Here is a 115343-nt window from a genome sequence, read left to right as displayed (position 1 = left end):
TTTAAAGCCCGGCGCAATTTCGCTCATCGGGCCGTAATGTTGCTCAACCGGAATACCCACGCCGAGCAATAACTCACCGGCACGGGACTCGGCGCTATAGCCGTCCATCTCACCGTAGAGCGCTTCAAGATCGCCGACTTTATACCCCTCTTCTTCGCTCATCTCGGGCAAAGAATAAATACGGTCGCGCTCCTGCTTCACTTCCCATAATTCATGGTGACCCATGATTACGGTGTCCAGTACGCTGAATTCTTCAAAGGCAAACTGATCCTGACGCAGCTTACCGATACGCTCATTAGGATCGTAAGAGACGTTGCCGCCTGAAGGCACCAGATCGCCACCCAAAATCTTCATGAAGGTGGATTTTCCGCTGCCGTTCGCACCGATTAAACCGTAACGATTACCGCCGCCAAATTTAACGGAGATATTTTCGAACAGTGGCTTGCTGCCAAACTGCATGGTGATATTGCTGCTAACTAACACGGCATTGACCTTTGTGAAGAGAATGGATGAAAAAACGGCGGCTATTATGCCAGATGTGACGCAGCGCACGCCAGCGTCAGGCGTGGATTCCTGGCGGGGTGATTGATATCCCGGCAGAAATAAAAAAGCCGGAGGGCCATATTGGCCCCCCGGCTCCCACTTACAAGGATTGTGTTGATCAATCGATCAGGAAACTGTCCAGGCTTTTACCGGAATCCAGCGCTTTTTTAATCGCTGCCGGGGTACGGCCCTGGCCAGTCCAGGATTTCTGCTCACCATTTTCGTCGGTGTAAGAATATTTAGCCGGACGCGGCGCACGCTTGGTGCGTTTTTTTCCGCTCTCCAGCGCACCTAATAATTCATTAGGATCGATGCCATCAGCCAGCAGCATTTCGCGATATTTAGACAGCTTTTCTTCTTTTTCGCGATTCTGTGTCTCTTCCGCTTCTGCTTCTTCGCGGCGCTCAGTAACGACTACCGTTAATTTTTCCAGGATCTCTTCAAGATCGGTCAGTGGCAGTTCACGAGCCTGGGCACGTAATGTGCGAATATTGTTCAGTACCTTAAATGCGTCACTCATCACAATGTCCTTGATTAAGGGGGGTTAATAAAACTGTAGCGCCAAGACTACCTAATTCAAATAAAAAAATAAATTATTTTTACGCTACAGATAATTCCTAAGTTTTAATTTCAGTTAAAATCTTACTATTAAATCGGCAGTGGCTGGTAATTTATTAACGCTGAATTAACAACAAATCGCCCTTTTACTCAACCGATGAAAACGATTTCAGCCTTGTTATACCGGCAACAGGCGTTAACGATTTTCGCTAAACGCGCACTACAGCGCGTCATTAATTGCAATTAAAGGTTCGTTGATAGCTGATTAAACGCGTGCCCTGATTGAGATCTCTGTCACACCAGCTTACAGATCATGCCTGAAAAACCGCCTCCCCTACCTTAAATAGTGCAAAATTATTACCGCTCGCGTGTTTTTTAATTATCCCTCAGCGTGCAGCCAGCCCTTTTTTAACGGTGAGATTTCCAGCAGCGTCAGATTATTCGCAGCCCGACCGGCTGTGCAATAACTGTAGGGTCTGGCTCCGCCTGGTGAATGATCACGTGCTCTCACCTTAACAGTCGTAAGTTGCATTAAAGAATCGTCAAAGAAATAAATTCAGAAAGGTGACACGGCTCAGAATCCAGGATGGCCGGTAACGTAAAAATAATTGCCGGTCAAAAGCGCTGATAATATTCCGGCTAAGACTGGCTGTTTATTTTCTGCAGTCCGGACCGGACGCGTTGGGGCTGCGATGTATGCTAATTCAACGGCTTAGACCATTGAGATTTACATTGAGTGGGTGAGAACCCTTAACTTAACGCGGTTAAAAGGGAGAGATAAAGCGGTCACTGCGCACAGGCAGCGACCGCGAAAGGATTAATTCGCCTGTGTGGCCGGACCAAATACCGGATATTGAGGCATCTCAACGTTCTGATACGTTTCCCATCCGCCGCCCAGCGCTTTATAAAGCGCCACTAAATCCAGAGCGCTCTGCATTCTCGCCTGAGTCGCCTGCTCCTGAGCCTGTGCCAGCTGGCGCTGCGCATCCAGCACGTCAAGGAAGGTCGAAAGCCCCTGGCGGTAACTGTCGCTGGCGAGGTTAAAGGCCCGCTGCAGGGCGCCGGTCGTCTCATCCAGCGCAGTCACGCGCTGCTGGTCGGCGCGGTAGCTGACCAGCGCATTCTCGACATCCTGTAACGCCGTCAGCACAGTTTGACGGTAATCCAGCGCGGCGCTGGCCTGCTGCGCCCGCGCTAACTTGACGCTCGATACCAGTTGTCCACCCTGGAAAATCGGGATCGAAAGCGAGGGGCCATAACTGTAGAAATGGCTGCTCCAGTTATCCAGATAACTGGCGTCAGTGTTGCGGACGCCCAGCTGTCCGGTCAGCGACAGGCTTGGGAAGAGCTGCGCAACAGACACGCCGATCTCCGCGGTTTGAGCATGCAGCGTCGCTTCAGCCTGGCGAATATCAGGACGACGACGTGCCAGCGTGGAGGGAATACCAACCGGTACAAACTGCGGCAACGGCGGTAAGGCTTTAGGTGTGCTGAGTTCAGCATCCAGTGCACCCGGTGTTTTGCCGAGCAGCACCGCTAATCCGTTCATCGCCTGCCGTGCCTGCGATTGATACTGCGGCAGCTGGGCCTGAAGCGTGCTGAGCTGGGCACGGGCATTTTCTACATCAGTTAACGGAGCCAGACCATTACGCTGCTGACTTTGCGTCAGCTCGGTCGTCTGCTGCGCCACATTAATCTGCTCCTGCAGAGTCTGAACGGTGCTCTGCGCGCCTCGCAGCTGCAGCCAGGCTCGCGCAACTTCGGCCTCAAGTGAGACCAGCGCATCGTTACGCTGCTCTATCGCTGCCTGCTGCTGGGCATTGGCGGCCTCAACCTGACGGCGAACTTTGCCCCACAGGTCAAGCTCCCAGCTGGCATCGAAGCTGCCCTGATAGAGGTTAACCGGCTGGGTCAGGCCATTGAGCTGGCTGGCCACGCTGCTGTCGAGTTGATCGGTGGCGCCATTGGACTCAAGCAAGCCTTTCAGGCCGAGCTGCTGACGGGTGACTTTGGCCGAACCGCTCAGACTGGGGAACAGGCTGCCCTGGGCCTGCGTCAGCTGTTCACGCGCACCCGCAATCCGCAGCACTGTCTGCTGCAGGCTCAGGTTCCCCGCTATCGCCCGCTCAATCAGGCTGTCGAGCTGCGGATCGTTAAAGCTCCGCCACCAGCGGGAATTAATCGCGGCGTTTTGTGGCTTTGACGCCTCCTGCGAATCCAGCGTGTTGTAGCTACCTGGCACGGCAGGTTTCGGTGCCTGATAGTCAGGTCCGACAGCGCAGCCCGCCAGCCCCAGGGCCAGCAGTAAGCTCAGGGGTTTCAGGCGATGAGTATAAAAAACCTTCATGTTAGTGTGCTCCTGCACTGCCTTCGCTCTTGATAGGCGACAGCAGCCAACAAAATGGAATCAAAATCAGGGCGACAATACTCAGGCCTGAGAAGACATCGATGTAAGCGAGAATACGCGACTGCGCAATCATCTCCTGATAGAGCTGACCGGTTGCCAGCGTAATGGGATCGCCCACCGCCGACGTGAAGTCGCGTATCGCCTGCGCCCAGTGCTCAAGCGTAATGTTGAACGGCTCGTTAAGCGGCGTCATGTTGTGCACCATATGCGCAGACCGCGCCTGTGCGCGCTCGGTAATGGCCGCGGTCGAGAGCGAGATCCCAATGGATCCGGCCACGTTACGGAACATGGTAAAGAGCGCGGAGGCGTCCGCGTTAAGTCGCTGAGGAATGGTGACAAAAGCAATCGTAGTCAGCGGAACAAACAGGAAACCCAGCCCGATCGACTGTGCGCTACGCATCATCACCAGCGTTTTGAAATCGACATTCGGCGTCAGGGTAGCAGAATAGAAAAACGCCATGGCCAGACAGCTGAAACCAAAGGCGATGATGTATCGCGTCTGCACAATCGGCATCAGTTTCAGCACCAGTGGTATGGTCAGCACAATAAGCACCGCGCCGGGCGACAACACCAGCCCTGACCAGGTGGCGGTATAACCCAGATCCTGCTGCGCCAGCTGTGGCAACACCACAGAACTGCCATACAGAATCATCGCCATTCCCGCCATCAACAGCCCGGCCACCCAGAAGTTGCGGTCTTTCATTACCAGAATATCGACCACCGGCTTACGCGCATACATCAGCCAGTAAATGGCGCCAACGATGCCAACCAGCGCCAGAACAGCGAACAGTACGATAAAGTGCGAAGCGAACCAGTCCTCATCTTCTCCGCGATCCAGCATCACCTGCAGGCACCCCAGGCCTAAGGTAATCAGGCTGATCCCGATGTAATCGATCTTCAGCTTACCTTTGGCCCATTTACGCTCCCAAGGCGGATCTTCCAGCAGCTGATAGATCGCCAGCACAGTCAGCACGCCCACCGGAATGTTAATAAAGAACACCCAGCGCCAGCTGTAGTTGTCAGTGATCCAGCCACCCAATGTCGGGCCAATCACCGGCGCGACGATAATAGCGATGGAGGAGAGACCAAATGCCTTGCCGCGATCTTCTGCCTTGAAGTAGTCCAGCAGCACGGACTGCTGAACGGGCTGCAATCCGCCACCAAAAAAGCCCTGCAGCACGCGGAACAGAATGATTTGCCAGAGTTCAGTGGCGATGCCGCACAGGAACGAGCAAATGGTGAACATCACAATGCAAATCAGGAAAAACTGTTTACGGCCAAACAGCCGGCTGAAGAACGCAGAGATAGGCAGCACAATGCCGTTCGCCACCAGATAGGAGGTCAGCACCCAGGTTGACTCATCATAACTGGAGGAGAGCGAACCGGCGATGTGCGGCAGCGCCACGTTAACGATGGTGGTGTCGAGGATCTCCATAAACACCGCCAGCGTCACCGTGATCGCCACTAACCACGGATTACTGGCCGGTTTCCAGCTCTGCGCCGTACTCATTCCACTGTTACCTCGGGTTCAACGGAGAGACCCAGCGGCAGCGGATGGTTCGGATCCAGGCCCTTGTCGATAACGATTTTCACTGGCACACGCTGAACAATTTTCACGTAGTTACCGGTGGCGTTTTCTGACGGGAAGGTCGAGAAGCGTGAGCCGGAGCCCATCTGAATGCTGTCGACGTGTCCTTCCAGCTTCATGTCCGGCCAGGCATCAACGCTGATTTTCACTTTATCGCCAGGATTCATGCGTTCCAGCTGAGACTCTTTGAAATTTGCAGTAACCCAGATCTCAGGCGAAACCAGCGAGAACAGAGAGGAACCGGCCTGCACCAGCGTGCCCAGCTGAACGTTACGCTTGGTGATAAACCCGTCATAGGGCGCGCGAACCTGGGTATAGGAGAGGTTAAGATCGGCCGTACTTAACTGTGCTTTCGCCTGCTCAACCTGTTGCTGACGCGCTTCAACATTGGTCTCCTGCTGACGAATCTGCAGGGCAACCTGTGAAGCGACTTCAACCTGGGCTTTCGCACTCTGTAACTGTGCCTGCGCCGAACGTAGCTGCGCAGACGCGCTGTCGATATTACGCTGGCTGGTCGCACGTGGATCGACGCCACGCTGGCGACGATAATCCGCCTGCGCATTCAGCATATTGGCTTCTGCTTTCGCCTGATCGGCCAGAGCCTGATCGCGCTGAGCCGGATACTGTACTTTTGACAGCGCCAGCTGGGCCTGCGCCTGATGCAGTTGTGCAACGGCTAAACCGAGCTGCGCGTTAGCCTGTTCACGCTGGGCACGGTTGTCGCTGGGATCAATCTCCACCAGCAGATCGCCCTTCTTCACCCGCTGGTTATCTTTCACCAGCAACTTCACGACATAGCCGGATGCTTTAGGCGCAATAGTAACGGCATCGCCTTCGGTAAAGGCGTCGTCGGTGGTTTCAATATTGCGGGTAGATAACCAGAACCAGAGACCGACAATCAGCATAATCACCACCACCACCGCCAGAATAATCAGCGGCTTTTTACCGGGGCGTTTACGCTCAGGCTGCTGGTCGTTGTCCTGATTTTCCTCTGACTGACGGTTTTGATCCGTCGTGTTTTCTGCGTCCTGCTGATGTGGATCGCGTTGATTGTTCTCGCTCATAGTTCCCATCACTGGCTAAGGCCCTGATTCCGGGCATAAAGGTCCTGTTAACCTTATATCGGAAATTGACAAAATCCAGTGCAACTTTACGAAACTTGAGGAATGCCGCACATCCTGCCACCTGACAGCGATAGCAGGATGTATCGGGCCTAATTGAGCAACCGCAGCAGTAGCCAGCCGCTGGCCATTGACCAGGCCAGCAAAGGAAGGGAAAAGAGATGAAATTGCCACCATACGGCACGATCTTTCGCCATACGCAGAGCAATCAGGTTAGCCAGTGAACCTGGCAGCAGACCGAATCCACCGATGTTGACCGCCCAGGCGAGCACATCGGTTGGCGGGACTTTTTGCAGCAGCAGAATCGTCGCCGGGACATTGCTGATCACCTGTGACAGACCAATCGCCAGCAGATAGAGCTGCCCCTGGCCGAAATGCGCCACCGCATCAAAGTGAGCCTGCATCACCGGCAGACGTGTCAGCAGGAAGACGTCAATAAACATGGCGATAAACACCGCCAGCAGGCTCCAGTCGATACGTTGCAGTACCGGACGCGCCATTACCAAAAAGGTGGCGAGGATAACCAGCAGTATCCAGCCGGTGATTTCCAGCTCCAGACCGGCGATAAACAGCAGGTATAACACCACGCTGACAATAAACAGCGGCTTCTGCCACTCCGGCTGCTCCGGGTTGTCATGTTTATCAATTGTCCGCTTTGAAAAGCTAAACCAGGTCAGCACGACCAGGCTCAGCAGCAGCCAGGCGGCCAGCGGCAGCATCTGCACAATGAATGCAATAACGCTGAGCTTGCCGTGACTCCACAGCAGAATGTTTTGCGGATTGCCGACCGGCGTCAGCAGCGACCCGGCATTCACTGCCAGCGCCTCGAAAATGATCAGTCGCGAGATAGGTAAATGAGAGAACTTCCGCAGCGTTAATGTCAGCGGCACCAGAATAAACAGCGCAACATCGTTGGTTAAAAACGTGGAGAGCAACGCGGCAGCCAGTACCATAAATAGCGCCAGCGCACGTTCGTGCCGGAAACGCGCAATCAGGCGTCCTCCCAGCACGTCAAAGTAGCCGCTGGTTTCCAGCCCTTTGGTCAGAATCAATAACCCGGTGAGTGTGATAATGGTATGCCAGTCTACGGCTCCGGGCAGATCGGCCCAGCGGAAATCCGCCAGGAATGCCAGAACTACACCAATCACGATTAATAAATGCAAAATTGAGTCATGCAAAAAAGATCGAAGCAGTTGTGGCATGGTGAGGGTACGCCTTAGCGTTAACGGGTTTCGGAGAACTTCTTAAATACAGCCAGAGTTTCATCACTGACGTGATGTTCAATACCTTCTGAATCGCGTCGGGCCGTTTCGGGGCTGATGCCTAACGCCAGCAGAAAACTTTCAACAATATGATGACGGGCGCGACTCTCCTCTGCCAGCTTCTCCCCTTCACTGGTCAGGAAGACACCGCGGTAAGGGACCTGCTCAACCAGCCCGGCACTGCCAAGTCGTTTCAGCATTTTAGCCACTGTCGGTTGCGAAACGCCCAGACGGGCTGCCATATCGACCTGACGTGCTTCGCCAAATTCACCAATTAAATCAGAGATTAACTCAACGTAGTCATCAATTAACTCCCGACGATGCGCTTCACGCACCTGCCGAAAACCTTCGACATGCTCTTCAATATCTTTCAGTGGTCCTTTCGGCGCAGAAACCACGCTTTTAGCACGACGACTCATTCAGCTTCCTCATTATTATTTCCCGTACTGACGCTGCTGTACGGATTTAGCTGCGCTCATTGTAAACCAGCCACAAAGAAGCTCAAATTTTTCGTCATTAGCCTTGGCTAAACGATATAGCCAGTGCTATCTTTGTTGATAATGTAAGCAGCCAACGCATGATCCCTAGTGATCTTCTGTTGCTCTGGTGATGATGACGCTCTCACCCCACGCTGCTGATTACCGCGTCGATCAGGATTGGGAGGTAATTCTATGAGCACTCTGAAATGTTGCTTAGATTGCAGCAAATGCTTCCAGACAGAGAAGAAAACAACCACGGATTTTAAATCCTGGCTGTGCCTGCTGACGCGTTCCCCTTTCACACTGCGTCTGATGCTGATTGAAAAACTGCTGGGCCATAAGCCTGCCGAACCTCGCTGTCCGAATCTTATCTGGCGCGGCTAATCCTGATTCAGAGCCTTTTTGCCTGCGGTTGAAAGGCTCACGCCCCTCTGTTTGTTCTCTTTGTTTTTTCCCCTCATAAGAAACTGCCCTGAGGCTGAAAGGGGCATGCCTGCAGATCAGCGTCTGCCAGAGAATGAGACGGGAGACCGACAGGTAAGTCGGGGTGGCGGGTAAAATCAGCACAATAAAAAACGGCCCACAAGGGGCCGTTTTTTTGCAGGTCAGCTAAGCTAAACTTAGAAGCTGTAACCTACGCCAGCAATCCAGGTACCGACGTCAACGCTACGGATACGGCTCTGCTCGTAACCAACGTCAAGTGCGATGTCCTGCATTGGGTTAAACTGCATGCCTGCGCCGTAAGAGAAACCTACGTCGCTGGTGTCAGTTTTATCACGTGATGCAGTTTCGTTGCCCTGGTATTTACCATAGCCGATACCGACAACACCATAGATGCTAGCCCAGTCGTTCAGACGGAAAGCTGGACCACCGGTCACACCGTAGTACTGGCCTTTGTTGTAAACGCCATCTTCGGTACGATCTTTTTCAGTGTAGGTGAATGAACCGATCCAACCCAGAGGGTTAGAACCGTCTTCGTAGCGGTATTTCAGGTTGAAGCCGTTAGCTTTGTTCGCTACGCCCTGATAATCGCTCTGAGCATAGCCACCAGTTACGGTGCTCTGTGCCATTGCTGAACCTGCAGATACTGCCAGTACACAGGCTAATGCTGAAAGACATGCAATTTTTTTCATAACCACCTCAAATGTGAAAATACTTCTCTCCTGACAACGCTGAAAATATAACAAAAAATAGCGAGAAACTCTGCCCGGATTTTGTTGTCTAACAGAAAGTTTGGTGTAACAGGACGTTAATGCGACATACTATGTCATTCATTTTTCTTATAAAATCCGTCATCTTCCTGCAATAATCTTTTTGTGCTCAATTTGCCGTTTAAGTTAATTCCTAAAAAAACCTGACATTTCTTTACCTAAATGGCACTGATTTTGGCCAAAATTTGCGCAGTTAAGGCAAATTAAAAACGCTGACTCATGATTTTTTGCCTGACATTTCCTTTACACTGGCCCACTCGTTACGTTGATGACCAGGAAAAGTACACAGGATGTCTGCCTCTCCCGCTTCTAAAAATCTTGCGCCAATCGTGTTGCCAATTGCCGTACTGCTGATTGCGATGCTGTCGCTGCAGGGCGGTGCTTCTCTGGCAAAAAGCCTGTTTCCTTCTGTTGGGGCGACGGGAATCACCGCGCTGCGTCTGGGCTTTGGCACCCTGATACTCTGTGTCATCTTTAAACCCTGGCGTTTACGCTTTAGCCGGGAACAACGTCTGCCTTTGCTGATGTATGGTCTGGCGTTGGGCACCATGAACTTCACATTCTATCTGGCGATTCGCACTGTGCCGCTGGGCGTGGCGGTGGGACTGGAGTTTACCGGTCCACTGGCGCTGGCGCTGTTTGGATCGCGCAGACCACTGGATTTTGTCTGGGTGCTGCTGGCGGTGATTGGTTTGTGGTTCCTGCTGCCGTTTGGGACAGGGATGACCGCGATTGATCCATTGGGCGCAGCACTGGCCGTGAGTGCGGGTGCCTGCTGGGCAATCTATATCCTGGCGGGACAGCGGGCAGGTGCAGAACATGGTCCTGCGACAGTGGCTATCGGTTCGCTGATTGCTTCGGTGATTTTTGTACCGCTGGGGCTGACGTTTGCAGAAAGTGGCATCTGGACATGGGCCGTGATGCCGATCGCATTGCTGGTTGCCCTGCTCTCCAGCGCGATACCCTACTCACTGGAGATGATCGCCCTTACCCGCTTACCGGCGCGCATCTTCGGCACGCTGATGAGTCTGGAACCCGCCATGGCCGCTTTTTCCGGCATGCTGTTTTTGGGCGAAACGCTGACCGGCCTACAGTGGCTGGCGCTACTGGCAATCATCATCGCTTCGGCAGGCTCAACGCTGACCATGCGACCGAAAAAGAGCCAGTTAAGCAGCGTGGAATTATCAGATTCTGGTCAGAAATAAACGCCTTTAGCCTGCCTTTGTGGTGGGCTAAATAACAATCATGCTCATCATGAGAATTATTCTTAACCATTCCCTGTCCAGGTTCTGACTATTTTGAAACAGACGCTTACCTGTTATTTACATGTAAAATTAAAGCATTGATTTAATTAATTAAATACAAGCGCTTTTATTTTAACATTGCGTTAACCTCGTCTGTGCCTTCCCGCATTTAATAAAGACCTGCACTATTTCATCTATCGATAAAGTCGTTTCTGCAAAGCTGAAAAGCGCTGCTATACTTATCCGGTACTTGATTAGGACAACCATCAAAGAGAGGACTGAAACGATGAGTACCGCTAAACTGGTTAAAACTAAATCTGCTGACCTGATTTATACCCGTAATGACGTGGCCGAAGATGAGAAGAAAGCCACCATCGCGGTGTTGAACCGTCTGGTAGTCGAGTTTATTGACCTGTCATTGATTACTAAGCAGGCGCACTGGAACATGCGCGGTGCTAACTTCATCGGTGTACATGAAATGCTGGACGGCTTCCGTACTGCAATCACCGAGCATCAGGACACCATTGCTGAGCGTGTGGTACAGCTGGGCGGCGTTGCACTGGGCACCACGCAGGTTGTTAACGATACGACGCCGCTGAAAAGCTATCCGCTGAATATTCACAGCGTTCAGGATCACCTGAAAGCGCTGGCAGACCGTTATAGCGTCGTGGCTAATGATACCCGTAAAGCCATTACTGAAGTGAAAGATGAAGATACCGCTGACATCTTTACTGCGGCATCACGTGACCTGGACAAATTCCTGTGGTTCATCGAAGCCAACATTGAATAAAACTCAATGCAGTCAATCAGGCGGGGAAACCCGCCTTTTTTACGTCTGCGTTACCGCATTTTTATGACCCTGTTAACAGTTCTTCCTTCCTTCGCTTCACAGCCTTAACATCTGAGGCACACTACCGCTTGCACCAAAACAGCCATATGCACCAAAACTGAGCACCTAAATGGTGCAAAGGCAGAATTAACTGCAAAATCGTGTCAGCTATGTTATTTAACTCTCTGATTTAGCGAAACTTGCAAAGTTGGCATAATTATTTCATATGACAAGCCGCAAACGCAGGCCCTGCCGCCTGGTAGTAAAAAAAGGAAAAATGATGAAGTCACTGTTAAAAGTTTCTGTGGCCGCGCTGGCGCTGGCCTTCTCCCTCTCTTCCACTGCAGCAGATAAGAAGCTGGTTGTCGCTACCGATACCGCCTTTGTTCCGTTCGAATTCAAACAGGGTGACAAATATGTCGGCTTTGATGTGGATCTGTGGGATGCCATTGCGAAAGAGCTGAAGCTGGATTATACCCTGAAGCCAATGGACTTCAGCGGCATCATCCCTGCACTGCAAACGCGCAATGTCGATCTGGCCCTTGCGGGCATCACCATTACCGAAGAACGTAAAAAAGCAATCGAGTTTTCTGATGGCTATTACAAAAGCGGTTTGCAGGTAATGGTGCGTAACAATGAAAACGACATCAAAGGCATCAGCGATCTGAACGGTAAAGTGGTTGCTGTGAAAAGCGGCACCGGCTCTGTGGAATACGCAAAAGCCCACATCAAATCTAAAGACCTGCGTCAGTTCCCGAACATCGACAGCGCCTACATGGAACTGGGCACTAACCGTGCGGACGCCGTGCTGCATGACACGCCAAACATTCTTTACTTCATCCACACCGCCGGTAAAGGCCGCTTTAAAGCGGTAGGCGATTCGATTGAAGCGCAGCAGTATGGTATCGCCTTCCCGAAAGGCAGCGACGATTTACGTGAAAAAGTAAACGGCGCACTGAAAACCCTGAAAGAGAACGGCACCTATAACACGCTCTATAAAAAATGGTTCGGCACCGAACCTAAATAATAATTTGCCCGTTATCTGATTTCAGCAGGGAAACTTTTTCCCTGCTTTTTTCCATCGCAACATATCTGGAGTGACACCATGGAGTTTGACTGGAGCGTCATCTGGCCCGCCATGCCAGCGCTGCTTGAAGGCGCTAAACTGACTTTAATAATCTCTGTTATTGGACTGGTTGGCGGCCTGTTTATCGGGCTGATTGCCGGTTTTGCCCGCGCTTACGGCGGCTGGATCACCAATAACATCGCACTGGTGTTTATCGAAATTATCCGCGGCACCCCTATCGTGGTGCAGGTGATGTTCATCTACTTTGCTCTGCCGATGGCGTTCCCCGACCTGCGCATTGATCCCTTCAGCGCAGCGGTAGTGACCATCATGATTAACTCTGGCGCTTATATCGCGGAGATTACGCGTGGTGCCGTGCTGTCGATTAATAAGGGCTTCCGCGAAGCCGGACTGGCGCTTGGCCTGTCGAGCCGTGAGACGCTGCGCTACGTGATTATGCCGCTGGCGCTGCGCCGTATGCTGCCACCGCTGGGCAACCAGTGGATTGTCAGCATCAAAGATACCTCGCTGTTTATCGTTATTGGTGTGGCTGAACTGACGCGTCAGGGTCAGGAGATTATTGCCGGTAACTTCCGCGCTCTGGAAATCTGGAGCGCCGTCGCGATCATCTATCTGGTGATTACGCTGGTGCTGAGCTTTATGCTGCGCCGCATTGAGAAAAGGGTGAAAATCCTGTGATTGAATTTAAAGATGTCTCCAAGCATTTTGGCCAGACCCAGGTGCTGCACAATATTGATCTGAAGATTAACCAGGGCGAAGTGGTGGTAATTATCGGCCCATCCGGTTCCGGTAAATCCACCCTTTTACGCTGCATTAACAAGCTGGAAGAGATCACCAGCGGCGAGCTGATTGTTGATGGCCTGCGCGTGAATGACCCGAAAGTTGATGACCGCCTGATTCGTCAGGAAGCGGGCATGGTATTCCAGCAGTTTCATCTGTTCCCACAGATGAGTGCGCTGGACAACGTTGCCTTTGGTCCTATCCGGGTGCGTGGCGCCAGTAAAGAAGCGGCACGCCAGCTGGCGCGTGAGTTGCTGGGCAAAGTGGGCCTGGCAGAGCGTGCACATCATTTTCCGTCTGAGCTGTCCGGCGGCCAGCAGCAGCGCGTGGCGATTGCCCGTGCGCTGGCGGTTAAGCCAAAGATGATGCTGTTCGATGAGCCAACCTCAGCGCTGGACCCGGAACTGCGTCATGAAGTCCTTAAAGTGATGCAGGATCTGGCGGAAGAAGGCATGACGATGGTGATTGTGACGCATGAAGTGGGCTTTGCACAGAAGGTCGCCTCGCGCCTGATCTTTATTGATAAAGGCCGGATTGCGGAAGATGGCGATCCTGACAGCCTGATCAGCAATCCACCCAGTGACCGTCTGCGCGAATTCCTGCAGCACGTCTCCTGATCAAAACGGGCCGCTAAGCGGCCCGTTTTTTTATGCCCCTGGCCGCAGTAATAGCGTGCCTGCACCGGGAAAACCCTAACTTCCCAGACGACTCAGCAGTTTGCTGCGCGGTGCGGCAGGCATAAAACTCCACGCCAGAAAGCGGCTCTGTTTCTGACCCTGGGCCATGTTCACCACCCGCACTTCAGCAACGTCGAGCGCCTGCAGCTGTTTTTCCAGTGCCGGCAAGTTCTCTTTGCGCGACACCAGCGAGGTAAACCAGCCGATCTGACGACCCAGCGCCACGCTCTCGGCGATCATCTTGCCGATAAACGCCTTTTCGCCACCGGGATACCACAGCTCATTGTGCTGCCCGCCAAAGTTAAGTGGCGCACTCTTGTCCAGTCCGAGATTGCGGACCTTGCGCTGCGAACCGGCCACTGCCTCATCCGGCGACGCGTGGAATGGCGGATTACACATCACCGCGCTGAAGAATTCCGTTTTGCTGACCACACCCGCCAGCACCGCATCGCTGTTTTTCTGACGACGCAGACGGATCTGGCGCGTCAGGCGTGGGTTAGCCGCAACGATGCGGTTAGCGGCTTTGATGGCGGCTTCATCAATTTCGGTGCCGGTAAAGCGCCAGCCATATTCTGCCGCACCAATCAGTGGATAGATGCAGTTTGCGCCGCAGCCAACATCGAGAATGTCCGCCATCGGGATAACGCCGTTGTTATCCAGCGCCAGCAGATCGGCCAGGTAGTGCAGATAATCGGCGCGTCCCGGTACTGGCGGGCAGAGTGAGCCGGGAGAAAGCTGCCAGTCGATGTCGTAAAAGAGTTTGATCAGCGCCTGGTTCAGCAGCATCACCGCCTCCGGGTCCGCAAAATCCACAGACTTCACGCCATAACCATTAGGCCGGACTTTAGCCTTCAGCGGCGGATGAGCAGCGGTTAACGCGGCAAAATCGTATTCGCCCTGATGGCGATTGCGGGCGTGGAAGGGCGACGTGCTGGCTGACTTTTTCATACGTTCTCTCAATTATTCAGGCGCGCGTACAATACGCTGTAGGCGGCGGAAAATAAACCCGCACCATCCGCTTACCGCTTTCCGATTCCGTCGGGTGATGCTGTCGGGCTAAGATAAATAAAATCACCTGCTGGAGACGTTATGACCCGGAAACGCTATTCCTATGAACCCCGTGCTGGTCACGGTCTGCCCCACGATCCGCTCAACGCCATTATCGGACCACGACCAATCGGCTGGATTAGCTCTGTCAGCGCCAGCGGCCAGCGCAATCTGGCCCCTTACAGCTTCTTTAACTGCTTCAACTATCATCCGCCAATTATCGGTTTCGCCAGCAGCGGCTGGAAAGACAGCGTGCAGAACATTGCGGACACCAAAGAGTTTGTCTGGAACCTGGCTACCCGCCCGCTGGCCGAAGCGATGAACGAAAGTTCTGCTTCACTGCCTGCCGATCAGGATGAGTTTGCTTTTGCCGGATTAACCCCGCTGTCAGCATCACAGGTTGGTGCAAGTCTGGTGGAGGAAAGCCCGGTCAACTTTGAGTGTCGTCTGACCCAGCTGATTCAGTTGCAGGATGCCAGTGGCAATCTGGTCGACAGCTGGCTGGTGCTAGGTGAAGCGGTCGCGATCCACATCGATGAATCGCTGCTGGAAGCGGGCATTTATCAGACCGCAAAAGCCGAGCCGATTCTGCGCGCAGGTGGTCCCAGCGCCTATTACGGCATCAGCGAAACACAACGCTTTGACCTGGTCCGTCCCGACGCACGCCCTAAATAATCCTCACCCCACAAGCGCATCGGTCCGGTGCGCCCTTATCTGCGCCACCGCACGGTCGATGTCGGGTGCCAGCCAGCGATCCTGCTGCCAGCGCTCAACCACCTGCCGCAGATGCTGCCAGGCGCGCCGCGTGCCGGCTGCCAGCTGTGATTCACCGTGAAACTCCAGCGCCTGCGCCGCCAGCAGATACTCAATCGCGATGATGTGATCGACGTTGCTGACCAGCTTCAGCAGCTTTAACGCCGAACCGGTGCCAAGACTGACGTGATCCTCCTGTAATCCTGAAGTGACATAGTTATCGAGTACCGCAGGCTGCGCCAGCTGACGGTTTTCCGCGCAGAGTGAGGCCGCGACGTACTGCGCAATCATCATGCCAGAATTGACGCCAGGCTCGGCCACCAGAAACGGCGGCAGGCCACTGACCAGCGGGTTTACCAGCCGATCCAGCCGTCGTTCGGCAATACTCCCGAGCTCCGCCAGCGCAATCGCCAGCAGGTCACAGGCCATCGCCACCGATTCACCGTGCGGATGTGACTGTGACACCACGCGCCACTCCTGCGGCGTGCCCAGAATCAGCGGATTGTCGGTACAGGCGTTGAGTTCAGTCTCCACCTGACGTGCGGCGTGATCAAACTGATCGCGGCAGGCGCCGTGCACCTGCGGCATCGACCGCAGACTCATCGCATCCTGAGTGCGGATGCCGACGCTCGCGTTCAGCAGCGGGCTGTCTCTCAGCAACTGGCGCAGACGTTCACCACTGCGCTGTATTCCCGGGCTGGCCTTGAGTGCCAGCACCTCTGGATCAAACGCCACCAGCTGACCGCGCAGCGCTTCAAAACTCATTGCGCCTGTCACATCCGCCCAGTCCAGCAGACGCCCGGCATCGTCCAGCGCCAGGCAGGCTAAGCCGGTCATGCAAGGCGTGCCGTTGACCAGGCTCAATCCCTCTTTGGCACCTGGCCGGTAAGGCGCTAAGCCTGCCTGGGTTAGCGCCTGCTGCGCGGGCATGATTTCGCCGTGCCACTCCACCTCGCCGATGCCGATCAGGGCCAGACCGATATGCGCCATGTGGGTCAGATAGCCCACCGATCCCTGGGACGGAACCTGAGGGGTAATCTGCAGATTCAGTAGCGCCAGCAGCTGCTTCACCAGCGCCACTGACACACCCGATTTGCCATGACTGTAGTTGGCAATCGCGGCACACAGAATGGCGCGGACCTCCGCTTTTTTAAGCACCGGCCCGACACCACAGGCATGGCTCAGTAAGGTATTGCGCGACAGCTGGCTCAGTTCATCTTCGGAAAGAGTAATGTTGCACAACGCCCCTAATCCGGTATTAATGCCGTAGGCTACCTGCCCCGCCGCGACGATGTTGCCGACGATTTCACGGCTCCGGGCAATTCGCTGCCAGGCGCTGTCGCTCAGCGTCAGAGTCGCGCCATGCCGGGCGACCTTCACCAGCTCCTGCCATTTAAGCGGACCATCGCCCCAGACCCGCGTCTGACTCATGACGTCGCTCATACCACCGGCTCCACCTGATGATGGCTGGAAATAAACTGCTTAAAGCGCGCCGATCCCGCCTCGCCGAACATCGCTTCTGGCGTGCCCTGACAATCAATCGTGCCCTGATGCATAAACACGACCCGGTTTGAGACGTTGCGGGCAAAGCCCATCTCGTGCGTGACCACCAGCATGGTGCGCCCCTCTTCGGCCAGGCTGCGCATCACCTTCAGCACCTCACCCACCAGTTCCGGATCCAGTGCCGATGTCGGTTCATCAAACAGCATCACCTCCGGGTCCATCGCCAGCGCGCGGGCGATCGCCACCCGCTGCTGCTGGCCGCCCGAAAGCTGAGCGGGATAGAAGTCTTTGCGATTCAGCAGGCCAACCCGATCCAGCAGCTGTTCTGCCTGAGCGATGCAGGCTTTTTTATCGCGCTTCAGCACGTAGTGCGGCCCTTCAATAACGTTTTGCAGTACGGTGAGATGCGACCAGAGATTAAAGCTCTGAAACACCATCCCCAGCCGTGAACGCAGCCGTTCAATCTGACGCGGGTTAGCCGCCAGCTGGTGCCCGCGTGCATGACGCTTCATCTCAATGGTTTCACCGCCCACGCTGACGACGCCAGAATCAGGCGTCTCCAGCAGGTTGATACAGCGCAGCAGCGTACTTTTACCGGAGCCGCTGGCACCGAGAATAGAGATGACATCGCCCTGATGCGCCTGCAGCGAGATGCCCTTCAGCACCTCCATCGCGCCAAAGGATTTATGGATATCGCTGGCCGACAGCGTGACAGGTGGCAGTTCAGACATTTTTTTCTCCTCCGGGGATCGGCTTAGCGGCCGGTAACGGCTTTTTTTCCGGTTTATGAACCGGTGTCAGACGCCGCTCCAGCAGGGCATACAGTTGAACAATGATGAAGTTGAGGATCAGATAGATCGCCGCCGCACAGAGAAACACCTCCATAGTGCGGTAAGTACGCTGGATAATCTGCTGCGCGACCCCGGTGACATCCCACACCGTCACCAGACTCGCCAGCGCGGTTGATTTCACCAGCAGAATCGCTTCGGTGGAGTACGCAGGCAGCGCATAACGCAGCATCACCGGTGCGATAATGCGCCGCAGCAGCAGGCCGCGCGACATGCCGCATGCCATCCCCGCTTCCACCTGACCGGGCGGGACCGCCAGCAGCGCGCCGCGCAGGATCTCCGCCGTGTAGGCGGCGGTACAGAGGGACAGGGCCAGCACCGCGCAGGTAAAAGGCTCACGCAGAAACGGCCAGAAGACGCTGTGGCGGATCACCCCAAACTGTCCCAGCCCGTAGTAGATCAGGAACAACTGAATCATCAGCGGCGAGCCGCGAAACACCAGAATGTAGCCGCGGGCGAATGCACTCAGCAGCCGCCAGCGGCTCATGCGCAGCGCCAGAATACCGACCGCCAGCACGCCCCCGCAGAGAAAGGCGCTGATAAACAGGCCGAGCGTGACCGGCAGCGCCGCGCTGAGTTTCAGGAAGGTGTCAGTAAGGAACGCAAAATCAATCATAACTCTCCTTAATGCTGTGCAGCGGTGCGGCTTTGCCAGGCGCGACCCAGACGGGATTCGGCGCGCAGAAAGGCGCGATTCGACAGCAGCGTCAGCAGCAGATAACAGGCACCGCCCACCAGGTAAAAGGAGAAGTAGTCCCGGGTAGAACCGGCTGCTATCTGGCTGGCCCGCATGAGCTCGACAATGCCGGTCACCGATACCAGCGCGGAATCTTTCAGGCTCATCTGCCAGACGTTAGACAGGCCGGGCAGCGCATAGCGCGCCACCTGCGGCAACAGGATACGTTGCCGGATGCGCCAGCGCGGCATGCCAATGGCGACGGCGGCTTCGATCTCCCCTTTCGCCAGAGCCAGCCGCGCGGCACGATAGACTTCCGCCTGGTAAGAGCCGGAGATAAGCCCGATCGCCAATGCCCCGATCAGAAACGGCGGCGCTTCGATAAAACCGTCTGCGCCAAACAGTTGTCCGATCTGCGTGATCAGTCCCGATCCACCGAAGTAGAACAGGTAGATCACCAGCAATTCAGGGATACCCCGAAAGATCACCGAGTAGCTTTCACCCAGCCAGCGTACCGCCCGGTGCGGGGATAACTTTGCGGCGGCCACGCCCGATCCCACCACCGCGCCGACCAGCAGCGCGCAAAACGACAGCAGCAACGTGGTCAGCGTGGCACTCAGAATCAACCGTCCCCAGCCGTCCGGGCCAAAACTCAGCAGGCTTATCATCAGTTACCTCACTCAGGGTGTGACGTCAGTTTTGAACCACTTCTCACTCAGCTTTTTCACTGTGCCATCGGCCAGCGCGGCTTTAATCGCCTGATCCAGTCGGGCTTTCAGATCGTTGTCGGCCATGCGTACACCCATCGCCTCGCCCTCACCCCAGATTGGGCCGCCCAGCTGAGGACCGCTGAAACTGAGGTTGCGGTTATCCGGTCGTGCCAGCATCGACTGCGCGAACGTCACATCGTCAAACACCGCATCAATGCGTCCGGCCTGCAAATCAAGAATCGCATCGGCTGAGCTGGTGTATTCACGCACATCCGCCACCCCTTTGAAGTATTTGTCGATAAACGGCGTATAGACCGTGCCAGAGGCGATACCAATCGTTTTGCCCTTCAGCGCTGCTTTCAGGGGTGCGATGGCAGGCTCAATGGTTTTTTCATCGTCAGTGAGTTTGATGATCTTGCTGTCAGCGGGCAGCAGTGACCCTTTTACCGTGATAAAGGTGGCGGGTGTTGAGGCGTAAGGCACGGTGAAATTCACCACTTTTTTGCGGTCGGGCGTAATCACAATCGCATCCATGATGACGTCATATTTTCCGGCATTCAGTCCGGCGATCATCCCATCCCAGTTCTGCACCACCAGCTTGCACTGGATCGCCATGCGCTGGCAGAGATCCGCCATCAGCTCCGGTTCGAAACCGCCCAGCTTGCCGCCCGGCAGGGTGAGGTTCCAGGGTTCATAACTGCCTTCAGTGGCAATGGTGATCGACTTCCACTCTTTAGCCTGGGCGCTGACGCCACAGAGCAGCAGACTGGAAACCAGCGTAGTAAGACATAAACGACGAAGAGTCAGAGGGTGTGTCATACGGTTCTCCTGAAGTAGCGGCCTGGTGATCGCCCTGATGAGATTTAACATAAACCCCACAAGATGATATGTCATGTATATACAAGTTAACGCAACGCAGTTCATTGCCGGCTTTTTCATTTTGTGAGCCAGACGGAATTTATTCAGATAGAGCACGCACTGCAGTACTTGTACATACAACCAAGCAAAGGTTATGCCAGCTCTGAAAAAGCGAAGAATGGAGGCGGTAGCAAGGGAGCAGCCACACAGGCTGCCCTCACCTGCACCCGATTAGCGCAGCGCTGCACCGGCGTGGCGCATCGCTGATTTATTGCGGTTTAGCCTGCGCCAGCATGGCATGAATCATCGCCTTCAGCACTTTCTGTAACCGGGCGGCACGCGCCTGCTGCCAGGCGTAAGGAGGCATCTCATCCATGTAGTTGAGCTGCGCCAGCTCCAGCTGTACGGCTTCAATATGCTGCTGCGGCTGTCCATAAGCGCGGGTGATGTAGCCGCCTTTAAAGCGCCCGTTAATCACCCAGCTGTAGTCGTTCTGTGCGCTGCATACTGCTTCAATCGCCGCGCTCATGGCAGGTGTACAGCTTGCACCGTCGTTGGTGCCAACATTGATATCGGGCAGACGGCCCTCAAACAGGCGGGGAATTTCGCTGGCGATGGAGTGAGCATCAAACAGCAGCGCATAACCATGCAGCGCTTTAAGCCGCGCCAGCTCCTGCTGAATCTGCTGATGATAAGGCTGCCAGATCTGATCGATGTAGCCCTGACGCGCCGTGGCATCAGGCGTTTTACCTGGCGCAAAGGTCGGCGTGCCGTCGAACAGCGTTTCCGGGAACAGGCCAGTGGTGGCCGTCGTGTAGAGCGGCTGGTTATCGGGCGGACGGTTAAGATCAACCACAAAACGGGAGTAGCGGCCAATTAACACGCTGGCCCCGAGGTCACGCACAAAATCATACAGCAGCGGGATATGCCAGTCGGTGTCAGGCAGGCCGCGCGCGGCCTCACTTAATCCAGCCTCCACGTCGGGTGTCAGGTCGGTCCCGGCGTGAGGAATGCTGACCAGCAGCGGCAGGCTGCCCTGGGTGAAATAGAAAGGGTTCATTGTGGTTCTCCACGATAAATAACGGTACAGGGCAGCTCACCACCCAGCCAGTAAACCAGTTCCGCGGGACGAGCCAGCGGCCAGTGCACGAAGTTTGCCACTTTTCCCGCCTCCAGCGAGCCGTGACTGTCAGCCAGCCCCAGCGCTTTTGCTCCCCACAGGGTGACGCCCGCCAGCGCCTCTTCCGGTGTCATGCCAAACAGCGTGCAACCCATATTGAGCATCAGACGCAGCGACAGCGCAGGCGAGGTGCCAGGATTCGCATCGCTGGCCAGTGCCATCGGTACCCCATGTCGCCGGAAGCTTTCCACCGGCGGGCGCTGGGTCTCACGCAGCAGGTAAAACGCACCAGGCAGCAGCACCGCGACGGTGCCATGCTCTGCCATCACCCTGGCATCCTCTTCCGTGGCGTATTCAAGATGGTCCGCAGAGAGTGCGCCGTAGCGCGCCGCCAGTGCTGCGCCCCCCAGTGCCGAAAGCTGTTCCGCATGCAATTTCACCGGCATACCCAGCGCCACCGCCCGGTCAAACACCCGCGCCACCTGCGCAGGGGAAAAGGCGAGATGCTCACAGAACGCATCCACCGCATCCGCCAGCCCCAGCGCCTTCACCTGCGGCAGGAGTCGATCGCAGATGATATCGACCCAGCTATCCGGGTCGTGCTTAAACTCCGGCGGAAAGGCATGTGCTGCCAGACAGGTGGCACGCACATCGGCGGACACGCTCTCTCCCAACTGGCGAATCGCCCGCAGCATCCGCAGTTCGCTCTCTTCATCCAGACCATAGCCGGACTTAATCTCCACGGTGGTGACGCCTTCGGCCAGCAGCCGATTGAGCCGCCAGCGAGCCGACGCCACCAGCTCCTCTTCCGTGGCCGCGCGGGTGGCGCGCACGGTGGAGAGAATGCCGCCGCCCTGCGCGGCGATCTCTGCGTAGCTGACGCCATTCAGGCGCTGTTCAAACTCCTGACTGCGGTCGCCGCCAAACACCAGATGGGTATGACAATCCACCAGCCCTGGCGTCACGATGCCGCCTGGCAGTTGATGATGCTGATCGGCGACGAACGCGGGCATCTCCGCCTGCGGGCCCACCCATACCAGTTTACCTGCCCGCACCACCAGCGCGCCTTGCGGAATCAGATGGTACTTTCCGTCACGCATGGTAACCAGGTCGGCCCCGGTCCATACCGTATCTACACGCATCTCTTCTGCCATCGCTGCCTAAGCCTCCACCGTTTACACTGTGCCTCAAAGTATGTATATGTATATACAACCACATCCGGAGAGGATCAACCATGGTAACTTTTTTTGCCCCGCGTGCACTGCTGGCAGAGGGCTGGCAGCAGCAGGTTCGTATCACAGTTAATCAGGCGGGTTTTATCGATGCCATTGCTCCGGATAGCCATGCGGAGAATGCTGTCCAGCTCAACGGCGAGGTAATTCCGGCGATCGCCAACCTGCACTCGCATGCATTCCAGCGTGCCATGGCGGGGCTGGCAGAAGTCGCGGGCGATCCTCAGGACAGCTTCTGGACCTGGCGGGATTTGATGTACCGCATGGTGCAGCGCCTGACACCCCGGCAGGTGGGCGATATTGCCGCCCTGCTCTACATCGAAATGCTGAAGGGCGGCTACACCCAGGTGGCGGAGTTTCACTATCTGCATCACGACCCCAGCGGCGCACCCTATGGTGATGATGCGATGCTGCAACAGCTGATCGAGGCGGCGGAGATCGCCGGTATCGGTCAGACCCTGCTGCCGGTGCTCTACAGCTACAGCGGCTTTGGCAGTCAGCCTGCAACGGCGGGTCAGAAACGTTTTATCCAGCAGACCGACCAGTATCTGCAACAGCAGGCGCGGCTGGAGGAGTGGCAGCAGCAGCGGCCACTGCTGAATCGTGGCCTCTGTTTCCATTCGCTGCGGGCAGTAAGTGAAAGTCAGATGCACGACGTGCTGGCGGCCAGCGATCCTGGGCTGCCGGTCCATATCCATGTGGCTGAACAGCAGAAAGAGGTCAATGATTCACTGGCGTGGAGCGGCGAACGGCCGGTTGCCTGGCTCCTTAACCGCTTTAACGTGGATACGCGCTGGTGTCTGATCCACGCCACGCATCTGGATGAGAGCGAACTGTCACGCCTTGCCCGCAGCGGTGCGGTGGCGGGTCTCTGCCCGACCACCGAAGCCAACCTCGGTGACGGCATTTTTCCGGCGGTGGAGTATATCGCGCAGGGCGGACGCTGGGGCATTGGCTCCGACAGTCACGTCTCGCTGAGCACCCAGGAAGAGCTGCGCTGGCTGGAGTATGCGCAGCGCCTGCGCGACCAGCGCCGCAACCGAATCACCCTGCCTGACCAGCCCTCGGTAGGCGATCTGCTTTGGCAACAGGCTGCAGCAGGGGGTGCGCAGGCGTGCGGCATTCAGCAGGGTACGCTGGCGGTGGGACAACGTGCTGACTGGCTGGTGCTGCGTGATGAGGCATGGCTCGGCAGCGTGGAATCACACGCCGTAATGAACCGTTGGCTGTTTGCCGGACAGCGCGATCAGATTCGCGACGTCTATGTTGCAGGTAAAGCCGTGGTGAAAGATGGCGTGCATCCGCACCAGGCAGCGTGTGCCGCACGCTTTGCTCAGGCAATCGCGGCGCTGCGATGATCGCCCGGTTCGCATATGCCGATCTGGCAGTCAGCCGCTGGCGCAACGGTGGCGGTGAGACCCGTGAGATTATCAGTTTCCCGCCCGGCGCAGATCGCTTTGGCTGGCGCGCCAGTATTGCGACCCTGGCGCAGGATGGCCCCTTCTCTGCCTTTCCGGAGATTGATCGGGTTATCACCCTGCTGCACGGCGATCCGGTGTTGTTAACCGCGCCCGGCGTGCAGCATCTGTTGACGCCGCAAAAGCCGTGGGCGTTCGCCGGCGAACTCGCCTTAACGGCACAACTGCAGGGCAGCGTCAGCGAAGATTTTAATATCATGACGCGACGTGGTGAATGGCAGGCAACGGTGGAGGTGGTGACCACAGAGGTCAGCGCGCTGCATGGCGTCGCCTGGGTGCTGGCTGGCGCATGGCAGACGGCTGACGGAGAAAAGCTGAGCGCGCAACAGGGGACGTGGTGGGTCGATGATGAGACACAACTCAGCCCGTGTGACACGGATGCCCGGCTGCTGTTTACCCGACTTAACCGTGTCCTCTGAAGCGGCCCAGCAGTTTGTAACGTGAGCCGGGATAGAGCAATCGCGCATAGGTCACGATTTTCGTGTCGCTCCAGGTCTGACGGCGAATCAGCAGGCAGGGTTCGTGCTCATCCAGCGACAAATGCTTACGCTGACGCGCATCGGGCAGCACCGCTTCAACGATGTGCTCACCCGCCGTCAGCGGCGCGACCCGCATGAGATAGGTGTACGGCGTCATCTTCTCATAATCCTGCGTCAGGTAGTCGGGCGCGACCAGGGGATTGACCAGACGATCCTCCAGCTGCACCGGCAGATCGTTTTCGTAGTGCACAATCAGCGAATGGAAGAGCGTCTGCCCGGTAGTGAGACCCAGTACGGCCGCCTGCTCGGGATCGGCTTTGTTCTGACCGAGGGTAAGGATTTTTGCGCTGTGCTGATGACCTCGCTGGGCAATCTCATCGGCGATGTTATGCACCTCCAGCATGGCGGTGTACCCTTTCATCTCCGCCACAAAGGTCCCGACACCCTGCATCCGCACCAGAAATCCCTCACTGGTGAGCTCACGCAGCGCCCGGTTAATAGTCATGCGACTGACGCCCAGTTCATTGACCAGTTCACTTTCTGATGGCACACGCTGATTCGCTTTCCACAACCCTTCACGAATCTGGCTGACGATGGCCTGTTTCACCCGCTGATAGATCGGTGCAGGTTCATCGCTCATTGCCGCCGCCAGTTGTGCCAGTGCCGTATGCTCAACCATTTGCTGTTCCTTATGCTGAAAGTCCCCTGAGTTTACTGTCTCACTGCGTGAATGTATATACATCCAGCAGAGCACGCGATGCTCCGATGGTGCAGCCTCCGCATCCTGATGGTGCAGCTTCTCCCACATGCTAAACACCCGACCCGCAGCATAGGGAGATTCGATTTTTGTGATCGGCCTGGCACGTCCTTTGCTTACTTTGCTTGATTGTATAGACAAGCATAGACAAGATTTAATGCTTATGTTTCACTCGAATTATCCCGCTGGTTCAGGGCAAGGGAAGCAGCTTCGCCACACCAGCACACTTGTATCGACAGGAGTAGGCTATGTCAGGTTCGTTTCAGGCATTGCGCCTGGTGCCAGGCGAGGTGGACCTCGCCACATTACGCGCTATCTATCAGGGTAATGTCACATTAAGTCTCGATGAGCATGCGCGTCAGGCGATTGCAGCGGCGCAGCAAACCGTAGATGCCATTGTCGCCTCCGGTAACGTGGTGTATGGCATTAATACCGGCTTCGGCAAACTGGCGCAGACCCAAATTCCGGCCAGCCGGCTGGCGGATCTGCAGCGTAATCTGGTGTTGTCACACAGCGTCGGACTGGGCGATCTGCTGCCCGACAATGTCACCCGGCTGGTGGTCGCAACCAAAATCATCAGTCTGGCGCGCGGTCACTCTGGCGTGCGAATCGAACTCGTTGAGGCGCTGCTTGCCCTGTTTAACGCGGGTGTGATGCCCTGCATCCCGGAAAAAGGCTCTGTCGGGGCTTCTGGCGATTTGGCGCCGCTGGCGCACATGTCGCTGATGCTGCTGGGTGAAGGTCAGGTACGGCTCGCTGGTAAGCTGATCCCGGCAACAGAAGGACTGGCAAGCGTCGGCCTGTCGCCGTTTGTGCTCGGTCCAAAAGAAGGACTGGCGCTACTCAATGGCACCCAGGTTTCGACTGCGCTGGCGCTGCGTGGCCTGTTTGAAGGTGAAAATCTGTTTGCTGCCGGTCTGATGGCGGGTGCGCTCTCGCTGGAGGCGATCAAAGGCTCGCTGAAACCGTTCGACGCCCGTATTCATAAAGCGCGTGGTCAGCAGGGCCAGATTGCGGTCGCCGCCGCCGTCAGCGCTCTGATAGAGGGCAGTGAAATTCTGCAGTCGCATACCCATTGCGGCCGTGTACAGGACCCCTACTCCATCCGCTGCGTGCCGCAGGTGATGGGTGCCTGCCTGGACAATTTCAGCCACGCGGCGCGGATTCTGGAAATCGAAGCAAACGCAGCCTCGGACAACCCGCTGGTGTTCAGCGACAGCGGCGATGTGATCTCCGGCGGCAACTTCCACGCCGAACCCGTTGCCTTTGCCGCAGATATCCTGGCGCTGGCCATTGCTGAAGTCGGCGCCATCTCCGAGCGGCGCCTGGCGCTGCTGCTGGACAGCGGCTTATCTGGCCTTCCGCCTTTCCTCGTACGTGACGGTGGCGTGAACTCTGGCTTTATGATCGCCCAGGTCACCGCCGCCGCGCTCGCCTCTGAGAACAAATCGCTGGCCCATCCGGGCAGCGTAGACAGTCTGCCGACCTCCGCTAACCAGGAGGATCACGTCTCAATGGCGACCTATGCCGCCCGCCGCCTCGGCAGCATGTGCTTTAACAGCGCCGCGGTGGTCGGTATTGAAGCGATGGCCGCCGCGCAGGGTATTGAATTTAACCGGCCGCTGAAAAGCTCTGTGCTGATTGAGCAGGCCATCGACACCATTCGCGAGCAGGTCGCTTTCCTTGAGGAAGATCGCCTGCTGGCACCCGATATCGAGGCCATGCGTCAGTGGGCAAGTCGCGCTGACTGGCCTCAGGCATTGACCGCGCTGCTGCCGAGCATGCGCCCAACTTCTTGAATTAAGGAATCTCTTATGAGCGAAACTCTTTCTCAGGCTGTGGCACGTGAAATTCGTGCGCCACATGGCACCACACTGCACTGCGCTAACTGGCTGATTGAAGCGGCTTACCGCATGATTCAGAACAACCTCGATCCCGATGTGGCCGAGCGGCCGGAAGATCTGGTGGTTTACGGCGGCATCGGTAAAGCAGCGCGAAACTGGGCATGCTTCGAGCAGATCCTGCGTTCGCTGCGGGCGCTGCAACCGGATGAGACGCTGCTGATCCAGAGCGGCAAACCGGTCGGCATCTTCCGCACCCACGCGGATGCGCCGCGCGTCCTGCTGGCGAACTCTAATCTGGTGCCACACTGGGCGACCTGGGATCACTTCCACGAGCTGGATAAAGCGGGCCTGATGATGTACGGCCAGATGACCGCCGGTTCCTGGATCTATATCGGTGCACAGGGCATCGTGCAGGGCACCTATGAAACCTTTGTGGAAGCGGGACGTCAGCACTATAACAACGACCTCAGCGGACGCTGGATTCTCACCGCCGGGCTGGGCGGCATGGGCGGCGCGCAACCGCTGGCGGGTGTGCTGGCCGGTGCCTGCGTACTGGCGATTGAGTGCCAGGAGTCACGCATCGATTTCCGTCTGCGTACCCGCTACGTAGACTACAAAGCCACCACGCTGGACGAAGCGCTGGCCATCATCAGCGAAGCCACTGCTGCGAAAAAAGCGATTTCAGTCGGGCTGCTGGGCAATGCCGCTGAAATCCTGCCAGAGCTGGTGAAACGCGCCCGGGCGGGCGGGCCGAAGCCGGACATCGTGACCGACCAGACGTCGGCACATGACCCAATAAATGGTTATCTGCCGATTGGCTGGGATCTGGCGCGCTGGCAACAGGCGCGCGTTTCACAGCCGAAAGCGGTTGAGAAAGCCGCGCGTGCCTCTATGGCGGTTCACGTCCAGGCGATGCTCGACTTCTGTCATATGGGTATTCCGACCGTGGATTACGGCAACAACATCCGTCAAGTAGCGCTGGATGAGGGTGTCAGCAACGCCTTCGACTTCCCTGGCTTTGTACCGGCCTATATCCGTCCGCTGTTCTGTGAAGGCAAAGGCCCGTTCCGCTGGGTGGCGTTGTCAGGCGACCCGGAGGATATCTACAAGACCGATGCCAAACTCAAGGAGCTGTTCCCGCACCACAAAACGCTGCATCGCTGGCTTGATATGGCGCAGGAGCGCATCGCTTTTCAGGGCCTGCCGGCACGTATCTGCTGGCTGGGACTGGGCGAGCGACACCTTGCCGGTCTGGCGTTCAATGAAATGGTGCGCAACGGCGAGCTGAAAGCGCCGGTGGTCATTGGCCGCGACCATCTCGACTGCGGTTCAGTTGCCTCACCAAACCGCGAGACCGAAGCGATGAAAGATGGCTCGGATGCGGTCTCTGACTGGCCGCTGCTTAACGCGCTGCTGAATACCGCGGGCGGCGCGACCTGGGTCAGCCTGCATCACGGCGGCGGTGTTGGCATGGGCTTCTCGCAGCACTCTGGCGTAGTGATTGTTGCCGATGGCAGCAAAGAAGCCGATGCGCGTCTGGGTCGTGTGTTATGGAATGACCCGGCCACCGGTGTCATGCGTCACGCCGATGCAGGTTATGAGCTGGCGCAGAGCTGTGCTGCAGAGCACGGCCTGAACCTGCCAATGCAAAAATAGTCTGATATTGTTCACTACACGGGGCGCGCTGTGGCCTGCCCCGTTTTTCTGACTTTTCCATTGTGAAACCCCTCTCTGAAATCACTTCCTTATTACTTATTCCATTTTGATTTAGCCTATAGCCATATTTAGTCCCGACAGCGATAGACGCCGCGCCACCCAATCACTAAAGTGAAATCTTCTCATTCTGTATGGAGCGCGACGCTGCATGACCCTTTCCCCTGCCCTGCTTGAAGACGCCCTGCACTGGCGCCGTGAGTTTCATCGCCACCCCGAATTAGGTTACCAGGAACAGCAAACCAGCCAGTTTATTGCTGAAGAATTAGCGCGGGCGGGGCTGCAGGTGTTTCGTGGTCTGGCGGGAACAGGAGTCATCGGTACGCTGGAAAACGGTCCCGGTCCGGTTATCGGGCTGCGTGCGGATATGGATGCATTGCCGATTACAGAGAAAGGCGACGCTGAGTGGCGATCTTCGACGCCTGGCGTCATGCACGCCTGCGGCCACGATGGTCACAGCGCTATCCTGCTGGCCGCCGCCCGACAGCTGGCTGCCACGCGTCAGTTTAGCGGCACGGTGCATTTCATCTTTCAGCCTGCCGAAGAGAATCTGGGCGGGGCGCGCAAAATGGTGGAAGAGGGATTGTTCCAGCGCTTTCCGATGGATGCGATCTACGCGATGCACAACTGGCCGGGGCTGCCGCTGGGGTCACTGGCTGTTAATCCTGGCGCAATGATGGCATCGCTGGATTCATTCGAAATTACCCTGCACGGTAAAAGCTGCCATGCGGCGATGCCAGAAAGTGGCGCCGATCCGATGGTGGTAGCGGCCGAGCTGATTCTGGCGCTGCAGACGATTCCCTCCCGTCGGCTCTCGCCCCTTGCCTCTGCGGTGGTCAGTGTAACGCAGATCCACGGGGGTGAAGCGATCAACGTGATTCCGGAACAGATTATGCTGCGCGGCACAGTGCGCTGCCTGCAGACCAGCGTGCGCGAAAAAGTACGCGGACTGATTGATGAGTTTGTGACGACTCTACCACGTCCGTTTGGCGTCAGCGGCGAGATTAACTGGCTGCCGGGCTATCCGGTCACGGCTAACCATGCGGCCCCGGCTGAGCAGGTGCGCGACGTGGCGCTGGCAACGCTGGGCGCAGAACAGGTTCACTGGCAGGTCAATCCGTCGATGGCATCAGAAGATTTTGCCTGCATGATGGAAGCCTGTCCCGGCGCTTACTTCTGGCTGGGCGCGGATGGCGAGACGCCCTCCGCGCCGCTACATAACGCTCGCTATGATTTCAACGACGCGCTGCTGCCGATTGGCATCCGTTTCTGGCAGAACCTGGTTGAACAGGCGCTGCCAGCCGCCTGACTCAGTATCCGGCAGCGGCAATCTGCTGCCCGGCCGCCGCCAGCGAGTCGCACTGGCCGCTGGCGCGCAGGCAGCAGGCGAGCTGCAATCGCAGTGACGCAGGCACCGGGCGCTGCTGATTCAGCACCTCATCAATCCAGCGCGCCGTCACCTCTGCCGTCTTGTCCGCCGGCAGTTCAACCGCCACTTCAGGCTGACGCTCGACCCACACTTCCGCTTCCACGCCTGCGCCCTGAATCATACTGATCGCCGGGCAGCGCTGCGGATTCGCATAGACTTCCCCTTCGGTGCCATTGAGCAGTATCGCTGGCGCATCAATGTCACTGAAGAATTTCGCCACGCGCGGCACATACTCCGGATGCGACACGCTCGACAGCCGCAGCGCCGCACGCTCTGCAAACGGGGTTGCCAGTTTTGCCAGCGTATGTGCGCTGTTACGGACGCCCATCCGCCAGCGCAGTGAGAGCTGTTTCGCCATTGGCGGGCAGAGGTGATCGATAGTGATAAAAACGAGTTCGCCCTGGTCGAGTTTCGCCTGCGCCAACTCTGCGGTGGTGACAGGTGTTACACCCAGTGCGGCAAACACCGCCTCACTGGTGATACGCGTCGCGTCGTCGCTGACGCCATGTACCACCACCGGGAAGCCGAGTTTCACCAGCAGCAACGCCAGCAACGGCGTCAGATTGCCCTGGCGGCGCGCGCCATTGTAGCTGGGGATGACGATCGGCATCGGCCGGTTTTCTGGCGCTCGCAGCTGCATCATCTGTGCCTGCATCGCCTGATAAAAGCCGCGCATCTCGTCTTCGCCTTCGCCCTTGATACGCAGCGCAATCAGGATGCCGCCCAGTTCCAGGTCCGGCACCTCGCCCGCCAGCATTGCGCCATACAGCGTCACCGCGGTATCAAAATCGATGTCGCGGGCATGATTTTTACCGCGACCAATCTCTTTAATGATTTTATTCAGTTCCATCACTCGCTTCCGGTTAAGTGCGCGGCTTAGCGCCGCGTGGGACGTCGTTTTCGCACCGTGTTTTTTGGCGCCACGGTGGCCGGTATCGCTTCCGGCTCTGGCGTTTCCGGCTGCGCAATCGGGAAGATCGGCAACGCGGCTAATAACCGACTGCCGTAGGATTTGCTCAGCAGACGACGGTCGTAAATAACGATTTCGCCATAACATTGATGGCTGCGAATCAGGCGCCCGACCTGTTGAATCAGGGTGAATGAGGCGCTGGGTAAGCTCTGCACCTCAAACGGATAACGCTTCAGGCTTTTAAGCCACTCGCCTTCGGTCAAAATTACCGGACTGTCCACCGGGGGAAAAGCGATTTTGTGAATATGCACCTGACTCAGCAGATCGCCCTTCAGATCAAGCCCTTCGGCAAAGGACTGCAGGCCAATCAGAATACTGGTTTCCCCTTTGGTGACGCGCTGGCGATGCAAATCGACCAGCCGGCTGCGCGGCTGATCGCCCTGCACCAGCATCGAGAGCCGCAGGTCAGGCAGACAGGCGACAAACTGCTGCATGGCCCGGTTGCTGGCAAACAGCACCAGCACGCCTTTGTGCTTTTTCTCCGCCATCTGCTGACGGAAGAAACCGGCCATCTCCGCAATGTGCTCCGCTTCGTGCGTCATCAGCGGCTCGAAGCGCATCTGCGGGATCACCAGCCTGCCCTGCTCTACATGGTTAAACGGCGAGTCCAGCGCCACAAAACGATCGCCTGCTTTTTCGCTGAGTCCCGACATCTCCTGCAGGCGGTTGAAACTGTTGAGCGATCGCAGTGTGGCAGAGGTGACCACCACATGTGGGATTTTGCGCCACAGCAGCTTTTCCAGCTGATCGCTGACGCGAATACCGGCGCAGTGAAACAGCAGATGCGCCTGACCTTCGCGCAGCTCGCGGGTGATCCATTTCGATACCGGTGCGCCAGACGCTTTTTCCATCGCCGCCAGCCGCCACAATTTGCTCACCGACTCGAACCAGCCAAACTGACGATTGAGCTGCAGCAGATTGCGATGCAATCGCACCACGTCCACCTTGCCAGTCTGCTCACTGAGTGCATTGATCAGGCCTTCGCTCAAACCGCGCAGCGCGTCGCTGAGTTTGAACAGCCGGGCACAGAGATCCAGCAGCTCCTGCGGAAGCGCACCCAGCACAAAGCGAAATTCGCCCGGCTGGTTATGCGGTGGCAGCAGCGGATTCAGCGCCTGCGCGGTCACGGTCAGCAGTTCGCGCAGCTCATCACAGTGTGCTTTCAGCCGCTCAGGGTTAGCCAGCGGCGGCGGCGATTTTGGCCGCATCTGCGTCATGATGCTGTCAACCAGCTTGATAAACAGGTCAAGTTGCAGGCTGCTCCAGCCCGGCGTAATGTCGGCACTCATCTCCAGCGCATCGCGGGCTACGTCGGGCAAATGGTGCCCTTCATCCAGCACCAGCATCAGGTTTTTAGCCGGTGGCAGCACCGACTCATTCTCCATCGCCGCCATCACCAGCGCATGATTCGCCACCACCACATCCACCTGCTCGATTTCGCGTCGCGCCACAAAGAACGGGCATTCACGATACCAGTGGCAGTGCGCGCCCAGGCAGCTTGCTTTATCGGTAGAAAGGCGCTGCCACAGGCTGTCGCTGACGTTCTCTTCGCTGTGATCGCGCAGGCCATCCCACTGATAGCGATCCAGGGATTTTTGTAAGCGGCCACACTGCGTCTGTTCCTCTTTGGTGCTGCTGACCGCATCATCGTCCAGATAGAGCAGCAGATCGCCCTGCTGATCGGCGTCGGCTGCCATCGCCGCCAGATTGCGCGGACAGACATAGCGCCCGCGGCCAAAAGCAGCGGTAAAGGTGAGGTCGGGGATGATTTTCTTCAACAGCGGCAGATCTTTGGTGAAGATCTGATCCTGCAACGCCACATTGGCGGTGCTGATGACCAGCTGCTTTTCCTGGGCGCGGCTGGCCGCAATGCCTGGGATCAGATAAGAAAGAGTTTTACCCACGCCGGTCGGCGCTTCAACCGCCAGATGGCGCGAATCGTCACCGGCCAGGCATTTTGCCACTTCGGCAATCATCTGGCGCTGCGGCGCTCGCGGGATGAAATCAGGCACCTGCTCCTGAAGCGCTTTATACCATTGCGCTATCTGGCTTTTTACTGCGGCTGTCAGGGCCATGATTTGCGTTACCACACTGAAAATATGGCCTGTATTTTTACACAGTATCCCGGCGGCGTCAGCTTTCACGCCGAATTTTTCGTGCGCTGTCGTAAATTTCAGTGCGTGCCCGGCGGCGGTGATTTACGCCAGCACTTTGTACATTACGGTGGTGGCGTCCAGCACGCCTGCGGTGGATTCCGCATAAAACGGGATCGATCCCGCTACCTGCCAGCCCAGCGAGCGATAGAGATCGCTGGCGACATCGCCGCTGCGCGTATCCAGCACCAGCAGGGTTTTGACGCGCTCGCGCGCCCGCTGCTCGGCGCGCTGCATCAGTTCACGGGCGATGCCCTGTCGGCGTGCCTGCGGATGCACCAGCAGTTTGCTGATCTCCGCCCGGTGGCGGCCGTTTGGCATGCCGCTGCTATTGATCATCACCGTCGCCACAATGCGACCCTGTTGACGCGCCACGATTAACTCGCTGTCGCCGCCTGTGATGCTGATGATTCGCTGCTGCCAGAATCGCGTCATCACCTCACTGTCTTCAGCATCAATAAACCCGACGCTGGCCCCATCTGCCACACAGCCCTGTAAAACATGGGTCAGTTCGGCCAGATTCTGTTGCGCCTGGGTGGCGCTGAGGGTTACGTACTCAATCATGGTTTCGCCACCACCAGTAGATAGCGCGCGCCGTCGGTCAGGTGCGCCTCAAAAGCCGATTTTCCTGTCAGATGAAAACGTAAACAGTCACCTGGCTGCAACGTCCACGCCTGAGATCCCATCGTGACGGTGAGACCGCCCTCACGCAGCCAGATATGCTGCTCCAGTCCCTGGATGGGTGGTGAATCGTAATCGATACGCGCACCAGGCCGTAACCTGCCCTCAACCAGTTCGCATCTGAAATGAAGTGCAGGAGGGGATATATTGCGGCGAATAAATCCGCTGGCCTCATCCTGCCACACCGGCTGATGCTGGCTGGTGACCAGCAAACTGGACTCCTCCTCCACCTCACTCAGCAGGCGTGACATCGTTAATCCGTAGGCGACACACAGACGGTTAAGCAGTGCAGCCGTAGGGCTGGTCTCGCCTCGCTCAATGCGCGATAATGTCGCACGACTGATGCCCGTGGCCACCGCAAGTTCATCCAGCGACCAGCCGCGTTGCAGGCGTAACTCTGACAGCCTCACAGCCAGTCGTTGCTCAGTATTCAGCTCAGACATTACTTTTCTCACTTATGGGAAACATTCTCTCAAATGAGATATAGCTGAAAAGGGCCGTATCAGTCAAGTTGTACATTGAGAAATGTATTGTACAACTTAGTTTGCTTCGTTATGGTAATTACACTCAGACCAATCGAAAGAGGAATTTATGACCTTATACAGTATCGGTGACGTCGCCGAGCGCTGTGGCATAAACCCAGTTACCCTGCGCGCCTGGCAGCGTCGTTATGGCTTACTGAAGCCGCAACGTACCGAAGGCGGACATCGTCAGTTTGATGAAGAGGATGTGCAGCGTATTGAAGAGATCATGCGCTGGATTGAAAGCGGCGTGCCGGTCGGTAAAGTAAAGGCATTGCTGGAAGGTGGCGATGTTGATGCACACGATGGCTGGACCACACTGCAGGATGAGCTAATCAGCGTATTACGTCATGTCAGACCCGCTAAACTGCGTAACAAAATTGCTGCGATTGGTCGCGAACATCCGATTGATGCGCTAATTGATCACGTTTTCATGCCTGTACGCCAGAAACTGAGTCTGGACCAGAATACTGCCCGAACCATGTGCAGCCTGCTGGATGGTTTGCTGATCGACTATGTCGCTTTCTGTCTGACCGGCAGCCGCAAAAAATCGGGAAAAGATGCGCTGATCATTGGCTGGGGTACCGACGATCGTACCCGTATCTGGCTGGAAGGCTGGCGTCTTTCACAGCATGGCTGGCGGATTGATGTGCTGGCTGAACCGCTTGATGTCCCGCGTCCTGAACTTTTTCCTGGCATGAATATGTTTGTATTTACCGGTAAAAAATTAACCCGTCGCCAGCAGGAACAGCTGTCACACTGGCAGGAACAGGGCTATGCCGTGCGGTTACATGAACCCGGCTGATAACAAAAAACGCACGCCGGGCGCTTTGCCTGCTGCCTTGCGCGCGCTATTATCCCCGCCTCACTGTTAACAAGTTCAGGTTTCCGTCATGAATGTCAAAAAAGCCTTTTTCGCCACGCTGTTTTTTATTATGGCGGTTGGCGGCACCAGCGGTCTCATGCTGGTGGGATACTCTCTCATCGTTCACTCACGCTAAGCCGACGTTGCAGGCGCTCAAAGAGGCGGTCGCTCACTATCGCCAGCAGCGCCACCAGTAGCGCTCCCTGAATCACGTAGGCGGTATTAAAGCCGCTTAGGCCGATAATCACTGGCGACCCGAGACTCTTTGCCCCGACCGTTGAGGCGATGGCCGCGGTACCGATGTTGATGATCACCGAGGTGCGTATCCCGGCAATGATCACCGGCGCAGCCAGCGCCAGCTCAATCTGCCACAGCCGCTGCCAGTTGCTCATGCCTACGCCAATAGCGATCTCCCGGCTGCTGGACGGTACGCTATCAATGCCCGCCAGGGTTCCCTGTAAAATCGGCAGTAAACCGTAGAGCAGCAGTGCCACCACGGCAGGCCAGGCACCAAAGCCCATCACCGGCACCGCAATGGCCAGCACGGCTACCGGCGGAATAGTCTGGCCCGCTGCCACGATAGTTTCTATCAGCGGCCGGAACGCACGCCCTGCCCGCCGGGTTACCAGCACGCCACTGCCAATGCCGATGACGATCGCCAGCAGGCTGGCGGTGATCACCAGAAACAGATGCGCCAGCGTCAACTGCCAGAAACTCTCCTGTTGATAGAGTGGCCGGGCCAGCTCCGGAAACCAGAGATGGAACAGCGGCCCACTCAAAGGCATTAGCGTCAGCAGCGCGCCATAGAGCAGTACCAGCCACAACAGCGGATCCCTTAGCCTGCGCATGTTAATGCCTCGCGCTGTCGCAGAAGGTCGCCAAAGTAGAGCACGCCCAGCGGCTGCTCCTGATCGTCAATGACCGGGAGTCTGTCTGTGCCCCGTGCAATAAACTGCGACAGGGCGTCGCGCAGCGTCAGCCCTGCAGCAATCGGTTCACCCGCCAGCCACTCGCCGCGTCGCACGGCATTACCCACCTGCTCCAGCGACAAGAGCCGTACGCCCATTTCGCTGCGGCCAAAGAAGTCGCGCACAAAATCATTTTTCGGCTGGGTCAGCAACTCAACCGGCCTGCCCTGCTGAACAATCTCACCGTTATCCATTAGCACAATGCGGTCCGCCAGCGTCAGTGCTTCGTCGATATCATGCGTCACCAGCACGATGGTTCGCCCCGACAGGCGATGAATACGCAGCATCTCCTGTTGCAGCACGCCGCGCGTCACCGGATCAAGCGCACCAAACGGCTCATCCATCAGCAGGACCTCCGGATCAGCCGCCAGCGCACGCGCCACGCCGACACGTTGCTGCTGACCGCCTGAGAGCTGATGCGGATAACGATTCAGCAGGCGCTCGTCGAGATTGAGCAGCGCCAGCAGCGTCGTGATGCGTTCGTTGATCTTTGCTCCGGACCAGCCCAGCAGCACCGGCACCGTGGCAATATTCTTTCGCACCGTCCAGTGTGGAAACAGCCCTATCGACTGAATCGCATAGCCCATGCGTTGCCTGAGCGAGCGGGCATCGAGCTGGCGAATCGACTCACCGGCAAAGCGGATTTCACCACTGTCATACTCCACCAGCCGGTTAATCATCTTCAGGGTGGTCGATTTGCCGGAGCCGGAAGTGCCGAGCAGTACACAGAACTCCCCTTTTGCCACCTGCAGCGACAGATCTTTCACCGCCGCCTTGCCGTTAAACGCGCGGCAAACGCTATCAAACTCAATCATCTTCTCTCTCCAGCAGTGAGATCAGCAGGCGGAACAGCGCATCGATGACGACCGCCAGCGCAATCACCGGGATCACCCCAAGCAATACCAAATCAAGCGCGCTGCTTAACAGCCCCTGGAAAATAATCGCGCCAAAGCCGCCCGCGCCAATCAATGCCGCAACCACCGCCATGCCCAGCGTCTGCACCACGACGACCCGCAGGCCCGCCAGCCAGACCGGTAGCGCCAGCGGTACATCCACCGCGACAAACTGCTGCCAGCCACTCATGCCCGTGCCGCGCGCGCTTTCGCGCACCTCCTGCGGCACCTGTTGCAAGCCCACCACCACGCTGCGCACCAGCGGCAACAGGGCGTAGAGCACCAGCGCGATCAAGGCTGGAGCCATGCCGATGCCGCTAATGCCCCAGTCACTGAGCCACGGAAAATGCTGCGCCAGTCCGGCCAGTGGCGCAATCAGCAGACCAAACAGCGCCACTGACGGCACTGTCTGAATAACATTAAGGACGCCAAACACACTGCCTTGCCAGTCAGGCCGCCGGAAAAGCGTGACGCCCAGCGGCAGTGCAAACATTAAGGCTGGCAGTACTGTACCCACCAGCAGAGTGAGATGACGGCTCAGTGCCGCATCAAACACCGCGTGACGGTTGGCATACTCTTTCAGCAGGGAGAGATCGCTGAGCTGGCCGCTGAACAGCAGCAACAGCGGCAACAGCCAGACCTGCAGATTGAGCAGCAGCTGAGCCAGCCGATGGGAAGTGAGTTGACGCACCTGATCGGTAATCAGCAGCAGAATGAGTGCACCACTGCACCATAAGCCACTGGCAAAGCTGGTTCGTGCCAGACGGCTGCCCTGCTGACTGAGTAGTGTCGCCTGATGACCGCTGAGCCAGAGCATGGCGGCCAGCAGCAGCTCTGCCGCCAGCAGGGCCAGTATCAGCGTAGTACGCCCAGGCTGACGCCACAGCAGCAACCACAGCATCATCAGCGGCAGCAGTAACAGCCCGGCGCTGCTGACCTGCCAGCTCATCAGCGGTTCACCCGCCACCAGCCGGTTAGGAGCGAAGTTAAGAAACGGCAAGGTCACCAGCGCCAGACTCAACAGCGTCAGCAGCAACAATGCTACCGGCTGCTGAGCCGGGCGGCGTATCGCGTCCCGCGCTATCAGCATCGGTTACAGCAGCTTTTTCTGCTGCAGCCACTCAGTCGCTACGCTGCTCGCATCCTGACCGTCGACCGCGATTTTCGCATTGAGCTGTTGCAGCGTCTTCTCATCAAGCGCGCTGAAGACCGGCTTCAGCCAGTCGGCAATCTGTGGGTAGGCTTTCAGCACCGATTCGCGGATCACCGGCGTCGGCGCATAGATCGGCTGTACGCCTTTAGGATCGCTGAGCGTCTGCAGGCCCAGTGCCGCCACCGGACCGTCGGTGCCATAGGCCATCGCCGCGTTCACGCCCGACGTCTGCTGTGCTGCCGCGCTGATGGTGACAGCGGTATCGCCACCCGCCAGAGACAACAGCTGATCCTGCTTAAGGTCGAAGCCATAGGCTTTTTCAAAGGCCGGTAAGGCATCGCTGCGTTCGATAAATTCGGCTGAGGCCGCCAGTTTGAAGGTACCTCCTTTTTTCAGGAAAGCGCTGAGATCGGCCAGCGAGGTAAGCTGGTTCTTCTCCGCCAGGTCCTTACGCACGGCGATGGTCCAGGTGTTGTTGGCCGGAGCCGGTGTCAGCCACACCAGATGGTTTTTCTCCGCATCCAGTTTCTTCACCTTTTCGTAGCCTGCGCCGGCATTTTTCCAGGCACTGTCTTTTTCATCGTTAAAGAAGAATGCGCCGTTGCCGGTGTATTCCGGGTAGATGTCGAGTTCGCCCGCCGTAATGGCGCCACGGACGACCTGGGTCGTGCCGAGCTGGATTTTATTGACAGTTTTTACCCCATGCTTTTCCAGCACCTGAAGAATCACATTGCCCAGCAGCGATCCTTCGGTATCAATTTTTGAGCCGACCCGCACAGGATCGGCCGCGTGTGCCATCCCCATGCTAAGCAGCAACGCGCTGACGCCCATCCAACCCCGAACTCTGACCATGGCCTTTTCCTTATCGCATTTTCGCGTGTTGTTTTTGTGTTTCGTGAGTGCGTGATGACTTACAAGGCGTCATGCGCCTGAGGGTGCAGGCTGCTCTCCTGCCGCTGAGAGTGTTGCTGGCAAGGCGTGCAGCGATAAATTATCTGCTTTAAAAGCGTAGCCTGGCATAGCGGTGATGCAGCGGACTTTATCGAAAATTAATAACGATTTGGGATTATAATATTATCTTATATAACTGAAATGAATTTACGTCTGGGCGTCTAAACGGCTATCCTCGGTAATCTGTTTAAAATAAAAGATACATAACATCATGTCCGATCTGACTTCTTCCGCCCATGTGGCAACAGCAGGGAGTTCGCCCGGTGGCGAAACACAGTGGATTCGTAGCGCAGCTGACGTCTCCCGATTAGTCAACAGCGGCGACAGCGCCCGTAATAATGCCCGCATTGTGGTGGCGATTGCGCTGGGAGGCGTTTTTCTCGACGCCTACGACCTGGGTGCGCTGGCCTTTGGCATCAAAGACATCACACGCGAGTTTAATCTCACCCCAGCCGGCACCGGCATGGTCGCCTCGGCCATTACCTTCGGGGCGATTATCGGCGCGCTGATTGGCGGCTATCTCACCGACAAAATTGGCCGTTATCGGGTCTTCATGGCCGATATGTTCTTTTTCGTGGTGGCGGCTATCGCCTGTGCATTTGCGCCCAATGAATATGTGCTGGCTGGCGCGCGCTTCGTAATGGGGCTGGGCGTCGGGATCGATCTGCCGGTGGCGATGGCCTTTCTGGCGGAGTTTTCAAAGCTGCGCGGTAAGGGGAATAAAGCGGCCAGCGTGGCGATGTGGTGTCCGACCTGGTACGCAGCAATCAGCATCTCTTATCTGCTGGTGCTGCTGCTCTATGCGGTGTTGCCCGAAAGTCACACCGACTGGCTCTGGCGGCTGATCCTCGGTTTTGGCGCCGTTCCGGCGATTGTCATCATCGCTATCCGCAGCCGTTACATGAGCGAATCCCCGGTGTGGGCAGCTAATCAGGGCGACCTGAAAGGGGCCGCGGCGATTTTACGCAGTGCGTGGAATATCAACGCTCAGGTCGCGTCCGACGCCGCACTGACCGCTGCCACGCCGGTGCGTAAGGCAAGCTGGCGTAACTATGGTGCGCTGCTGCAGGGCGTCTATCGCCGCCGTACGCTGCTGGCGACCATTACCTCTATCGCCTCGTCGTTTGCCTATAACGCTGTGGCGTTTGGACTGCCGGTGATTATCTCCAGCTTCTTTGCTCAGTCGATGCTCACCACCATTCTGGTGTCGCTGGCACTGAATCTGCTGTTTGCCTTTGTTGGCGGGATTCTGGCGGTGCGACTGGTGCCGCGTCTGGGTGCGTGGAAGATGTCAGTGGCGGGATATGGCTGTCAGTGTGTGGCGCTGCTTGGGCTGGCGCTGATTGGTCGCCCGGAAGGCGGTCAGGAGGCAGCAATGGCTATCGCCATGCTGGCGTTGTTCCTGTTTGGTCAGGGATTCGGGCCTGGCTCGCACACCATGACGTTTGCCTCACTCAGCTATCCCACTTCACTGCGCGGCGTGGGCGTGGGCTTCAACCAGACACTGATGCGCGGCAGTTCAACCGTTTCGCTGTTTCTGTTTCCGGTGCTGGTCGCGGCGCTGGGCACTGGCGTGTTCTGGGTGATCTTCCTGGCGCCGCTGGCCGGTCTTCTGGCGCTGCTGGCCATCCGCTGGGAGCCGTCGGGCTATGATGTGGATGCGGAGGATTTTGAGCTGCCGCGTTAAACAACATTCCAGGCGTGGCGCGCACGCAGGCTCAGGGAACAAACGTCCTCTGCAAAGATGCAAAAGACGCCATCCCTGGCCCGCGATGCTTTGCGATGGACGTTTGCGCCCATCGCTGTGAATTTCAAACCGTCTGACCGCACCTTAGTGCGGTTTTTTTATGCCGTGACAGCCGGAAATGGAAACTGCTCCAGATAATCCGGGATACGCGGGAAGGTATGCAAAAACCACGGCGTGAACTGCTGTGGCTGCTGCTGCATCTGCTGCTCGATCATCGCCATCGGACGATAATCAAAGGCATCCGCTTCCTGAGGATTAAGCTGCGGCAGGCTGTCACAGATCGCAAAAAAGACATGACCATATTCATGCTCTGTCAGGCCATTGCTCAGCTTCAGGTTATAGCTCAGTTCAAACACCGGCGTCAGTGCCACTGTCATACCCATCTCTTCACGCAGACGGCGCTCGGCGGCGTCGCGGGTCGATTCATGGGGATAAGGATGGCCACAACAGGTGTTACTCCATAAACCACCACAATGATACTTATCGCTGGCGCGCCGCTGCAATAACAGCTCCTGCCGGGAATTGAAGATGTAGACCGTCACCGCGCGGTGCAGCAATCCTTTTTCATGCACTTCCAGCTTTTCCATTTTGCCGGTGGGACGATCGAGGTGGTCAACGAGGATAACTTCAATAGCAGACATGGCGTTTCCTTGAGATTATTCCCAACTATTCTGGCACAGAATGCGCAGTTTGGGCGGATCATCGCGGATTTTTTACCCAGGTCCGTCAGAGATAAGCGGATGAAGCAGAGGGGAAATCAGGCCAGCAAGGCTGGCCTGGAAGAGAATTACAGTCGGAAGCTCTGAACAACCCGCTCAAGCTGGGTACTCTGTGATTCCATCGCCTGCGCGGCAGCGGAAACCTGCTCCACCAGCACGGCGTTCTGCTGTGTGGTGCCATCCAGCTGGGTAATTGCCACGTTGACCTGTTCGATACCCATGCTCTGCTCACGGCTGGCTGACATGATTTCGCTCATCAGGGTGGTCACACTGCTCACGCCCTGCATGAGCTCATCCATGGTCTGACCCGCCTGTTCCACCAGCGCGCTGCCGGTATCAATGTTCGCCACTGACTCTTCGATTAACTTTTTAATCTCTCGTGCCGAGTTAGCTGAACGCTGTGCCAGGTTACGCACTTCCGATGCCACGACCGCAAACCCACGACCCTGTTCACCGGCACGTGCAGCTTCGACTGCGGCGTTCAGCGCCAGGATATTGGTCTGGAATGCGATGCTGTCGATTACGCTGATGATATCGACCACTTTACGGGACGAGTGATGAATCTCACCCATGGTGGTGACCACCTGACGGACCACTTCGGTGCCACGCGCGGCTACCTGTGAGGCATCGGCCGCCAGCTGGTTAGCATGCGTCGCGTTGTCGGCATTCTGACGGACGGTGCCGGTCAGCTGTTCCATCGACGCAGCCGTTTCGACAATCGAGCTGGCCTGATCTTCAGTACGGGACGAGAGATTGGCGTTGCCGCTGGCAATTTCCCGCGACGCGGCGGTGATCGCCAGCGCGCTGTCACCCACCTGCTGGAGCAGGCCCTGCAGATAGCTGATGAACTGGTTAAAGCTCTGCGCAACGGCGTTGAACTCCGGGCTGTTGCTGGCTGGCAGACGCTGGGTCAGATCGGCGCCACCCGTCGAGAGCGCTTCAATGTTGCTGTTCAGCACGTTAAGACGTTTCATCATGGCGCGGACAAATCCCAGCGACACCAGCAGCAGGATTACCGCCAGAGGAATCTGCACCAGGCCCAGTCGGGTCAGCATGTTATGCGACTGCGCTTTCAGCAGGCTGGTCGGCAGACTACTGGCGAGATACCACGGGCTGCCGGGAATCGCCTGAACGAACAGGGTCTGCTCGCCTTCGCTACTGTCATAGGTGGTTTCCAGCGGCTGGCTGCCAACACCGTTCAGCAGCGCTTTAAGCGGTGCTGCCATCGGCATCTGCACTTCAGCCAGGTTCTCCAGCTTCGGTGCGGCATTGACCAGCGCGCCATTGCCCACGACTTTGCCGTCGGCTTCAACAATCAGCACGTTGCCATGAATGGTTTCACCCATCTGCTTCGCCAGCTGATTAAAGAACCCCAGCGTGACGTCGATAGTGGCAACACCCCAGGCCGTGCCATTTTTGTAGATGGCCATAGCACAGTTAGTACGCGGCTGCGGACTGGCGGCATCCTGATAGGCTTTAGCCCAGGCACACTGCCCTTTTGCAGCAGCCATGCCATCTTTATACCAGGGTTGCTCCCAGTATTTGTCGGCGGCGTCGGAGTTCCAGTAGGTATTGACCTGCAGTTCATTGCTGGCATTACGGGCAAAGAAGCTGCTGTCTTTCTCTTTGGCCGGATCACGACGGTTTGGCAGTGGCCAGATACCGCCACCAAACACATTGCTGTCCTGATACTGGTTTACCAGCGTCGGTAACAGGGTGTCGATAGTCGCGCTGTCCATAACGGAGGCCGCTTCGGTAATCGCACGCTGCTGAGCCTGCACGCGGTTCATCTGTTCAACGATGCCAGAGGCCAGTGAATCAACCTGATAGCGAACCAGACGGCTTTCGCTGTCGACGAGCTGTGGTGCGACGAACTGATTAATCACCCAGACTGTAACGAGTAAAAGCGCAACAAAGAATGCGATCATTGTTGCGGTAAAGCGGGATTGTGTTGTTTTGAACATCTTCATGCCCCTGCCCCTGGTACGGCGCGATTGCCTTATTCGGGTTAACGGCTCGCTTAAGGGGAACTTGAGATGGGCGGGATCACATATTTAAGAAATGTATGATTTATGTGAAATTTAATTTCACTCCGGGACTATCACCTCCCCGACAGCCGCCGGGGAAAGTGTCTACAGGCGCGTCATTGCTGAGCTACTCTGGCGAATCGACCACCTGCTGGCGTGGACGGAAAACGTGATCGTTACCGTCTGCTGTTAACAACTCCCGTAACTTCTGGCCGCCGTGTTCATCGGCCTGCGCGAACTGCCGCTCCGCTTCAGTAATCGGCGTTGTCCAGAGCAGCGTCGGGCGATCGCCATCACGCTTGGGCAGCGTGAACTGCCCTTTTTCGGTTGCCAGTTCATTCGCCAGCAGGAAGCTTTCAAAGCCGACCGGTGCCACTTCTGACGCCAGCGTATGGCCCTCGCCCAGCCAGGTGAGACGCGCCCAGGGCAGATGTACAAATTCCGCCAATGCGCTGGCCATCTGCACCGCATTGCCTTCCGTCATGATTTCACCGTCAACCGCCATACCCAGTTCGATACGTCGATACTGCGGTGCCAGCTCATCAAACAGATAATCGACCTGCGGCATGGGCCGGATACTCATGCCAAGCGTCAGGAAATACCAGACGCCCTGATGCCAGTGCTGCGAGATTGCCATTGGCGGCCAGCTACCCTGATCAATCGCGTAATATTTCACCGACTCCCCGAAGCGTGCCTGATAGCAGGCCATGAGATCCTGCTGGACCTTATCCCACTCGCTGCCGTCGTGCCATTCACGCCAGAACTGACGCTGATGCTCCGCACGGGCATAGTAGTCATTGGTCGATGCCGACCCCAGCGGAGCCGTCAGCCGGTTCTTTTTAATGCAGCCCGCAGAGAAGCTCACCTGCTTTTCCTGATAAAGGCTCCAGCCAGGGATGACAGCCAGCAGCTGGCCGTAATACCACAGTGCTGCACCATCATCAGAAGGCTCCCACAGGATCTGCAGACCGGCCGGGTCCAGTGCGGGTTCCGCTTCCAGATTACGGCAATACTCTGCGCTGAGCAGCGGCGCTATGCCCTGCTCCATTGCCTCGCGATCTTCCTGCGCCGGTGCAGACAGCAGATTTCTTAGCCAGCAGCCGCGCACAGCATACTGACTGCGGAACAGGTCGGTTGGCCAGATGTAAAAATAGGCAGTGCGCTCATCCTGTTCGACAATCGCGGTCAGTGTGCGCTGCTGATTGTGGACTTCAGCAATCAGGGATTTGTACGTCATAGTGCCTCGACAAAGCCTGGAGGAATCCATTTTCCCCGAGAATAGAGCAGGATCCTGGCTACGGCGATATGAGACAAGGGTAATAGTCTCAAAGTGCATCTCAGGATGATGTAGAGCGAGGAGCTGATGAAGGATTCTTGTAACAAAAACACTTTTACACGACCCGGATAAACAGTGTGAAATTCCAGAGCGATGCGATTTAAAAAAAGACTAAGGTTTTAACACAGGATGAGACGATCATCGCCTCATGCTAATCATAAAACCATACAGGGCTTTCTAAAAGAATAGCGTCTGTTTGCATCGATAATGACCGGCCCTATGCGTAAATCCGACTGCCTGATGTTCCTATGCAGAAACTGAGCAAATATCAATCATAAAAAATCAGCTGTGGCTAACTGCATCCTTTTTTCAAATAGCTCGGAAATCCTCAAAGAAATGATATTACCCTTGAGATGAATTCATATCATGTAAAGCATGATATATATCATTTGAAGCTTAAGGCAAAAAAACGTTAAATATCCCTATCGAACTAAATCCATGTAACCAAAGCGGAAGGTTGAATCCGGCACATCTGATTATAGTAGTTTTGCAATCCCCGACCTGTATTGCAGAATGTCATTCTGCGCATCCTGAACGCTAATATTTTCAATAATAATACCATTAACAATTACCCTATTCCCCCGTAACACTGCAGGAAAAATGAAATAACCCGAAAGCGGAAAAAGAAACGCGAATATCCATACCGGAAAGATGTTAAAAATATAACGCACCATCATGAATCAGCGCTAAAAATAAAAAACTCACAATTTTTCGTTCATACAAACGAATTATGATATCCGGACACGCCTGATATCGTCTATAGCCTGGAGTTAAAGAAAATATTATGCGTTTACCTTTAAACAGCAAAGCGATCATGATCATGACGCTCATCTGCTTTGTATGGGGACTACAGCAGGTTGCAATCAAGGCTGCCGAAAAAGAGGTTTCACTCACTCTGCAGATTGCTATGCGATCCGGTCTCGCGGCATTAGTAATATACGTTTATGCAAAGATTAAAGGAGAAAAATTTTCAATGGAGAAAATGACACTCTTCGCAGGCGTTTGTGCAGGAGTCCTCTTTGCGCTGGAATTTTTTTTTCTTTCTGAAGGACTACGCTACTCCAGCGCATCGCATATGGCGGTACTTCTTTATACTGCTCCACTCTATTCTGCTGTAGGCTTGCATATTTTTTCTGCCGAAGAAAAACTTACTGCCCGACAGTGGTTTGGTGTGATGATTGCATTTTTTGGGCTGGTGGTAAGCATGATCAATACAGTCGCTCATGCTGGCTTTGACAGCATTAATTATGGCGATTTGTGCGGACTACTTGCTGGCCTGGCCTGGGGATGCACTACCGTAGTTATACGTACAACGCCACTTTCTGTGTGCTCAGCAAAACAGACCCTGCTGTATCAGCTTTCAGGTGCATTTATCATTCTAATGACCATATCGCTCTTTAATGATGGTTATCATTTCAAGCCAGGTACAGTGGCATATGGAAGCCTGATATTCCAGACATTAATTGTTTCAGTAATCAGTTATCTTGTGTGGTTCAGCCTGCTGCGAAATTATCAGGTAGCCTCACTTTCAATGTTGACATTTATGACACCTTTTTTCGGAATACTTTCGGGCATAATAATATTGCATGAAAAAGTTCAGGCCAACTTTATTGCTGGCACAGTGCTGCTTATTATTGGCCTGCTTTTTATTACAGTAAAAACGCATCAACAGCATTCAAAAAATAAGTCAGTAGAATGAATTACGATATTTTAAGTTATAATATAAACTGCACTGGAGGTAATAACATTATGATTCAGGTAACAAATTACTCTCACGGTGCGCCTCTCATCACATTGAGTGACAATGCCAGCTTTGAAATCATGAGAAATAGAAAATGGTTTAGTCTTGCAAAAAATCAACGTATTGAGATACTTCGATTTGGCTACGATACAGCAATAGCATGGAACGAAACCAGGTCACATATCGATTATTTTAAACATGGAAAAATCTTCAGGTGCAATCTTATTTCCTGGTATAGCCCCGACACCTGGGCTAAAAAAAAATATTAATATACATCAGGCAGACAACTCAGGAATCGCTTAAAAGCCATGATTTTTGGCCACTGCCTGTCGGATATTATGCAGTTGAAGTAACAGTGCTCTACGGGCATCAGCATGCCCGGGAAAGGAAAAATTAATTCTCCTCTTTCCGTCCATTCCTGGACAAGATTAATTCTTCCCATCGCAATACCAAGATGCCGGGAAGCTGCAATCAGAGCCAAATCAGAACGGTCAAAGGATATTCCTTTTAGATCAGTATCAATATCCAGCTGAAAAAAACTTGACCAATTTGCCCATTCATTTTCACCTGAGTTAAAACGATCGTGCAGAAAGATACAATCTGACAGTTTTTCGGGATTGTTATAAAGACCATGATTTCTGGCATACCGCGGAGTACAGACCGGCGTTATGGCTTCTTTCATGAAGATCTCTTCTGTATAGCTTTCAGAAAACGAAGGTTTTCCGAAGTATATTGCCAGGTCTACTCCCCGATTAGCCAGATTAATGGCTTCAAGTCCGGTCAGAATCTTCAGCTGAACGGCAGGATTCTGTTCTATAAACTTATTAAGATGAGGAAGAAGAAGGCACTGAACGATAGACGGATGTGAATAAACAGTCAGATCACCTGTAAGCCCGCTATTCCTTATGTAATTAACCTCTTGATTTAAAAGATTAAAAGAATTTTTAGTGCCCATTGCATCCGTTCTCCTTCAGGCGTGAGAGCTATTTTACGATGGAGCCTGTAAAACAAGCTGAAACCCAGTTCTTTTTCAAGCTGGCTGATACGATGGCTCACCGCGCTTGGGCTAACGAATAACTCCTCGGCAGCAAGCGCAAATGATAATCGCCGTGCAACACACTCAAAAGTATGCAAGCGGGAGAGCTGATAGCCGGTCAGAGAATTAAGTATCGGAATGTTCTTGCTGTCAGAAAACACTTTTCCCCCAGAGTCGTTAGTCAAAAGAAAATACTTATTATAACCGCTCACGGATATGCCCAACTTTTCCTTTGCTGGAAACCAGGCCTGGAGAAACAGCCATAATCTGTCTCAGCCTGTAAGCTTTATGGCTGGCCCGGAACGATCAATTGTTGAAACTGCTGTACAAAAGATTATCAGTGTAAGACATGCAGAAGCCTGAACAGACTATAAACGTCAGAGCATAACCTGCTTTTTCGTGGTCATAGCTTCAGGAAACGCTGCTTGCTCTCGCGTGACGTTTTCGGTTCTGCGGGAAGCCATAAAAGCGCCTGTAGGGTTACTTTTAAAGCACTGAACCCGCGTCGTTATGCTGGTAAAACTTAACCATCTGACTTACTTAAAAACGAGTAAAAAAGATACCAGTCACCTCAGTGCGGATCTCTCCCCATCCGCACCATTGCCCGATACCACGCTCCGCGCTGAATCGACCATCTCAACCCCAACGCGATGGCATTAATCTTCTGGTCAATGATCGCCTGCTCAAAGCGGCCGATTTCTCTACCGGACATCGCCTGCGCCCAGGCTGGCATTAGCCCGAAGCCTGATTTCAGCATGATCTTCATCACTGGTTTCGCCTGCCAGCTCGGTGCAGGGGCGTTCATCAGCAATCGCGTCACTTCGGCGGTACGCTCATCAAAGCGCAGCTCTGCTCGCATCTGTTGCAGGTAATCCGCCACATCAACAACGCTTTTCGGCACCTTCTCCGCGCCCAGCGCCTCGGCAATCTGCGCCGCTTCCTGATAGTACTGATCCTGTTCGGCGCGGCTGAGCTGCGGATTTTTATAGCGCAGATGGGCCGCCAGAAAACGGCTGGTCTCCGCCACATGCACCCAGGTCAGCAGATGTGGATCGCTGGCGGCATAAGGTTTGCCTTCGCTGTCGACGCCGCTGACTTTCAGATGAATGCGTTTCACCCGCTCAATCAGCGTCCGGGCATCCTGCGAATTCCCGTAGGTGGTCACGGCGATAAACTGACTGGTGCGCCGCAGGCGGCCCATCATATCTTCGCGGAAATTGGAGTGATCCCAAACGCCCGCCAGCGCCGCTGGATGCAGCATCTGCAACAGCAGCGCGCTGATCCCGCCGCACATCATGGAGGTGAAATCACCGTGGACGCGCCAGATCACGCTGTCCGGGCCATACAGGCCGGGATCGCCTGGCGGTTGAGAGAGGTCAAATTCATTCATCGACAGACCATTAAGGCGGAAGACCTGCTGCTGAATGCGGTCACGCAGATTAATCATAGCGGCTCTGATAGTGGATATGATGCGACGCGTGATAGCAGGACGCTCACGACGCGCCGCATCACCTTCCCCTGCATTCAGGGGAAAGGCTGACGGTTATTGGTAGTTGAACTGCGCATCCTGAGTACGCACGGAATCGAGTCCAATCATCACGTTGAATTTGCCTGGCTCGGCAACATGCTGCATCTGCTGGTTCCAGAATTTAAGCGCATCGACGTCGATCTTAAAGGTCACGGTTTGCGACTCGCCTGCTTTCAGCATGATGCGTTTGAAACCACGCAGCTCCTGCACCGGACGGCTGATAGAGGCGACCGGATCGTTCAGATACATCTGGACCACCGTCGCACCATCACGCTTACCGCTGTTAGTTACCGTTACGCTGGCCTTAATGCTGCCATTACGCGGCATGGTCGGTGAAGACATTTTTACCGGCGACACGGTGAACGTGGTATAGCTCAGGCCGTAACCAAACGGATAGAGCGGGCCGTTAACCGCATCATAGTAGTGCGAGGTGTACTTGTTCGGCTTCGCAAAGTTGTAAGGCCGGCCAGTTGGCAGATGGTTGTAGTAAATCGGAATCTGACCCACTGAACGCGGGAAGGAGACCGGCAGTTTGCCCGATGGGTTATAGTCACCGAACAGCACATCGGCGATGGCGTTGCCACCTTCGGTGCCACTGAACCAGGTTTCCAGCACGGCATCAGCCATGCGATCTTCGTTCACTATCGACAGCGGGCGGCCGTTCATCAGTACAATCACCAGCGGCTTACCGGTAGCTTTGAGCGCGGCTAACAGCTTCTGCTGGCTCGGCGGGATCACCAGATCGCTGCGGCTGGAGGCTTCGTGCGCCATACCCTGCGCTTCACCCACGGCGGCGACCACCACATCGGCCTGCTTCGCTTTAGCGACCGCGTCATCAATCATCTGTTGCGGTGAACGCGTATCAACAGAAACAGCCTGCTCATAGAGGTTCAGGAAGTCCTGAATCCCTTTGTTGTCGGTGACGTTCGCGCCCTTCTCATACAGCAGCGTCGCTTTGCCTTCGGTGGCATTGCGCATGCCCTGCAGCAGCGAAACGGATTGCTTCGCCACGCCCGCCGCAGACCAGCTGCCCATAATGTCGCGCTGACTGTCTGCCAGCGGACCAATCAGGGCAATGGTGCCCGATTTTTTCAGCGGCAGCGTTTCCAGACGGTTTTTCAGCAACACGATGCTTTTACGCGCGACGTCGCGCGCTTCAGCCCGATGCAGACGGCTTTCCGCATTGGTATCCTGCGGGTCACTCTCTTTCGGACCTAAATGGCTGTAGGGATCGTTAAACAGGCCCATGTCATATTTGACGTTAAGCACATGCCGTGCCGCATCATCAATTTCAGCCATGGTAACGTCGCCGCTCTTCACCAGCGCAGGCAGATACTTGCTGTAATATTCGTCGCTCATGCTCATATCGACGCCCGACTTCAGGGCGATGCGCACCGCTTCCTGCGGATCGCTGGCGACGCCATGTTTGATCAGCTCTTTAATCGCACCGTGATCGCTGATGGTGATGCCTTTGAATTTCCACTTATCACGCAGCAGATCTTTCAGCAGCCAGCTGTCTGCCGTGGCCGGTACGCCATTGATGGAGTTGAGCGCCACCATCACGCCGCCGCTGCCCGCATCCAGTGAGGCTTTGTAGGGCGGCAGATAGTCCTGGAACATACGCTGCGGACTCATGTCCACGGTGTTGTAGTCGCGTCCCCCTTCCACTGCGCCATAGAGTGCGAAATGCTTCACGCTGGTCATTACGCTGTAGCGATCGGCCGCGCTTTTTCCCTGCATCGACTGCACCATGCTGCGACCCATTTCGCTGGTGAGATACGTATCCTCACCGAAACCTTCGGAACCACGACCCCAGCGCGGTTCGCGGCTGACATCCACCATCGGTGCCCATGTCATATTCAGCCCATCGTCGGCCGCTTCATAGGCGGAGACGCGCCCCACCTCTTTCACCGCATCCAGATCCCAGCTCGACGCCAGGGCTAAAGGAATAGGAAAAATGGTGCGCTGGCCATGAATAACGTCGTAGGCGAAAAACAGCGGGATTTTCAGGCGGCTGAGCTGCATCGCCTGATCCTGCATCGCGCGGATATCCTGACGGGTCACAGTATTAAAGATCGCGCCAACCTGACTCTTCTGAATCATGTCGCGAATCACTTCTTTCGGATTATCAGGTCCGACACTGATTAAACGCAGCTGGCCGATTTTCTCGTCCAGCGTCATTTTTTTAAGCAGTTGGTTAACGAAGGCATCCCGCGCCTGTTCGGTCATCGGGTGGTTACCTTGCACTGTCTCAGCTAAAGCGGGTTGCATCGCGAGGGAGACAGCGAGACTAACAGAGCAAATCCATTTCATCAGGTTGGGTTCTCTTAAGTAACTGCGCAATATCGAATTAACAGGCGGCAGTGTGCCACAAGATGAGAATAGCAGGTAGCGGTCAGGGTCACACTGCGTTGTGGTCAGTTGACGTGCTACAGTTAGGACGCACTGATAAGACAAGGGAATTGCTCATGACACAAACCTCTGCCCTGCTTTCTGACCTGCGCCGCCTGGTCGGCCCCTCTCATCTGCTGACAGAACCTGAACAGACCGCCCGCTATCGCAAAGGCTTTCGCTCCGGCGAAGGTGACGCGCTGGCCGTGGCGTTTCCTGGTACGCTGCTGGAGCTCTGGCGGGTACTGCAAACGCTGGTGAATGCGGATGTCATCATCCTGATGCAGGCGGCCAATACCGGCCTGACCGAAGGGTCAACGCCGCATGGCGACGATTACGATCGCCCGCTGGTGATCGTCAGTACCCTGCGACTCGATAAGCTTCAGCTGATTGACAGTGGCCAGCAGGTGCTGGCGTTCCCCGGCAGTACACTCTATCAGCTGGAAAAAGCGCTGAAGCCGCTGGGGCGCGAGCCTCACTCGGTGATTGGCTCCTCCTGTATTGGTGCCTCGGTGCTGGGCGGCATCTGCAATAATTCCGGCGGATCGCTGATTAAGCGCGGCCCGGCCTACAGCGAAATGGCCCTGTTTGCTCAGATTGATGCACAGGGAAGACTGAAGCTGGTTAACCATCTCGGCATCGATCTGGGAACGTCGCCGGAAGAGATTCTGGGGCGACTGGATGACGATCGCTGGCAGCCTAAAGATGTGCAGCACGATGGCCGTCACGCTTCCGATCATGAATATGCAGACCGGGTGCGTGAAGTTGATGCCGATACGCCAGCGCGTTACAACGCTGATGCGCGTCGTCTGTTCGAAGCATCCGGCTGTGCCGGGAAACTGGCGGTCTTCGCGGTGCGACTTGATACCTTCCCCACTGAACCGCAGCAGCAGGTGTTTTACATCGGCACTAACGAACCCGCTGTGCTCAACGATATCCGCCGTCACATGCTGGCGCATTTTACTCATTTGCCGGTGGCGGGCGAATATATGCACCGCGACATCTATGACATTGCGGAAGTCTATGGCAAAGACACCTTCCTGATGATCGACAAGCTGGGCACCGATAAGATGCCGCTGTTTTTCACGCTGAAGGGGCGGATTGATGCCTGGCTGAACAAGCTCTCCTTCGTTAAACCGCACTTCAGCGATCGCCTGCTGCAGCGCCTGAGTAAACTGTTTCCGGCGCATCTGCCCAAACGCATGAAGCAGTATCGCGATAAATATGAACATCATCTGATGCTGAAGATGTCGGGCGACGGCGTGGCAGAAGCGCGTCAGTTCCTGCGTGACTACTTCCGCGAAGGCGGCGGCGAGTTCTTTGAGTGTGAAGGCAAAGAAGGTGCGCACGCCTTTCTGCATCGCTTCGCGGCGGCAGGTGCGGCCGTGCGCTACCACGCGGTGCATGCCGATGAGGTCGAGGATATTCTGGCGCTGGATATCGCCCTGCGTCGCAACGATGCGGACTGGTTTGAAACTCTGCCCGATGAGATTCGCGCATCTTTAAGCCATCGCCTCTACTATGGTCACTTCTTCTGTCATGTCTTCCATCAGGATTACATCGTCAGAAAAGGGGTCGATGTGCACGCGCTGAAAGCGCAGATGCTGGAGATCCTTCAGGCGCGCGGCGCGGAATATCCCGCTGAACATAACGTTGGGCATCTCTATCAGGCGAAACCGCAACTGGCGGCGTTCTATCGCCGGCTCGATCCGACTAACAGCTTCAATCCCGGCATTGGCAAAACCAGCAAGCAAAAAGGCTGGGCGGTGAAACAGGTTTAACTCGCTGTTATCTGTCAGCCTGCCCTTCTCTGCAGGCTGACGTTCAAAACAGCCGAACCAGCAGACCCCATAAAACCTGCAGACTATTTGGTTATTCAGTTAATGAAATAGTCATCACTTAATCCAGCCTGACTGCTTTCCCTGATTACCGATTGCCCTTACCTTGTCTGCTAATAATATTTTAATAAAAAATTAATCCATCCTCCCATATTGAACCCACATTATTTTATGTCTCTGGGTTATGCGCAACGCCTCACAAAAAACCACCCTGACAATTGATAATTCGCGTCGCGAAAAATATATTCACGACACAAAAATAAAAAACCACAAATATTAATTTACCTCAGGGCAGGATCTTCCATGTCTAAAAAAAACTACACATTAGTATTGATGGAAATAATAGCGCTGTCAGCAGGCGTAACGGCAATGTCATCAACGCCAGCCTATGCTGCCGGATTTGTTGACGACTCAACGCTGACAGGAAATGTTTTTTACTGGCAGCGACAGCGAGACCGAAAAGAGAGCGATCCCGCCAGTCAGCATCAGGGAGAGTACCAGGCTAATTTACACCATACTTCACTCAACAGTAACCTCGACTATCAGTCCGGCTATGCCGGGGACTGGATTGGCATGGACCTCGCCGTGTTTGGCGCCGTTGAACTTTCCAATAGCGGTCCCGCCGCACCCAATGAAATTGGCTTCAGTAAATCGCATTCCCGCTGGAATGAAAAATGGAATGGTGACAGCAGTGGCGCATCGGTTTATAAAGCCGCACTGAAATTAAAACATAACGACTACTGGTTACGCGCGGGTTATATCCAGCCAACCGGACAGACACTGATTGCGCCTCACTGGAGTTTCCTGCCCGGCACCTATCGCGGATTTGAAACGGGTGCACTTTATGATTTCCAGCAAGCAGGCGCATTATCACTCTCCTGGATGTGGACCGATAAATATAAAGCCCCCTGGTATCGTGATTTATATAATTTCCGGCAGGCTGATAATAAAACGCCTGTCAGCTACCTGCATTCATTCGGCATGAAATATGACTTCAAAAATAATCTGGTGCTTGAAGGTGCATTTGGTCAGGCCGCACATTATATGGATCAATATTTTGCCAAAGCATCCTGGTCTGCCAGCCCAGGTGGTAACGAACTGCGCACCAGCTATCAGTTTTATGGCGCACGCGACAAAGTCTCGGGGGGCGCCGCAAACCCGCGTGATGTCTATGATGGCCTGGCCTGGTTACAGGCGATCACCGTCGGTTATACCGTCGGCCCGGTGGATCTCCGACTTGAAGGCAGCTGGGTTAAAGCTGAAGGGAATCAGGGCTTTTTCCTGCAGCGCATGACGCCGGGCTACGCCACCTCCAACGGACGAATGGATATCTGGTGGGATTCGCGTTCTGACTGGAACGCCAATGGTGAAAAAGCGATCTTTGCGGGCGCGATGCTCGATTTATCGCCGTGGCAGCTGACGGGCTGGAAAGCCGGCGCATCTTACGTCTGGGGCTGGGATGCAAAACCCGCCACGCTCCCCACCGTTGACCAGAGTCAGCGACTGAGAGAGTCGGCCTGGAACCTTGATCTGATCTATCAAATCCAGCAGGGCCGGGCCAAAGACACCCAGTTCCATCTTCACTATACCCGCTACAAAAATCACAGCGACCTGCCCAGCTTCAGCAACGGATACAACAACATTTTCCAGGACGAGAAGGACATCAAATTTATTGTTATCGCGCCGTTTACGCTGTTCTGACGCCCTGCGGACTTTCGGAACTATTTTCACCATTAAGGATGAATCAACATGTTCAAGTTAAGCCTTATCGCGCTCACTCTGCTGAGCGTTACCGCCACAGGCCACGCCAGCTCGTCAGGGCAGAAGGTGGTTGATCAAATCAGCCAGTTTGGCGTGACCTATCAGGTAACAGACAACCAGGCGGGACTGCACGGTACAGATTGCGCCGCGTTAGGCGCCGATTTTGCCTCCTGTAACCGCGCCATTATCACGCTGACCAATAACGGCCCTGCACTGACCGACAAAAACTGGGCCATCTACATGAGCAACATCCGCCAGACGCTGCGGGTCGATAACGATCAGTTTACATTGACGCATCTGGTCGGAGACTTAACGCGACTGGAGCCAACAGAGAAATTCACGGGTATTGGCGCGGGCGAATCAGTGCAGATCCCCATCGTTAACGAATACTGGCAACTGTTCGTGACTGATGTGATGCCGCGCTGGTATGTCACCTCCGTTGAGGCGACGCCAAAAATTATTGTCAGCACTGACTACGAAGATCCCAGCCAGTTTGTATTGCCGCTGGATAACCACTGGCGACGCAGTGCCGATGACAATAACGTCCTGATGCAGCCTGTCAGCCGGTTTGAGAAAAACAGCGATGTCGCCACCCTGCCAGCCTCAGCATTGCGGGGGCAAATCACACCCACGCCGCTGGACGTTAAACTTCGTTCGCAGGATGCCGATCTCAGCCGTGGCGTCACCTTGTCACTGACTGGACTGAGCCGTGAAACCGCTGAGGCAGTGAGACAGCGTATGGCACTGCTTGGCCTCAAAGAATCGCCTGATGGATTCGCTATTAACACGCAGGTCAAACCGGGTCACTTTAGCGGCAAAAAAGCGATATCGGGCGCATACGACCTCGATATTACTTCCCGCCGTGCGAGCATAGTCGGCTACGACGCTGCCGGTGCGTTCTACGGTCTGATGTCGATTCTGTCACTGGTCCCCTCAGAGGGCGCGCCACGGATTGCCACGCTGGAAGCCCATGATGCGCCGCGCTTTGCTTATCGCGGTGCCTTCCTTGACGTTGCCCGTAACTTCCACAGTAAACAGGCGGTGATGCGACAGCTTGATCAGATGGCATCGTGGAAGATGAACCGTTTCCATTTCCACCTCAGTGATGATGAAGGCTGGCGGATTGAGATTCCCGGCTTACCGGAACTCACGGAAGTGGGTGCGAAACGCTGTCATGATCTTTCCGAACAAAAGTGTCTGCTGCCGCAACTGGGTTCCGGCCCCTTCAGTGATAACAATGGCAGCGGCTATTTCAGTCGCGCTGACTATATAGAGATTGTTAAATATGCGCAGGCGCGCCACATTCAGGTCATCCCGGAAATTGACATGCCCGCCCATGCCCGGGCGGCGGTCATCTCAATGGAAGCGCGCTATCAGCGGCTGATGAAGGAGGGGAAACCTGACGAGGCTAACGCCTGGCGCCTGATCGATCCGACCGATAACTCCAACACCACCTCAGTGCAGTTTTACGACCGTACCAGCTATCTCAACCCCTGCATTGAAAGTTCACAACGCTTCGTGGACAAAGTGATTGGTGAAATCAAGGCGATGCACCAGGAGGCAGGCCAGCCACTCAGCGTCTGGCATTTTGGCGGTGATGAAGCGAAGAATATCCGGCTGGGCGCAGGCTACTCTGACAAAAACAGTCCAAAACCGGGTACCGGTCTGCAAGACCTGAGCCGCGAAGATTTGCCATGGGCAAAATCACAGGCCTGTCAGGCACTGGTGAAAAGCGGCAAAGTGGAAGATCTGGCCCATCTGCCGAGCTATTTTGCCCTGACCGTGAACGAAATCGTGAACCGGCACGGTATTGGCAAAATGCAGGCCTGGCAGGATGGCCTGAAAGATGTCAAACATGCCGGAGAGTTCGCGACGCCGCGTGTCGCAGTCAACTTCTGGGATACCCTCTACTGGGGCGGTTTTGACAGCGCCGGTGACTGGTCACAGAAAGGGTACGACGTAGTCATCTCCAGCCCTGACTACCTCTATCTGGACTTCCCGTATGAAGTTAACCCACTGGAGCGCGGCTATTACTGGGGCACTCGCTTCAACGATGAGCGAAAAATCTTTGGCTTCGCACCGGACAACCTGCCGCAGAATGCTGAAACTTCGGTAGATCGCGACGGTAACGTTTTCAGCGCCAAATCCGCGAAACCCTGGAAAGGGGCTTATGGTATTTCGGCCCAGCTGTGGAGCGAGACCGTGCGCACTGACGATCAAATGGAGTACATGAACTATCCTCGCCTCCTTTCAGTCGCAGAACGCAGCTGGCACCGCGCCAGTTGGGAGCGGGACTATCAGCCGGGTGAGGAGTATACCGGTGGCAAAACACAACTTGTTGATCAGAAGGCGCTTCTGAACGACTGGCAGCGATTTGCCAACCTGCTGGGACAACGGGAACTGGCAAAACTGGATAAAGCGGGTATTGATTATCGCCTGCCCGTACCGGGAGCAAAAATTGCTGATGGTATTCTGTTGATGAACGTGGCATTGCCTGGCATTACGCTGGAATACAGCCTGGACAAGGGTGAGAACTGGCAGCGCTACGACGCCAACAGACCGCCGCAGGTCAACGGTACTGTCGCCATTCGGTCGGTGAGCAGCGATGGCCAGCGCACCAGCCGTGAGGAAACGTTGTAGTCAGCGGGAGTGAGAAAACAGGCTTAAAAGCCCGTGTTTTGGACATAAAAAAGGCCGACAGACGTCGGCCCTTTCACCTCTGAAACGGGTTCTTTTAAACCAGCTTCTCTTCGGGTACCGGCTCCACATCTGCTATCTGCTGACGGCGCTCAATAATCATGGTCTGCGGAGTGGAGAGCAGAATGCCCTCTTTACGCAGACGCGTCAGAATATCGAACAGCAGATCGCTCTTCGCTCCTGCTATCTGCCGCTGACCGGCAACATTACCGGTGACGCTCAGGACAATCCCTTGCTGGGTCAGATCTTTAAACGAAACCGATGGCTCAGGTGTTTCCAGAATACGTTCGTTTTCGTTATAAACTTCCAGCAGAATATCGCGCACCTTTACCGGGTCGATATTTAGCGGGAAGGTCAGCGTAATGGTGACCACACCCTGCGCATTACCCATTGTCGCGTTGCGCACGTTCTGCGAGATAAACTGCGAGTTCGGCACAATTACGGTGGATTTGTCGCCCAGCTGAATCTCCGTGGCACGCACATTAATCCGGCGAATATCCCCTTCAATGCCGCTGATGCTCACCAGATCGCCGACTTTCACTGGCCGCTCGGTCAACAGAATCAGACCGGAGATAAAGTTCTTCACGATCTCCTGTAAGCCAAAACCGATACCAACCGACAACGCACTGACGATCCAGGCCAGCTTGTTCCACTGCAGCCCCATAATCGACAGGGTAAGCAGAATAATCAGCACATAACCGATGTTGCTGAACAGCGTCACCAGCGACACCCGCATCCCCACATCCATGGTGGTTTTTGGCAGGAAATCGGTATCAAGCCAGCGACGCACCGAACGCAGCACATAGATGCCGACAATCAGGCAAATTATCGCATTCACCATATGCGCTGGCACAATGTTCAGGGATTCGAGGCCTTTACCGCCCCAGAACTCAATGACTTTTTGCAGCAGCTCAATCGGCGTTGAAGAGGCAAAGGTGCCGTTGACCAGCGCCAGCGCCACCACCAGCACCAGGAAGGTTTTACCGATGGCCGTCAGCAGCGTAGCCGTTTGCTGCAAATGACGCTCATTGATGTTAAGTGAACTCTGAATGCGTCGACCGGTGGCATTACTGGTCGAAAAGAGACTCTCACAACCATCCTTGAGCAGGTGACTCAGGAAGTAGAACGAACCAAACAGCAGACCGCACCAGATCACTTCATAACTCAGGAAGCGCGCCAGCGTAACGTAACCGATCAGCAGCGACACGAGGATGGCAACCGCGGTCAGCGTCAGGCCCATCTGAATCAGCCCGACCAGCGTTGAGCGTGCTTCCGGCGGTGTGCCCGCCTGGGTCAGGCGACGGCGTACGCGGTTGGTGCGCATGCTGATCGCCAGTGCAGTACTGCCAATCAACAGTGCCGTCAGGCCGTTGGCAAAAATGGTGGTATTCAGACTGGTGCCGACGCTGTAGTTAAACGCCTCGACCGTCTGGAAGATAAACACCAGCACAGCGGTGATGGGTGGAAAAGGCTTTAATGCCATCGCCACTTCATTGGAGATAGCCGGTAAGCGCCAGCTGGGTCTGCGAGTAGAGAGGAATGCGCGCCCCAGTCCGGCAATCAGGCCACAAAAGACGCTTAGCTGCACCAGACGATCAACAAAGTCCTGAACGTTTTCAGAGACCTCATCCCGGCGGGTAAAGGCCAGAGAGAGAAAGTTAAAGGTGAGGACAACAGCCGCCAGCGTAGTCAGCGCTACCGCTGCCGCCAGGAAACTACGACGCAGCTTCCCTTCCGGCAGTTTATTAATGCTGATCCAGGCCAGAAACTCTTCGCAGTAGCGACGCCCCACCGTCATCACCAGCATTGCCGCCAGCAGCCAGAAGACACTACCCACGCGCCAGCCCGGCTCCCATGAGAGCGCGGCGGTGTCCTGCAACTCCTGCAGGAACTCCCCAATTTTCTCGCCCTCCAGATCCTGAGCGCTGAGCAGCGGTGACCAGAAGCGCGCACCGAGGATACTGCCGGAGTTGAGCGCCAGCTGGCTTTTCAGCTGATCACGACGCAGGTTAACAATCTGCGAAGAGAGCATCAGCGCGCCATTTTTAATGCCTTCGGCTTGTTTAATCTGGTCGTCGAGTTTGCTTTTCTGACTCCCCAGCGTGTTTCGCTTGCGCGTCACTTCCGGTGTTTCTTTCACACCGCTGTCGGCTTTAGGGGCCGGCCCAAGCACCTGCAACTGCGCTTCCACCTGCTGGCGATCGGGAACCAATGCCTGGCCAAGTGTATCGGCGTTACCTGACAGTTCCAGCGCCATTTCATTCAGCTGTGTCAGCTTGTTCTCGCCGGCATCGACGGAGACCTGACTTTTAATTTTATCGAGGATCTTCTGCATTTTCGGCAGTTCCACCGCAGCATTCAGCTTCGGCGGCGCATCCTGTTCCTGAGCAGGCGTGGCCGTATCATCCGCGGCCAGCGCCAGCGCCGGGGCAAACCCCACCAGCGCCAGCATTAACAATGCAAAAAAGGATCGTATAAACATATGAGTAAGATTCCGGCAGCTTAAATCAGGCGATCTTCCCTCGCCAGTCGCGCGTAGTGTAGGGCTTTGCAAGGGAGGGCAACATAGGAATAACGGGCATTTTTTGGGGCTGATTCCGGGCGGTCAGAGGCAAAAAAGGGCCTGAAGCCTCTGACCACATTCTATTCTGGCATCCTGCTCAGCCTGCAGGCAATGCCTGTCGCGCAATACAACATGTCGGCTATTTTTACTCGACGCCGGCACTGCTGGCACCATTGCTGGCGACCTGGCCCGACTTCTGTTTTTTATAAGCCAGTGCGGCCGCAGGGACCGGTGCCGCTTTACCGGTCTCGATCCAGCTACGCAGACGGTTAGCGTCGGCGAAGTGGGTATATTTGCCAAAGGCATCCAGTACCACCAGCGCCACCGGACGATTATTAATCATGGTACGCATCACCAGGCAGTGGCCTGCCTCATCCGTGTAACCGGTTTTGGTCAGCTGAATATGCCAGTCATTTTTATAGACCAGATGGTTGGTGTTGCGGAACGGCAGCGCATAGCTCGGATGAGCAAAAACCGCCGTCTCTTCTTTCGTGGTGCTAAGCGCGCCCAGCTCCGGATATTCCCGTGTGGCTTTGAGCAACTTAACCAGGTCCTGTGCACTTGAGACGTTTTGCGTCGACAAACCGGTCGGCTCGACATAGCGGGTCTGTTTCATGCCCAGCGATCGCGCTTTCGCGTTCATTGCCCGGATAAAGGCGTTATAACCGCCCGGATAGGCGTGCGCGAGACTGGCAGCAGCACGGTTTTCCGAGGACATCAGTGCCAGCAGCATCATATTACGGCGGCTGATCTGACTGTTGAGCTTAACGCGTGAGAAGACACCACGCATTTCCGGCGTCTGGCTGATATCGACAGGTATCATCTCGTTCATCGGCTGATGCGCATCCAGCACGACCATCGCCGTCATCAGCTTGGTGATCGACGCGATAGGCCTGACCCGATCCGGATGGCTGGAAAAGAGCACTTTATTGGTGGTGAGGTCGACAATCATCGCACTGCCAGAGGCGATCTGCGGCTGAGCGATAGGCGCAAGTTGCGACAGTGTGGTAGTCGCCTGCGCCGGAAGTGAAACAATCTGCCCTGAAACGAGCAGCGCCAGCGAAAGCAGAGTAAAACGAATTTTTGCAGGCATCGTAGAAAAAAACCCGGTTATGAAGATGTACTGTGTCAGACCGACACAGGCCGCCCGCCTCAGTAAAATCGCAGCGCGGGCTGGCAGCGGTATCATACCCGTAAGGTTAAGAAATTTCCTGGTGAGATTGTTTCCGGGCGTAAAAAGAGAACTGCCGCCAGAGCGGCGGCAGAGGTCTATCAGAAAAGATGCGGTCCATATCCCCACAGCACGACAGTTAATGCCAGTAACACTTCAAATACCAGCACGCCGATGGCCAGCGTTGAGCCGGAAAAGCGCAGGCTCTCTTCGCGGTCGATATTCAGAAACAGGGGGATGCCGATATAGAGCAGATAGCCGGTGTAAAGCAGCGCCAGCGCACCTGCCAGCACACAGAGCCAGACCAGCGGATAGAGTGCGACAAGTCCGCTCAGGAACAGCGGCGTAGCGACGTAACCGGCAAAGACCGTACAGCGCTGAACGCCGGGACGCTGAGGGTAATCCCGCGCCATCCAGTGAATCACGCGTCCCATTACCGCCACGCCACCCAGAATAATCAGATAGAACAGAATGCCCAGCCCGATCCCGGTCGCCAGATTAAGTTGCACATATTGCCCGTCGCCCAGATTCCAGCCCAGCTGAGTTGTTCCGATAAAGGCGCAGATCACCGGGATCGCCGCCATCAGCAGAACATGATGGGTGTAATGGTGCGATACGCTTTCATTCTCTTGCTTGATATGACGCATTTCCTGGTTCGGATGCGCCAGAAGTCCCCAGACATGGTTCATACAGTCACTCCTCTGATGCGATGGGCCGCCCGGTGATGCATGCGTCTTTGGGGGCAGCGTCTTCTCAAGTATAAACGGCAGTAAAACTTTCGTGGTGACCGGACAAAAAAACAGCGTAAATAAACCCCTCCATCGTGCACGGGCGGAAGGGAGGCCAAATCGCGTATAGACTGAAAGAAACCATCACCCAATGCACAGGGAGAGTCATTTTGCATCTGGATATCAACGCATTAATTACACAGTACGGCTATCTGGCACTTTTTATTGGCTGTATTGCCGAAGGGGAAACATTTACATTGCTGGGCGGCGTTGCCGCGCATGAGGGGTTGCTGCATTACGTCGGAGTGGTGCTGGCCGCGATGGGTGGCGGCATTGTCGGCGATCAGTTGCTCTACTGGGTAGGCCGCCGCTGGGGCACGCGCATCCTGCGCCGCTTTAAAAAGCATCAGGATAAAGTGGTCAAGGCGAACCGACTGATTAAACGCCGTCCCAGCCTGTTTGTAATTGGCGTGCGTTTTATGTATGGCTTCCGACTGATTGGCCCGATTATTATCGGTGCCAGCCGCCTTAATCCAATGAAATTTTTCATTCTTAACGTTATCGGAGCGGCCATCTGGGCCGTGATTTTCGTGACCCTCGGCTATTTCGCGGGCGGCATCATCGCGCCGTGGCTGCACAAACTCGATCAGCATCTGAAGCATCTGCTGTGGCTGGTGGGCGCGGTCATCTTTGCCTTTGTGCTGCGCTGGTTCATCCGCCGCTGGCATAACCGTCGGGCCGATCAGGAATAAATGAAATAAACAACGCCGTTGCCAGCAGGCGTCACTGGCAGTGAACGTCAGCAGGGTCGCCAGACACGCATCAGCGCCCGGGCACCCTGCTGACCACGTCGTCAGTTTCACCTTCCCTGTTCTACGCGCTTTCCCTTCCCTGCCTTATTCAACCTTACGTTAACCATCTGTGCCCAACCGAAGCCGCATCGAATAGCTCAGCTATAGTTAGCAGGGACACTGACAGGGAGATGAGAATGAGTAAGGTAAAACGTAAGATTGAAGACCACGGTGTCATTGGCGATTTGCGCACCTGTGCGCTGATCGCCAATGACGGCACCATTGATTATCTTTGCTGGCCTGAACTCGACAGCCCGTCGGTCTTTGCCGCCCTGCTCGATAGCGATGACGCCGGACTTTTCTCTCTGGCTCCTGACTGGCCCAATGCACGACGTCAGCAACTCTACCTGCCCGACACCAACATCCTGCAGACCCGCTGGCTGGATGATGAAGGCGTGGCAGAAATCACCGACTACATGCCGATTTGTGATGACAGGGATAAGATGCCGCGCCTGATCCGTCGGCTCAAAATGGTCCGCGGCAGTGCAACCTTTCAGATGCGCTGTTCGCCCCGCCACGACTATGCCCGGGCGCAGACCCGTGCAGAAGCGCATAATGGCTGTATCGACTTTCATGCTGAGGGCCAGCCGTCGCTGCGCCTTGCAGCCTCGGTGGTGATGACGCTGGAGGATGAGAGTGCGACTGCCCACTTCACGTTACAGCCCGGCGAATATGCGCAGTTCGAATTTGGCAGCGTGGATGATGCGCATATCGAAGCGCTGGCCACTGAACACTGCTTTGAAGAGACACTGAATTACTGGCGACACTGGAGCAGCCACAGCACCTATCAGGGACGCTGGCGTGAAATGGTGCAGCGTTCGGCGCTGGTCCTGAAGCTCCTGACTTCGTATCAGCACGGCTCCATTGCGGCGGCGGCAACGTTTGGTCTGCCTGAAGAACTGGGTGGCGAACGCAACTGGGACTATCGCGCCTCCTGGATCCGCGACGCGTCCTTCAGCATGTATGCGCTGATGCGGCTGGGTTATATCGATGAAGCTAAACACTTTACTCACTGGGTGGGTCGCTGCGTTGAAAACAGCCATCATGATGAGATGCGCCTGCAGGTGATGTACCGTCTCGACAGCGGCACTGAGTTGCATGAGATGGAATTACTGAATCTCTCCGGCTATGCCGACTCCCGACCGGTGCGCATCGGCAATGATGCCTGGCAGCAGACGCAACTCGATATCTATGGCGAACTGATGGATGCGGTCTATCTGGCCAACAAATATGGCGAGGCGATCTCTCAGCGCGGCTGGCAACATGTGGTCAAAATGATCGACTGGCTAAGCGAGAACTGGGATCAGCCCGATGCCGGTATCTGGGAGATGCGCGGCGAACCGGAGCATTTCCTGCATTCACGTCTGATGTGCTGGGTAGCGATGGATCGTGCGCTGCGTCTCGGCATGAAGCGATCCCTGCCGATGCCTTACGAGCGCTGGGATCGGGCACGCCGTGAGATCCGCGAAGATATCTGGGCGAACTTCTGGAACAGCGAACGCGGTCACTTCTCTTCGACCCGGCATGGCGAATACCTTGACGCCTCCATGCTGCTGATGCCGCTGGTACGCTTTGTTGGTGCCACCGATCCGGACTGGATTGCCACACTGGATGCGATCAAAGCCAACCTGGTGAGTGATGGTATGGTGCGGCGTTACAATACGCATGAGACGCCCGCCGACGGTCTTAAAGGATCGGAAGGCTCGTTTGGCGCCTGCTCCTTCTGGTATGTCGAATGTCTGGCACGCGCAGGGCGGATTCAGGAGGCGCATTTTGAATTCGAGAAGTTGCTGAGCTACGCCAATCCGCTGGGCCTTTATGCCGAGGAGTTTGACAGTCACGGCCATGCGCTGGGGAATACACCGCAGGCGCTGACTCATCTGGCGTTGATCAGTGCCGCCTTTTTCCTGAACCGCAAACTCAGTGGCGAACAGACGCAGTGGCAACCTTAATCGGTGGTAACCCCGGAAAGCCCCATTTTTACCCTCCTGATTCACGGAAATGCGCTAACATCCGCGCTGAAATTACGTAAAGTATTGCAGGGAGGTTAAAATCCCGATTCACAACGTCAGTTTAATGAACATATAATGCGCAGCAGGTCACATTGGCCAGCATGAATTCGACACACTGAACAGCCTGAAATATGGCGATAAAGAATTGTAAAATATGAAAATCATTCGCGCTTTCGCTTCAATCGCACTGGCTCTGGCGGCGTTCAGCCAGTCAGCCTTTGCTGTGGTTTACCCGTTGCCGCCGGCCAACAGCCGTCTGATCGGGGAAAATATCGAAATTACTGTTCCTGAAGACAGCAAACTGCCGCTGGAAGCTTTTGCGGCACAGTACCAGATGGGCCTCAGCAATATGCTGGAAGCCAATCCGGGCGTTGACGTTTATCTGCCAAAGGCTGGCAGCAAAATGATCATCCCACAGCAGCTGATCCTGCCTGACGCACCGCGTGAAGGCATTGTGATTAACAGCGCGGAGATGCGTCTTTACTACTACCCGAAGGGCAGCAAAACCGTCGTGGTTCTGCCAATTGGTATCGGTGAACTGGGTAAAGATACGCCGATCAGCTGGACTACCGCGGTAGAACGTAAGAAAGATGGCCCGACCTGGACGCCAACCAAAGGTATGCATGCGGACTACGCGGCTCGCGGCGAAACGCTGCCAGCGGTGTTCCCGGCAGGCCCGGATAACCCAATGGGCCTTTACGCGCTTTACATTGGTCGTCTCTATGCGATTCACGGCACCAACGCCAACTTCGGCATCGGCCTGCGCGTGAGCCATGGCTGTGTGCGTCTGCGTGCTGACGATATCAAATGGCTGTATCAGAATGTGCCGGTTGGCACACGCGTACAGTTCGTTGATCAGCCCGTGAAAGCGACTGTAGAGCCGGACGGTTCACGTTATGTGGAAGTGCATAACCCACTGTCGACCACTGAAGAGCAGTTCAACTCACGTGAGCTGGTGCCGATTACCCTGACTCAGGCCGTGAGCAAAATTGTGGTTGATGCCAGCGTGAATCAGGATCAGGTTAATGCCGCGATTCAGAGCCGTACCGGTATGCCAGTAAAAGTGAATGGTGTGGAAAACAATGTCCAGACTGCGCCGATTCCGGTACCCGAAAATTCACAGGCTGCTCCTCAGGAAGAGCCAATGACGCCGGTAACGCCACAGGGTGCAAGCAGCGATGCTACTCAGCCACAGCAGCCAGCCACTGAGCCAGCTGCACCTGCTGCACCTGCTGCGCCGGTAACACCTGCAGCGCCAGCAGCAGCGGCAAATACCAGCTCGTAACTGTCACTCTGCCCTCAGAAGCCAGCGCCTGTCGCTGGCTTTTTTATTGCCTGCATAAAGGCAAATTGACGAATATTTCTCCTCTCCTTCCCCACGTGACCATCATTAATCTGTCATATAAAGCGCGTATCACACTCCGTTAACCCGATGCATATCAGCATCCGGCATCAGCCATATGAGGTACACCATGAGCGAAAACAGTCTCTCCTCCTCATCAGCCCAGGGACGGCCCGATTTCAACGGCAAGGGCAGTCGCTTCAGCAAGCCGCTATTTTTTATTCTGCTGGTCGCCGGACTGGCCTTCGCCGGACTCAACCTGGTCAATGACGTCGAACAGACCAATATGCCGGTCACCAGCTATCTGCCGTTCTTTCTGCTGGGACTGGCGTTGCTGATTGCGCTCGGCTTTGAGTTCGTCAACGGTTTCCACGATACCGCCAATGCAGTTGCTACAGTGATTTACACACACTCGCTCACGCCCGGCGTCGCGGTGGTCTGGTCCGGTTTCTGTAACTTTATGGGCGTGCTGCTCTCCAGCGGCGTGGTTGCATTTGGCATTATCTCGCTGCTGCCGGTCGAGCTGATCCTGCAGGCCAGCAGCGGCAACGGCTTCGCCATGGTCTATGCGTTGCTTTTCTCCGCCATTATCTGGAATCTCGGCACCTGGTATTTCGGCCTGCCGTCGTCGTCGTCGCATACCCTGATTGGCTCGATTATTGGCGTCGGGGTTGCCAACGCCATGCTGCACGGGCGCAGCGGTGTGAGCGGCGTAGACTGGGATCAGGCGCTGAAGGTGGGCTACGCTCTGCTACTGTCACCGGTGGTCGGCTTTGTCTGCGCCGGGCTGTTGCTCTGGGTAATGAAGATCTTTATCCGCAATCGGCAGCTTTATCAGGCGCCAAAAAGCGATCAACCACCACCGGTCTGGATTCGTGGCCTGCTAATCCTGACCTGTACCGGCGTCTCATTTGCGCACGGCTCCAACGATGGGCAGAAAGGGATGGGGCTGATTATGCTGATCCTGGTCGGTACCATGCCGATCGCCTACGCCCTCAACCGATCGCTGCCTGCCGATCAGATCCCACGCGTAGCCGCGCTGACTGAAGTGACCGCGCATCAGCTGTTGCAGCTGCAACCGGCGACGGCGAACCCGCCGGCGGCCCGCGACGTGCTGACCGGCTTTGTCGGCAGTAACCAGATGAATGCCGATGTGTTGCCGGCGCTGGCGAGGACGCTGAACGAGGTAGGCGATCAGATTCGCCGTTACGGCTCCATGGACAATATTCCTGCTCAGGCGGTGACCAACACCCGCAACCAGATGTATCTGGCCTCAGAGTCGATTAAGCATCTGCAAAACACGAAAGTTGCAATGCCACAGGAGACGGAACGCAACCTTAAGGCGGTGAAAGCGGAACTCGACAGCGCCACCCGCTTTATCCCGATGTGGGTGAAAGTGGTGGTGGCGATTGCGCTGGGTCTTGGCACCATGGTGGGCTGGCGCAGAATTGTGGTGACAGTGGGAGAACGAATTGGGAAAACGCACCTGAGCTATGCGCAGGGTGCCAGCGCCGAACTGGTGGCGATGATGACGATAGGCGCAGCGGATGGCTTTGGCCTGCCGGTGTCGACTACACATGTGCTGTCGTCTGGCGTGGCAGGCACCATGGCGGCCAACCGCTCAGGTCTGCAGTTTTCAACCTTGCGTAATCTGGCTGTCGCCTGGATATTAACACTGCCGGTTTCTATTCTGCTTTCCGCCCTGCTCTACTGGCTGTTTACCCATTTCTGATGCATCTCTGGCTCACCACCAGTCAGGGGGTGAGCCAATGCTGACCATAATCAGGCGCTGAGCCGTTGTTGCCCATAGAGCCGCAGCGTAATCAGTAATGCGCCCAGCACCATCATCGCAGCAGCCAGATAAACCGACTGCATTCCCCAGTGTCCGATAAACAGTCCCGCCACCGGGCCGGTTAAACCCAGCCCAAGATCGAGGAAAGCGGAATAGGTTCCCAGCGCCGAGCCCTGATCCTGACGCTCAACCCTTTTTACCGCCTCAACACCCAGCGCCGGAAAGACCAGCGAAAAACCGCTGCCGGTCAGGAATGCGCCCACGCCCACCAGCCAGGCGCTATCCGCCTGCCAGATAATCAGCAGTCCCAGACACTCCAGCAGAAAAGAGAATAGCGACACACGCAATCCACCAAAGCGGGTAATAAAGCGACCAAACCCCAGCCGCACCAGCACAAAACCCAGGCTGAACAGCGTTAGCGCATAGGCTGCGCCCTGCCAGTCACGACTGGCAAAATAGAGGGTAATAAAGGTCGCGATGACGCCAAAACCGATCGTGCCGAAGCCTAGCGCCAGACCATAAAGCCAGACGCGGGAGAAGACGCGGTGAAACGGAATGCGCTCGCCGACGCTGACGGTGACCGACGGTTTGCGGCTGGCCATCAGATAACCGGCGACGCCCATCAGCGCAATCAGTCCGGCAAATCCACTCATGCCAAATTGATTGTTGAGCAGCACGCCCAGCGGTGCACCCACAGCCATCGCCAGATACGTGGCGACACCGTTCCAGGAGATGACGCGCGCGGTCTGCAACGGCCCGACGATATTCATGCCCCACAGCGTAGAGCCCGTGCTGCTGAAGCTTTCGCCTACCCCGAGAAACAGTCGCCCGATAGCCAGCAGCGCCAGACTCAGCCACGGCCAGCTGCTCAGCATTGCGGCCACGATAGTCAGCACCCCGCTCATGCCGCAGCAGAGCAGTCCCAGCATCACCACCCGTTTTGGCCCCAGCCGATCGGCCAGACGGCCCGACTGCGGACGACTGAGCAGCGTCGCAAAATATTGAATGCTGATAATCAGTCCGGCAATAAAGGAGCTGAAGCCAAGATGATTTTTGACAAAGCCCGGCAGTACGGCCAGCGGCAGTCCGACGGAGAGATAACAGAAGAAAGTGAAGATAATAACGGAGAGGATTCGTTTGTTGAGCTGGCTGTTGCTCAGTACAGCGGTGTCAGACATAGCAGGCTAGTGGTATAGGAAATTTTGCCCACTATACCGTCAGGTCGCGAAGGGGTCGCCTGATTTTTTATCACAAACCGTGAACAATCGCGTGACGATCGATTGCCTGCGCAATATCGCCGGAGTTTTTTAACGCGCGGATTTCACTGAATAAGCCATCGGCTTCGCCATAGGCTTTGCGCAGATAACCCAGCCACTGTTTGATACGCGCCACGTGATAGAGGCCGGTATCGCCCTGCTTCTCCAGCCGGCTGTACTTCTGCAGTAACCGCACCACATCCGTCCAGGACATCGGTGGTTCGTTGTATTTCACCACCCGGCTCAGGTTGGGGATGTTCAGTGCACCACGGCCAATCATTACCGCACTGCAGCCCGTCACTGCCATACAATTTTGCGCGCTTTGCCAGTCCCAGATCTCGCCGTTGGCAATCACCGGAATGCGCAGCCGCTGACGAATCTCGCCAATTGCCTGCCAGTTGATCGCCTCTGCGCGATAGCCTTCTTCTTTGGTCCGCCCATGCACCGTCAGCTCGCTGGCTCCCGCCTGCTGAACCGCATCGGCAATCTCCAGACTGTGGGCACTGGAATCCCAGCCGAGCCGCACTTTTACCGTTACCGGTAAATCCGCAGGGACGGCTTCACGCATCGCTTTCGCGCCGCGATAAATCAGATCGGGATCTTTAAGAAGGGTCGCGCCGCCTCCGCTGCCGTTGACCAGTTTAGAGGGACAACCACAGTTGAGATCAACACCCCAGGAACCCAGCTCCACCGCGCGTGCGGCGTTCTCGGCTAACCATTCGGGATGCTGCCCCAGCAGCTGCATACGCACCCGCGTGCCTGAAGGCGTGCGGCTGGCGTTATGCAGTTCGGGGCAGAAACGGTAGAAAGATTTTACCGGCAGCAGTTGATCGACCACGCGCAAAAACTCAGTGATGCAGAGATCGTAGTCGTTCACTTCCGATAACAGCTGGCGCACCAGTGAATCCAGCACGCCCTCCATCGGCGCCAGTAAAACCCTCATACTCAGACGTTACCGGTACGCTTCGCGGCTGCCGGACGACGTGGACGCGACGCGGGCTTATCGCCCTGAGGCGCGGCCTGGCTCTGACGACGCGCCTGAGGACGCTTGTCGCCGGATGAAGATGAACGCGATGCGCCTGCACCCTGTCCGCCCTGACCACGACCCCGGCCGCCGCCACCTGCACCGCCGCGAGACTGCTGCTGACGACCATTAATGATCGGCTCCGCTTTGATGCTCGGATCGGGTTCATAACCTTCAACGGCCAGACGCGGGATTTCACGCTTCAGCAGACGCTCAATATCACGCAGCAGTTTATGCTCATCGACGCAGACCAGCGACAGCGCGACACCCGTCGCGGCTGCACGACCTGTACGGCCAATACGGTGAACATAATCTTCGGCGACGTTAGGCAGCTCGTAGTTCACGACGTGTGGCAGCTCTTCAATATCCAGGCCACGGGCCGCGATATCGGTCGCAACCAGCACGCGAATACCGCCTGACTTAAAGTCGGCCAGCGCACGGGTACGTGCACCCTGGCTCTTGTTGCCATGAATGGCTGCAGCACTGATGCCATCTTTGCCCAGTTGCTCGGCAAGGTGGTTCGCACCGTGTTTGGTACGGGTGAAGACCAGCACCTGCTGCCAGTTACCTTCGCCAATCAGCTGCGACAACAGTTCACGCTTGCGCTTCTTATCAACGAAAGCCACCTGCTGCGCAACCTGCTCAGAGGCGGTGTTGCGGCGAGCCACTTCAATCATTTCCGGATTGGTCAGCAGTTTCTCAGCCAGACCTTTGATCTCATCAGAGAAGGTGGCAGAGAACAGCAGGTTCTGACGTTTCGCCGGCAGGCGCGCCAGCACACGACGGATATCATGGATAAAGCCCATATCCAGCATGCGGTCCGCTTCATCCAGCACCAGAACTTCGACCTGTGACAGGTCAACGGCATTCTGTTGCGCCAGGTCCAGCAGGCGGCCTGGTGTTGCGACCAGAATATCAACGCCGCCACGCAGCTTGACCATCTGGGGATTGATGCTGACACCACCAAACACCACCATCGAACGCAGCGAAAGATACTTGCTGTAGTCGCTGACGTTTTCACCGACCTGCGCCGCGAGTTCACGGGTTGGGGTCAGGATCAGGGCGCGCACCGGGCGACGACCGCGGATTGGCGTGGCAGTGGCAGAGAGTTTCTGTAACAGCGGTAAAGTAAAGCCGGCCGTTTTGCCGGTGCCGGTCTGGGCACTCGCCAGCAGATCGCGGCCAGCCAGCACCACAGGAATTGCCTGGCGCTGGATAGGTGTAGGTTCGCTGTAGCCTTGTTCGGCGACCGCGCGCAAAATATCGGCACTCAGGCCGAGAGAGTCAAAAGACATTACGTGATTTACTCCGGTCCGCTCTGGCCGTGATTCACGGTGTAGTTTTCAGAGGGATAATGACGCCAGCTGGGGCTGACGCGTGAAAAGGGCACAAACTACGATGCGTAAGCGAGCGAGTGTATCAGCTTTATAGACAGTGTGCGAGATAGCTCACATTTACTGACACAACTTAACCGCCTGAAAACAGGAAGGCCACCTTCCGGTGGCCTTCAACTTAACTACGTTTGTTTTCGATTCGCCGCGGCGGCTCTTTCGCCAGCAGCGAGACCAGCGCCGGACCCAGCAACATCACTACGCCGAGACAGGCCAGCAGCAGGTTGTTGTGGTAAATTCGCGACACCAGGAACAGTGTCATCATGGCAGCGCCAAAGTAGTAAGTGGTGGTCGCTTCTTCAAGATAATCGCCGAGAGTACGTAAACGTGGGATGCGCTGTGTTACCAGCATGGCAACAAAAACCAGTGCATACATCGCCACCAGCGTACTGCAGACATCAACCAGAGCCTTGTGCTTCCAGCCCCAGATCAGCGCAGCGATCACCAGTAAATGCATAGCAATATGCAATAACGTTTGACCCGTGATGATTTGAATACGATTAGACCATTTCATTCAGTTCTCCTGGCAGACCCAACAGGTCGCCCAAGTGCTACCGGCAGAAGCCGGAAACGATTTCCTCAATGTAAAACAATTTTCGGATAACGCCCTAATTATTGCCCTCTTTCACCACCCATTTGTGACAAAGACTACACTTTGATTCTGATGATGATGAAAAGGAGTGCGTCGCGAGTATGCCACAAAACACGCAAGGATTTTCAATAAAAGTCCTGACGATCAATACACACAAGGGTTTCGCCCCGTTTAATCGCCGATTCATCCTGCCCGAATTACGCGACGCCGTTCGCGCAACAGAGGCGGATGTGGTCTTTCTCCAGGAGGTAATGGGCACGCATGCTATTCATGCCCTTAATCATGAGGCGTGGCCCGATTCTCCGCATTATGAGTTTCTGGCCGACACCATATGGAACGATTTCGCCTATGGGCGAAATGCGGTCTATCCGGAGGGACATCATGGCAATGCGGTGCTGTCACGCTTCCCGATCACCGAATATGAAAACCGGGATATCTCGGTGGCAGGCAGTGAAAATCGCGGCATGCTGCATTGCCAGATTGCCCTGCCTGAACCGCACGGCACGCTGCATGTCATCTGCGTACATCTGGGTCTGAAAGAGGCGCATCGTCACGCGCAGATGAAGAAAATATGTGAAATGGTTAACTCGCTGCCGCGCGACGCACCGGTCGTCGTGGCGGGTGATTTCAACGACTGGCAGCGACGCGCTAACTCAATTTTAAAACAGGGTGCGGGTTTGAAAGAGGTATTCAGCATGAAAACCGGACGCCCGGCGCGGACCTTTCCGGCACGCTTCCCGATCCTGCGACTTGACCGCATCTATGTGCGCAACGCCACGGTCAGTCATCCGTGGGCGCTGCCACGTAAACCCTGGTCACATCTGTCGGACCATGCACCGCTGGCCGTGGAGATCCACCTATGAATTTTAGCTGGCAGGAAGGCAACCGGCTGCTGTTGCTGGAAAATGGCGAAGCGTTTTTCCCGCGCGTCTTTGGCGCGATTCAGCGGGCAGAACGCACGGTATTAATTGAAACCTTTATTCTGTTTGAGGATGAGGTAGGCAACGCTCTGCACCGTGAGCTGCTGGCTGCGGCACAGCGCGGCGTGCGGGTTGAAGTGATGGTCGATGGTTATGGCTCCGCTGAACTCTCAGATAAATTTGTGAACAGCCTGACCAGCGCGGGCGTACGTTTCATCTATTACGATCCCCGTCCGCTGGTGATGGGGATGCGCACCAACGTATTTCGCCGTCTGCACCGCAAAACCGTGGTGGTGGATGATGTCGTCGCCTTTGTGGGCGGCATCAACTTTTCGGCTGAACACAACACCGATTATGGCCCGGAGGCAAAACAGGATTACTCAGTGCAGGTCAAAGGCCCGGTTGTGGCCGATATTGCCCGCTATCTGCAACAGGCGATTGGCAGCGAGCAACCTACCCGCCGCTGGTGGGGCTCGCGTTCTCATCGTCCGGCAGTGAACGCTACACCTGGCGATGCCCAGGTGCTCTATGTTTATCGCGATAACGACGAGCATCGCGACGACATCGAAGTGCATTATCTTGAGATGCTGCGCGAGGCGAAGCGGGATGTCATTATTGCCAACGCCTACTTCTTTCCTGGCTACCGGCTGCTGCGTGAGATGCGTAATGCCGCACAGCGTGGCGTCCGGGTACGCCTGATCGTTCAGGGCGAGCCAGATATGCCGATAGTAAAAGTGGGTGCGGAGCTGCTCTATAACTATCTGGTCGATGGCGGCGTCGAAGTGTATGAATATATTCGTCGTCCCCTGCACGGCAAGATTGCTGTAAAAGACGATCACTGGGCCACCGTCGGCTCCAGCAATCTCGATCCGCTCAGCCTCTCTTTAAACCTGGAAGCCAACCTGATCATTCACGATCATCCCTTTAATCAGACGCTGCGTGACAACCTCGAAGCGCTGCTGGCCAATGATTGCAAGCGCGTCCAGGAGGAGCACCTGCCACCGCGAAACTGGTGGCAACTGAGTAAAAGCGTGGTGGTGTTTCACTTCCTGCGCCATTTCCCGGCCATCGCGGGCTGGCTTCCGGCGCATACGCCCTTGCTGGCTCAGGTGAGTCCGCCGGTACAACCTGAAATGGAAACGCAGGATCGCGTTGAAGCTGATAATCCGGGAGCAAAATCCTGATGGCAAAAAAACATCCACGCTGGCAACTGGCGAAAAAAATCCTCACCGTACTGTTTTTCATCGCGGTGGTGGTTTTGCTGGTGGTTTATGCCCGCAAAGTGAACTGGGAAGATGTTTATAACGTCATCGTTAATTACAACCGTTTTGTGGTGCTGACCGCCGCCGGACTGGTGGTGCTGAGTTACCTGGTGTATGGCTGCTATGACCTGATTGGCCGCGCCTACTGCGGCCACAAACTGGCGAAGCGTCAGGTGATGCTGGTGTCGTTTATCTGTTATGCCTTTAACCTGACGCTGAGCACCTGGGTCGGCGGTGTGGCGATGCGCTACCGGCTTTACTCCAGACTCGGTCTCGATAGCGGCACCATCACCCGCATCTTCTCCCTGAGCATCGCGACCAACTGGCTGGGCTATATTCTGCTGGCGGGCGTGGTGTTCAGTGCCGGCATGGTCTCGATCCCCAGCGGCTGGTTTATCGGCGAGACCACACTGCGGTTAATTGGCGGGGTTCTGCTGGTACTGGTGGCGGTTTATCTCTGGGCCTGCGCTTTCTCAAAGCAGCGGCGCTGGACGGTAAAAGGCCAGACGCTGCAGCTGCCTTCGCTGCGCATGGCGCTGCTGCAGTTCGCAGTGTCCTGCGCCAACTGGATGGTGATGGGCGCGATTATCTGGCTGCTGCTGGGACGTGACACAGGCTATCCGATGGTGCTGGGCGTGCTGCTGATCAGCAGTATCGCGGGCGTAATCGTGCATATTCCGGCGGGTATTGGCGTGCTGGAAGCGGTTTTCCTGGCGCTGCTCAGCGGTCAGCACGTCTCGCATGGCACCATTATTGCGGGGCTGCTGGCGTATCGCGTGCTCTACTTTATCCTGCCGCTGCTGTTAGCGCTGGTGCTCTATCTGGGGCTGGAGAGTCGGGCGAAGCATCTGCGTCAGAAGAACGAACAGAAATTGCAGAAGTCGTAAAAAAAGGGAGGCGCAGATAATGCGCCTCCCTGCTAATGACTCACTGACTTAACGGCGGTTGCCGAAAATCCGCAGCAGCATCAGGAACAGGTTGATGAAGTCGAGATAGAGCGTCAGTGCACCCATAATCGAGTAGCGACGCAGGTTCTCCGTGTCGCGGGCATCGATCTGCTCACCAATATTTTTCAGCTTCTGCGTGTCATACGCCGTTAATCCCACGAACACCACCACGCCGATATAGGTAATCGCCCACATCAGCGCCGGGCTTTTCAGCCAGAAGTTCACCAGCGACGCCAGTACAATGCCAATCAGCGCCATAAACAGCAGGCTGCCAAAACGGCTCAGATCGCGTTTGGTGGTGTAGCCGTAGAAGCTCATTGCACCAAACATCCCCGCCGTAACAAAGAAGGTGCTGGCGATGGAGGAGTAGGTGTAAACCAGGAAGATACTCGCCATGGTCAAGCCGGTGAGGGCCGAATAGAGCATAAACAGTCCGGTAGCCACTGCCCCACTCAGGCGATGCACCATACCTGACAGGAAAAAGACCAGTGCCAGCTGCGCGATAATCAGCCCGAAGAAAGTGATGCGATTGGCAAACACCATCTCCATCACTGCAGGCGTGCGCGCAGCATACCAGGAGACAAACGCGGTCAGTAACAGACCACAGGTCATCCAGCCATAAACCTGCGCCATATAGGCTTGTAAACCGCGAGATGCGGATTGAACGATGGAATCATTTCTTGGATATCGGTCCATGATGCACCTCTTGTTAGACGGATGAACAGATGCGCTCCCAACCGGGAGACATGCCAGTGGCTAAGTGTGGCACAGCTCAGCTCAACTGCGCCACAACATGCCGCTTAACGGCGCGACAGGCACTGCTGATAGCGGCTGTCAACGCGCTGCGCAAACCACGCCGTGGTCAGATTACGGGTGATTTTCGGGCTTTCCAGCTTGATGCCCGGCAGCATTTCACGCGGGAGTTTGCGACCCGCCATTTTGTCCGCCAGGGTAAAGACCTGTTTCCAGAGTTCACTGTCGCTGAACGACGCTTTTTCCCCTTTCTCCAGATCGCGGCGAATATCGCTGTTGCTCATGTCGATCTGCTTCGACAGTGTGCGCACCGCGAGTTCAGTCCCCCCTGCCGCATCCGATCCATAAAGAATCAGATCCCCATCCAGCGCCAGCTTCATGCCGGTGGCGCGTGACACCGCCGCCTGGAAGGCCGCATTGCGACTGGCGTACCAGCCCGCATTGTAATCGGCAAAGCGGTAGAGCGGCTGACTGTAGTCAGCCGGGTAGCCGAGCAGATGCATAGTGCCGAAGTAGATTCCGCCGTGACGGGTAAAGACTTCGCGGCGGATGGTGCCATCGATCGGCCACGGGTAGCCTTTGGCGTGTGCTTCGGCAAACGCAATGCTGACCTGCATCGGCCCGCCGGTGTGGATTGGGTTGAGATTACCGAACAGCGTCTGGCCCATCGGCACCATGTCGATCAGGTCATCAAAGATAGCGCTGAGATCTTTTTCACTGCGCACCTTGTCCAGACGGGCCGCGTAACTTTCCCCGGTCGGCGACTTGATCAGCAGTGCGGTGCGCACCAGGAAGGCCGGCACATGCACCTGCGCCGCACGGCGGTTGATCTCGCCCCAGGCAATTTTTGGCAGGCCCGGTACGGCGGCCTCCGCGCTGAAGTTGCTCTCCTGATCCGCTACGGCGATGACTGCGCAGAGATTACTGGCGCTGGGATCGATCTGCTGCGTGCGGAAGGTGGTGTAGATGTCGTCACTCCATGCGGCTTTATTACTGACGTGCGACGGCAGCAGTCGCTGGATCTGCGCTTTGACATCTTCGGGCTGCCGCACGGGCGCCTCAGGGGTTTTCTTGCTGCTACAACCCACCAGCACCAGCGCGGCGACCAGTGTCAGACGTTGCAGAATCGGGGTGGATGACATGCCTGTCCTCAGAATGAACGAAAGCCCTACTCTACCATTGCCAGCGTTTCGCAGGCAGGCGAGAACTGAACTAAGGTTACCTTTTTTAACGTTAAAGGAACTTACGATGTTTAAACTCTGGCCTGTTGCGGCCTTCAGCCTGTTATTAACCGGCTGCGGCGCCAATAATACGCCTGCCCAGGTGCAGTCACCGGGCGCGCCCACCTCCTCCTCGCTTAAGGTGCTGGAGACGGGTGCCAGCGTGATGCAGTCACGTCCGCCTATCGACGCCATTAACACCTATCTCGATGGCTTCCATTTTTATAACGGCGACAGGAACGGTCAGATGGAGGCGCACCACTATGTCACCGTGCTGAACGACGATGTGATGCAGGCGGTGATTTACGACGGCAATACGCGCGACGCACGGCTGATGGGCGTGGAGTACATTATCAGCGAACGGCTGTTTAAGACCCTGCCGCCGGAAGAGAAGAAACTGTGGCACAGCCATCAGTATGAGGTGAAATCGGGCACGCTGATTGCGCCGGGCTTACCCGCCGCCGCCGACCATGCCCTGATGACACGCATCGCGAACACCTACGGAAAGACCTGGCACACCTGGCACACGGATCGTGATAAAACGCTGCCAATTGGCATTCCGGCCTTGATGATGGGCTTTACACAGGATGGTCAGATGGATTCGCGACTGCTGGCGGATCGCGATCGCCGCTTTGACGTCGACAGTAAACAGATCCGTGCCGAACGAGCGGATATCGTAGCGCATCCGGCGGCACCGGGCGCCAATGCCTGGGAAAAGGGTCAGGTTATTCAGCTGAAGCGCACCACTGGCGGTGGTGAACACAGCCACGGCCAGACCGGCTTTGGCCCGGCGGAGCAGCTAAAGCAGCCTTAAGCGAGTGATAAGCGTGTTTTCTGGCAGTGGCGTGTGGATACACAGAGGAGACTCAGCGGACGAAAAGGGTCTGGCCCGCTGAGCCATTAACGCCGCCTTAGTCCCAGCGCTGAGCTGCCTGGTGATCGCTGTCGCGGGCGTCCACCCAGCGATCGCCCTGCTCAGTCGCTTCACGCTTCCAGAAGGGGGCGCGGGTTTTCAGGTAATCCATGATGAACTCTGCGGCAGAAAAGGCGCTGCTGCGATGCGCACTGGTCACACCCACCAGCACGATTTCATCGCCGGGAAACAGTTCGCCGACGCGATGAATCACGGTAACCCGTTGCAGTGGCCAGCGTTCGCGCGCCGCATCCACAATCTCCTGAAGCGCTTTTTCGGTCATGCCGGGATAGTGCTCCAGCGTCAACGCCGCCACGTTATCACCCAGATTGTGGTTGCGGACTTTGCCGGTAAAGGTTACCACCGCACCATCTTCATCACAGGCCGCCAGCCAGCGATACGCTTCCGCCATATCAAAGGGTGCAGGGCCAACGCGAATCTGCGTTTCCATCTCAGCCTCCGGTCACGGGCGGGAAAAAGGCGACTTCATCCCCGGCGTGCAGCGGATGCGTCATCGGCACCAGCGTCTGATTGACCGCCGCCAGCAGTTTGCCTGACTCCAGCGCCAGCGCCCAGCGATCGTTGCGGTCGGCCAGCGCACTGCGCAGCGTGGCCACATCCGGGTAATCAGCACCGACCTCAAGTGATGCCGTGCCGGTCAGCTCACGCACCTGGGCAAAAAACAGCACCTTAATCATGCGCGACCACCTGGAAATCGCCGCTTTTACCGCCGCTCTTGCTGATTAAACGCAACTGATCGATGACGATATCTTTCTGCACCGCTTTGCACATGTCGTAGATGGTGAGGGCGGCAACCGAGGCGGCCGTCAGCGCTTCCATCTCGACGCCGGTTTTGCCGGTGAGGCGACAGAGCGTGGTAATGCGAACCCGATTATGATCCGGTTCCGCTTCCAGATTCACTTCCACTTTGCTCAGCATCAGCGGATGACAGAGCGGAATCAGCTCCCAGGTGCGTTTCGCTGCCTGAATCCCGGCGATGCGCGCCGTGGCAAAGACATCCCCTTTGTGGTGGCTGCCTTCAATGATCATCTGCAGCGTTTCAGGCTGCATCAGCACCAGCACTTCTGCCCGCGCTTCGCGCACGGTTTCAGCCTTGGCGGAGACATCCACCATGTGTGCTTCGCCCGCGGCGTTAATGTGTGTGAGTTGAGACATACTTACCGTTCTTACCGTTTCTTCAGATGTGAGACAAAATTACAGGGCGCGGTGCGCGCATCAAGCTGATCAGCAATAATCCGCTCCCAGGCAGTACGGCAGGCGCTTGTCGATCCCGGCACAGCCAGAATCAGCGTCCCGTTAGCCAGACCGGCAACGGCGCGCGACTGCAATGTTGAACCGCCAACCTCTTCATAGGAGACCATCCGGAACAGTTCGCCAAAGCCGTCAATCTCGCGATCAAACAGTGGCAGCAGGGCTTCCGGGGTGCTGTTTTTCAGGTTAAAGCCGGTGCCGCCATTAATAATCACCACCTGTACATCTTCACTGGCGATCCAGCGCGACACGGTGGCGCGGATGCGGTAGAGATTATCCGGCACGATGGCGTGATCAACCACCTCATGGCCCGCTTCTGCTGCCGCCTCGCGCAGGTAGTCGCCGGAGGTATCGTTGCTGGCATCGCGGCGATCTGACACCGTCATCACCGCCATCTGCAATGCCTGAAATTCGCTGGCTGGTTTACCCATACTTCCTCCTGAAATTAGCCGCCAATGTAAGAGAGATTCTGTGTGATGCCGGTGTTGCCCTGATGCAGGAAGTGGGTCTGCTTTTTCTGCCCCAGGCTGCTGGCAATGCGCGCCTGCAGTTCGGCCTGCTGCTCATCGGACGCCAGCAGGTCGCGCAGTGGTACGCCGCCGTCACCAAACAGGCACAGGTGAAGATTACCGTGCGCTGAGACACGCAGACGGTTGCAGCTGGCACAGAAATCTTTGGCGTAAGGCATGATCAGGCCAATCTCGCCGACATAATCGGGATGGTAAAAGACCTGCGCCGGCCCGTCACTGCGTCCACTTTCGCGGCGCTGCCAGCCCTGGGCGATCAGTTGATCGCGGATCACCATGCCGGAAACGTGCTGATCGCGGAACAGCGTGCCGCCGTCGCCGGTTTCCATCAGTTCGATAAAGCGCAGCTGGATCGGGCGGGTGCGGATCCAGTCGAGGAACGTCGCCAGATTACGGCTGTTGAGATCGCGCATCAGCACACTATTGACTTTGACCTGGCGAAAACCGGCGTCCAGCGCGGCATCGATGCCGCTCATCACCTGATGGAATTTATCCTGACCGGTAATAGCGTGAAACTGACGGGCATCCAGACTGTCGACGCTGACGTTAAGTGCGGTTAAACCCGCATCGCGCCACTGCTTCACATCACGCGCCAGCCGGTAGCCGTTAGTGGTCACCGCGATCTGGCGGATAGAAGCGTTTTCACGGACCGCCGCAATGATGTCGGTGAAATCACGGCGCAGCGACGGCTCACCGCCGGTCAGCCGCACTTTTTCGGTGCCGGCAGCGGCGAAGGCCCGCGTGACACGGCGGATTTCATCCAGAGAGAGAAAGCTTTTGTTACGAATTCCCTGCGGTTTGTAGCCGTCAGGCAGGCAGTAGGTACAGCGGAAATTACAGACATCCGTGACCGACAGGCGCAGGTAATAGAACTTACGCGCGTATGCATCAGTAAATTGTGACACCAGAACACCTTTCCAGATTGGGAGATGCAGTCATTTCTTCCTGCACCCTGGCAGCTCGATGGCTACGGCCTGAACCCCCTATCCGCAGACTTAGGCATTCAGGCTTGAGTGTACGCTGACCCGTTGATCAGCGCGGTAAGCATGATGGTAGCGTGTATTTCGCCACTCTTCCATGTGCTCTTTTCGCTATATATTCTTATACATATCGAATTTTCACCGCATGTTAGCGACAGGATACGTTAAAATGCGATCCAGATTTTGACGCATGTCATCCGCGCGGGCTTAGCGTTTAGAGCCTCGCCACGCGAACGGATTTTAAGGAGAAGTATGAATCGCACACTGGCCGATCTTGATCGCGTTGTGGCACTGGGAGGCGGACACGGTTTAGGCCGCGTGATGTCTGCCCTTTCCCCGCTGGGCTCGCGTCTCACCGGTATCGTCACCACCACCGACAACGGCGGATCAACCGGCCGTATTCGCCGCTCCGAAGGCGGGATCGCCTGGGGCGACATGCGTAACTGCCTCAACCAGCTGATTGCGGAACCCAGCGTCGCCTCAGCGATGTTTGAGTATCGCTTTGCCGGTAACGGCGAACTGGCCGGACACAATCTCGGTAACCTCATGCTGCGGGCGCTGGATCATTTGAGCGTACGTCCGCTTGAAGCGATTAATATCATCCGCAACCTGCTGAAAGTGGATGCCTTTTTAATCCCGATGTCAGAACAGCCGGTGGATTTGGTGGCGATGGATGCCGAAGGTAATATGGTTTACGGTGAAACCGCCATTGACGAGATGAAACAGCCGCCACAGGAATTGATGCTGCATCCCAATGTCCAGCCCACACGGGAAGCATTACAGGCGATAGGTGACGCGGATCTGATCCTGATTGGTCCAGGCAGTTTTTACACCAGCCTGATGCCGATTCTGCTGATGGAAGAGATGGCGCAGGCATTGCGTCGCACGCCCGCCACCATGGTGTTTATCGGCAATCTGGGCCGTGAGCTCAGTCCCGCTGCCGCCAGTCTGTCTGTGGCTGATAAGCTTCAGATGATGGAGCGTTACATTGGCAAGCGAGTCATTGATGCGGTGGTGGTCGGCCCGTCAGTGGCAACAGAGGGCATTGAAAACCGTTTGATTGTCCGGGAACCGCTGGAGGCCGCCGACATCAAATATCGTCACGACCGCCAGCTATTACGGGTGGCGCTGGAACACGCCATTCAGGGCTTTGACGGCGCTACGAGGCCGCAATAAACAGCGTTCGCAGCTCATGCAGCTGATCACGCACATTTGCAGCCTGTTCGAACTCCAGGTTCTGCGCGTGCTGCTGCATCTGCCCTTCCAGCTCGTGAATCTTTTTCTGCAGAGCCTGCGGCGTTAGCAGCTTGAAATCGGCCAGTGCCTGGGCTTCGCCAGGACGTGCCGGTTTCGCTTTGCCGCGGGTTTTCACTATGTTGTTACCCAGTTCCAGAATATCGGTGATCTTCTTGTTCAGCCCCTGCGGCACAATGCCGTTTTGCTCGTTGTGCAGTTGCTGCTTCTCACGGCGACGCTCGGTCTCTTCAATGGCGCGTGCCATCGACGGCGTAATTTTATCGCCGTAAAGAATCGCCTTACCGTTGATGTTACGCGCCGCACGACCAATGGTCTGAATCAGCGATCGTTCAGAACGCAGGAAGCCCTCTTTATCCGCATCCAGAATCGCGACCAGAGAGACTTCCGGCATATCCAGCCCCTCACGCAGTAAGTTGATGCCCACCAGCACATCAAACTCCCCCAGACGTAAGTCGCGAATAATTTCCATACGCTCCACAGTGTCGATATCGGAGTGCAGATAACGCACCTTCTCGCCATGCTCCGTAAGATACTCGGTGAGATCTTCAGCCATGCGTTTGGTCAGCACCGTGACCAGCACACGTTCGTTGATGGCCACACGCTGACGGATTTCTGACAGCAAATCGTCGACCTGCGTCCCGACCGGGCGCACTTCAATGATGGGGTCCAGCAGGCCGGTAGGACGTACCACCTGATCGACCACTTCGTCGCCCGATTTTTCCAGCTCATATTTGCCCGGCGTGGCAGAAACATAGATGGTCTGCGGCGCCAGTGCTTCAAACTCTTCAAACTTCATCGGACGGTTATCCAGCGCCGACGGCAGGCGGAAGCCATACTCAACCAGCGTCTCTTTACGCGCCCGGTCACCTTTGTACATGCCGCCAATCTGCGGAATGGTGACGTGTGACTCATCCACCACCAGCAGGCCATCCGCCGGCAGATAATCAAACAGTGTCGGCGGGGCTTCGCCCGGTCCGCGTGCGGAAAGATAGCGCGAGTAGTTCTCGATGCCAGAGCAGTAGCCCAGTTCGCTCATCATCTCCAGGTCAAACTGGGTACGCTGGGTAATGCGCTGCTCTTCCAGCAACTTATTATTCTCAAGCAGCACCCGGCGGCGGTCCGCCAGCTCGACTTTGATATCTTCCATTGCCTGCAGAATGCGCTCACGTGGCGTGACATAGTGCGTCTTGGGGTAAATGGTAAAACGCGGCACCACGGAATCGATCTGGCCGGTCAGCGGGTCAAACAGCGACAAACGCTCCACCTCTTCATCAAACAGTTCAACGCGCAGCGCAATATCGTCCGACTCTGCCGGGAAAATATCGATCACTTCACCACGCACGCGGAAAGTACCGCGCTGAAACGCCTGATCGTTACGGGTGTATTGCAATTCTGACAGGCGGCGCAGGATGCTACGCTGATCAATAATCATGCCGCGGGTGAGGTGCAGCATCATTTTCAGATAGAGATCGGGATCGCCCAGACCATAGATTGCCGAAACCGACGCGACGACGATAACGTCGCGCCGCTCCAGCAGCGCCTTAGTAGCCGAGAGACGCATCTGCTCAATGTGTTCGTTAACCGATGCATCTTTTTCAATAAAAGTGTCCGAGCTCGGCACATAGGCTTCAGGCTGGTAATAATCGTAGTAAGAGACGAAAAACTCGACGGCGTTATCCGGGAAAAACTCTTTCATCTCGCCATAAAGTTGAGCGGCCAGCGTCTTGTTCGGGGCCAGCACCATTGTCGGGCGGTTGAGGTCGGCAATCACGTTGGCGACGGTAAAGGTCTTACCAGAACCCGTCACACCCAATAAGGTCTGATGGGCCAGTCCATCCTCCAGCCCCTCTTCCAGGCGACGAATCGCCTCAGGCTGATCGCCCGAAGGTTTGAAGGCGGAATTCAATTTAAAGGCTTTGGTCATGAATGCAGTTCCTGCTGGAGAAGTCGGCGGGCAGGCACTTATTTTACTCTGCTATGGTGATTTTGCCAGAAAATAATACTGGATATAAAAACAGTAATGATGCATTGTTAATGTCAGCACAATGAGACTTTTTGAACCAGCGACGTCGTAGCGATTGCACAAAGTCTGTTGCGCAATGTTATCCCCAGACCCGGATCAGATTTAACATTTGTCAATAGAGCGTCACTAAATTACAGTTCGGTTACCTGACAGATAATTCGCAGGCTTGTTTTTTGATAACCTACTGATTTAATTTACTTTAGGTCACAAGGCCAGATTCTCGTCATAATGTTACCAGGCCGCGTATTTCCTCGCTTCCAACTGGTTTTCATTACCTAATGCACAAGGTTATCCACAGGAATGGTGGATAAGTGATGGCAGCCCCGCCGCCATCAGCTGTGTATAATTTTTCCCTGCTCCTTCATCGCCTCGAAAATAATTTTTTTTGCGTTAAATTTCACGTCAGCCGCTGACGGAATATTCTGCATTTTTCATCGTCCACCTGATGTATCACGCAAATTTTCATCAATCCACTAAGATTCTTAATCAGACTTATTGCCTCTTAACACACCGTCTGCACCAGAAACAGCGCCCCGAGGCACTGCAAAAGTGCAGCGGCGTGACCACCGTGGAGAATTGATAAGTTTTTCTCAACTTTTATCCCTTAAACATGGCATCCCGGCCGGAATCAGGACCGTTTTTAGATCTGGCCTGAGAATTGCAGGAGTGACTGGCGTCAACGCGCTTCACGCGCACTGTGCTGCAATAGCGAGACAGCTGTTGCTGATGACTTGTTTGCCAGACGACAGAGAGCGGATGCAATCAGGCTAATGATCGGGAAGGAGAGTGTCAGATGCTGAGTCTACGTTCGGTCAATCAATTTTACGGTCAGAACCATATTCTGTGGGATGTGGATCTGGATCTGGCACCTGGCACCTGCACGGGCGTTCTGGGTCGTCAAGGCATGGGGAAAACCACGCTGGTCAACTGCATCATGGGCAGACTGCCGATTAACAGCGGCTCTATCTCCTGGAAAGAGGATGGCTCACCGCCAGAAGATCTTCTGCTGCAGCCCGCTGAACAGCGAGCGCAGATGGGCATTGGCTATGTGCCACAGGGCCGCCATATTTTTACGCAGATGAGCGTGGAAGATAACCTGCTGATTGCCCTGCTGGCGGGGGCCAGCCAGCGTGATCGCCATCGCGCCATTCCCGAAATGGTGTTTGATTTGTTTCCGGCGCTTTATTCACTGCGACAGCAGCGCAGCGGCGATCTGCCGATCGATCAACAGCAACAGCTGGCCCTGGCGCGCGCACTGGTGCTGCAGCCCAAATTGCTGATTCTGGATGAGCCGACTGACGGGATGTCGCCGTGGCTGGAAGAGGAGATGGGCAACCTGATTCGTCGTCTTAATCTCGACTACGGGCTAACCATCCTGCTCCTTGAACAGCGACTGTCGCTGATCCGTCGCGTGGCAGACTATTTTCTGCTGCTGCACCGCGGTCGCAATGTGGCGCAGGGCAGCATGGAACAGCTGGATGACCACACCGTCGATAAGTGGCTGACGGTGGCCTGAGGCTTACGCCGGAAGCGTCAGGTAGTGACCACATGACGCCTGCTGCGCCGCATCGGTAAGATACGGAATTGTGCCCAGACAGGGCGCAGGCAGTCGGTTTTTCAGGCTGGTGAGATACTCCGGATAGCGTTTGCCAGGCGGTTCCACGGTGTTGGCGATCCATCCCACCAGCGGCAGGCCACGCGCCCGCACCGCCTCTGCGGTGAGCATCGCGTGGTTGATGCAGCCGAGCTTAATTCCCACCACCAGAATCACGGGCAGCTTTTCGCTGACTACCCAGTCTGCGTAGGTGTGTGTCTCTGACAGCGGCGTGTACCAGCCGCCCGCGCCCTCCACCAGAATCCAGTCCGCCAGTGGCTCCAGCGCCGCCAGACCGGCTGACAGGGCCAGATGGATAATCGGTCTGCCCTCTTCAGCGCTGACGATGTGCGGCGAGGTGGGTTCCATAAACGCCAGCGGATTCACCTGCTGATAGGTTAACGGCACACTGCTGAATCGCTGCAACGCCAGCGCATCGCTGTTGCGGATCCCCTCTGGCGTCATCTCACAGCCCGACGCAACCGGCTTATAGCCCGCACAGCGAAAGCCTGCTGTGGCAGCGGCCTGCAACAGTGCGCCGCTGGCGACAGTTTTACCGACTTCAGTGTCGGTGCCGGTAATAAAAAACCGTTTCATGAAAGCGTGACTCCATAAATTAAATGGTAACTCAGGCGATAACCGTGCCGATCGCGCGGCCAGTGCGCCTCTAACTGGTTAAGCCGTTGCCGGGTGAGTATCTGCCCGTCGCGGCCCTGATGCAGATGGGTCGCCCCAATCCCCTTCAGGGATCGCATGGCGCTGAGCGCATCGGGGAAATGCAGCGTCACCTCCTCTGAGCTGCAACGCAGTTGCTCTGCCTGGCAGGCCGCTGCAATCTGCGGCTCGCTAAGAAAGCGGTTGGCGTGCGGCAACGCATCCAGATGAGACCAGGCTTCATGAACCTCCTGCAGCGAACCGTGGCCCAGCGTGGAAAACAGCAGCGTGCCATTGGGTCGCAGCACCCGCCGGAACTGGCGCAGCGCGCCGGGCAGATCTTCACTCCACTGCACCGCCAGGTTGCTCCATACCAGGTCGATGCTGTTATCCGCCAGCGGCAGCGCGTCGATGTCGCCCGCCAGATAGCAGTGCGCCGCGTCGTTATCCCGCGCCTGTTGCAGCATCTGTGGCGAGAGATCCAGTGCCGTCACCTGTTTGCCGCGTTCGCGCCACAGCCTGCTGTACCAGCCGGTGCCACATCCGGCATCCAGCAGTTGAACCCCGCTGTGAGCCGGTGCGAGAGCCAGCAGCGCATCGCCGCTAAGGCGTTGCAGCGCCGCATGGGCGTCATAATGGCTGGCCGCCCGGCCAAAAGCGCGTGCAACCGCCTGCTTATCAATCCGCAGCGTCATGCAGCACCTCCAGTAACCGATCGATATCTTCCGGGCGATGTGCCGCCGTCAGGGTAATGCGCAGCCGTGCCGTTCCCGGCGGCACGGTGGGCGGCCGGATGGCGCTGACCCAGCAGCCCGCTTCAGCCAGACGCTGAGAGAGGGTCATCGCATCGCTATTTTCACCCACCAGCAGCGGCTGGATCGCACTCTCTGAGTTCATCAGTTGCCACGGCAGTGAGGCTGCGCCGCGCCGGAAATGCCAGATGTTCTGCTGCAGCTGCTGGCGCAGTGCATCGCCCTGCTGAATGACCTGCAGCGCCGCCTGCAGTGCAACAGCCTGCGCGGCGGGCATCGCGGTGGAGTAGATCAGATGCCGGCTGAACTGCAGGAAATAGTCGGCAGTCTCCGCATCACAGAGCAGCGCGGCACCGCTGACGCCAAAGGCTTTGCCAAAAGTGACCACCAGCAGTTCCGGTTTAACGCCCTGCAGCCAGCAGCTGCCGCGCCCCTGCTCACCCACCACACCGATGCCGTGCGCATCATCCACCAGCAGCCAGCCCTCAGCCTGGCGCGTCTGTTGCGCCAGTGCAGCCAGCGGCGCGCTGTCACCATCCATGCTGAAAATGCCCTCGGTCACAACCAGCGTTTCCCCCTCGCAGGGTAATGCGAGCCGCGCCGCCAGACTCTCAGGTGCGTTGTGACTGAAACGACGCAGCTGCGCCGGGCTGTGGCTGGCAGCGTCGAGCAGCGAGGCATGGCTGAGCTTATCGGCCAGGATACGATCGTTTTTCTCACCCAGCAGATGAATCACCGCCTGATTGGCGGCAAAGCCAGAGATGAACAGCAGCGCACAGTCATAGCCGAGCCAGTCGGCCAGTTGCGCCTCAAGATCGGCGTGCTGACGGTGATAACCGGTGACATGCCCTGAAGCGCCCGCCCCCGCGCCTGCCAGCGCCGCACCCTGCTGCCAGCCGGCTATCACCGCCGGATGGCGGGTTAAGCCGAGATAGTCATTGCTGGAGAAGTGAAGATAGTTGCGGCCACCGCTCTGCAGTGTGCGGGTCGATTGCTCATCGATAACCCGACGCTGCCGCCAGCCATCAGCCGCACGGCGCTGCGCCAGCCCCTGCCGGAGTCGTTGCTGCCAGCTCATTACAGTGCCGCGTTGTAAAACTGTTCAGTGTCGGCATGGAACAGCTGCTCGCTGAGTTGCTGTTCCTGCTGCTGATCGCCATGCTGGGTGTGAGTATGTTCCGGGTTCAGCCCCAGTTTGCGGAACAGCACGCGGTCTTTATCCTCTTCCGGATTCGGTGTGGTCAGCAGTTTGCAGCCGTAGAAAATCGAGTTCGCCCCGGCCATAAAGCACATCGCCTGGGTCTGCTCGCTCATCTGCTCGCGGCCCGCGGAGAGACGCACATGCGAGGTCGGCATCATGATCCGCGCCACCGCGATGGTGCGGATAAAATCGAATGGTTCGACGTCATCGTTATCCGCCAGCGGTGTACCTTTCACTTTCACCAGCATGTTGATCGGCACGCTCTCCGGTGGTGTCGGCAGGTTGGCTAACTGCACCAGCAAACCTGCACGGTCGTTCACGGTTTCGCCCAGGCCAACGATGCCGCCCGAACAGACTTTGATCCCGGCGTCACGCACTTTACCCAGCGTATCCAGACGTTCCTGATAGCTGCGGGTGGTGATGATGGAGCCATAGAATTCCGGCGAGGTGTCGAGGTTATGGTTGTAGTAATCGAGGCCCGCGCCCGCCAGGCGCTGCGCCTGGTCGTCGCTGAGCGTGCCCAGCGTCATGCAGGTTTCCATGCCCATCGCCTTCACGCCTTCGACCATCTTTTCCAGGTAAGGCATATCGCGCTCGTGCGGGTTTTTCCACGCGGCTCCCATGCAGAAACGGGTTGAACCAGCAGCTTTGGCCTGACGCGCGGAGGTCAGCACCTCTTCCACTTCCATCAGACGCTCCGACTCCAGGCCGGTCTTATAGCGCGCGCTCTGCGGGCAGTATTTGCAATCTTCCGGACAGGCACCGGTTTTAATCGACAGCAGGGTACTGACCTGTACCTGGCGCGGGTCGAAGTGCTGACGATGCACCTGTTGCGCCTGAAACATCAGTTCGAGAAAAGGTTGATCAAACAGCGCTTGTGCCTGTGCAATTGTCCAGCGTTGAGCCATTACTTACTCCAGAAAAGGGTGTCATCCCGACGAAAAGCAGGGGTATACTTGTAAACTATATTTTTTTATTTTGGTTTACAACTCCGATGACTACCCCTGTTTTTTCCTCAGATGATGCCCGTTTTGACCGCCAGCATATCTGGCATCCCTACACCTCAATACAGAATCCACTGCCCTGCTATCCGGTTGTTACCGCGCAGGGTTTTCAGCTGCAACTGGCCGATGGCCGTGAGCTGGTAGATGGGATGTCATCATGGTGGGCGGCGATCCACGGCTATAACCATCCCCGCCTGAACCGGGCGCTGACGGAGCAGGTCACACAGATGTCGCACGTGATGTTTGGCGGCATTACCCACCCGGCGGCGGTGGCGCTCTGCCGTCAGCTGGTGGCGATAACGCCTGAGCCGCTGGAGTGCGTTTTCCTGGCCGATTCCGGCTCGGTGGCGGTGGAAGTGTCGATGAAGATGGCGCTGCAGTACTGGCTGGGTCGGGGCGAAACCCGCCAGCAGTTCCTGACGCTGAAACGCGGCTATCACGGCGATACCTTTGCCGCGATGTCGGTGTGCGATCCTGAGAACTCAATGCACAGCCTGTGGCGCGGCTATCTGCCGGAGCATCACTTTGCGGCGGCTCCCGCCTGCGGCTTTGATGATGAGTGGGACGAGCGCGATTTCGATGATTTCGCCCGTCTGATTGAACAGCATCACCGGCAGCTGGCGGCGGTGATTCTGGAGCCAATAGTACAGGGTGCGGGCGGCATGCGTTTCTACCATCCACGCTATCTGCAGCAGGTGCGGGAAGCCTGCGATCGCTATGGCGTGCTGCTGATCGCCGATGAGATCGCAACCGGCTTTGGCCGCACCGGCAAACTCTTCGCCTGTGAACACGCGGACATCACGCCGGATATACTCTGCGTCGGTAAAGCGCTGACCGGCGGCATGATGACGCTGGCGGCGACGCTGACCACCCGTGACGTGGCCGACACCATCAGTCGCAGCGCGGCAGGCTGTTTCATGCATGGCCCGACCTTTATGGGCAACCCGCTGGCCTGCGCGGTCGCGGCAGAAAGCCTGACCATGCTGGCGGAAGGAGACTGGCAGCATCAGGTGGCCGCCATTGAACAGCAGCTGCGCGCTGAGCTGCTGCCGCTACGCAACTCACCGCAGGTGGCTGATGTGCGCGTGCTGGGCGCAATTGGCGTGGTGGAAACGCATCAGGCGGTCAACATGGCGGCGCTGCAGCAGTTCTTTGTTGAACAGGGCGTCTGGATCCGGCCATTTGGTCGTCTGATCTACCTGATGCCGCCCTACATCATCACGCCACAGGCACTGAGTCAGCTGGTGCAGGCGATAGGCGGCGCGCTGGAACATTCGCAACATTTTGCTGCCTGAAGCGGGCTGACCGCTGGCACTGGTGGCGCTTTTGGTTATGATGAAAGGCTATTCATCGACAATTGAGGAGATGTGATGCGCGTTTTTAGTCAGGATTTTAATGACGGCGAGAAGATGCCTGAAAAGCATGTTTTCAACGGCATGGGTTATCAGGGCGAGAATATCTCTCCCCATCTTGCCTGGGAAGCGGCGCCGGAAGGCACCAAAAGTTTCGTGGTGACCTGCTACGATCCTGATGCGCCGACCGGTTCAGGCTGGTGGCATTGGGTGGTGGCGAATATTCCGGCCAGCACCACGTCACTGCCACAGGGTGCCGGTTCCGGCAAAGCGTCACTGCCAGCAGGCGCAATTCAGACCCGTACCGATTTCGGTCAGGCGGGCTACGGTGGCGCGGCGCCGCCGCAGGGTGAAACCCATCGCTACATTTTCACCGTACATGCGCTGGATGTGGAGACGATTGAGGTGGATGAAGGCGCCAGCGGCGCAATGGTCGGCTTTAATGTGCATTTCCACGCACTGGCGAGCGCCTCGCTGACCGTGAATTATCAGTAATTCAGTAAGACTGACCACTGACAAGCCTAAAGCTGAATGATCTGGCAGCAACGCGTTAGCTTAAATTGCAGGGAACAGGGTCAGAGGAGGAAAGCGTCCCGCGCCAGGGACAAAAACGCCGGGAGCGTTTTTGAACAACGCAACGCGTTGGCCCGGCAACGGGCGCACCTCAGGGATGAGGTGCGTAATTGCGCGGGTCGAGCATGCCATGGATGGCGGCTTTTGCGTCTTTCCGATCTGACCCTGTTCCCTGTGTCTGCAGGATCTCACAGCTGGCAGCCACGCCTCTCCCGCCCGGGAGAGGCATTTTTCGTGGTGCGTTACGCCTGCAACTGATGAATCACGACCCACATCGGGCCCTGCCCTACTGCATAACGTCCCAGCGGCTGTAACAGCCCTTTTGGTTCGCTAATCGCATAGACTTCGATGTGATGCGATTTCTGTCCCGCTGCCACCAGATAGCGTCCGCTGTGATCGATATTGAATCCGCGCGGCTGTGTTTCTGTCGGCTGGAACCCTTCCAGGGTCAGCTCGTCACCCAGCTCGCTGACGCTGAACACCGCCAGAGTGCTGCTGGTGCGATCGCAGGCGTAGAGGAAACGGCCATCCGGCGTCAGGTGAATATCCGCAGCCCAGCGCGTACCGGTGAAATCCGGTGGCATCATATCCAGCGTCTGCACGCTTTCTGCTTCACCTTCACCCGTATTTAATGCCCAAACCTCAACCGTGCTGTCGAGCTCATTTACGCAATAAGCGAACTGACCGCCCGGATGGAACTGCATGTGACGCGGGCCTGCACCTTCTACTGTCGTGACCTGCGCCTGCTTACGCGGCGTCAGCTGACCGTCAGCGCCCAGCGAGAACAGACAGATACGATCCTGCTTCAGTGCCGGTACATACAGGGTCTTATTGTCAGTGTCGATATTGGCCGAGTGGCAGCCATCCAGACCGTTGATCACCTGCAGCGGAGCCTGCGGAATGCCGTCATCGCCAATGGGGCTGACGCTGACGCAGGCATCATTGTAGGAGCCGCAGAACAGGAACCGGCCCTCACGATCGGTGGAAATGTGGGTCGGACTGCCGGGCAACGGTGCCTGACCCGCTTCGGTCAGCGTGCCATCAGCGGCAATCTTAAACGCCAGCACGCGAAAATTGGGACGCACGCCGACATAGAGAAAATCGCGTTTCGGACTCACCACCATCGGCTGAACCTGGCCGGCGACATCGGTCACCTGAAGCAACGTCAGCGCACCCTCATCATTCATCTGCCAGACGTGAATCTGCTGGCTCTCGGGACTGGCGGTGTAAACAACCTGTTTCATGCATTCTCCTTTTTTGCTGCCTTGTCATGATCTTTGAATCACTGTAGCGCGTTTTATTGCCCTACGCTGGAATCATTTGTGCCCTGTTTTTTGTCTCCGGGCCGTGGTCAGGTGTAGACTTCAGCCCCTGCAAACCTGGAAAAACGTGAGGATTAATGAGCTACCGTGTAATTGCCCTCGACCTCGACGGCACGCTGCTGACCCCAGCCAAGACGATTCTGCCGCAGTCAATCGATGTGTTAAACCAGGCCCGACAGGCGGGCGTTCATGTCGCTATCGTCACCGGACGCCATCACTGCGCTATTCATCCTTTTTATCAGGCATTACAGCTGGATACCCCCGCAATCTGCTGTAATGGTACCTACCTGTATGATTACCAGGCAAAAAAGGTGCTGGCGTCCGATCCCATGGACCCGCAACTGGCGTTACGGGTCATTGAGATGCTGGATCAGCAGCGTATTCACGGGTTGCTCTACGTGGATGATGCAATGCTCTATCAGACGCCCACCGGTCACGTGATGCGCACCCTGAAGTGGGCCGAATCACTGCCTGCTCATCAGCGTCCGCTGTTCATTCAGGTGCCCGACTTAGCACAGGCGGCGCGTGACGCCGGTTCAATCTGGAAGTTTGCCCTGTCGCACGACAATCATGAGGAACTGCAGCAGTTCGCCACCCGTGCTGAAGCGGAGCTGGGTCTGGCCTGCGAATGGTCATGGCACGATCAGGTGGATATCGCCAAAGGCGGCAATAGCAAAGGCAAACGGCTGGCGCAGTGGGTTGAATCACTGGGGCTGGACATGTCTGATGTGATCGCATTCGGGGATAACTACAACGATCTCAGCATGCTGGAAACGGCCGGGCTGGGTGTGGCGATGGGCAATGCCGACGACGCGATCAAAGCGCGGGCGAAGCGGGTGATCGGCACCAACCTTGAAACCGGTATTGCCGATACCCTCCGTCAGTACGTGTTGTAATCAGGGCGTCACGGAGACGCTTTTGATCTGGGCATAGAGCCACTGATCCGGCCGGATGCCCAGTTCATCACGCGCCCACGGCGTAATGCGCGCCCAGAGCTCGCTGATACCAATACGCAGCTTCACTTCCACCTGATCGCCGACCTCCAGCAGTTCTACCACCTGTGCCGGTAAAATGTTGCGGATGGAGCTGTGTTGCGGCGGTTGCAGCGCCAGCGAGACATCAGAAGAGGCGATGCGAATACGCAGTGGCGTTTTCACCGGCTGATTCACCCGGCTGACCCAGATATGCTGGTCGCCCAGCGACAGCGCGGTCATCGGATAGTCGGGATGCTGCTCAAGCACCAGCACCCGCAGTACGCTGGTCAGTTCGCTTACTGGCAGCCACGGCCGCATCGCGCTGCTGCTCCAGACCCGCTCAAGCGGACCAAAGGCCTTGACCTTGCCCGCATCCAGCACCAGCACGTTATCCGCCAGATGCAGGATCTCATCCAGACTGTGAGAAACGTAAAGCATCGGAATATCGACCTGTTTCGCCAGTTTTTGCAGATACGGCATCAGTTCACGTTTGCGCGGCAGATCCAGCGACGCCAGCGGCTCATCCAGCAGCAGCATGTCCGGTGCGGTCAACAGCGCACGGCCTATCGCGACCCGCTGCTTTTCCCCGCCAGACAGCGACAGCGGAAAGCGCGGCAGCAACGCCTCCAGACCCAGCAGCGACACAAGGCTGTCGAACTGCGCTTTCATTGCCGGCGCCATACCGTATTGCAGGTTGCCACGAACCCGATAGTGCGGGAACAGCCGCGCATCCTGAAACACGTAACCAATGCGTCGTTTTTCAGGCGGCAGCGCAATTTTCTGCTCCGCATCAAACAGCAGACGCTCGTTAAGCTGGATCCGCCCGCGCTGCGGCTGGGTCAGCCCGCTAATCGCGTTAATCAGGGACGTCTTACCGGCACCGGAAACACCAAAAATAGCGGTGATCCCTTTGGCCGGGATCTGCAGGTCAACCTCCAGCTGGTGATCGCCCTGCTGCTGCATAAAGTTAAGTGATAGCATCAGCTTCCCATCCGCTTACGGCCTGCGCGAGCCAGCCATTCCGACGCCAGCAGTGACGCCAGCGCCAGCACGATAGCGATAACGCACAGGCGCGCCGCCGCGCCCTCTGCACCGGGAGTCTCTATCAGGGTAAACATCGCCAGCGGAAGCGTGCGCGTCTCGCCGGGAATATTGGAAACAAAGGTGATGGTGGCCCCGAATTCACCCAGCGAACGGGCAAACGCCAGCACCGTCCCGACAATCACGCCAGGCAGCGTCAGCGGCAGCGTGATAGTGAAAAAGACCCGCCAGCGCCCGGCACCCAGCGTGCGGGCCGCCTGCTCCAGCCGGATATCCACCGCCTCCAGCGCCAGCCGGATGGCACGCACCATCAACGGAAAGGCGATGACGGCAGACGCCAGTGCGGCGCCACGCCAGCTGAAAGCAAAGCTGAAACCGAACCAGTCAAAAAGCTTTTCGCCAATGATGCCGCGCCGGCCCAGGCTAATCAGCAGCAGATAACCCACCACCACCGGCGGCAGCACCAGCGGCAGGTGGATCAGGCTGTCGAGCAGCGCTTTGCCGGGAAAACGGCAGCGCACCAGAATCCAGGCCATCAGGATGCCAAACGGCAGACTGCCCAGCACGGCTATGCCAGAGACTTTAAGGCTAAGCAGTACCGCCTGCCATTCGGGATCGCTGAGTATCATTTCGTCGGTGTGAATCCGTAATGTTTGAAGATAGCCGCAGCCTGCGGTCCTTTCAGATAATCATAAAACGCTTTAACAGTCGCATTGTCGTGCTCGTTCACGATCGCCATCGGATATTCCACCGGTTTATGGCTGTTTGCCGGAAAACGCCCGACCACCTGCACGTTGTCACTGGCAACAGCGTCCGAGCCATAGACAATGCCATAAGGTGTTTCGTTTCGCTCCACCAGCGCCAGTGCCGCGCGCACATTATTGGCTGGCGCTAACACAGGCGCAACGCTTTCCCAGGCGCCCAGCTTTTGCAGCGCCTCTTTGGCGTAGATGCCGGCCGGAACATGGTCCGGATCGCCAACCGCCAGACGTTCACCGTGCAGCAGTGTTTTCCAGTCGGTCTTTGCGTCCAGCGTCACCGCTTTAGCTGGCGCACTACGTGGTGCAATCAGCACCAGATCGTTGCCCAGCAGCGTGTAGCGAGTGCGTGTGATCACGCTTTTTTTAACCACCGCATCATCCATCCACTGCTGATCGGCAGAGATAAACAGGTCGGCAGGCGCACCCTGCTCCAGCTGGCGCGCCAGCGTTGACGATGAGGCGAATGAAGAGACCACCGTCACCCCTTTTTCCTGCTTGTATTGACTGGCAATATCCTGCATCGCGTTGGTCAGTGACGCTGCGGCAAACACGGTAATGTTATCGGCGGCCACAGCCTGCCCGGCCAGCGAAACAGTGATCAGCGCCGCTGCGCCCCAGCGGGTGTAATTCAATGACATGATTTTCTCCGGCTATACGTTGTGTAGTGGATAATATAACGCAATGACCGGGAGGTTCAGTAAATTATCGGCAGGAGGAACAAAAGGTTAAATCAGAGAGGAATAATAACGACCACGCCCGCGACGATGGCGGGCGTGGCAGCAATTAATTGTGCGAACGGGCTGAGGATTTTTCGCGATGACCAATTTTAGAAATGACGTTAAACACTTCACCCAGGCCATAAATCATACCCAGCATCAGCGCCATCACCACAGGCACCATCAGGACGGCGAAGGCGAGGCTTTTCAGTAATTCCAGCATGGAGAGTCTCACTCTGCTAACAAAAAAGTGATTGTAACGGGTCAGGAAAATTTTGCGCAGCCCTTTTCGTGCTTTTACTTTGGTCACAAAACGCCGCTATCATCGGCCTTCGCCTTAACCCTTTGCCGGAGCTGTCATGGAAGCCGAACTGTCCCTTCATATCCGTTTACAACAGAAACTGTTTGCCGATCCCCGGCGTATTGAGCTGCTGAAACGCGTGCAACAGACCGGATCGATCAGTCAGGGGGCGAAGCTGGCGGGCATCAGCTACAAAAGTGCCTGGGATGCCATTAATGAGATGAACCAGATGGCGGATGAAACGCTGGTGGCGCGGGCAACGGGCGGTAAAGGCGGCGGCGGTGCCACGCTGACCCGCTACGGTGAACGCCTGATACAGCTGTTTCAGCTGATGGAACAGATTCAGCAGAAAGCGTTCGATGCCCTGCAGCAGGATACGCTGCCGCTCGACAGTCTGCTGGCGGCCATCGCCCGCTTCTCTCTGCAGACCAGCGCCCGCAATCAACTGTTTGGCACCGTGATCAGCAACGATGCGCAGCAGGTGGTCCAGCATCTTATGATTCAGCTTGCTGATGGCGTCACACAGCTCAATGTGGCGCTGACCCAGCGCAGCGCCGATCGTCTGCAACTGGCTGCAGGTAAAGAGGTGCTGGTACTGATTAAAGCCCCGTGGATCCGTATCAGCCGTGACGCCGCTGAAAAAGATAATCAGTTGCCAGTCACAGTCAGTGCCATCGAGCCCGGTGAGCAGATGAGCGAAGTGCTGATGCAGCTTGCCAGCGGCGAAACCCTGTGCGCCACCCTGAGTCACGATCAGCTGCAGCAGTTGAAGCTTCAGCCAGGCGACGCTGTGATTGCCAGCTTTAACGCGGAAAATGCCATTGTCGCTACCCTGCTCTAGCCGTTGATTTGACTTCATTACGGGCAATGGTTACAACTCAGTGACACGATGCAGAAAATGGAACAGATCATGGCTTCATTGCAAATTTTGCAAGGCACGTTTCATCTTAGCGATACACGGACACTGAACCTGAATCAGGTGGAACTGCAGCGCGGCGAAAGCTGGGCTTTTGTCGGTGCCAACGGCAGCGGTAAATCCTCTCTGGCGCGCGCGCTTTCCGGTGAACTGCCACCGCTGGCCGGTTCCGTCAGCAGCGATTTCAGAAAGCCGGTCCGGCTGTCGCTGGAGCAGTTACAGACCCTGGTGGCGCAGGAGTGGCAGCGTAACAACACCGATATGCTCAGCGAAGGCGAAGAAGATACCGGACTGACCGTGGCAGAGGTGATTCAGGCGGAGGTGCAGCAGCCCGATCGCTGCAAACAGCTTGCCCGGCAGTTTGGCATTGAACCGCTGCTGTCCCGTCGCTTCAAATATCTCTCCACCGGCGAAACCCGTAAAACCCTGCTCTGCCAGGCGCTGATGAGCGAGCCCGATCTGCTGATTCTGGATGAGCCATTTGACGGACTGGATGTGGCGTCACGCGCCAGCCTGACCGACACGCTGCGCAGCCTGCAGCATCCCGCGTTTACCCTGGTGCTGGTGCTCAATCGCTTTGACGACATTCCCGATTTCATTCAGCAGGTTGGCGTACTGGCAGAATGTACGCTCACCCACAGCGGGCCGCGCCAGGCCATTTTAACGGAAGCACTGGTGGCACAGCTGGCGCACAGTGAACAGCTGATGGGAATGGCGTTACCCGAGGCAGATGCGTCGGATCAGTTACCCTCACTGACAGATGATGCCCCGCGCGTTATTCTGCGCAACGGCACCGTCTCGTACAACGACCAGCCGGTGATTCAGGGGCTGAACTGGCAGGTCAACGCCGGCGAGCACTGGCAGATCATCGGACCAAACGGTGCCGGAAAATCGACCCTGCTCAGCCTGGTGACCGGCGATCACCCGCAGGGCTACAGCAATGATTTAACCCTGTTTGGGCGCCGTCGCGGCAGCGGCGAAACCATCTGGGAGATCAAACAGCATATTGGCTATGTCAGCAGCAGCCTGCATCTTGATTATCGCGTCAGCACCAATGTGCGAACGGTCATTCTGTCGGGCTTCTTCGACTCTATCGGTCTCTATCAGGCGGCATCTGACCGGCAAAAAGCGCTGACACAGCAATGGCTTACGCTGCTGGGAATGGATAATCGGCTGGGCGATGCGCCGTTCCACTCACTCTCCTGGGGACAGCAGCGACTGGTGCTGATTGCCCGCGCGCTGGTTAAGCATCCGACGCTGCTGATTCTGGATGAGCCACTGCAGGGACTGGACCCGATTAACCGCCAGCTGGTGCGGCGCTTTGTGGATGTGCTGATTGGCGAAGGGCGGACTCAGTTGCTGTTCGTTTCGCATCACGCTGAAGATGCGCCCGCCTGCATCACACATCGCCTGAGCTTTGTTCCCGATAATGGCGGTTACGTTTTTCAGCAGGAAACGGTGCGCTAAAGCTTTCACATCACGTCTTTCAACGCCGCTACCGCGGCGTTTTAAAGCATATTGGTGTAAGCGCTACCATTCAGCACCGTCTTTAACCCCGCATAACCGCACACAATGCCTCGAAATAAGAATATTCAGCTTGTGTAAACGATACCATTTATCCAGACTTGATCACGCTTTCGGGCGCGCTGATGTGCTACTTTTTACCGATGCCTCTTTGGCTTTTGACGCTTACCAGGATCTCACATGGACAAATTCAACCCGGTCGATCACCCGCATCGCCGTTACAATCCACTGATTGATCAATGGATTTTAGTTTCACCTCATCGGGCCAAACGTCCGTGGCAAGGCGCGCAGGAAACCCCGGCGGTCAATACTTTACCGGCGCACGATCCGGACTGCTTCCTGTGTGCCGGAAATACCCGCATTACCGGCGATAAAAACCCGGACTATGCGGGCACGTACGTCTTTACCAACGACTTTGCCGCACTGATGAACGACACGCCTGACGCGCCCGAGAGCGACGATATCCTGATGCGCTGTGAAAGCGCACGCGGCACCAGTCGGGTCATCTGCTTCTCGCCCGATCACAGTAAAACGCTGCCGGAGATGTCACTGAGCGCGCTGGAGGAAGTGGTGCGCACCTGGCAGGCGCAGACCGCCGATCTGGGTCAGCACTACCCGTGGGTGCAGGTGTTTGAGAACAAAGGCGCGGCGATGGGCTGCTCCAACCCGCATCCGCACGGTCAGATCTGGGCCAACAGCTTCCTGCCAAATGAAGCGCAGCGTGAAGATGATCATCAGCGCGACTATTTCGCTAAACATGGCTCGCCGATGCTGGTCGATTATCTGGCCCGTGAGCAGCAGGATGGCAGCCGCACCGTGGTGGAAACCGAACACTGGCTGGCTGTGGTGCCGTGGTGGGCGGCCTGGCCGTTTGAAACGCTGCTGCTGCCGAAAGCGCACGTTAAACAGCTGACGGACCTCAGCGAAGCCCAGAGCGCCGACCTGGCAAAAGCCATTAAGCTGCTGACCAGCCGCTACGACAATCTGTTCCAGTGCTCCTTCCCCTACTCAATGGGCTGGCACGGCGCGCCGTTTAATGGCGAAGCCAACGATCACTGGCAGCTGCACGCTCACTTCTATCCACCGCTGCTGCGTTCAGCAACGGTGCGTAAATTTATGGTTGGCTATGAAATGCTGGCCGAAACCCAACGCGATTTAACGGCGGAACAGGCGGCGGAACGTCTGCGTTCTGTCAGCGACGTTCACTTCCGTGAGGCACAACAATGAGCTTAAAAACCATCACGCAGCAGCTTTTTTCTGACGCATTTGGCTACGCTGCCACCCATACCATTCAGGCACCGGGCCGCGTTAATCTGATTGGCGAGCACACTGACTATAACGACGGCTTCGTGCTGCCGTGCGCTATCGATTATCAGACGGTCATCGCCTGTGCCCGCCGTGACGATCGCCAGATTCGCGTGGTCGCTGCCGATTATGAGAATGCGCAGGACACGTTCTCGCTGGATGAAGAGATTGTCAGCGTGCAGGAACCGATGTGGGCCAACTATGTGCGTGGCGTGGTGAAACATCTGCAGAAGCGTCACGCCGATTTCGGCGGCATCGACATGGTGATCAGCGGCAATGTGCCACAGGGGGCGGGCCTCAGCTCATCGGCCTCGCTGGAAGTGGCGGTCGGCACCGTGGTACAGCAGCTCTATAACCTGCCGCTGGATGGCGCAGCCATCGCCGTTAATGGTCAGGAAGCGGAGAACCAGTTCGTTGGCTGTAACTGCGGCATCATGGACCAGTTGATCTCCGCACTGGGCCAGAAAGATCACGCTATGCTGCTCGACTGCCGCACCCTGGGCACCCGTCCGGTGTCGATGCCGGAAGATATCGCGGTGGTGATCATCAACTCCAACTTCCGTCGTACGCTGGTCGGCAGCGAATACAACACCCGCCGCGAGCAGTGTGAAGCGGGCGCGCGTTTCTTCAATAAGAAAGCGCTGCGTGACGTTGAACTGGCCGAGTTTGAAGCGGCACAGTCGCAGCTCGATCCACAGGTCGCCAAACGCGTGCGTCACGTTCTGACCGAGAACGCCCGTACCCTGGAAGCCGCCGATGCGCTGACGCAGGGCGACCTGACCCGTATGGGCCAGCTGATGGCCGACTCTCACGCCTCAATGCGTGACGATTTCGAAATCACCGTGCCGCCGATCGATACGCTGGTTGAGATCGTGAAAGCGCAGATTGGTGAGCGCGGCGGCGTCCGTATGACCGGCGGCGGCTTTGGTGGCTGCATCGTGGCACTGATGCCACTGGACCTCATCGATCAGGTTAAAGCCGCCGTGGCAGAACAGTATGAAGCCGCGACCGGCATCAAAGAGACCTTCTACGTCTGTAAAGCCTCTGAAGGAGCCGGCCAATGCTGAATGACGTCAACTCCCATGCGCCCGACGGTCAGCCGTGGCGCATAACCGTGCTGCGCAATGCCAACGGCATGCTGGCAACTTTTATGGACTGGGGGGCGACCTGGCTCTCTGCCCGCGTACCGATGCAGGATGGCACGGTGCGTGAAGCGCTGCTCGGCTGCGCCACGCCCTCTGACTATCTGCACCAGGATGCCTATCTGGGCACCACCGTGGGCCGCTACGCTAACCGCATCGCTGGCGCAAAACTCAATAAACTTAACCGTCAGCTGGTGCCTAACCAGGGCGTACATCAGCTGCATGGCGGACCGGAAGGCTTTGATAAACGCCGCTGGCAAATTGTCAGTCAGTCTGACAGCGAAGTGCATTACCGCATCGATTCACCGGATGGCGATCAGGGCTATCCGGGCAATCTGATTGCTGACGTGCGCTATCAGCTGGATGATCAGAACTGCCTGAGCATCAGTTATGAAGCGCGTTGCGATCAGTCCTGCCCGGTCAATCTGACCAACCATGCTTACTTTAATCTTGATGCGCATCATGGCGATGTCCGCCAGCATCGCTTACAACTGCACGCCGACCAGTATTTACCGGTCGACAGCGAAGGCATTCCGAATGCGCCGCTAAAAGCGGTCGCCGATACCAGCTTTGATTTCCGCAACGCTAAAGTCGTGGCGCAGGATTTCCTGGCAGATGACGACCAGCGTGCAGTAAAGGGCTATGACCACGCGTTTCTGCTGAACAGCGCCGGCGACGAGAGTCAGCCTGCGGCAGAACTCTGGTCAGAAGATGGAAAATTACAGCTCAGCGTGACTACCTCGGCCCCAGCGTTGCAGTTCTACTCCGGCAACTATCTGGCGGGCACCCGTGCCCGTGAGCAGGCGAGCTATAATGCCTTTCAGGGCATTGCGCTGGAGAGTGAATTTTTACCGGATTCGCCTAATCACGCTGAGTGGCCTCAGCCTGATTGCTGGCTGCAGCCGGGAGATCGCTGGGAATCGGTGACGCGTTATCGCTTCACGCCACGCTGAGCCTCCGGCTGAAAAACGCGCAGTGCGTCACACACAGGCTTACGCGCTGCCCGCTTTTCCGTTATGGTATGGCGCAATCAGCTCGTGTATCAGGCGGGCAGCAGCAGGTTTCCAATCTCACAGAAACATCACAGTATTAAGGAGTTAAGCTATGGCTGTAACTAAGCTGGTTCTGGTGCGACACGGCGAAAGCCAGTGGAACAACGAAAACCGCTTTACCGGTTGGTATGATGTTGACCTTTCTGAGAAAGGTCGTGGCGAAGCCAAATCAGCAGGTCAGCTGCTGAAGAAAGAGGGCTTTGTTTTTGATTTTGCTTACACCTCCGTACTGAAGCGTGCCATTCATACGCTGTGGAATGTGCTGGATGAGCTGGATCAGGCCTGGCTGCCGGTTGAGAAAACCTGGCGTCTGAACGAGCGTCACTATGGTGCGCTGCAGGGTCTGGATAAAGCTGAAACTGCCGCCAAATATGGCGACGAGCAGGTTAAGCAGTGGCGTCGCGGCTTTGCCGTCACCCCGCCAGAGCTGGATCGTTCAGATGAGCGCTTCCCGGGCCATGACCCGCGTTACGCGAAACTGACCCCAGAGCAGCTGCCAACCACCGAAAGCCTGGCGCTGACCATCGACCGCGTTATCCCTTACTGGAACGACACCATTCTGCCGCGCATCAAAAGCGGTGAGAAAGTGATCATTGCCGCACACGGCAACTCACTGCGTGCACTGGTAAAATATCTGGATAACCTGAGCGAAGATGAAATCCTCGAACTGAACATCCCTACCGGCGTACCGCTGGTGTATGAGTTCGATGAAAACTTCAAACCGCTGAAACGCTACTACCTGGGCGACCAGGACGAGATCGCCGCGAAAGCTGCAGCCGTTGCGAATCAGGGTAAAGCGAAGTAATTTCTCGCTGAAAGGCAAAAAGGCCAGACGAAAGTCTGGCCTTTTTTATTGATGACAACGTCTGGCCAGGCAAATCAGCCGCGGCGCTGTTTAACCGCTGCCGCCAGCTGACGCAGCACCTTGTCGGTATCTTCCCAGCCAATGCAGGCGTCGGTAACACTTTTGCCATAGACCAGCGGCTCGCCGCTCTCCAGGCTCTGGTTACCTTCCACCAGATGACTCTCAATCATCACACCGACAATCGCCTGCTCACCGTTAATCAGCTGCTGTGCAACATCGTCTGCCACGACCATCTGACGCTGGAACTGTTTGCTGCTGTTGGCATGGCTGAAATCGATCATCACCTGCTGTGGCAGACCCGCTTTTGCCAGACCCTCTTTGACCTCAGCCACATGCTGCGCGCTGTAGTTTGGCTCTTTTCCGCCGCGCAGAATGATATGGCAATCACCGTTGCCGCTGGTTTCAACAATCGCGGAGTGACCATACTTCGTCACTGACAGGAAACAGTGTGGCGAACCTGCCGCGTTAATCGCATCGATCGCGACCTTAATGGTGCCATCGGTGCCGTTTTTGAAACCCACCGGACAGGATAGACCCGATGCCAGCTCACGGTGAACCTGAGATTCTGTGGTACGCGCACCAATCGCGCCCCAGCTCATCAGGTCAGCCACGTATTGCGGGGTAATCATATCCAGAAACTCGCCCGCCGCCGGTAAACCGCTGTCGTTAATGTCCAGCAGCAGCTTACGCGCCAGACGCAGACCGTCGTTGAGCTGATAGCTGTTGTCCATATACGGATCGTTGATCAGCCCTTTCCAGCCCACCGTGGTGCGCGGCTTTTCAAAATAGACCCGCATCACCACTTCCAGCTCGCCTTTCAGCTCATCACGTAGCGCCAGCAGGCGATCGGCATACTCTTTCGCCGCGTGTGTGTCATGAATGGAGCAGGGTCCAATCACCACCAGCAGGCGGTCATCCTTGCCCTGCAGGATCTGATGAATCGCCTGACGGGCCTGTGAAACGGTTTGTGCAGCACGATCGGTCGCCGGGAATTTTTCGAGCAGCGCAACCGGAGGTAACAGCTCTTTAATCTCTTTGATGCGTAAGTCATCGTTCTGGTAATTCATACTGATTCCATTTTATTTCTGGCCCGGCGCCCGCCGGACACAACCTGCCCAATGTAGCCCGAAGCGCCAGGGGTGTAAATTCCCGCTGCGGGTTAAATGTGCGGGTCATATTTGCATTAATCAGGTTAGCGACTAAACTTTTTAATAGTAAGCACTGAGGAACATCCCGCTTACCAGATTTAATTACCCTGTTTAAGCCAACCGGCGAATTTTATTTCGTCAGGGATTTTATTACCCGAAATTGCACCTCTGGGCTTAAAGCAACTTCATTTATTAACGGGAGCATAATGATGAAAAAGTTTGCCTTAGTTTTTTTGACAGCAGCAATGACACTGAGCAGCGGTGCGGTACTGGCTGCGGACAGCAGCAGCAACAATGGTACAGCTAATCAGGCGGCCAGTGCAGGTGCAGCAGCGGGCGGCGCAAATGAAAATCTGCCGCCAAACAAAGTTGATAACGATAAAATTAATAACACCGGCAACAACACTAATCCTGCAACGTCTGGCAGCACCACCAGCAATGGTAATATGTCTGCTAACGAAATGGACCAGAACGCCCAGTGTAAAGATGGCAAATGTCCGAACATTAATAAAAAAGTTCAGACTAAAGTGGGCGGCGGTGACGTAGATACCAAAACCGACGGCACCACCCAGTAATTCTGTTTAACCCGGCGCGCTTCGGCTCTCCGGGTTTTTCTCCCCTCTGCCCCACTCTTCCGCTATGCTAATCCTGTGAAATTTACAGGGAATCCTTCATGGCTGTTTTGCTTCTGATAGACGATCATCCGCTGGTTGAAGTGGCACTTGAAGCCGCCCTGAGCCAGTCACCTATTCCGGTTCAGCTCCTCTCTGCCAGCAGTGAAAAAGCCGCCCGTCCCCTGCTTCAGCAGTCACTGGACATTATCGTGCTGGATATCGGCCTGCCGGATAGTGATGGGCTGGAGTTCCTGCGTCGCCTGAAGATCCATCGACCCGATTGCCCGGTCCTCATCTACTCCGCGCAGCAGACCCGCCACTATGTGCGTCGCGCTCAGGCGCTGGGTGCCGCCGGTTATGTGGTGAAAAGCCAGCGTATGGCGCAGTTGCTCAGCGCTATCCTTGCCGTGCTCGGCGGACAGACGGCTTTCCCGGAGATGGATGATGAGCCTGAACTCCCGTTAACCCAGAAAGAGCGTCAGATTCTGGCCCTACTGGCCAGCGGGCTGTCTAATCTGCAAATTGCTGCCCAGTTGCACATCAGCAATAAAACGGTCAGTACCCATAAGAAAAATATTCTGGAAAAAACCGGTGCCCGCTCGGTGGTAGAACTGGCCGATCTGTGGAAGGCACAGCAGTGAGAGTTTTTCTGCTGATGCTGCTGTTGCTGTGCGGCTCCGCGCTGGCTGAGGTGCGTCCGGTGAGCAGCGTCAATCTGCCGATGATGCTGCCGGTGACGCACGCGGAAACCATGCAGGGCAAAATTCTGCGCGTTGGCCTGCTGGAAGAGAACCACGCGCCCTGGACAATGCGCATCGGCAATGACCTCTATGGCATCAATGCCGACTATCTTTCCGCGCTGCGACAGCTGACCGGCGCGCAGTTCACCCTCAACCTGTACAGCGATCAGCCGCATCTCATGCAGGCACTGAGCAGCGGCCAGATTGATTTCGCGCTGGGCATGTGGGTCACGCCCCTGCCAGCCGGCACCCTGAGCAGCGATAACTGGTACAGCAGCCCGCTGCGGGTCTACCGCAATCAGCAAAACCAGCGTGCCGTGATGTTTAACAGCCAGAATGCCCAACTGGCGATCAGCGACAGCACGCTGGCCCAACTGCCGCCCGCGCTGGCGGCCCGCCACAGCTTCAGACGCTACAGCAGCGATCTGCAGGCGCTCTACACCCTGCTCAATCAGCAGAATGACTATGTGGTGGCAGATGAGACCAGCGCCGGTTTTTTGTTAAGCCAGCTTCAGCAGGGCCAGATTTACCAGATCGCCTCTCACATCGAGGCCGGACAGCTCAACCTGCGCGCGGTGGCACGTGATCCCCAGCTTATCAGCTGGATTAATCAGAGCCTGCGTCAGTTGCCAGCGGAACTGATGAACACGCTACAGGCGCGCTGGAGCAGTAACCTGCCGCGCTATCAGGATACGCAGACCCTGATGCTCAGCCCCGCTGAACGCGCCTGGATCGCCGATCATCCGCGCGTTACTTACACCGCCGAACCGGACAACTATCCCTGGAGCTACCGCGATGCCAGCGGCACCGCCAGAGGTTATGGCGTGGACTTGCTGAAAGCGATAGCACAGAGCACAGGATTGCAGTTTGAGCCGGTATGGGTCAGCAATCCCCGTCAGGCACGCACCCTGATTGAGCAAAAGCAGGCGATGCTGCAGCTGATGCAGCCGCTGAACGGCGATGCGATGCAGAGTACGTCGCTGCCGGTGTGGCGGGCGCTGTGGGGCATCTACAGCATCCAGTCTGACACGCTGGCGCACTGGCGCGACCTGCGCGGCAAACGGATTGGTGTATTGCAGGATGACCTGGCGCTGCGTCTGTTGCCTGCGGATCTGCAGCCCCTGCAGTTTGCCGACCGTAATAGCCTTTATGACGCGCTGGCAAAAGGGCAGATCGATGTGCTGGTCGATAATGTGCTTTCCGCCCGCTGGCGTATTGCCAGCCGCGATGATGCGCGCATCCACCTGGCCTTTGCCGCCAGCGACATCGCCTGGCCCATCGCGCTCGGCGTCGCACCCGACCAGGCGGTGCTGCGTACGCTGCTGGATCGCGCTCTGCAGCAGATCCCGGCCGATACCCAGAGCCAGATGCGCGACAGCTGGTCTACCCCGCCGCAGCCCGGCAGCGTGATGGCAATGGGTTCGCTGCCAATGATGGTGCTGGCGGTGGCCGGTGCGGCCATTGTGCTGCTGTTGCTGCTGCTGGCACGCCGTTACTGGCAACAGCGCCGCGAGCGTCAGCAGCGTGAACAGGCAGAGCATGCCAATGCGATGAAAAGCCAGTTTCTGGCAACCGTCAGTCATGAGCTGCGCACGCCGATGCAGGCTATCCTGGGGCTGCTTGAGCTGGAAAAACAGCAGCACAGCAGCCAGAACCTGACGCTGCTTCACAGCAGCGCTCAATCGTTGCTGACGCTGCTGAATGACCTGCAGGACCATGCCCGCATTGAGAGCAACAGTTTTACCCTGGCACCCCGTCCACTGGCGCTGGCGCAATGGCTCAGCCAGCAGCAGCACTTTTATCACCCGTTAATGCGCGGTGACGGGCCGCGTCTGATTGTCGAGGCGCTGACGCCGCTGCCTGACACGGTGCTCATCGATGCCGATCGCCTGCAGCAGGTGATCAACAACCTGATGACCAATGCGCTGAAATTTACGCGTCACGGCACGATTCGCCTGACCCTGGCTGCCCAGGATCAACAGCTGATTCTCACAGTGAGCGACAGCGGCAGCGGTATCCCATCGGAGGAACAGCAGAAGTTGTTTGATCCCTGGTATCAGGCGCCGTCCGGAAAATCAGTTTCGGTGCAGGGCAGCGGCCTGGGGCTGTTTATCTGCCGCGAAATAGTGCTGCGGATGGGCGGCGATATCCGGCTCGCCTCAGAACCGGGGCTCGGCACTCAGGTCACTGTGACGCTGCCGCTTGAGATCTGCACGCCAGCAAACCACGTGGACGAATCCGCCCTGCCCGGTTTTCCGCAGCTGCGGGTGGCGATTGTGGATGACCACCCGACTAACCTGCTGGTGATGCAGCAGCAGCTGGCACGCTTTGCCATTCAGGCTGACATCTTTGAGCAGGGACGTGCGCTGCTGCAGGCCGATGCGCAGCAACCTTATGACCTGCTGTTTATCGACCAGATGATGCCGCGTCCCGACGGCACGCTGCTGCTGCGGATACTGCGTCGGCGTGACCGCCAGCGGAGACGGCAGGCGATGCGGGTACTCTGCTCGGCTGATGCGCAGCTGCTGTCGCGCTCGCTTGAGGAGCGGGAGCGGGTATTGATCAAACCGGTGCAGTTAGGCGATCTCAGCGCGTTGCTGGCAGAGTGGCAGCAGGCGTGGCAGGACGATCCGCTGGCGTCACTGGATGACAATCTGTGGCAACTGGCACAGCAGAATGAAAAATTCCTCAACCGTCTGAGCCAGACGCTGCACAACACGGTCACGCAGGATCTGGCTGCGATGCAGGCGGCGCATGATCGTGCGGACTGGACGCCGTTCGCTGAGGCGGCACACAGGATGAAAGGAAGCTTTTTACTGGTGGGGCTGGAGCATGGCGCGCAGCTCAGCCAGCAATTGACGGAGCAGGTAAAACAGCATCAGGACCCGTCTGAGACGTGGCAATTACTGATATTATTAGCAAACAGGTTACTGAAAAAACTGGAAACTTATGGCACATACCCACACTCATAGCGGGCAGGATAGTAATCGCACGCGTCTGGCGGCCGCCTTCGGGGTGACCGTCGTCTTCATGGTTGCTGAAGTCATTGGCGGCTGGCTCTCTGGTTCACTGGCGCTGCTGGCGGACGCCGGGCATATGCTGACCGATGCCGCCGCACTGCTGATGGCCTTGCTGGCGGTCCATTTCTCACGCCGTAAACCCAATGCACGTCACACCTTTGGCCTGCTGCGTCTGACCACGGTAGCCGCATTTATTAACGCCATTGCACTGCTCGGCATTACTGCGCTGATCGTCTGGGAAGCAGTGCGCCGCTTTGCCGACCCGCAACCGGTGACCGGCGGACTGATGCTGGGAATCGCGATCGGCGGCCTGCTGGCCAATCTGCTCTCGTTCTGGCTGCTGCATCATGGCAGCGGAGAGAAGAACCTCAACGTGCGGGCCGCGGCGCTGCATGTGATGGGTGACCTGCTCGGTTCAGTGGGCGCGATTGTGGCGGCAGTAATTATAATGCTGACCGGCTGGACGCCCATCGACCCGATACTGTCGTTGCTGGTGTCACTGCTGGTGCTACGCAGCGCCTGGTCGCTGCTGCGTGAGAGTCTGCAGGAGTTACTGGAAGGGGCTCCGCATTCACTGGATGTGAACAAGCTGACACGGGATCTCACCCTGAACATCGCCGAGGTGCGCAATGTTCACCATGTGCATCTGTGGCAGGTGGGCGAAAAGCCGATGCTGACGCTGCATGCGCAGGTGATCCCGCCTTACGATCATGATGCGCTGCTGCATCGCATTCACGACTATCTGCGCGAGAACTATCAGATCGCGCACGCGACGGTGCAGATGGAGTACCAGCCCTGCGCCGGTGCCGAGTGTGAACTCGGCTCAGGCAGTGCGGCTGCCACCGGCCATGACCACAGTCATTCTCACGACCACGATCATGACCATGTTAAAGGCGACAAGCACACTCACTGAGCTGACAGCGCGCGGGAACCCTGTTGCCGCGCGCTGCGGATCCACATACGTGATCCGTTCAGCGCAATCAGCGTCAGAATCACATACTCCAGCGACATCGCATAGACACCCTGGCGGGCGAAGATCATCACGCTAATCACGTTGATGATGACCCACAGCAGCCAGTTCTCCACATATTTGCGCGTCATCAGCACCATCGCGGCAATAGACAGCACCATCATGCAGGAATCCCAGAACGGGAAGGCATCCGGCTGCAGCGCAGGCATCGCCACCGACAGGCCCAGACCGTTCATCAGCGTTACCGCCGCACGGGTTAACAGCGCAAACACCGGATCGATATAGAGGGTCATCAGCGCAATCGCAATCACACACCCTGCTGTCCAGGCCAGCGCTTTAGGCAGCGGCAGCCAGCGGATTTTCAGCGCCGCCTGATGATCTTCGGTCTGTCGGCTCCATGCGTACCAGCCATAGAGATTGGCGGCAAAGAAGAAGAGCTGCAGCAGCAGGCTGGCATAGAGCTGGATCTGAAAGAAGATCACCGCAAACAGCGTGACGTTAATCAGGCCAAACGGATAGTTAATAATTTTTTCCAGGCTGGCAAACCAGATACAGAGTAAGCCCGCCAGCGTGCCAATGGCCTCAATCCATGAGAGATCGTAGCCTCCGGCACCCAGAGGAATATGAACCAGAATATTATGTGTGCTGAAGAAGTCCATGCAGAGCACCTGTCCGGGAACGCTTAAGCGTTGCCCTTCACATTGAGTTTAAGTTCCGCCGCAAAGGATAGCATGCGATTAAGCGGCAGTAACGCCGCCTCTCGCAGCGTCTCATCCACCTGAATCTCATGTTCCACCCCACCCGACTCCAGCGCCTCTGCGATGGCTTTAAGGCCGTTCATTGCCATCCAGGGACAGTGCGCGCAGCTGCGGCAGGTTGCCCCTTCACCGGCGGTCGGCGCTTCCAGCAGCTCTTTATCCGGCACCGCCTGCTGCATTTTGTAGAAGATGCCGCGGTCGGTCGCCACAATCATCTGCGGATGCGGCAGGGATTTCGCCGCCTGAATCAGCTGGCTGGTCGAGCCTACCGCGTCTGCCAGATCGACAATCGCCTGCGGTGACTCAGGATGCACCAGCACCGCCGCATCGGGATAGAGCGCTTTCATGCGCTGCAGCGCCTGGGTTTTGAACTCGTCATGCACAATGCAGGCGCCCTGCCAGCACAGCACATCTGCGCCCGACATCCGGGTGACGTAGCGGCCAAGGTGACGATCCGGTGCCCAGATGATCTTTTCACCCAGACTGTCGAGATGCTCAATCAGCTCTACCGCAATACTGGAGGTCACCACCCAGTCGGCGCGGGCTTTGACGGCCGCCGAGGTATTGGCATAGACCACCACAGTGCGATCGGGATGCGCATCACAGAAGGCGTTAAACTCTTCAATGGGACAGCCAAGATCCAGTGAGCACTCCGCCTGCAGGGTCGGCATCAGCACGGTTTTTTCGGGGCTGAGGATTTTGGCGGTTTCACCCATAAAGCGTACGCCCGCCACCAGCAGTGTGGTCGCCGAATGATTGCTGCCGAAACGCGCCATTTCCAGCGAGTCCGAGACGCAGCCGCCTGTCTCTTCCGCCAGCGCCTGAATTTCCAGATCGGTGTAATAGTGCGCCACCATCACCGCGTTTCGCGCTTTCAGCAGCGCTTTGATTTTCTCACGGTAAAACGTCTTCTCATCGTCACTCAGGCGGGCGGGTTTCGGTGGAAAAGGATAAACGGCGCTTTCAGGATCGAACATTACACTCATGACACAGCTCTCGTTTTGTCTAATTAACGAAAATCACCTGCGGAGGCGAATTTTGGCGATGAATCTGCCGTCGTGTTTTATATGCTAAACAAGATAACGGAAAAGCCACACTGTGTCGTGAGATTTTTACTCTGCCTGCGTTACAGCACCGACCCTGCCCGTCTGCGTTTCATCTGCCAGCACCAGCGTTTTCTGCGGCGCTTCCAGTGCCAGCAGGAAAGCTTTGGTCTCCAGGCCGCCCGCAAAGCCGGTCAGCTTGCCGTTGGCACCGATCACGCGATGGCACGGTGCGACAATGGAAAGTGGATTACGGCCGTTGGCCGCGCCGACCGCGCGCACCGCCTGTGGATGGCCGATCTCCCGTGCAATCTGGCTGTAGCTGCGCGTCTCACCAAACGGTATCGCCACCAGCGCCTGCCAGACTTTTTTCTGAAAGTCGGTGCCGACCATGTCGAACGGCAACGCAAAACAGCGTCGCGCACCGGTAAAGTACTCGCTGAGCTGACGCGCGGTTTCGATCAGAATGGGATGATCGTCATTGCGCGTTTGAGGTAAAAACCGGGTGCGTTTTGGATCGTCGTTTTCCCACAAAATCCCCGCCAGGCCGATATCGCTGGCGACCAGCTTCAGCTCGCCCACCGGGGTAACTATCTGTTTGAAGTAGTACATGGTGATTCTCCCGTCACGGTTCCGTCGTCCAGTATCGCACTTTTCATCAGCCTGACTGGCTGTTTTCGGTCATGGTTATAAACTGTTGTACTGTCCGAAAACAGCCAGTCTGCCGGGATTCCCCCCTGTAGGCTGCGCTTATTTACCGGAGAAATGCCATGCTCGATCCCGACATTGCCTATCAGGCGCTGACCTCACGTGATACCCGCTTCGACGGCGTTTTCTTTGTGGGCGTGACCTCAACCGGTATCTATTGCCGCCCAATTTGCCCGGTCAAAGCGCCGATGCAGAAAAACTGTCTTTTCTTCAGCAGCGCCGAGGCGGCGGAGAAAGCGCGCTTTCGCCCCTGCCTGCGCTGCCGGCCTGAGCTGGCACCCGGCAATGCGCCTGTCGATCAGCCGCATCGCGTGGCGGAGCAGCTGATTCAGCGCATTGAGGAAGGCATGCTGGAGGAGCGCGAAGGTCTGGAGGCGATTGCCGCTGAGTTCAGTCTCAGCCTGCGTCAGCTGCGCCGTATCGTGCAACATGAACTCGGCGTCTCACCACTGGAGCTGAAGCAGACACGGCGAATGCTGTTGGCCAAGCAGTTGCTGACAGAAACGCAACTGCCGGTCACAGAGGTCGCCTACGCCAGTGGCTTCAGCAGTCTGCGCCGTTTTAATGATGTTTTCCAGGCTCGCTACCGCATGACGCCAAGCGCGCTGCGCCGCGACGATACAGGCGCGAAGCGTGCGCAGCCCGGCGACCGCGTGACGCTGCGGCTGGCCTATCGCCCGCCCTACGACTGGGCGGCGATGCTCTGGTTTTTGCAGACACACCTGATGAAGGAAGTTGAGGCAGTGGAAGATGGCTGCTGGCGACGCACCGTGGCGCTGGGACGTTATCGGGGCTGGGTCAGTGTATCCCATCTGCCGCAGAAGAACGCGCTGCAGGTGACGCTCTCAACCTCACTGACGCCGGTTCTGCCGCTGCTGCTGCGCCGCCTGCGCGATCTGTTTGACCTGGACGCGCAGCCGCAGCGTATCGCCGCCTGTCTGGCTCAGGACCCGCTGCTGGCACCCAGCCTGATTGCACATCCTGGTCTGCGTGTGCCGGGCGCCTTCGACGCTTTTGAACTTGGCGTGCGCGCTATTATCGGCCAGCAGGTGACCGTCAAAGCCGCCACCACAGTCAGCAGCCGATTTGCCGCCGCCTTTGGCGAGCCCTGTGAAACGCCCTTTGCCGACCTGACCCGCTACACCGCGCTTCCTGAACGCATCGCAGCACTGACGGTGGATGACGTTGCGCCGATGGGCATCGTCAGCGCTGCCCGCTCCCGCGCCATCATCGCCTTTGCCACCGCCTGCGCCAGCGGCGATCTGCGTCTCAGTGCCGCGCAGCCGCCTGATGAGGTAATAAAAAAGCTGGTCAGCCTGCCGGGCATTGGTCCCTGGACCGCGCACTATATCGCGATGCGCGCCCTGCGCTGGCCGGATGCCTTTCCCAAAGAGGATATCGCCATCCGTAATAACCTGGGCGGCATGTCATCTAAAGAAGCAGAAGCGCGCTCGCAATCCTGGCGTCCCTGGCGCAGCTATGCGGTGATGCATATCTGGGAGAGCCTGGCAGTGGCGAAGGTGAAGAAAAAGCCGTGACGGTCAATGTAAGGATGCGGATTGTCTGCCCTGACCTGCATAGTCGGTATCGCAGAAACTAAAAATGCAGAGCCTCTTCCAGACTGATTACAGACTCGCAGCCGACTGAATCTTCCAGCAACGAATAAGTTCGATGCGCAGGGAACAGGATCAGAAGAGGAAAGCGTCCCGCGCCAGGACGGCGCGGGCCGAGCAGGTCATGGATGACGGCTTTTGCGTCTTTCCGATCTGACCGTGTTCCCTAAGCAGTCTCGATCTCACAGCAATCCAGGTCAGACTTCACAACACCTTAAACGCCATTGGCTTTTTACATTCAACGCAAGTCTGTGATACTGCAGAAACGAAAAAAGCGCCCAAAGGGCGCTTTTTTCTTAATTGGTAGGTCGTGCAGGATTGCCTCGGCCCTTCCCAGGGCCTCGCCCTCCGGGTGATGCTGACGCATCAGCCTGAATCGCCGGGCGATTCAGTCGAACCTGCTGCAGGTTCTCACCCTGCACGGTAAAGTCCGTGCCCCGGAAACGAAAAAAGCGCCCAAAGGGCGCTTCTTTCTTAATTGGTGGGTCGTGCAGGATTCGAACCTGCGACCAATTGATTAAAAGTCAACTGCTCTACCAACTGAGCTAACGACCCGCTGGGGGCTTACAACCGTTCAGCGCACTAGGCGTCTGAGATAAGATGGTGGGTCGTGCAGGATTCGAACCTGCGACCAATTGATTAAAAGTCAACTGCTCTACCAACTGAGCTAACGAC

100 protein-coding genes, 1 tRNA gene, 1 other RNA gene, 1 pseudogene and 1 riboswitch (1 of these 104 running past the window's edge) are annotated in these 115343 nt (G+C 56.5%); of the genes and pseudogenes, 42 read left to right on the top strand and 61 right to left on the bottom strand.

All coding sequences use genetic code 11. The features are described from left to right. The 7 genes from Q7C21_RS09130 to mntR all read right to left on the bottom strand — a co-directional run. Positions 1-483, bottom strand: partial view of an ABC-F family ATPase gene (locus Q7C21_RS09130; RefSeq protein WP_008925818.1) — the 5' portion only. 1110 nt of this gene lie to the left of the window's left edge; only the first 483 of its 1593 coding nucleotides appear in the window; the start codon lies at positions 481-483; its stop codon lies off the left edge, out of view. Between the two features lie 178 nt (positions 484-661). Continuing rightward, on the bottom strand, positions 662-1063 hold the full coding sequence (locus Q7C21_RS09125; RefSeq protein ID WP_003850507.1) for an H-NS family nucleoid-associated regulatory protein: 402 nt from the start codon (positions 1061-1063) through the stop codon (positions 662-664). An 855-nt stretch (positions 1064-1918) separates the two neighbouring features. Further along, positions 1919-3448: an efflux transporter outer membrane subunit gene (locus Q7C21_RS09120; RefSeq protein ID WP_337027872.1), complete on the bottom strand. Its 1530-nt coding sequence runs from the start codon at positions 3446-3448 to the stop codon at positions 1919-1921. A 1-nt stretch (position 3449) separates the two neighbouring features. Further along, on the bottom strand, positions 3450-5018 hold the full coding sequence (locus Q7C21_RS09115) for a DHA2 family efflux MFS transporter permease subunit (protein ID WP_003850509.1): 1569 nt from the start codon (positions 5016-5018) through the stop codon (positions 3450-3452). Beyond that, positions 5015-6160 (bottom strand): HlyD family secretion protein, encoded by a 1146-nt coding sequence (locus Q7C21_RS09110; RefSeq protein WP_105099364.1) that lies wholly within the window; start codon positions 6158-6160, stop codon positions 5015-5017. Before Q7C21_RS09110 ends, Q7C21_RS09115 begins: the two co-directional genes overlap by 4 nt. Before the next feature lie 149 nt (positions 6161-6309). Continuing rightward, positions 6310-7419, bottom strand: coding sequence for an SLC13 family permease (locus Q7C21_RS09105; protein ID WP_286866546.1), 1110 nt, complete (start codon positions 7417-7419; stop codon positions 6310-6312). 20 nt (positions 7420-7439) lie between these two features. Next, a complete protein-coding gene (mntR, locus tag Q7C21_RS09100; RefSeq protein ID WP_003850512.1) occupies positions 7440-7898 on the bottom strand; it encodes a manganese-binding transcriptional regulator MntR in 459 nt (152 codons plus the stop codon). Positions 7899-8150: 252 nt separating this feature from the next. On the opposite strand from mntR, the gene Q7C21_RS09095 reads away from it, so the two are divergent. Then, positions 8151-8342, top strand: a complete 192-nt coding sequence (locus tag Q7C21_RS09095; RefSeq protein WP_283543394.1) for a hypothetical protein — start codon at positions 8151-8153, stop codon at positions 8340-8342. Positions 8343-8578: 236 nt separating this feature from the next. Here the strand turns inward: Q7C21_RS09095 and ompX are convergent, their stop codons facing one another. Further along, the gene (gene ompX, locus Q7C21_RS09090; RefSeq protein ID WP_008925816.1) at positions 8579-9091 is read right to left on the bottom strand and encodes an outer membrane protein OmpX; all 513 of its coding nucleotides are present in this window, start codon (positions 9089-9091) and stop codon (positions 8579-8581) included. Between the two features lie 368 nt (positions 9092-9459). On the opposite strand from ompX, the gene rhtA reads away from it, so the two are divergent. From rhtA to glnQ, 5 genes are all read left to right on the top strand, one after another. Beyond that, positions 9460-10374: a threonine/homoserine exporter RhtA gene (gene rhtA / locus Q7C21_RS09085; protein ID WP_003851733.1), complete on the top strand. Its 915-nt coding sequence runs from the start codon at positions 9460-9462 to the stop codon at positions 10372-10374. A 325-nt stretch (positions 10375-10699) separates the two neighbouring features. Then, positions 10700-11203 (top strand): DNA starvation/stationary phase protection protein Dps, encoded by a 504-nt coding sequence (gene dps / locus Q7C21_RS09080; protein WP_003851735.1) that lies wholly within the window; start codon positions 10700-10702, stop codon positions 11201-11203. A gap of 319 nt (positions 11204-11522) precedes the next feature. Continuing rightward, positions 11523-12269 (top strand): glutamine ABC transporter substrate-binding protein GlnH, encoded by a 747-nt coding sequence (gene glnH / locus Q7C21_RS09075; RefSeq protein WP_003851738.1) that lies wholly within the window; start codon positions 11523-11525, stop codon positions 12267-12269. A 78-nt stretch (positions 12270-12347) separates the two neighbouring features. Further along, positions 12348-13007 (top strand): glutamine ABC transporter permease GlnP, encoded by a 660-nt coding sequence (gene glnP / locus Q7C21_RS09070; RefSeq protein ID WP_078804210.1) that lies wholly within the window; start codon positions 12348-12350, stop codon positions 13005-13007. Continuing rightward, the gene (gene glnQ / locus Q7C21_RS09065) at positions 13004-13726 is read left to right on the top strand and encodes a glutamine ABC transporter ATP-binding protein GlnQ (RefSeq protein ID WP_003851741.1); all 723 of its coding nucleotides are present in this window, start codon (positions 13004-13006) and stop codon (positions 13724-13726) included. Before glnP ends, glnQ begins: the two co-directional genes overlap by 4 nt. A gap of 75 nt (positions 13727-13801) precedes the next feature. Here the strand turns inward: glnQ and rlmF are convergent, their stop codons facing one another. Beyond that, positions 13802-14734, bottom strand: a complete 933-nt coding sequence (rlmF, locus tag Q7C21_RS09060) for a 23S rRNA (adenine(1618)-N(6))-methyltransferase RlmF (protein WP_105099366.1) — start codon at positions 14732-14734, stop codon at positions 13802-13804. Positions 14735-14875: 141 nt separating this feature from the next. On the opposite strand from rlmF, the gene Q7C21_RS09055 reads away from it, so the two are divergent. Then, positions 14876-15508 carry a flavin reductase family protein gene (locus Q7C21_RS09055; RefSeq protein WP_375150630.1) on the top strand — a complete coding sequence of 211 codons (633 nt, stop codon included), beginning with the start codon at positions 14876-14878 and terminating at the stop codon, positions 15506-15508. A 3-nt stretch (positions 15509-15511) separates the two neighbouring features. Here the strand turns inward: Q7C21_RS09055 and hutH (Q7C21_RS09050) are convergent, their stop codons facing one another. From hutH (Q7C21_RS09050) to hutI, 7 genes are all read right to left on the bottom strand, one after another. Then, positions 15512-17017, bottom strand: a complete 1506-nt coding sequence (hutH, locus tag Q7C21_RS09050; RefSeq protein ID WP_375150694.1) for a histidine ammonia-lyase — start codon at positions 17015-17017, stop codon at positions 15512-15514. Positions 17018-17025: 8 nt separating this feature from the next. Then, a complete protein-coding gene (locus Q7C21_RS09045; protein WP_003851746.1) occupies positions 17026-17820 on the bottom strand; it encodes an ABC transporter ATP-binding protein in 795 nt (264 codons plus the stop codon). Continuing rightward, a complete protein-coding gene (locus tag Q7C21_RS09040; RefSeq protein ID WP_008925091.1) occupies positions 17813-18553 on the bottom strand; it encodes an ABC transporter permease in 741 nt (246 codons plus the stop codon). Before Q7C21_RS09040 ends, Q7C21_RS09045 begins: the two co-directional genes overlap by 8 nt. Before the next feature lie 8 nt (positions 18554-18561). Beyond that, a complete protein-coding gene (locus tag Q7C21_RS09035) occupies positions 18562-19281 on the bottom strand; it encodes an ABC transporter permease (protein ID WP_003851749.1) in 720 nt (239 codons plus the stop codon). Between the two features lie 12 nt (positions 19282-19293). After that, the gene (locus Q7C21_RS09030; RefSeq protein WP_008925090.1) at positions 19294-20142 is read right to left on the bottom strand and encodes a transporter substrate-binding domain-containing protein; all 849 of its coding nucleotides are present in this window, start codon (positions 20140-20142) and stop codon (positions 19294-19296) included. Between the two features lie 307 nt (positions 20143-20449). Continuing rightward, positions 20450-21241 carry an N-formylglutamate deformylase gene (hutG, locus tag Q7C21_RS09025; protein WP_375150629.1) on the bottom strand — a complete coding sequence of 264 codons (792 nt, stop codon included), beginning with the start codon at positions 21239-21241 and terminating at the stop codon, positions 20450-20452. Continuing rightward, complete coding sequence (gene hutI, locus Q7C21_RS09020; RefSeq protein WP_375150628.1) at positions 21238-22455, bottom strand: imidazolonepropionase; 1218 nt, start codon at positions 22453-22455, stop codon at positions 21238-21240. Before hutI ends, hutG begins: the two co-directional genes overlap by 4 nt. Before the next feature lie 80 nt (positions 22456-22535). Here hutI and Q7C21_RS09015 point away from each other — a divergent pair, with 80 nt between their 5' ends. Both Q7C21_RS09015 and Q7C21_RS09010 read left to right on the top strand, forming a co-directional pair. Beyond that, the gene (locus Q7C21_RS09015; protein WP_375150627.1) at positions 22536-23891 is read left to right on the top strand and encodes a formimidoylglutamate deiminase; all 1356 of its coding nucleotides are present in this window, start codon (positions 22536-22538) and stop codon (positions 23889-23891) included. Further along, positions 23888-24430 (top strand): HutD family protein, encoded by a 543-nt coding sequence (locus Q7C21_RS09010; protein ID WP_140033583.1) that lies wholly within the window; start codon positions 23888-23890, stop codon positions 24428-24430. Before Q7C21_RS09015 ends, Q7C21_RS09010 begins: the two co-directional genes overlap by 4 nt. On the opposite strand, the gene hutC is transcribed toward Q7C21_RS09010, so the two are convergent. Next, positions 24414-25169: a histidine utilization repressor gene (gene hutC, locus Q7C21_RS09005; protein WP_003851761.1), complete on the bottom strand. Its 756-nt coding sequence runs from the start codon at positions 25167-25169 to the stop codon at positions 24414-24416. The two genes, Q7C21_RS09010 and hutC, sit on opposite strands and share 17 nt — an antisense overlap. Before the next feature lie 326 nt (positions 25170-25495). On the opposite strand from hutC, the gene hutH (Q7C21_RS09000) reads away from it, so the two are divergent. From hutH (Q7C21_RS09000) to Q7C21_RS08990, 3 genes are all read left to right on the top strand, one after another. Further along, positions 25496-27046, top strand: a complete 1551-nt coding sequence (gene hutH / locus Q7C21_RS09000) for a histidine ammonia-lyase (RefSeq protein WP_140033584.1) — start codon at positions 25496-25498, stop codon at positions 27044-27046. A 15-nt stretch (positions 27047-27061) separates the two neighbouring features. Further along, a complete protein-coding gene (gene hutU / locus Q7C21_RS08995; RefSeq protein WP_003851765.1) occupies positions 27062-28747 on the top strand; it encodes a urocanate hydratase in 1686 nt (561 codons plus the stop codon). A 208-nt stretch (positions 28748-28955) separates the two neighbouring features. Continuing rightward, complete coding sequence (locus tag Q7C21_RS08990) at positions 28956-30113, top strand: M20 aminoacylase family protein (protein ID WP_039659250.1); 1158 nt, start codon at positions 28956-28958, stop codon at positions 30111-30113. 1 nt (position 30114) lies between these two features. Here Q7C21_RS08990 and ybiB read toward each other — a convergent pair whose 3' ends face one another. From ybiB to Q7C21_RS08970, 4 genes are all read right to left on the bottom strand, one after another. Next, positions 30115-31083 (bottom strand): DNA-binding protein YbiB, encoded by a 969-nt coding sequence (gene ybiB / locus Q7C21_RS08985; protein WP_039659248.1) that lies wholly within the window; start codon positions 31081-31083, stop codon positions 30115-30117. 26 nt (positions 31084-31109) lie between these two features. Continuing rightward, on the bottom strand, positions 31110-33278 hold the full coding sequence (dinG, locus tag Q7C21_RS08980) for an ATP-dependent DNA helicase DinG (protein ID WP_003851773.1): 2169 nt from the start codon (positions 33276-33278) through the stop codon (positions 31110-31112). A 123-nt stretch (positions 33279-33401) separates the two neighbouring features. After that, a complete protein-coding gene (locus tag Q7C21_RS08975; RefSeq protein WP_003851775.1) occupies positions 33402-33920 on the bottom strand; it encodes a GNAT family N-acetyltransferase in 519 nt (172 codons plus the stop codon). Continuing rightward, positions 33917-34480, bottom strand: coding sequence for an XRE family transcriptional regulator (locus tag Q7C21_RS08970; protein WP_003851776.1), 564 nt, complete (start codon positions 34478-34480; stop codon positions 33917-33919). Before Q7C21_RS08970 ends, Q7C21_RS08975 begins: the two co-directional genes overlap by 4 nt. 148 nt (positions 34481-34628) lie before the next feature. Between Q7C21_RS08970 and Q7C21_RS08965 the strand changes: the two genes are divergently transcribed. After that, entirely contained in the window at positions 34629-35363 is a 735-nt protein-coding gene (locus tag Q7C21_RS08965; RefSeq protein WP_003851779.1) for a MerR family transcriptional regulator, read from the top strand. A 176-nt stretch (positions 35364-35539) separates the two neighbouring features. Here the strand turns inward: Q7C21_RS08965 and Q7C21_RS08960 are convergent, their stop codons facing one another. Genes Q7C21_RS08960 through Q7C21_RS08945 form a run of 4 tightly spaced genes read right to left on the bottom strand, consistent with a single transcriptional unit; the run spans position 35540 to position 39289 of the window. Next, positions 35540-36271 (bottom strand): ABC transporter permease, encoded by a 732-nt coding sequence (locus Q7C21_RS08960; RefSeq protein WP_003851780.1) that lies wholly within the window; start codon positions 36269-36271, stop codon positions 35540-35542. After that, the gene (locus tag Q7C21_RS08955) at positions 36259-37206 is read right to left on the bottom strand and encodes an ABC transporter ATP-binding protein (RefSeq protein ID WP_008925077.1); all 948 of its coding nucleotides are present in this window, start codon (positions 37204-37206) and stop codon (positions 36259-36261) included. Before Q7C21_RS08955 ends, Q7C21_RS08960 begins: the two co-directional genes overlap by 13 nt. Further along, positions 37199-38374 (bottom strand): ABC transporter permease, encoded by a 1176-nt coding sequence (locus tag Q7C21_RS08950; RefSeq protein WP_078804208.1) that lies wholly within the window; start codon positions 38372-38374, stop codon positions 37199-37201. Before Q7C21_RS08950 ends, Q7C21_RS08955 begins: the two co-directional genes overlap by 8 nt. 3 nt (positions 38375-38377) lie before the next feature. Beyond that, positions 38378-39289: an ABC transporter substrate-binding protein gene (locus tag Q7C21_RS08945; protein WP_003851785.1), complete on the bottom strand. Its 912-nt coding sequence runs from the start codon at positions 39287-39289 to the stop codon at positions 38378-38380. Positions 39290-39599: 310 nt separating this feature from the next. Between Q7C21_RS08945 and Q7C21_RS08940 the strand changes: the two genes are divergently transcribed. Further along, complete coding sequence (locus Q7C21_RS08940; RefSeq protein WP_003851786.1) at positions 39600-41075, top strand: MFS transporter; 1476 nt, start codon at positions 39600-39602, stop codon at positions 41073-41075. 158 nt (positions 41076-41233) lie between these two features. Here the strand turns inward: Q7C21_RS08940 and idi are convergent, their stop codons facing one another. The 3 genes from idi to Q7C21_RS08925 all read right to left on the bottom strand — a co-directional run bounded on the left by idi (position 41234) and on the right by Q7C21_RS08925 (position 45118). Beyond that, complete coding sequence (gene idi / locus Q7C21_RS08935; protein WP_008925075.1) at positions 41234-41776, bottom strand: isopentenyl-diphosphate Delta-isomerase; 543 nt, start codon at positions 41774-41776, stop codon at positions 41234-41236. A gap of 146 nt (positions 41777-41922) precedes the next feature. Then, positions 41923-43818: a methyl-accepting chemotaxis protein gene (locus Q7C21_RS08930; RefSeq protein WP_039659300.1), complete on the bottom strand. Its 1896-nt coding sequence runs from the start codon at positions 43816-43818 to the stop codon at positions 41923-41925. A 190-nt stretch (positions 43819-44008) separates the two neighbouring features. After that, on the bottom strand, positions 44009-45118 hold the full coding sequence (locus tag Q7C21_RS08925; RefSeq protein ID WP_039659241.1) for a suppressor of fused domain protein: 1110 nt from the start codon (positions 45116-45118) through the stop codon (positions 44009-44011). Positions 45119-46001: 883 nt separating this feature from the next. Here Q7C21_RS08925 and Q7C21_RS08920 point away from each other — a divergent pair. Continuing rightward, positions 46002-46916, top strand: coding sequence for a DMT family transporter (locus Q7C21_RS08920; protein WP_078804207.1), 915 nt, complete (start codon positions 46002-46004; stop codon positions 46914-46916). A gap of 307 nt (positions 46917-47223) precedes the next feature. Here the strand turns inward: Q7C21_RS08920 and dsdC are convergent. From dsdC to bglX, 3 genes and pseudogenes are all read right to left on the bottom strand, one after another. Continuing rightward, positions 47224-48155, bottom strand: a pseudogene (gene dsdC, locus Q7C21_RS08915) (DNA-binding transcriptional regulator DsdC). 410 nt (positions 48156-48565) lie between these two features. Further along, the gene (locus tag Q7C21_RS08910) at positions 48566-49441 is read right to left on the bottom strand and encodes an oxygenase MpaB family protein (protein WP_008925071.1); all 876 of its coding nucleotides are present in this window, start codon (positions 49439-49441) and stop codon (positions 48566-48568) included. Between the two features lie 96 nt (positions 49442-49537). Beyond that, positions 49538-51835, bottom strand: a complete 2298-nt coding sequence (bglX, locus tag Q7C21_RS08905) for a beta-glucosidase BglX (protein WP_008925070.1) — start codon at positions 51833-51835, stop codon at positions 49538-49540. 155 nt (positions 51836-51990) lie between these two features. On the opposite strand from bglX, the gene dld reads away from it, so the two are divergent. The 3 genes from dld to Q7C21_RS08890 all read left to right on the top strand — a co-directional run bounded on the left by dld (position 51991) and on the right by Q7C21_RS08890 (position 58152). Next, positions 51991-53694 (top strand): D-lactate dehydrogenase, encoded by a 1704-nt coding sequence (dld, locus tag Q7C21_RS08900; protein WP_003851802.1) that lies wholly within the window; start codon positions 51991-51993, stop codon positions 53692-53694. 360 nt (positions 53695-54054) lie between these two features. Next, entirely contained in the window at positions 54055-55452 is a 1398-nt protein-coding gene (locus Q7C21_RS08895) for an OprD family outer membrane porin (protein ID WP_008925068.1), read from the top strand. A 48-nt stretch (positions 55453-55500) separates the two neighbouring features. Next, a complete protein-coding gene (locus tag Q7C21_RS08890) occupies positions 55501-58152 on the top strand; it encodes a beta-N-acetylhexosaminidase (protein ID WP_375150626.1) in 2652 nt (883 codons plus the stop codon). A 94-nt stretch (positions 58153-58246) separates the two neighbouring features. On the opposite strand, the gene Q7C21_RS08885 is transcribed toward Q7C21_RS08890, so the two are convergent. From Q7C21_RS08885 to Q7C21_RS08875, 3 genes are all read right to left on the bottom strand, one after another. Further along, positions 58247-60691, bottom strand: coding sequence for a DUF3772 domain-containing protein (locus Q7C21_RS08885; RefSeq protein WP_008925066.1), 2445 nt, complete (start codon positions 60689-60691; stop codon positions 58247-58249). A 226-nt stretch (positions 60692-60917) separates the two neighbouring features. Then, on the bottom strand, positions 60918-61865 hold the full coding sequence (gene pbpG, locus Q7C21_RS08880; RefSeq protein ID WP_003851808.1) for a D-alanyl-D-alanine endopeptidase: 948 nt from the start codon (positions 61863-61865) through the stop codon (positions 60918-60920). A 179-nt stretch (positions 61866-62044) separates the two neighbouring features. Next, positions 62045-62632: a Yip1 family protein gene (locus tag Q7C21_RS08875; RefSeq protein WP_008925064.1), complete on the bottom strand. Its 588-nt coding sequence runs from the start codon at positions 62630-62632 to the stop codon at positions 62045-62047. Between the two features lie 209 nt (positions 62633-62841). Here Q7C21_RS08875 and Q7C21_RS08870 point away from each other — a divergent pair, with 209 nt between their 5' ends. The 4 genes from Q7C21_RS08870 (at position 62842) to Q7C21_RS08855 (ending at position 68608) form a co-directional block, all read left to right on the top strand. Then, a complete protein-coding gene (locus Q7C21_RS08870; protein WP_003851812.1) occupies positions 62842-63423 on the top strand; it encodes a DedA family protein in 582 nt (193 codons plus the stop codon). A 236-nt stretch (positions 63424-63659) separates the two neighbouring features. Continuing rightward, positions 63660-65474, top strand: a complete 1815-nt coding sequence (locus tag Q7C21_RS08865; RefSeq protein ID WP_003851815.1) for a glycoside hydrolase family 15 protein — start codon at positions 63660-63662, stop codon at positions 65472-65474. Positions 65475-65688: 214 nt separating this feature from the next. After that, positions 65689-66819: a L,D-transpeptidase family protein gene (locus Q7C21_RS08860; RefSeq protein WP_375150625.1), complete on the top strand. Its 1131-nt coding sequence runs from the start codon at positions 65689-65691 to the stop codon at positions 66817-66819. Positions 66820-67006: 187 nt separating this feature from the next. After that, the gene (locus Q7C21_RS08855) at positions 67007-68608 is read left to right on the top strand and encodes an inorganic phosphate transporter (protein WP_003851818.1); all 1602 of its coding nucleotides are present in this window, start codon (positions 67007-67009) and stop codon (positions 68606-68608) included. A gap of 50 nt (positions 68609-68658) precedes the next feature. On the opposite strand, the gene Q7C21_RS08850 is transcribed toward Q7C21_RS08855, so the two are convergent. The 4 genes from Q7C21_RS08850 to Q7C21_RS08835 all read right to left on the bottom strand — a co-directional run bounded on the left by Q7C21_RS08850 (position 68659) and on the right by Q7C21_RS08835 (position 72853). Continuing rightward, a complete protein-coding gene (locus Q7C21_RS08850; RefSeq protein ID WP_008925062.1) occupies positions 68659-69846 on the bottom strand; it encodes an MFS transporter in 1188 nt (395 codons plus the stop codon). A gap of 70 nt (positions 69847-69916) precedes the next feature. Continuing rightward, complete coding sequence (gene dusC / locus Q7C21_RS08845; protein WP_154925964.1) at positions 69917-70867, bottom strand: tRNA dihydrouridine(16) synthase DusC; 951 nt, start codon at positions 70865-70867, stop codon at positions 69917-69919. A gap of 2 nt (positions 70868-70869) precedes the next feature. Then, positions 70870-72243 carry an ATP-dependent RNA helicase RhlE gene (gene rhlE, locus Q7C21_RS08840; protein WP_003851827.1) on the bottom strand — a complete coding sequence of 458 codons (1374 nt, stop codon included), beginning with the start codon at positions 72241-72243 and terminating at the stop codon, positions 70870-70872. 217 nt (positions 72244-72460) lie between these two features. Then, positions 72461-72853, bottom strand: a complete 393-nt coding sequence (locus Q7C21_RS08835; RefSeq protein ID WP_003851829.1) for a YbhQ family protein — start codon at positions 72851-72853, stop codon at positions 72461-72463. A gap of 179 nt (positions 72854-73032) precedes the next feature. Here Q7C21_RS08835 and Q7C21_RS08830 point away from each other — a divergent pair, with 179 nt between their 5' ends. From Q7C21_RS08830 to Q7C21_RS08820, 3 genes are read left to right on the top strand one after another with little or no spacing between them, the layout of a single operon-like run. Beyond that, positions 73033-73794 (top strand): endonuclease/exonuclease/phosphatase family protein, encoded by a 762-nt coding sequence (locus Q7C21_RS08830; protein ID WP_039659225.1) that lies wholly within the window; start codon positions 73033-73035, stop codon positions 73792-73794. Next, positions 73791-75035 (top strand): cardiolipin synthase ClsB, encoded by a 1245-nt coding sequence (gene clsB, locus Q7C21_RS08825; protein ID WP_003851832.1) that lies wholly within the window; start codon positions 73791-73793, stop codon positions 75033-75035. Before Q7C21_RS08830 ends, clsB begins: the two co-directional genes overlap by 4 nt. Further along, on the top strand, positions 75035-76000 hold the full coding sequence (locus tag Q7C21_RS08820; RefSeq protein ID WP_003851834.1) for a lysylphosphatidylglycerol synthase domain-containing protein: 966 nt from the start codon (positions 75035-75037) through the stop codon (positions 75998-76000). The genes clsB and Q7C21_RS08820 overlap by 1 nt, the downstream gene beginning before the upstream one ends. Positions 76001-76048: 48 nt before the next feature. Here the strand turns inward: Q7C21_RS08820 and Q7C21_RS08815 are convergent, their stop codons facing one another. Both Q7C21_RS08815 and Q7C21_RS08810 read right to left on the bottom strand, forming a co-directional pair. Further along, entirely contained in the window at positions 76049-76756 is a 708-nt protein-coding gene (locus tag Q7C21_RS08815; protein ID WP_033762576.1) for a Bax inhibitor-1/YccA family protein, read from the bottom strand. A 104-nt stretch (positions 76757-76860) separates the two neighbouring features. Continuing rightward, positions 76861-77955 (bottom strand): DUF1615 domain-containing protein, encoded by a 1095-nt coding sequence (locus tag Q7C21_RS08810; protein WP_008925056.1) that lies wholly within the window; start codon positions 77953-77955, stop codon positions 76861-76863. Positions 77956-78061: 106 nt separating this feature from the next. Between Q7C21_RS08810 and Q7C21_RS08805 the strand changes: the two genes are divergently transcribed. Further along, the gene (locus tag Q7C21_RS08805) at positions 78062-78847 is read left to right on the top strand and encodes an OBAP family protein (protein WP_039659220.1); all 786 of its coding nucleotides are present in this window, start codon (positions 78062-78064) and stop codon (positions 78845-78847) included. A 97-nt stretch (positions 78848-78944) separates the two neighbouring features. Here Q7C21_RS08805 and moaE read toward each other — a convergent pair whose 3' ends face one another. The 5 genes from moaE to moaA form a co-directional block, all read right to left on the bottom strand. Continuing rightward, positions 78945-79397, bottom strand: coding sequence for a molybdopterin synthase catalytic subunit MoaE (gene moaE, locus Q7C21_RS08800; RefSeq protein ID WP_105099386.1), 453 nt, complete (start codon positions 79395-79397; stop codon positions 78945-78947). A gap of 1 nt (position 79398) precedes the next feature. Then, complete coding sequence (gene moaD, locus Q7C21_RS08795; protein WP_003851844.1) at positions 79399-79644, bottom strand: molybdopterin synthase sulfur carrier subunit; 246 nt, start codon at positions 79642-79644, stop codon at positions 79399-79401. Continuing rightward, complete coding sequence (gene moaC / locus Q7C21_RS08790) at positions 79637-80122, bottom strand: cyclic pyranopterin monophosphate synthase MoaC (RefSeq protein WP_033762579.1); 486 nt, start codon at positions 80120-80122, stop codon at positions 79637-79639. The genes moaD and moaC overlap by 8 nt, the downstream gene beginning before the upstream one ends. 11 nt (positions 80123-80133) lie before the next feature. Then, positions 80134-80649 (bottom strand): molybdenum cofactor biosynthesis protein B, encoded by a 516-nt coding sequence (moaB, locus tag Q7C21_RS08785; protein WP_003851847.1) that lies wholly within the window; start codon positions 80647-80649, stop codon positions 80134-80136. Between the two features lie 14 nt (positions 80650-80663). Then, positions 80664-81650 carry a GTP 3',8-cyclase MoaA gene (gene moaA, locus Q7C21_RS08780; RefSeq protein WP_003851849.1) on the bottom strand — a complete coding sequence of 329 codons (987 nt, stop codon included), beginning with the start codon at positions 81648-81650 and terminating at the stop codon, positions 80664-80666. After that, positions 81640-81773: riboswitch (molybdenum cofactor riboswitch) on the bottom strand. (Overlaps the previous gene by 11 nt.) Before the next feature lie 204 nt (positions 81774-81977). On the opposite strand from moaA, the gene yvcK reads away from it, so the two are divergent. Further along, positions 81978-82901, top strand: a complete 924-nt coding sequence (gene yvcK, locus Q7C21_RS08775; protein WP_003851850.1) for a uridine diphosphate-N-acetylglucosamine-binding protein YvcK — start codon at positions 81978-81980, stop codon at positions 82899-82901. Here the strand turns inward: yvcK and uvrB are convergent. Next, positions 82885-84906: an excinuclease ABC subunit UvrB gene (uvrB, locus tag Q7C21_RS08770; protein ID WP_003851852.1), complete on the bottom strand. Its 2022-nt coding sequence runs from the start codon at positions 84904-84906 to the stop codon at positions 82885-82887. The two genes, yvcK and uvrB, sit on opposite strands and share 17 nt — an antisense overlap. Positions 84907-85798: 892 nt before the next feature. Between uvrB and Q7C21_RS08765 the strand changes: the two genes are divergently transcribed. Beyond that, positions 85799-86521: an ABC transporter ATP-binding protein gene (locus Q7C21_RS08765; RefSeq protein ID WP_003851859.1), complete on the top strand. Its 723-nt coding sequence runs from the start codon at positions 85799-85801 to the stop codon at positions 86519-86521. Between the two features lie 3 nt (positions 86522-86524). Here Q7C21_RS08765 and bioD read toward each other — a convergent pair whose 3' ends face one another. From bioD to bioB, 4 genes are read right to left on the bottom strand one after another with little or no spacing between them, the layout of a single operon-like run. Next, entirely contained in the window at positions 86525-87196 is a 672-nt protein-coding gene (bioD, locus tag Q7C21_RS08760) for a dethiobiotin synthase (RefSeq protein ID WP_375150624.1), read from the bottom strand. After that, positions 87193-87948, bottom strand: a complete 756-nt coding sequence (gene bioC / locus Q7C21_RS08755) for a malonyl-ACP O-methyltransferase BioC (RefSeq protein WP_187512737.1) — start codon at positions 87946-87948, stop codon at positions 87193-87195. Before bioC ends, bioD begins: the two co-directional genes overlap by 4 nt. Continuing rightward, positions 87932-89083 carry an 8-amino-7-oxononanoate synthase gene (gene bioF, locus Q7C21_RS08750; protein ID WP_375150623.1) on the bottom strand — a complete coding sequence of 384 codons (1152 nt, stop codon included), beginning with the start codon at positions 89081-89083 and terminating at the stop codon, positions 87932-87934. The genes bioC and bioF overlap by 17 nt, the downstream gene beginning before the upstream one ends. Next, positions 89083-90114, bottom strand: a complete 1032-nt coding sequence (gene bioB, locus Q7C21_RS08745) for a biotin synthase BioB (RefSeq protein ID WP_003851866.1) — start codon at positions 90112-90114, stop codon at positions 89083-89085. The genes bioF and bioB overlap by 1 nt, the downstream gene beginning before the upstream one ends. Before the next feature lie 86 nt (positions 90115-90200). Here bioB and bioA point away from each other — a divergent pair, with 86 nt between their 5' ends. Together bioA and Q7C21_RS08735 are read left to right on the top strand one after the other, a co-directional pair. Continuing rightward, positions 90201-91505 (top strand): adenosylmethionine--8-amino-7-oxononanoate transaminase, encoded by a 1305-nt coding sequence (gene bioA, locus Q7C21_RS08740; protein ID WP_039659209.1) that lies wholly within the window; start codon positions 90201-90203, stop codon positions 91503-91505. Positions 91506-91580: 75 nt separating this feature from the next. Continuing rightward, positions 91581-92057: a kinase inhibitor gene (locus Q7C21_RS08735; RefSeq protein WP_013357177.1), complete on the top strand. Its 477-nt coding sequence runs from the start codon at positions 91581-91583 to the stop codon at positions 92055-92057. Between the two features lie 320 nt (positions 92058-92377). Here the strand turns inward: Q7C21_RS08735 and pgl are convergent, their stop codons facing one another. After that, the gene (gene pgl, locus Q7C21_RS08730; RefSeq protein WP_039659206.1) at positions 92378-93379 is read right to left on the bottom strand and encodes a 6-phosphogluconolactonase; all 1002 of its coding nucleotides are present in this window, start codon (positions 93377-93379) and stop codon (positions 92378-92380) included. 155 nt (positions 93380-93534) lie between these two features. Here pgl and Q7C21_RS08725 point away from each other — a divergent pair, with 155 nt between their 5' ends. Continuing rightward, positions 93535-94353 (top strand): pyridoxal phosphatase, encoded by an 819-nt coding sequence (locus Q7C21_RS08725; protein ID WP_078804201.1) that lies wholly within the window; start codon positions 93535-93537, stop codon positions 94351-94353. On the opposite strand, the gene modC is transcribed toward Q7C21_RS08725, so the two are convergent. From modC to Q7C21_RS08705, 4 genes are all read right to left on the bottom strand, one after another. Beyond that, positions 94354-95412: a molybdenum ABC transporter ATP-binding protein ModC gene (gene modC, locus Q7C21_RS08720; protein ID WP_003851877.1), complete on the bottom strand. Its 1059-nt coding sequence runs from the start codon at positions 95410-95412 to the stop codon at positions 94354-94356. Beyond that, positions 95412-96101 carry a molybdate ABC transporter permease subunit gene (gene modB, locus Q7C21_RS08715; protein ID WP_008925044.1) on the bottom strand — a complete coding sequence of 230 codons (690 nt, stop codon included), beginning with the start codon at positions 96099-96101 and terminating at the stop codon, positions 95412-95414. Before modB ends, modC begins: the two co-directional genes overlap by 1 nt. Continuing rightward, a complete protein-coding gene (gene modA / locus Q7C21_RS08710) occupies positions 96098-96871 on the bottom strand; it encodes a molybdate ABC transporter substrate-binding protein (protein ID WP_375150622.1) in 774 nt (257 codons plus the stop codon). Before modA ends, modB begins: the two co-directional genes overlap by 4 nt. A 145-nt stretch (positions 96872-97016) precedes the next feature. Further along, positions 97017-97172: an AcrZ family multidrug efflux pump-associated protein gene (locus tag Q7C21_RS08705; protein WP_008925042.1), complete on the bottom strand. Its 156-nt coding sequence runs from the start codon at positions 97170-97172 to the stop codon at positions 97017-97019. A gap of 136 nt (positions 97173-97308) precedes the next feature. Here Q7C21_RS08705 and modE point away from each other — a divergent pair, with 136 nt between their 5' ends. The 6 genes from modE to gpmA all read left to right on the top strand — a co-directional run bounded on the left by modE (position 97309) and on the right by gpmA (position 103994). Continuing rightward, the gene (gene modE, locus Q7C21_RS08700; protein ID WP_187512740.1) at positions 97309-98091 is read left to right on the top strand and encodes a molybdenum-dependent transcriptional regulator; all 783 of its coding nucleotides are present in this window, start codon (positions 97309-97311) and stop codon (positions 98089-98091) included. Positions 98092-98160: 69 nt separating this feature from the next. Continuing rightward, positions 98161-99633: a molybdate ABC transporter ATP-binding protein ModF gene (gene modF, locus Q7C21_RS08695; protein ID WP_375150621.1), complete on the top strand. Its 1473-nt coding sequence runs from the start codon at positions 98161-98163 to the stop codon at positions 99631-99633. A 237-nt stretch (positions 99634-99870) separates the two neighbouring features. Continuing rightward, the gene (galT, locus tag Q7C21_RS08690) at positions 99871-100917 is read left to right on the top strand and encodes a galactose-1-phosphate uridylyltransferase (RefSeq protein ID WP_375150620.1); all 1047 of its coding nucleotides are present in this window, start codon (positions 99871-99873) and stop codon (positions 100915-100917) included. Then, a complete protein-coding gene (galK, locus tag Q7C21_RS08685; protein ID WP_182630000.1) occupies positions 100914-102062 on the top strand; it encodes a galactokinase in 1149 nt (382 codons plus the stop codon). Before galT ends, galK begins: the two co-directional genes overlap by 4 nt. Next, positions 102056-103090 (top strand): galactose-1-epimerase, encoded by a 1035-nt coding sequence (galM, locus tag Q7C21_RS08680; RefSeq protein WP_286866652.1) that lies wholly within the window; start codon positions 102056-102058, stop codon positions 103088-103090. Before galK ends, galM begins: the two co-directional genes overlap by 7 nt. A 151-nt stretch (positions 103091-103241) precedes the next feature. After that, positions 103242-103994 carry a 2,3-diphosphoglycerate-dependent phosphoglycerate mutase gene (gene gpmA, locus Q7C21_RS08675; RefSeq protein ID WP_003851893.1) on the top strand — a complete coding sequence of 251 codons (753 nt, stop codon included), beginning with the start codon at positions 103242-103244 and terminating at the stop codon, positions 103992-103994. Between the two features lie 74 nt (positions 103995-104068). Here the strand turns inward: gpmA and aroG are convergent, their stop codons facing one another. Then, positions 104069-105121 carry a 3-deoxy-7-phosphoheptulonate synthase AroG gene (gene aroG / locus Q7C21_RS08670; RefSeq protein WP_003851896.1) on the bottom strand — a complete coding sequence of 351 codons (1053 nt, stop codon included), beginning with the start codon at positions 105119-105121 and terminating at the stop codon, positions 104069-104071. 287 nt (positions 105122-105408) lie between these two features. Here aroG and Q7C21_RS08665 point away from each other — a divergent pair, with 287 nt between their 5' ends. The 4 genes from Q7C21_RS08665 to zitB all read left to right on the top strand — a co-directional run bounded on the left by Q7C21_RS08665 (position 105409) and on the right by zitB (position 110489). Beyond that, positions 105409-105777 (top strand): YbgS-like family protein, encoded by a 369-nt coding sequence (locus Q7C21_RS08665; RefSeq protein WP_003851898.1) that lies wholly within the window; start codon positions 105409-105411, stop codon positions 105775-105777. A gap of 98 nt (positions 105778-105875) precedes the next feature. Next, the gene (locus Q7C21_RS08660) at positions 105876-106457 is read left to right on the top strand and encodes a response regulator transcription factor (RefSeq protein WP_008925036.1); all 582 of its coding nucleotides are present in this window, start codon (positions 105876-105878) and stop codon (positions 106455-106457) included. A 14-nt stretch (positions 106458-106471) separates the two neighbouring features. Continuing rightward, entirely contained in the window at positions 106472-109528 is a 3057-nt protein-coding gene (locus tag Q7C21_RS08655; protein ID WP_375150693.1) for an ATP-binding protein, read from the top strand. Next, on the top strand, positions 109506-110489 hold the full coding sequence (gene zitB, locus Q7C21_RS08650) for a CDF family zinc transporter ZitB (RefSeq protein ID WP_008925034.1): 984 nt from the start codon (positions 109506-109508) through the stop codon (positions 110487-110489). Before Q7C21_RS08655 ends, zitB begins: the two co-directional genes overlap by 23 nt. Here zitB and pnuC read toward each other — a convergent pair. The 3 genes from pnuC to Q7C21_RS08635 form a co-directional block, all read right to left on the bottom strand. Further along, complete coding sequence (pnuC, locus tag Q7C21_RS08645; RefSeq protein ID WP_008925033.1) at positions 110483-111205, bottom strand: nicotinamide riboside transporter PnuC; 723 nt, start codon at positions 111203-111205, stop codon at positions 110483-110485. The two genes, zitB and pnuC, sit on opposite strands and share 7 nt — an antisense overlap. Positions 111206-111228: 23 nt before the next feature. Beyond that, positions 111229-112290 (bottom strand): quinolinate synthase NadA, encoded by a 1062-nt coding sequence (gene nadA / locus Q7C21_RS08640; protein ID WP_375150619.1) that lies wholly within the window; start codon positions 112288-112290, stop codon positions 111229-111231. Positions 112291-112416: 126 nt separating this feature from the next. Further along, the gene (locus Q7C21_RS08635; RefSeq protein ID WP_105099400.1) at positions 112417-112959 is read right to left on the bottom strand and encodes a methylated-DNA--[protein]-cysteine S-methyltransferase; all 543 of its coding nucleotides are present in this window, start codon (positions 112957-112959) and stop codon (positions 112417-112419) included. Positions 112960-113117: 158 nt separating this feature from the next. Between Q7C21_RS08635 and Q7C21_RS08630 the strand changes: the two genes are divergently transcribed. Then, positions 113118-114593 (top strand): AlkA N-terminal domain-containing protein, encoded by a 1476-nt coding sequence (locus Q7C21_RS08630; protein WP_105099401.1) that lies wholly within the window; start codon positions 113118-113120, stop codon positions 114591-114593. A 376-nt stretch (positions 114594-114969) separates the two neighbouring features. Here the strand turns inward: Q7C21_RS08630 and Q7C21_RS08625 are convergent. Together Q7C21_RS08625 and Q7C21_RS08620 are read right to left on the bottom strand one after the other, a co-directional pair. Next, positions 114970-115104, bottom strand: a non-coding RNA gene (locus Q7C21_RS08625) — RtT sRNA. 43 nt (positions 115105-115147) lie between these two features. Further along, positions 115148-115223, bottom strand: a tRNA-Lys gene (locus Q7C21_RS08620). Positions 115224-115343 lie beyond the last annotated feature (120 nt).

Origin of the sequence: Pantoea sp. ANP04 (assembly GCF_041982285.1) — a bacterium.
Classification (GTDB): domain Bacteria; phylum Pseudomonadota; class Gammaproteobacteria; order Enterobacterales; family Enterobacteriaceae; genus Pantoea; species Pantoea eucalypti.
Note: the sequence above shows the minus strand (reverse complement) of the source record. Positions and strands in the feature narration are given on the sequence as shown.

Excerpts from the sequence above, each read along its gene's own strand:
- Q7C21_RS09125 (WP_003850507.1), bottom strand. The coding sequence starts at position 1,063 with ATGAGTGACGCATTTAAGGTACTGAACAATATTCGCACATTACGTGCC.
- Q7C21_RS09120 (WP_337027872.1), bottom strand. The coding sequence starts at position 3,448 with ATGAAGGTTTTTTATACTCATCGCCTGAAACCCCTGAGCTTACTGCTG.
- Q7C21_RS09115 (WP_003850509.1), bottom strand. The coding sequence starts at position 5,018 with ATGAGTACGGCGCAGAGCTGGAAACCGGCCAGTAATCCGTGGTTAGTG.
- Q7C21_RS09110 (WP_105099364.1), bottom strand. The coding sequence starts at position 6,160 with ATGAGCGAGAACAATCAACGCGATCCACATCAGCAGGACGCAGAAAAC.
- Q7C21_RS09105 (WP_286866546.1), bottom strand. The coding sequence starts at position 7,419 with ATGCCACAACTGCTTCGATCTTTTTTGCATGACTCAATTTTGCATTTA.
- mntR (WP_003850512.1), bottom strand. The coding sequence starts at position 7,898 with ATGAGTCGTCGTGCTAAAAGCGTGGTTTCTGCGCCGAAAGGACCACTG.
- Q7C21_RS09095 (WP_283543394.1), top strand. The coding sequence starts at position 8,151 with ATGAGCACTCTGAAATGTTGCTTAGATTGCAGCAAATGCTTCCAGACA.
- ompX (WP_008925816.1), bottom strand. The coding sequence starts at position 9,091 with ATGAAAAAAATTGCATGTCTTTCAGCATTAGCCTGTGTACTGGCAGTA.
- rhtA (WP_003851733.1), top strand. The coding sequence starts at position 9,460 with ATGTCTGCCTCTCCCGCTTCTAAAAATCTTGCGCCAATCGTGTTGCCA.
- dps (WP_003851735.1), top strand. The coding sequence starts at position 10,700 with ATGAGTACCGCTAAACTGGTTAAAACTAAATCTGCTGACCTGATTTAT.
- glnH (WP_003851738.1), top strand. The coding sequence starts at position 11,523 with ATGAAGTCACTGTTAAAAGTTTCTGTGGCCGCGCTGGCGCTGGCCTTC.
- glnP (WP_078804210.1), top strand. The coding sequence starts at position 12,348 with ATGGAGTTTGACTGGAGCGTCATCTGGCCCGCCATGCCAGCGCTGCTT.
- rlmF (WP_105099366.1), bottom strand. The coding sequence starts at position 14,734 with ATGAAAAAGTCAGCCAGCACGTCGCCCTTCCACGCCCGCAATCGCCAT.
- Q7C21_RS09055 (WP_375150630.1), top strand. The coding sequence starts at position 14,876 with ATGACCCGGAAACGCTATTCCTATGAACCCCGTGCTGGTCACGGTCTG.
- hutH (WP_375150694.1), bottom strand. The coding sequence starts at position 17,017 with ATGAGTCAGACGCGGGTCTGGGGCGATGGTCCGCTTAAATGGCAGGAG.
- Q7C21_RS09045 (WP_003851746.1), bottom strand. The coding sequence starts at position 17,820 with ATGTCTGAACTGCCACCTGTCACGCTGTCGGCCAGCGATATCCATAAA.
- Q7C21_RS09040 (WP_008925091.1), bottom strand. The coding sequence starts at position 18,553 with ATGATTGATTTTGCGTTCCTTACTGACACCTTCCTGAAACTCAGCGCG.
- Q7C21_RS09035 (WP_003851749.1), bottom strand. The coding sequence starts at position 19,281 with ATGATAAGCCTGCTGAGTTTTGGCCCGGACGGCTGGGGACGGTTGATT.
- Q7C21_RS09030 (WP_008925090.1), bottom strand. The coding sequence starts at position 20,142 with ATGACACACCCTCTGACTCTTCGTCGTTTATGTCTTACTACGCTGGTT.
- hutG (WP_375150629.1), bottom strand. The coding sequence starts at position 21,241 with ATGAACCCTTTCTATTTCACCCAGGGCAGCCTGCCGCTGCTGGTCAGC.
- hutI (WP_375150628.1), bottom strand. The coding sequence starts at position 22,455 with ATGGCAGAAGAGATGCGTGTAGATACGGTATGGACCGGGGCCGACCTG.
- Q7C21_RS09015 (WP_375150627.1), top strand. The coding sequence starts at position 22,536 with ATGGTAACTTTTTTTGCCCCGCGTGCACTGCTGGCAGAGGGCTGGCAG.
- Q7C21_RS09010 (WP_140033583.1), top strand. The coding sequence starts at position 23,888 with ATGATCGCCCGGTTCGCATATGCCGATCTGGCAGTCAGCCGCTGGCGC.
- hutC (WP_003851761.1), bottom strand. The coding sequence starts at position 25,169 with ATGGTTGAGCATACGGCACTGGCACAACTGGCGGCGGCAATGAGCGAT.
- hutH (WP_140033584.1), top strand. The coding sequence starts at position 25,496 with ATGTCAGGTTCGTTTCAGGCATTGCGCCTGGTGCCAGGCGAGGTGGAC.
- hutU (WP_003851765.1), top strand. The coding sequence starts at position 27,062 with ATGAGCGAAACTCTTTCTCAGGCTGTGGCACGTGAAATTCGTGCGCCA.
- Q7C21_RS08990 (WP_039659250.1), top strand. The coding sequence starts at position 28,956 with ATGACCCTTTCCCCTGCCCTGCTTGAAGACGCCCTGCACTGGCGCCGT.
- ybiB (WP_039659248.1), bottom strand. The coding sequence starts at position 31,083 with ATGGAACTGAATAAAATCATTAAAGAGATTGGTCGCGGTAAAAATCAT.
- dinG (WP_003851773.1), bottom strand. The coding sequence starts at position 33,278 with ATGGCCCTGACAGCCGCAGTAAAAAGCCAGATAGCGCAATGGTATAAA.
- Q7C21_RS08975 (WP_003851775.1), bottom strand. The coding sequence starts at position 33,920 with ATGATTGAGTACGTAACCCTCAGCGCCACCCAGGCGCAACAGAATCTG.
- Q7C21_RS08970 (WP_003851776.1), bottom strand. The coding sequence starts at position 34,480 with ATGTCTGAGCTGAATACTGAGCAACGACTGGCTGTGAGGCTGTCAGAG.
- Q7C21_RS08965 (WP_003851779.1), top strand. The coding sequence starts at position 34,629 with ATGACCTTATACAGTATCGGTGACGTCGCCGAGCGCTGTGGCATAAAC.
- Q7C21_RS08960 (WP_003851780.1), bottom strand. The coding sequence starts at position 36,271 with ATGCGCAGGCTAAGGGATCCGCTGTTGTGGCTGGTACTGCTCTATGGC.
- Q7C21_RS08955 (WP_008925077.1), bottom strand. The coding sequence starts at position 37,206 with ATGATTGAGTTTGATAGCGTTTGCCGCGCGTTTAACGGCAAGGCGGCG.
- Q7C21_RS08950 (WP_078804208.1), bottom strand. The coding sequence starts at position 38,374 with ATGCTGATAGCGCGGGACGCGATACGCCGCCCGGCTCAGCAGCCGGTA.
- Q7C21_RS08945 (WP_003851785.1), bottom strand. The coding sequence starts at position 39,289 with ATGGTCAGAGTTCGGGGTTGGATGGGCGTCAGCGCGTTGCTGCTTAGC.
- Q7C21_RS08940 (WP_003851786.1), top strand. The coding sequence starts at position 39,600 with ATGTCCGATCTGACTTCTTCCGCCCATGTGGCAACAGCAGGGAGTTCG.
- idi (WP_008925075.1), bottom strand. The coding sequence starts at position 41,776 with ATGTCTGCTATTGAAGTTATCCTCGTTGACCACCTCGATCGTCCCACC.
- Q7C21_RS08930 (WP_039659300.1), bottom strand. The coding sequence starts at position 43,818 with ATGTTCAAAACAACACAATCCCGCTTTACCGCAACAATGATCGCATTC.
- Q7C21_RS08925 (WP_039659241.1), bottom strand. The coding sequence starts at position 45,118 with ATGACGTACAAATCCCTGATTGCTGAAGTCCACAATCAGCAGCGCACA.
- Q7C21_RS08920 (WP_078804207.1), top strand. The coding sequence starts at position 46,002 with ATGCGTTTACCTTTAAACAGCAAAGCGATCATGATCATGACGCTCATC.
- Q7C21_RS08910 (WP_008925071.1), bottom strand. The coding sequence starts at position 49,441 with ATGATTAATCTGCGTGACCGCATTCAGCAGCAGGTCTTCCGCCTTAAT.
- bglX (WP_008925070.1), bottom strand. The coding sequence starts at position 51,835 with ATGAAATGGATTTGCTCTGTTAGTCTCGCTGTCTCCCTCGCGATGCAA.
- dld (WP_003851802.1), top strand. The coding sequence starts at position 51,991 with ATGACACAAACCTCTGCCCTGCTTTCTGACCTGCGCCGCCTGGTCGGC.
- Q7C21_RS08895 (WP_008925068.1), top strand. The coding sequence starts at position 54,055 with ATGTCTAAAAAAAACTACACATTAGTATTGATGGAAATAATAGCGCTG.
- Q7C21_RS08890 (WP_375150626.1), top strand. The coding sequence starts at position 55,501 with ATGTTCAAGTTAAGCCTTATCGCGCTCACTCTGCTGAGCGTTACCGCC.
- Q7C21_RS08885 (WP_008925066.1), bottom strand. The coding sequence starts at position 60,691 with ATGTTTATACGATCCTTTTTTGCATTGTTAATGCTGGCGCTGGTGGGG.
- pbpG (WP_003851808.1), bottom strand. The coding sequence starts at position 61,865 with ATGCCTGCAAAAATTCGTTTTACTCTGCTTTCGCTGGCGCTGCTCGTT.
- Q7C21_RS08875 (WP_008925064.1), bottom strand. The coding sequence starts at position 62,632 with ATGAACCATGTCTGGGGACTTCTGGCGCATCCGAACCAGGAAATGCGT.
- Q7C21_RS08865 (WP_003851815.1), top strand. The coding sequence starts at position 63,660 with ATGAGTAAGGTAAAACGTAAGATTGAAGACCACGGTGTCATTGGCGAT.
- Q7C21_RS08860 (WP_375150625.1), top strand. The coding sequence starts at position 65,689 with ATGAAAATCATTCGCGCTTTCGCTTCAATCGCACTGGCTCTGGCGGCG.
- Q7C21_RS08855 (WP_003851818.1), top strand. The coding sequence starts at position 67,007 with ATGAGCGAAAACAGTCTCTCCTCCTCATCAGCCCAGGGACGGCCCGAT.
- Q7C21_RS08850 (WP_008925062.1), bottom strand. The coding sequence starts at position 69,846 with ATGTCTGACACCGCTGTACTGAGCAACAGCCAGCTCAACAAACGAATC.
- dusC (WP_154925964.1), bottom strand. The coding sequence starts at position 70,867 with ATGAGGGTTTTACTGGCGCCGATGGAGGGCGTGCTGGATTCACTGGTG.
- rhlE (WP_003851827.1), bottom strand. The coding sequence starts at position 72,243 with ATGTCTTTTGACTCTCTCGGCCTGAGTGCCGATATTTTGCGCGCGGTC.
- Q7C21_RS08835 (WP_003851829.1), bottom strand. The coding sequence starts at position 72,853 with ATGAAATGGTCTAATCGTATTCAAATCATCACGGGTCAAACGTTATTG.
- Q7C21_RS08830 (WP_039659225.1), top strand. The coding sequence starts at position 73,033 with ATGCCACAAAACACGCAAGGATTTTCAATAAAAGTCCTGACGATCAAT.
- clsB (WP_003851832.1), top strand. The coding sequence starts at position 73,791 with ATGAATTTTAGCTGGCAGGAAGGCAACCGGCTGCTGTTGCTGGAAAAT.
- Q7C21_RS08820 (WP_003851834.1), top strand. The coding sequence starts at position 75,035 with ATGGCAAAAAAACATCCACGCTGGCAACTGGCGAAAAAAATCCTCACC.
- Q7C21_RS08815 (WP_033762576.1), bottom strand. The coding sequence starts at position 76,756 with ATGGACCGATATCCAAGAAATGATTCCATCGTTCAATCCGCATCTCGC.
- Q7C21_RS08810 (WP_008925056.1), bottom strand. The coding sequence starts at position 77,955 with ATGTCATCCACCCCGATTCTGCAACGTCTGACACTGGTCGCCGCGCTG.
- Q7C21_RS08805 (WP_039659220.1), top strand. The coding sequence starts at position 78,062 with ATGTTTAAACTCTGGCCTGTTGCGGCCTTCAGCCTGTTATTAACCGGC.
- moaE (WP_105099386.1), bottom strand. The coding sequence starts at position 79,397 with ATGGAAACGCAGATTCGCGTTGGCCCTGCACCCTTTGATATGGCGGAA.
- moaD (WP_003851844.1), bottom strand. The coding sequence starts at position 79,644 with ATGATTAAGGTGCTGTTTTTTGCCCAGGTGCGTGAGCTGACCGGCACG.
- moaC (WP_033762579.1), bottom strand. The coding sequence starts at position 80,122 with ATGTCTCAACTCACACACATTAACGCCGCGGGCGAAGCACACATGGTG.
- moaB (WP_003851847.1), bottom strand. The coding sequence starts at position 80,649 with ATGGGTAAACCAGCCAGCGAATTTCAGGCATTGCAGATGGCGGTGATG.
- yvcK (WP_003851850.1), top strand. The coding sequence starts at position 81,978 with ATGAATCGCACACTGGCCGATCTTGATCGCGTTGTGGCACTGGGAGGC.
- uvrB (WP_003851852.1), bottom strand. The coding sequence starts at position 84,906 with ATGACCAAAGCCTTTAAATTGAATTCCGCCTTCAAACCTTCGGGCGAT.
- Q7C21_RS08765 (WP_003851859.1), top strand. The coding sequence starts at position 85,799 with ATGCTGAGTCTACGTTCGGTCAATCAATTTTACGGTCAGAACCATATT.
- bioD (WP_375150624.1), bottom strand. The coding sequence starts at position 87,196 with ATGAAACGGTTTTTTATTACCGGCACCGACACTGAAGTCGGTAAAACT.
- bioC (WP_187512737.1), bottom strand. The coding sequence starts at position 87,948 with ATGACGCTGCGGATTGATAAGCAGGCGGTTGCACGCGCTTTTGGCCGG.
- bioF (WP_375150623.1), bottom strand. The coding sequence starts at position 89,083 with ATGAGCTGGCAGCAACGACTCCGGCAGGGGCTGGCGCAGCGCCGTGCG.
- bioB (WP_003851866.1), bottom strand. The coding sequence starts at position 90,114 with ATGGCTCAACGCTGGACAATTGCACAGGCACAAGCGCTGTTTGATCAA.
- bioA (WP_039659209.1), top strand. The coding sequence starts at position 90,201 with ATGACTACCCCTGTTTTTTCCTCAGATGATGCCCGTTTTGACCGCCAG.
- Q7C21_RS08735 (WP_013357177.1), top strand. The coding sequence starts at position 91,581 with ATGCGCGTTTTTAGTCAGGATTTTAATGACGGCGAGAAGATGCCTGAA.
- pgl (WP_039659206.1), bottom strand. The coding sequence starts at position 93,379 with ATGAAACAGGTTGTTTACACCGCCAGTCCCGAGAGCCAGCAGATTCAC.
- Q7C21_RS08725 (WP_078804201.1), top strand. The coding sequence starts at position 93,535 with ATGAGCTACCGTGTAATTGCCCTCGACCTCGACGGCACGCTGCTGACC.
- modC (WP_003851877.1), bottom strand. The coding sequence starts at position 95,412 with ATGCTATCACTTAACTTTATGCAGCAGCAGGGCGATCACCAGCTGGAG.
- modB (WP_008925044.1), bottom strand. The coding sequence starts at position 96,101 with ATGATACTCAGCGATCCCGAATGGCAGGCGGTACTGCTTAGCCTTAAA.
- modA (WP_375150622.1), bottom strand. The coding sequence starts at position 96,871 with ATGTCATTGAATTACACCCGCTGGGGCGCAGCGGCGCTGATCACTGTT.
- Q7C21_RS08705 (WP_008925042.1), bottom strand. The coding sequence starts at position 97,172 with ATGCTGGAATTACTGAAAAGCCTCGCCTTCGCCGTCCTGATGGTGCCT.
- modE (WP_187512740.1), top strand. The coding sequence starts at position 97,309 with ATGGAAGCCGAACTGTCCCTTCATATCCGTTTACAACAGAAACTGTTT.
- modF (WP_375150621.1), top strand. The coding sequence starts at position 98,161 with ATGGCTTCATTGCAAATTTTGCAAGGCACGTTTCATCTTAGCGATACA.
- galT (WP_375150620.1), top strand. The coding sequence starts at position 99,871 with ATGGACAAATTCAACCCGGTCGATCACCCGCATCGCCGTTACAATCCA.
- galK (WP_182630000.1), top strand. The coding sequence starts at position 100,914 with ATGAGCTTAAAAACCATCACGCAGCAGCTTTTTTCTGACGCATTTGGC.
- galM (WP_286866652.1), top strand. The coding sequence starts at position 102,056 with ATGCTGAATGACGTCAACTCCCATGCGCCCGACGGTCAGCCGTGGCGC.
- gpmA (WP_003851893.1), top strand. The coding sequence starts at position 103,242 with ATGGCTGTAACTAAGCTGGTTCTGGTGCGACACGGCGAAAGCCAGTGG.
- aroG (WP_003851896.1), bottom strand. The coding sequence starts at position 105,121 with ATGAATTACCAGAACGATGACTTACGCATCAAAGAGATTAAAGAGCTG.
- Q7C21_RS08665 (WP_003851898.1), top strand. The coding sequence starts at position 105,409 with ATGATGAAAAAGTTTGCCTTAGTTTTTTTGACAGCAGCAATGACACTG.
- Q7C21_RS08660 (WP_008925036.1), top strand. The coding sequence starts at position 105,876 with ATGGCTGTTTTGCTTCTGATAGACGATCATCCGCTGGTTGAAGTGGCA.
- Q7C21_RS08655 (WP_375150693.1), top strand. The coding sequence starts at position 106,472 with ATGCTGCTGTTGCTGTGCGGCTCCGCGCTGGCTGAGGTGCGTCCGGTG.
- zitB (WP_008925034.1), top strand. The coding sequence starts at position 109,506 with ATGGCACATACCCACACTCATAGCGGGCAGGATAGTAATCGCACGCGT.
- pnuC (WP_008925033.1), bottom strand. The coding sequence starts at position 111,205 with ATGGACTTCTTCAGCACACATAATATTCTGGTTCATATTCCTCTGGGT.
- nadA (WP_375150619.1), bottom strand. The coding sequence starts at position 112,290 with ATGAGTGTAATGTTCGATCCTGAAAGCGCCGTTTATCCTTTTCCACCG.
- Q7C21_RS08635 (WP_105099400.1), bottom strand. The coding sequence starts at position 112,959 with ATGTACTACTTCAAACAGATAGTTACCCCGGTGGGCGAGCTGAAGCTG.
- Q7C21_RS08630 (WP_105099401.1), top strand. The coding sequence starts at position 113,118 with ATGCTCGATCCCGACATTGCCTATCAGGCGCTGACCTCACGTGATACC.